This is a genomic window from Thalassospira profundimaris WP0211, from assembly GCF_000300275.1.
Lineage (GTDB): Bacteria > Pseudomonadota > Alphaproteobacteria > Rhodospirillales > Thalassospiraceae > Thalassospira > Thalassospira profundimaris.
Window position 1 is genome coordinate 807,402 of sequence record NZ_AMRN01000001.1, and the last position, 103,369, is coordinate 910,770.

The window sequence follows — 103,369 nt, forward strand, 5'->3', positions numbered from 1 at the left end:
CGTTGGCTTGGTTGGGGCAAACCCACCCGGAATGCGAAGTGGTGATGCTGTGGACCGATACGCGGTTTGAGGCCGGGCATCGGTTTTATGAAAAATGCGGCTTTGCGCGCACAGGCGAAAGCCGCATTCTGGATGATCTTTCCAATTCGTCGGAATGGCAGTTCCGCTTTGACTTCGCGGCCTATCAGAAGGCGCTTGGCTTCTAGGCCGGGTGCCTATCGGCTATTTGCCAACATCGCGGGCGGTTTTGCTGGTGTCGGTGGTGCCGTCACTGTTGCGGCGCACCGCACGCGCATCGCGGAAGCCAAGCTCCCACGGCGGGACCGGGGTGAACTTTTCGGCCAGAAAGTCAACAAAGGCGCGCACCTTGGGCGACAAGTGGCGTTTATGCGGATACACCGCCGAAATCCACGCCTGATCATGAACATATTCGGTCAGAACCGGGGTCAGGCGACCGGTGCGGATATCTTCATGCACCAGATATTCGGCCAATCGCGCCATGCCAAGCCCGGCCAGAACAGCCTCGTGGAGCACGTCACCATCATTGGCCGAGAATGAACCCTGTGCGCGGAACGCGACGTGACCATCGGGTGTTTCAAAGTGCCAGTCGTTAAAGCTTTCGCGTGACGACAGATGCAGACAGTTATGGTTTTCAAGGTCCTGCGGCTTGCGCGGGATGCCGTTCTTTTCAAGATATTCCGGTGATGCGACGATCATGCGGCGGTTGACCGCGTATTTACGTGCAATCAGCGACGAGTCTTCGAGTGCTGACAGGCGAATGGCAAGGTCATAGCCATCGTTGACCAGATCGGTGAATTTGTCATCAAGGGTTAGCTCAATCCGCACATCGGGATAGCGCGCCAGAAATTCCGGGATCAGCGGCACCACCTGCATCTTGGTGAAGGCGACCGATGCGTTGATGCGCAAGGTGCCGCGCGGGGCGGCATAAAGCTGGGTGACGACTTCTTCGGCTTCCTCGATCTCATTCAGGATCGTGCGGGCGCGCTCATAAAAGGCGCGGCCTTCCTCTGTCAGGCTGAGCTGACGGGTGGTGCGCATCAAAAGACGGGCACCCAGACGATCTTCAAGGCGCGAGATGTACTTCGAAACAGCTGACGGTGACAGACGCATTGTCCGGGCAGCGGCCGAGAAACTGCCTTCCTCGACTGCATGGACAAAGATTTCCATTTCCGCGGCGCGATCCATATTCAGCTTTCCTATTTATGACGGACATTCACAAGTAATGTGCATATTGAGGTAATTCTCTTTCCCCGTAAAGGAAATTAGATTGAGTTCATCGAGAGCGACACGGCGTCGCAACGAACGAAATTTTAGGAGGTCACCATGGCCACTTACGAAGAAATCACCACCCGTTACATCTCCACCACCGAAATCGAGGCAGGTGTACGTAAAGGTCAGCAGCTCCGCGCTGAATTCGTAGGCTCCTTCTTCCGTAACCTGTTCAAAGGTTCCGAGAAATCAGCCGACGTAAACCATCCGGCCGGCACCGTTGGCGGTGCTGCCTAACTGACGAACTAACTGCATGCGGTTGAGCGCCGATTGATTTCCTCCCCAAGAGGTGCTCCCGCAGGCAGGGACTACGACGACGGTTTCTATCTAGCGTCTTCCTCCCTATTTGACGCTGTTTTCCCGACTGGCCCGGTCACTTTTGTGATCCGGGCCATTTTTTTGCCTAATCGGCCTCTTTGGGGGCGATGTTGGGCGGCATGTAAAAGCCCGGTCGTTCCGAGAACCACGACCCCAGACTGACGATGGCAGCGGCAATCAGGGTGACCACCAGCATGGTGGCAATCGACATATCGGCGGCAAACATCCAGCCATAAATCGCCGGACCAATCGCCGAGGCCAGCACCATGACTGCGGTCAGGGTACTACGCACCGCACCGATTTCATCAAGCGGCACCAGTTCCGGGATGATGGCGGTGCGCAGAGTCGTGGCAAAGCCCACCGTAATGCCGACCAGCCCCATATAAATCAGGATCACCCATGGCGTGGTTGTGAGCGCCAGAATGGCAATGCCAACCATCATCGGGATCAGATGCCAGGGAAACAGCCGGCGCGCCGAATGTTTGTCAATCAGTGGACCACTGCCAAACGCGCCCAGCACCGATGTAATGGCAAACACCGTAAACCCGGCGGCAAACCAGCCAAGCTCGATCCCCTTGCTGTTGGAAATCGCCCCCTGATGGAAAAAGAGCGCGGTCATGATCAAGGGTGGGGCTGCCAGCATCGGCATGCAGAACCAGACATAAAGCGATTTGAACAGGCGAGGGTGATCACTTTGGCTGGTGTCTGTCGGGGACTCGGCCTGATCCGAACTGTTTGTTTCAGGTACAGTCGTCGACTCGGTTGCTTTTGCAGGTGCCTTGCGGAATTTCGCATCGCTTCGAATAAGCCAGATCGCAACCGGCAGCAGGACCAGCAGAATAAATGCTGCCGACCCGGCATAGGTATATCGCCAGCCAAAGGCGGCAATCAGGGCCAGCAATGTCGCGGGCATGATCGCCTCTGCCAGCGGAAAACCGAAACTGGCAATCGCCAGCGCCCGTCCGCGACTGCGCGAAAAATAGCGCGCAATGCCGGTCATGCTGACATGGCTCATCAATCCCTGACCAGCCAGACGCAGGACAAACAGGGCGGCAATCAGCATCCAGACATTGCCGGCGAGCGCAATTAGCACACAGCCAAGGGCAAGCAGCGCCATGGTGGCGAGGCTGTAGGACAGGATATCGACCTTGTCGATCCAGCGGCCAACGACAGGCAGGCAAAGTGCGCTGGCAATGGTGATCCCGGCATAGATATTGGCAAATTCGGTTTCATTGAGGGCCAAGCTGGCGGAAATGAACGGCACAAACAGTGCGACCAGAAACGTTTGCCCGAACGAGGAGCCAAAACTGTGCAACGCGCCAAAGGCAAGTTGGCGGGGCGCTTGGCGAAGCAAGATCAAAAACTGCATGCGGATTCCGGCGAGGTATGAGTGGGGGCAAAATTAAATAGTATGAGGAATGTATCTGGCGTGTGAACAGCTGTCTACCTGCCCGCATGGGTGGGATGGGATCAGGGGCTTCGGGAAGGCGGCAAAGAAAAAGCCCGCAAGCATGACACTTGCGGGCTTTGACTTTCGTCGGGACGGAGATGGTTTAGCTTGCGGCAGCGGCCGGTGTCGGGGTGTTCTTTTTGCCCTGCCACCAGTTAAAGGCCAGAACCGCAAGAAGGACGATCGTGCCAGCGATTTCTGCCCGGATGTCGGGATAGAACACGCCGATGGTTGCCGGAACGATGATGATGCGTGAAAGCACATCCATCGGGGCAAACAGGTAGCCTTCAAGGGCGGCGGCAAAGGCCACCAGACACAGAATCGCGGTAAAGCCGGTCCAAAGGACGATCTGGATCGAACCGCCTTCGATAATCTCCGGATTGAAGACCATGAAGGCCGGGATCAGATAGAGACCCTTGGCGAATTTCCACGCCTGAATACTGGTTTCCATCGGACTGGCGTTAGCAATTGCAGCCCCCGCGAAGCCCGCCAGTGCAATCGGAGGCGTGACGTTACTGTCCTGCGAGTACCAGAACACCACCAGATGCGCGATCAGAAGCGGAATGCCGAACTCGTTCGAAAGCGCCGGACCCACCAGCACGATCAGGACGATATAGGATGCCGTTACCGGCAGACCCATACCGAGGATCAGGCTTGCGATCAGTACCAGAACAAGCGCCAGAACGATGTTGCCACCCGAAAACGCGATCATCATCGACGAGAATTTCAGGCCAAGACCGGTCACGCCAACCACGCCGACAATGATACCGGCAACCGCACAGGCCATCGACACGGCAACGGCGTTTTTGGCACCAAGTTCAAGGGCGGCAATGGTGATCGCGATGCCCTTGCGGATGGCAGCGATCAGTTTTTCGTGGCTTGGTTTTTCACCCTGCTGCGGGGCGACAAAGAAGAACCACAGCGCATAACGCAGGGCGGCAACCGCCATCACCGACAGAATGGCCCAGAAGCCCACCCGCATCGGCGAGATGTTAAGCACCAGCAGGTAAATCAGAATGCCCAGCGGCAGGATGAACTGCCAGCCTTCCTTGAGAACTTCTTTCCAGTCCGGAAGCTCTTCGACCGGCATGCCGCGCATGCCCTGTTTCAGGGCAACGATATGCACGAACAGATAAACCGTACCGAGATAGAGGATCGCCGGGAAGATCGAGACCAGAACGATGTCGAGATAAGGCACCTGGGTATATTCTGAAATCAGGAACGCACCCGCCCCCATCAGTGGCGGGGTGATCTGACCACCGGTGGATGCCGCGGCCTCAACACCGCCCGCCTGTGCCGGGCGGTAGCCGAGCTTTTTCATCAGCGGAATGGTAAAGGCACCCGTGGTGACCACGTTGGCAATTGCCGACCCGCTGATCGATCCCATACCGGCCGATGCCAGAACGGCGGCCTTGGCCGGGCCACCCGGCTTTTTGCCGGTGGCGGCATAAGCCATATCGATAAAGAACTTGCCGGCACCCGTGACTTCAAGAAACGCCCCAAACAGAACGAACATGAAGATATAGGTCGCAGCAACCCCCATCGGCAGGCCGTAAATGCCTTCCTGACCGAGGTAAAGTTGCCCGACAAGGCGATCAACGTCGTTGCCGCGATGGGCAAGAATGCCCGGAAGCCATTCACCAACCCACGGCAGCGCACCGCGCGGACCCGACAGGGCGTAAATGATGGCAACGATGCCAATCACGGTCATGCCAAGGCCGACTGCACGGCGGCTGGCCTCCAGCACGGTGACGGTGGCAATCACGCCAATGATCAGGTCGGTTTCGCTCCAGAAACCGGCGCGGTTGATGATTTCATCGAGAAAGAACGTAAGATAGAAGCCCGTGGTAAAGGCACCGGCCAAAAAGGCGAGATCAATCACCCAGCCAAGGAAGCCGCGCTTTTTGTTGCTGCCGAAAATCGGGAACATCAAAAAGGCCAGGAACATCACGAACGCAAGGTGAATACTGCGTTGATAGAACAGGCCAAGCGGCTCGATCCCTGCGCCATACATCTGGAACAAAGAGAGTGCGACTGCGACAATCGAGATTGCCCACAGAACCAGTTTTGGCTGTGGCAATCTATCCGTCATGGATGGCAGCGTTGCCTGTTCGGACATGAAATTTATTCCCCGGTATCAAGGCGGATGGTGACACGGGTGTGTTCAGCCATCTTTGAAAGGTTGATTTCGTCACGGTCGGTGACGATGCGGTGGTTCACCGCAAGTGAGCCGACGCGCAACACATAGGCATTGCCGCGTACAGGTTCGTCGATATCTTCGATCCAGTATCCGCCGCCTTCTGCGCTGGTCAGAATACCGCGACCGGGATAATGACCAAGTCCCGCCGCGAAGTCGGGCTGATAGGCGCGATGGAGAACCATCTTGCCAAGATCGTCTACATAACAGTCAATCACGCCATCACCGGTGACAGAATGGTTCCAATACAGGCACCAGCCGGTTTGACGCGGAATTTCGGTTCTGGCCAGAAGCGCCCCGTCCGCGCCGATCACCTCTAGATGATCAATGACGGTGCCGGGTTTGACGTGATCCTGATAGGCCGGGCCAGCACATGCCGTGATCAGGAGAAGAAGGGCGGCCATTGCTGGCCGCCCGAACTTTTGCAGAAGCATCTTACTTGATCAGCTTCGGCGGAATCGGCATGCCGGTTTCTTCGTAGTAACGAAGGGCGCCCGGATGCATCGGGATCGGGGTCGAGTTCAGAGCGAAATCAACCGTGGTGTCGTTTGCTGCCGGGTGGATGGCGATCAGTTCGTCGACCTTTTCAAACAGGGTCTTGGTGATCTGATAAGCCAGTTCCTCGTCCATTTCTTCGTTCACGAACAGAACGTTCGGGGTCGAAATGGTGTTAACCGGTGCAGTTACGCCTTCGTAAACGCCTTTACGCAGGGCGTACGGTGCGAAGGTCGGTTCTGCATCGAGGGCAGCCAGGATTTCATCGTCGGTCAGCGCGATCAGTTTGATTTCACGCGTGGTCGCGAGGTTCAGGATCGAGCTGGTGGGCGGACCAACGCTCCAGAAACCGGCATCGATGTCACCATCACGAAGGGCATCTGCGGTTTCGTTGAAGTTCAGGCGCTGTTCTTCGATGTCATCATAGGTGATGCCGTTGGCAGCAAGCAGGGTCTGTGCCGAAACTTCGGTACCCGAACCCGGTGCGCCAACAGAAACGCGCTTGCCTTTAAGGTCGGCAAGGCCGTTGATGCCGCTGTCGGCCATGGTGACGAGCTGAACAGCGTTCGGATAGATCGACGCCAGAGCGCGAACGTTATCAAGGGTACGGCCTTCGAATTTACCGGTGCCGGTGTAACCAGCATAAACGGTATCAGCCAGACCGATTGCGATGTCACTGTCGCCACGGGCAATCAGGCCCATGTTTTCAACAGATGCGCCGGTGACTTCGGCAACAGCACTGGTGCCGTCGATGTATTTGGTGATCAGTTCCGCAAGGCCACCGCCATACGGATAATAGGTGCCACCGGTACCACCGGTTGCGATTGACAGTTGCTGTGCCGACGCGGGTGCGACGGTCAGCATCATGGCTGCGGCTGCTGCTGTGAGCAGGGTACGGAGCTTCATGATAGTCCTCCCTAGGGTTAAACACTTAAGCGACGAATAGATCCAAGAGATCGTAAAACAATATGGGTCTTCACGGTCGTTGGCGGCCTGTAAACCGGGCCTGTTGTTTTTGGGTTTTCGAAGATGCCGGATGTTGATCGCAACATGCTTGGCCGATCAAGCCAGACGGGCACCCTTCAAAGACCAATTCCAAGAGATGATTTTAAGTCAGCCGTTTGAACCGTCCGAACCGGACCGGCTGTCAGATTTCCTCCCTCGGATTTTTGTCAGTTTATCATTTTGGTGTTTTAAACTGCAATGAGTATGCCAAACAGGAAATAAAATTAACAATTACAAATCAATGACTTAGATTGCTTCAATTTGTCAATTCGGCATAATCTTGCCGATTTACCAAAATCGATCGGCGGATTCTTGCCGATTTGTTGCGCGTGCGAACAAAATATCGCAATGCAACAATAGCTTAGGCCGGTTTGTCACGCCGGATGTTGAGCTTTTTCATTTTCTCGTTAAGCGTCCGGCGCGGGATGTCGAGTTCTTCCATCACCGATTTGACATTGCCGTCATGGCGATCAAGCGCATCGCGAATGATGCGTTCTTCAAACTCGCGGACCTGATCGGCAAGGGCGAGATCGCCGCTATGTGTGCTGGTCGGTTCGAACCCGCCCTTGAACAGCCGTTTGAACCGTTCCTCAGGACTTCCAACCAAAAGAACATAACGTTCGGCCATGTTTTTAAGTTCGCGGACATTGCCCGGCCACTCATGGGCCCTGAGTTGCGCGATCAATGCCGGGGACAGGCGCTCATACGGGCGTTCGAACCGCTCGGCCGCCCGTTCGGCAAAGATATCAAACAGAAGCGCGACGTCATCCTGGCGTTCGCGCAACGGGGCGATGGACAGTTCAAACGTGTTGATGCGAAACAGCAAATCTTCACGGAAATTGCGTTCGGCAACCGCGGCGACCAGATCTTCGTTGGTGGCACAGATCAGGCGGAAATCGACCTTCACCGGCGCGTTCGACCCCAGACGCACCACTTCGCGCTGTTCAATTACGCGCAGCAATTTGGCCTGAAGGGCAAGCGGCATGCTTGATATTTCATCGAGAAACAGCGTGCCGCCAATCGCATGTTCGATCCAGCCGATCCGTTGGCTTGCCGCCCCGGTAAAGGCCCCCTTTTCATGGCCAAACAGTTCGCTTTCGGCCGTGCTTTCGGGGATGGCGGCACAGTTTACCGCGACAAATTTTTCATCACGCCGGTCACTCAGATCATGGATGGCGCGCGCGACCAGTTCCTTGCCGGTGCCGGTTTCGCCGGAAATCAGAACCGGGACTTCGGTGGGTGCGATATTGGCGATTTCATCCTTGAGGTTACGCATCGGCATCGAATTGCCGATCAGGCGGGATTCAAGGCTGCCGCGGCTTGCGATCTGTCGCCGAAGGTTGCGGTTTTCAAGAACAAGGCGGCGCTTTTCAATGGCGCGTTCAAGGCTTTCGACAATGTCTTTGGGCTCGAACGGCTTTTCGACGAAATCATAGGCGCCACTTTTCATCGCCTCGACCGCCATCGGCACATCGCCGTGGCCTGTCATCAGGATGATCGGGATGTCCGGGTCGGCGGCCAGAACAGATCGGGTAAAGGTAATGCCATCAAGCTTGGGCATTTTGACATCGGTCAGGATGACGCCGGCAAATTCGGGGCTGATATCATGCAGGGCCTGACGGGCATCTTCATAGACCGTGACGTCAAAGTCGGAAAGTTCAAGCCACTGGGCAAGCGAGACACGCATCGCCTCGTCATCATCGACAATGATAATGTGCGGTGTGATCTGAATTTCTGCGTCACTGTGTGGCACTTGCTTGGTGGTCGTCACGGTGTTTTACCCTTGAGTAACGGCAGGCGGACTTCGAAACAGGCCCCGGCCGTTTCGGTGTTATAGGCTTTTATGCTGCCCCCGAAGTCCCGCACAATGCCATAAGTTACCGAAAGTCCCAATCCCACGCCTTGTCCCGGATCCTTGGTGGTAAAGAACGGATCAAACAAAAGCGACAGGGTTTCTTCATTCATGCCAGGCCCGGTATCGGTAATCTGCATGATGACGTCGGTTTTGGTGCTCGTAAGGTCAATGCGGATGCGTTTGACCGAACTGTCGGCCATGGCATCCAGTGCGTTGCGGATGATGTTCACGCAAATCTGTTCAATGCGCACAAGATCGGCCTGGATCACCAGTGGCGTATCGGGCTCATTGCGCTCAAGCGTGCATTCTTCCTGCTGCAATTGCGGGCTTAGAAGTTGCAGGGTGTTATCAAGGGCGACCTTAAGGTCGACCGGCTCCAGCACGCCGGTGGATTTACGCGAAAACGTCTTGAGCTGGCCTGTGATCGCGCCCATGCGTTCGGTGAGTGCGGAGATCTGGTTGATGTTCTGATCAAGCTTTTCGGTTTTGCCGCGTTCCAGCATCAGTTTGGCACTGGCGCAGAATGTCCGAATGGCTGTGATCGGCTGGTTGATTTCATGGGCGATGGCAGCCGACATTTGACCAAGGGCGGCAAGCTTTCCGGCCTGCACCAATTCGTTTTGGGTGCCGCGCAGTTCTTCTTCGGTTTTGCGACGGACAGCGATTTCTTCTTCTAGGCGGATATTCAGTGCCTGAATGCGGGCAAACTCGCGCGCTTCGCGTTGGGAGGCGAGCTTGAGTTCGCGTTCGCGCAAAAACAGGATGATCAGAATGATCAGTCCGGCACCACTGACGGCAATGAACAGGGCGGCGGCCTGACGGTTGGAAACATAATCCATCGATGTCAGGTAATAGAGCCGCCATTTGCTGTCCTGCATGTGTTTGTCATCAAACAGGAAACGTTCGGAATTGATGGTTACAATGCCGGTACCCTTGGCCAGTTGCTGGCCGATATCAAGGGATGCCAGTTCCTTGCCGGGATATTGTTGATGGCGGACAATCCGGCCGCGCACCTCGGGCGAGAGTTCCGAAAGCGTGCGGTATTTCCAGTCGCCGCGACTGGTCATGGTAATCACACCGTCTTCATCGGCGACAAAGACGGTTTCCCCACCTCCCTGCCAGTTGCTTTCGACCTCATCGAGTTCGATCTTCACCACCGCAACGCCGATGATTTCATCGTCACCGCGGATCGGATTGGAAATAAACAGGCCGGCCCGCCCGGTGGTCACCCCGATGCCAAAGAAAAATCCCTCGCCGCCGGTAATCGACTGACTGAAATAGGGGCGAAATCCGTAATCCTCGCCAACAAAGCTGTCAGGGGTGTTCCAGTTGCTTGCCGCGACCGTCATGCCGGTTTTGTCCATGACATAAAGGGCGGCCGCGCCGGATCGTTGTTTGACCCGTTCAAGATACATATCCGCAGTGCGGGGATTTCCGGTGCCGGTGATGGCGGCGATCACTTCGTGATGGCGGGCAACGACATAGGGCAGATAGCGATATTGATCGACGGCCGCGCGCAGCGAACTGTCATACAGTGCCAGGCGCGCCTGTGCGGTGCGATGCAATTCATTGATCGTCAGATTGCCGGTCGAACTGACAACAAGCCAGACAACAAGTGTCGAAATCAAAACCCCGGCAGCGGTCAGGCTGGCACGGCTGAACTTGCTTAACCAATAGAAAATCGCGACCTCCCGTCGGGTCAGGGATCAATTTGGTTTGTCCCGCGTTCGGGACAGGTGGGCATTTTACCCTGATGCGATGATTGTTATTTGCCGCAGTGGCGCAAAGTCAACAAATACAGCGATGTGACAGATTGCACTGCGACTGTATTCGACAAGCCTTAATTATGCCGCAAGTGGTTATTTTTTCGCCACATTGGAATGTAAATTGTATAGTCACCACACGAATGAGTGAAATGTATCTGTCCAGTAGATGAGGTCCAGGTGAGTAAGATCGCACTTGTTGATGACGACCGTAATATCCTGACGTCGGTTTCGATGGCGTTGGAAGAAGAAGGATATGAGGTCCTGACATATTCTGATGGCTCGGAGGCACTTCATGCCATCACGAAGGAAGAGCCTGATCTTGCGGTGCTTGATATCAAGATGCCCCGTATGGACGGACTGGAACTTCTGACCCATTTGCGCAAGAAAACCGAAATGCCGGTGATCTTCCTGACGTCCAAGGATGACGAGGTTGATGAACTGACCGGCCTGCGGATGGGTGCCGATGATTACATCAAGAAACCGTTTTCCCAGCGTTTGCTGATTGAACGTATTCGCACCCTTCTGCGTCGCGCGGAAATCATGCGTGCGGGTGGTGTTCGCCCGAACGGGTCGGATGATGTTCTGCAACGCGGTGATCTGGTGCTTGATCCGTCGCGCCACATGTGCAGCTGGAAAGGTCAGCACGTTAATCTGACCGTGACCGAGTTCCTGTTGATCCAGGCACTGGCCAAACATCCGGGGCATGTGAAAAACCGTGACCAACTGATTGATGCGGCGTACGGCGAACATATCTATGTCGATGACCGCACGATCGACAGCCACATCAAACGCCTGCGCAAGAAATTCCGCGAGACCGACAAGGAATTCAAGGAAATCGAAACCCTCTATGGCGTCGGTTACCGGTACCGCGACACGGCCACTGTGGCAGGTTGATCAGGATTTTTGACGCGCCGGAGCTTTGTGCTTCGGCGCGCACTCTTTTGCAGGCCCGCTTCCCGGGCCGGTTATTGCAGGTTTGAATGAGCGATCTTGGGACTGGTGATCACGACCAGCACACAGGTCCGTCCGAACCCCGGACGACACGGATAGAGGAACGCCACGGGCTGTTTTCGCCTTTGACCTGGCGGATTCTGGCCGTGAACGCGCTGGCACTTTTTGTGCTGGTGGCGGGTATTTTGTATCTGGGCCGCTATAAGCAGGAACTTATTCATTCCGAACTGGAAGCCATGGCGGTGCAAGCCGAAATGTATGCCGCCGCCCTGTCGACGTCGGCGGTGAGTTCCAGCGATGACGCAACCAACCGGGTGAAAATCGAAGTGGCGCGCGAAATGGTGCGCCGTCTTGTCGGGATTACCGGCGCACGCACCCGGCTTTTTGCCACCAATGGCAGTCTTCTGGCTGATAGTCGCAGCATCCAGTCACTTGGTGCGGGCACCATTCAGGCCGAACAGCTTCCACCACCCGGCGAAGAAGATGCCTTTGCCGATATCATGCGCAAACTGACCGATGGCATCCTGACATTGTTTGAGGGTGAACAACCCTTGCCGCTTTATGTCGATCCGCCGGTTGCCAGTGCGGCCGATTACCCCGAAGTGCGTGCAGCCCTTGCGGGTTATTCGCGCGGGGTGGTCCGTGTTGATAGCGAAGGACGCCGGGTTTTGTCGGTATCGGTGCCGGTTGCACGGTTCAAGCAGGTTCTGGCATCGGTGATGATGACCAAAAGCGGCGAATCGATTGAAAACGCCCTGCATGCGGTGCGCCTTGATATCCTGAAAATCTTTGTCTTTGCCTTTGGCATTACGGTGTTGTTGTCGATCTATCTGGCAGGCGTGATCACGCGACCGCTGAACCGGTTGGCACGTGCGGCCGAACGGGTCCGGCGCAGCAAAAACCGCCAGTTTGCCATTCCCGATCTGTCGGATCGCCGTGATGAAATCGGCGATTTGTCGACCACACTGCGCGATATGACCGAAACGCTTTGGGATCGCATGGATGCGATTGAACGTTTCGCCGCCGATGTCGCGCACGAGATTAAAAACCCGCTGACGTCATTGCGGTCTGCGGTGGAAACCGCCACGCGCCTTAAGGATCCGGAACGCCAGCGCCGCCTGATGGAAATCATCGCCGAGGATGTCCAGCGTCTTGATCGCCTGATCAGTGATATTTCCGACTATTCGCGGATGGATGCCGAATTGTCGCGCGCCGAGAGCGAGGAAGTCGATCTTGATGTGCTGCTTTATACGCTAGGCGAACTTTATAACGCCGATGCAGAGGGCCCGCGGGTCAAGGTTTCGGTGCCTGAAAACCTCAATGTCCCGGCACTTGAAAGCCGCCTGACACAGGTGTTCAGGAACCTGATTTCGAATGCGATTACCTTTACCCCCGAGGGCGGTGAAGTGCGCGTGCGGGCATGGCGCGATAAAAACTGGGCCGTGATCACGGTCGAGGATGATGGCCCGGGCATCCCGCCGGGCAAGGAAGAGGCGATCTTCAACCGGTTCTATACCGAACGTCCGGCGACCGAGAAATTCGGGCAGCATTCGGGCTTGGGGCTTTCGATTTCCAAGCGAATCATTGCCGCCCATAATGGCGAGCTCAGTGCACAGAATCGCGTGGTTCGTGACGAGGTCAAGGGCGCTGTCTTTACCATTCGCCTGCCGCTCGACTAAGATTTTTCAGCGCAGAAAGTGCGAAATGCCTATGCGGGAGGTTAAGTGGATCACGCCCCGGGCTTTTGGGGTTTGACAAGCCAACCTCTGCCAAGCATCGTTTTGCATTATGTCCCAGCTTCACGCAAATTGTGTCCGGATCGGCGCCCATGCGGTGCTGTTGCGCGGACCATCCGGATCTGGAAAATCCGGTCTTTCGCTGCGTCTGATCGATGCGGGCGGCTTTCTTGTTTCCGATGATCGAACCGACCTTGTGGCGCGCGATGGGCGCCTGATCGCCAGCGCACCTGATCAGATTGCCGGATTGTGCGAAGTCCGCGGCATCGGTGTTGTGCGCGGTTTGCCGCAAAAAACCGAAGGCGATGTGCGGGTTCTGATTGATCTGGTCACCGATCCAGCCACGGTTGAACGCATGCCCGAACCCGATTTCGAAGAGATTTGTGGCATTGCGATCCCGCGTTGGACATTATGTGCATCCGATCTGGCCATCGAGGCAAAGATTGGAGTAGCTTTGGCGCTCGCGACGGGTGGAATGACACTTGAACCGTAATCCACAGGACCCAGACTTGCAGAAAACTTCGGCAAATTCTTCGGACAGCCAGAATAAGGCCCTGGGGGCGTTTGATGGCAAAAGCGGACTGGTTCTTGTGACCGGGGTATCCGGTGCCGGGCGCACGACGACCCTTAAGATTCTTGAAGATTTCGGCTTTGATGCGGTCGATAACCTGCCGCTGCGCATGCTATCCGCCCTGGTGCCGGGGGATTGCCGCCCGGAACAGCCGATTGCCATCGGCCTTGATATCCGGACCCGTGATTTCGGCGTTGATCAGTTTGTCGAGATTGTCGGTCGCCTGCGCAAACAGACGGGCATGGATCCGTTGATGATCTATGTCGATGCCGACACGACGGTCCTGCAGCGCCGATTTACCGAAACCAGACGTCCGCATCCACTCAGCCATGATCGGCCTCTGGTCGACGCGATCGAGCACGAAAAACGCCTGATGGCGCCGATTGCAGCGACCGCGGATATGCGCATTGACACATCGCGCCTGAAATCGGCCGAGCTTCGCAAGATCCTGCAAGACCAGTTCGACATCGGCGAAAATGAAGGCCTTGCGATCTTTGTGCGCAGCTTTTCGTTCCGTCAGGGTGTTCCGGCAGAAGCCGATCTTGTTTTTGACGTTCGCTTTCTGCGCAACCCGCATTATGATCCCGAGCTTCGCCTGATGACCGGGATGAATGCGGCTGTTGGGCAATACATAGAAGAAGACCCGGATTTCGCCGGGTTTATCGACCGCCTGAAGGCAATGCTGGAGCCGATTTTGCCGCGCTATGCGCAGGAAGGTAAAAGCTATCTGACCATTGCGGTCGGGTGCACAGGTGGTCAACATCGTTCGGTTTATATCGCGCGGTTACTCAATGACTGGATTGCCGATCTGGGATATGACACACATCTCAGCCATCGGGACAAACCGGACGAGCCGACCTCGGGGGAGTGAAAAATGGAGAAAACTGCATGATCGGGATGGTGCTGGTCACCCACGGCGATCTCGCGAAAGAGTTCGTATCTGCCTTGCAGCATGTTGTTGGCGAACAGGAAAATGTCGAAGCGGTCTGTATCGGACCGGATGACGACATGGAACAACGCCGCGCAGATATTCTTGCCAGTGTCGAAAAGGTCGACAGCGGCAAAGGTGTTGTCCTTCTGACCGACATGTTTGGCGGGACCCCGTCCAATTTGGCGATTTCCATTATGGAACAGGCAAATGTCGAAGTCATCGCAGGGGTTAATTTACCTTTGCTGATTAAACTCGCATCTGTTCGCATCGACGGGACCTTGGCCGAAACGGTCAATGCGGCCCAGGATGCGGGGCGTAAATACATCAACGTTGCGTCGCGTTTGCTGAGCGGCGAGGAATAAGTCAGCCACAAAAAGAACAGGGCCGGATGCGCGGGGACAGTGCATCAGGCTTGCGGGGACATACATGGCGCAGAAGGAAAAACGCACTTTAACAATCAGCAACCAGCGCGGATTGCACGCGCGGGCGGCGGCAAAATTTGTTAAACTGGCAGGTGAATTTCAATCGAGCATCATGGTGCGCAACCGTGGCACCGAAGTGTCGGGTGTGTCGATCATGGGGTTGATGATGCTGGCCGCATCGATCGGCACCGAGATCGAGGTCGAGGCCACCGGCCCGGACGCCAAACAGGCGATTGATGCGCTTAACGAACTGGTCGATGCCAAGTTCGACGAAGAATAGGATCCCGCGGATCACGATGTGAGGCCGCGGGCGTCTGAGTTTCGGGAAACAACAAGAACGAGTTGGTAGCAGACAAGGCTTGCAAGTTCCTCCGACAGACCAAACTGTTTCAGATGAAAATAACTCGGGCGTTCGCCGGGTCATAACCGGATTGGGCGCATCGGGCGGGATTGTGATCGGTCGCGCCTTTGTTCTGGATCGCCAGATCGTCCATGTCAGCCGCAAGCCGATTTCCCAAGATGCCGTGCAGGCCGAATGCAAACGTCTTCATGATGGCGTTGCCGAAAGCATTGATCAGCTCAAACGCCTGAAATCCCAATCATCGAGTGCCGAAAGTGCCGCGTCCGAGGAACTTGGCTTCCTGATGGATGCCTATATCCACATGCTGACCCAATCGCGTCTGGTGCGCGGGGCTGAGGAACTGATCGTCTCGCGCAAGCTTAATGCCGTACATGCGGTCAGCGAAGTGATCGATGCGATTGCCGAACAGTTTTCGGGCATGGAAGACAGCTATCTTGCGGCACGCGCCACGGACATTCGCGAGGTGGGCCTGCGCCTGATGCGCTGCCTGATCGGCGAGACCGACCGTGCAATGGACAATGCGCCACAGGGGTCCATCCTGATTGCCGAGGATGTTAGTCCGGCCGATATGGCCCGCTTTGAACCGGGCCAACTGACCGCCTTTGTCACCGCCCTTGGCGGGGCAGAAGGGCATACCGCCATCATGGCGAGATCCCTTGGTATCCCGGCCGTTCTGGGGGCTGCTGATATCGTTCGCGGCGTTGCCGGCGGCGATCAGATCATTATCGATGGCGGGCGCGGCGAAGTGATCCTGTCGCCAAGCGATGCCGACATCGAACATTATACCCAACGCCGTGCTGACTGGCTGGCGGCGCGCGAAAAGCTGGCATCCCTTCGCGATGTGCCCTCATCAACCCGTGACGGCATCGATATTGACCTGCATGCCAATATCGAATTGCCAATCGAACTTGCCGCCGCCCTGGAAAACGGGGCGACCGGTATCGGGCTTCTGCGCAGCGAGTTCATGTTCATGAACAAGGACTATCTGCCCGACGAGGACGAGCAATACGAAGAACTTGCCGATATCGTCAAACGCATGGATGGCAAACCGGTCACCATCCGAACCCTTGATATCGGTGGTGAAAAACTGGCCGTCGCCCTTCAAGATGAAATCGTGTCTGGCCCGAACCCGGCCCTTGGATTGCGTGGCATACGGTTGTCATTGCGCAAGCCGGAACTGCTTGAAGCACAGTTTGCCGCCATCCTGCGGGCGTCCCTGCATGGATCGGTTCGGGTGTTGCTTCCGATGGTGGTCAACGTGCATGAAATGACGCGTGCGCGTCAGATCTATGAGGCGGTGGCAAAGCGCCTGCGCAAGGATGGACATCCGATCCCCGAAACCCTGCCGCCGCTTGGTGCGATGATCGAAATTCCCGCCGCGGCGCTGGCGGCGGATACCTTGGCGCGCGACAGTGATTTCTTTGCCATCGGCACCAACGACCTGACGCAATATACCCTGGCGATTGATCGCACCGACGATCAGGTGGCGGGTATGTTTGATCCGTTGCATCCGGCTGTGCTGCGCCTGATCCGTGATGTGATCAAGGTGGCCCGCGAACGCGATATACCGGTCAGTGTCTGTGGTGAAATGGCCGGTGATCCGCGTTATGTGCCGCTGTTCATCGGATTTGGCTTGCGGAACCTTTCGATGTCGCCGGTCAATCTGTTGCTGGTCAAACAGCGCCTGCGCCGCCTTGATAGTCGCAATTCCGAACATCAGGCCAACCGCGTCATGGAACAATGGGATTCTGCCCGGATCGCCATGATGCTTGATGACTTCAACGATCTCGCCTGAAAAATCCCGTTCCTCATAGCTTGTTGTGATCGGCATCTATCCCAACATAGGGGACAGTTTTGCCGACAAATTTGATGCAACAGGCTCTAGTTTCCCGCCACAAAAAAGGCCGGGATTTCAGGGCGTGGGCATCTTTTATCCGGTCCGGTTTTGCCGGGAATGCAAATTCCGTCAAAAAAGAACTTGAAAACGATATAAAGATATCTTTATATGTAGCCTATAGCGATCAGGGAAATGATCGCAACAGAATTCTTCGGCGTATCGGCAGGATGGAAATCCCGTGCGGATGCGCCATTCCTGTTTGATTGGAGACGATATGTCGAACTTTACCGATTACAAGGTCGCTGATATCTCGCTGGCCGGTTGGGGCCGCAAGGAAATCGCGATTGCCGAAACCGAAATGCCGGGCCTGATGGCGCTGCGCGATGAATATGGCGCGGCCAAGCCGCTTGCTGGCGCGCGCATCGTCGGCTGCCTGCACATGACCATTCAGACCGCAGTTCTGATTGAAACCCTGACGGCACTCGGCGCAGAAGTTCGCTGGTCTTCGTGCAACATTTTCTCCACCCAGGATCAGGCGGCTGCGGCGATCGCGGCTGCTGAAATCCCGGTATTTGCCTGGAAAGGCGAGACCGAGGAAGAATTCTGGTGGTGCATCGAGCAGACCATTTCCGGTCCGAACGGCTGGAAGCCGAACCTGATCCTTGATGATGGCGGCGACGTTACCCAGCTGATCCACGACAAGTATCCGGAACTTCTCGAAGACATCAAAGGTCTGTCGGAAGAAACCACCACCGGTGTGCATCGCCTCTATGAAATGGCGAAAAAAGGCACCCTTAAGGTCCCGGCGATCAACGTCAATGACTCGGTCACCAAGTCGAAATTCGACAACCTGTATGGCTGCCGCGAGAGCCTTGTTGATGGCATCAAGCGCGCAACCGACGTCATGGTTGCCGGCAAGATCGCCGTTGTTGCCGGTTTCGGTGACGTGGGTAAAGGTTCGGCCGCGTCCATGCGCAGCCAGGGCGCACGCGTTCTGGTAACCGAAATCGATCCGATCTGCGCATTGCAGGCCGCGATGGAAGGTTACGAAGTCACCACCATGGAAGACGCAGCTCCGGTTGGCGACATTTTCGTCACCACCACCGGTAACATCGACATCATCACGCTTGACCACATGCGTGCGATGAAAGACCGCGCAATCGTTTGCAACATCGGTCACTTCGATTCTGAAATCCAGATCGGTTCGCTGCGTAACTACAAGTGGGACAACGTCAAGCCGCAGGTCGACGAAGTCGAATTCCCGGATGGCAAACGTCTGATCGTTCTGGCCGAAGGCCGTCTGGTCAACCTTGGTTGCGCCACCGGTCACCCGAGCTTCGTGATGTCGGCATCCTTCACCAACCAGGTGCTGGCTCAGATCGAGCTGTGGAAAAACCACGCCAACTACGAAAACAAGGTTTACGTCCTGCCGAAACACCTTGATGAGAAAGTTGCAGCCCTGCACCTTGATCGTCTTGGCGTGAAACTGACCAAACTGTCGTCCGAACAGGCCGAATATATCGGCGTGCCGCAGGCTGGTCCGTTCAAGCCGGATCACTACCGCTATTAATTGGCAGCTGCCGATTTGCATCAAAGCCGGTCTGTTCATTCAGACCGGCTTTTTTGGTGTCCAGATACAAAGCAAGTTGCTAGAAGCATTTTAATATTGTCAGACGGATGGCGGCCATGCCCCAGCTTGAAATCGAATATTCTGCCCAATTGCCCATCAAGGATGAATTGTCCAAGCTGGCGGTTGATCTGCATTACGTCATCGCCCGCGAGGCCGATGCGGAACTGAGTTCTTTCAAGACCCGGATTATGCCGCTGGAAAATGTCGTGATCGGCGATGGCGACCCGAAAAACGCCATGGTGCATCTTGATATCCGGCTGCTGTCAGGCCGGATCAATGCGGTGAAATTCGCAACTGGCGAGGCCGCCCTTGCCGCACTTATCGACCGGCTGGAATGGCTGGTTGGCGATTATCAGGTGCAGTTTACCGTCGAGGTCCATGACCTTGATCGGGAAAACTATTTCAAACATGTCACTGACGGCCCCCGCGCGGCTTGATTGCGCCGCCACGTTTAGCGGCTGATTACATCAGAAGCGCTTCGTGGATCGGATGATCCGGGCCGTAACGATCATTAAGCAGCTTGATCAATTCACGTGAAAAGCCCTTACCGGCATCCAACAGGGACCGCAATTCCGTATCATTGCGATCATGCGGGCCAACACCATCAAGGCGCGCACGGACTTCCGGATCGGAAAGTTCGCGCAGGAAACGGTCATACAATTCCAGTGCCGGAAGACTTTTTTCACCAAATACGGTTTGCAGGCGCGTGATCGGTGGCAGCTGTAAAAGTTCGGAAAGTTTTTCGCGTTTGCCGGCATAATCCCGGCCTGCGGTTTCAGCTGCTGCGATAATGCCGCCGAAATAAAGCATCTTGCGCGAGAAAACCAGTTTCAGCCGCCGGGGTGCCCAGGCCTTGCTGGCGTCGCCTTCGCGGGTCTTGATTTCAAAATCGACGCTGATGGTGCGGTAATAGCGGATCACGTCATTGACCAGAAACCGCGCAATCGAATCACGTGTAACCGAACTGGTGACGTAATTGGCGATCAGATCGTCAAAAAACTTGCGTTTGCCCGCCTCGTTATACAGCCACTCACATTCCAGCAGGAACAACAGCCGCCGCGTGGTGATCGAGTTGGTATCGCCATCAAGCCCGATGCGATTGACCAGTTCCTCGGCGGTGATATAGGACGAAAACGGGCCGTTTACCGCCGGTTTCTTGGTGACCATCTTGCCAAGGATATCGGCGACCTGCTGGTGCGGCGCCTGACTGCGTTCGGCTTCGCGGCCAATGATAAAGTAATCCAGATCGGATTGATCGGATGCTTCATGCCGCCCATAGGATCCGGTCACCACCACGCAAAATGTATCGCCCGACAGGCTTTTACCCAATGCGTCACGCATCTCGGCCAGACGGGTGGCCGAGTAGTGCTGATTGGTTGCGATGGTTTGCGGTAACAAGATCGGGACAGCCTCTTGGTGCGACTCGTTGATATCCGAGTATCTGCCTAATGGTTAAAGATTAAAACCACGTTTAACTGATATGGCACTGCCCAATTAAGCTGATTGACAGTTTTATGGGCGCGGCAGATATTTTTTGCGCCTGTTCAATATCTTGAACCTTCTGCGTCCCCCTTGACCACGAAAGTTTTCCCATCATGGACATTTCCGATCTGCCGTTCGGTACAACCGACTGGTCTGCGATTGAACCGACCGAACATAGCGGTGAAACCGGCATGGCGACCTGGCGTACCCGCCACTTTGGCCCGATACGTGTCAGGATGGTACAATATTCCGCCGGGTATCTGGCAGATCACTGGTGTTCCAAGGGGCACATTCTGTTGTGTCTGGAAGGCGAACTGGTGACCGAGCTTGACGATGGCCGGACCTATGTCCTGAAACCGGGTATGAGCTATCAGGTGGCAGATAACGCAGAGGCCCATCGTTCCTCAACCGAAACCGGTGCGACCCTTTTCGTCGTTGATTAAAAAGGCCGGGCCTTAATCAAACAGGCTGGCGGCGGCGGCCTGCTGCGCCGGATCGGTCAGGCTGCCAACACGGCGCAGGAAGGAATGCTTTTCCTCGTAATAGCGTTTTGACAGATCGGCAAAGCAGCGCACTTCGACATCCTTGTTGATGTGAAATTCACGCCGCGGCACCTTGGCCTGGTGCAGGTCAAACGTGCTGGCCGATGCACTGAGTTGATGGTCGACAACATCGGCAACGCCATCAAGCTCGATCCGGTTTTTGAGACTATGCAGGAACTTCTTGAATGGGGGATGGCTATTCAGGAACGCCTTTTCGGTCAGCAGGAAGTCATCGGCGGCAAAGTCCGGCGCATTTTTAACGACAAATTCGCGGCACAAATGGTCGGTGGCAAAGCACATCGGACCAAAGATGAAATTGCGATAGATGTCTTCCTTAAGCTGCCAGAACTTGTCCAAACGTTTGAGCGAATCTGCATCGAGTTTCACCGCCGCCTCAAGCAACAGGCGCGGGTGGCAATGCACATGGTTGGGATGCACATACGTCTTGGTGCGGCTGATGCCCTCCAACGTGTCGATATTCACCGGGCCGGAAAACAGCGCCGCATGCGGGTGATCGGACTTCTTGGATAGAAGCGCGATCACTTCATCCGGATCGACACCATGTTTGACCAGCAGATGATTGACCGACAAATCAAGGTCGACTTCGCCGGTGATGATCTGATTGGTCAATTGATGGTGGTTGCGGTTAAAGCGGCGTGCGAATTCGGGTTCCAGAGTATGGGAAAACGGGCCGTGGCCGATGTCATGCAACAGGGCGGCGGCACCCAAAAGGTCGCAATCGGCATCCGATAGCCCCATCAAACGGCAATAGCGTTGCGACAGCAATGCCACGCCAATCGTGTGGTCATAGCGCGAATGACGGATATTGGCCGGGCGTCCGTTGGGGTGGAACAGATAATCGATGGCACCGAGAAACGAGATTTCACGCAACCGTTCAAAGGCGGGGGATGCGATCAGTTTCTTGTGCAAGGGCCGGTCAAAGGCCGAGGCGATCTGGGCGCGTTTGAAATGGTAGTTATATTGCGGCACATCGCGAAACAGCAGTTCCCATTCGGCGATGTCATCGGCATTGAAATTGGTATCAAACAGATCACCGATTTCGGGTGCCGGTTTTGCCGCCGCCTTGAGCACGGCAGAGTCCTTTTGTGGCGCGGCCTGCTTGGGCTCTGCGCGCTGGGCAAAAAGGTCTAGCTGCGGTTTTGGGCTCATTTTAGGAATGGTTGATGCGCTCAGTTGAGAATGTGTGTCCCGCAGACATAAACGGAATCACTGGCCATGTGAATGAGTTTTGACCCGAAGATTTCGCCATGAAACACGCCACCAGACAAGCCTGTTGCCGTAATGATGTGAAACGGTGGTAAAAGCACGGCGTTTTCACCATAATAATAGCTCATAAACACAAACGGTTAACAACACGTGACACGGCGAGCATCCGAACAGGCATCCACACAGCTTTGCGCAGGCAAAAAGACAGTGGCGATCATGCGCAAACTGTCTGATTTGGCGCGCCCGGCCTTTTGGCGCAGCGCGGGTGCGATGGTTGCCACGTTTGGTCTGTCGGCAAGTGCGCAGGCCCAGGAAAAATTTCGCCTCAATACCACAACAAATGCGGCGGAGGGTGCGACTCCCGCTGTGGCGCAAGCTGACGGGATCGGGGCGACGATTTTCGGAAGCCTGGCGGGCCTGAGTGACCGCGACTGGCTGGTGGTTGGTTTGGCGGCTGTTGGTGGTGCAGCGATTGCCGGTTGGGTTGGTTGGCGGCTGTCGCTGCGCATGCGTCGTCACCTTGAAGAAGTCGAAGATCACGAACACGAACTAGCCGGCGAGACAGAGCTTTTCACACAGCTTTTATTCGCAGGACCCGACCCGGTTTACTATTGGAGCCGCCATGGCTTTGCCGAGGGGGCCAGTCCGTCGCTCAAACGGGCCTTCCAGCTTGGTCAGGATGGGCGTTTTCCCGATCTGCTGGATCTGTTGCGTGATGAAGATGCCGCAGCACTCAAGGAACGGGTTCGGAACCTCAAGACCGGGCATGACCGGTTCGAGCTTTGGATCACCACGGTGGATGAACGCAAATTCCACGTGACCGGCATGGCCGCGCGCAAGGATCGGTCATCGGATGTTCTGGCGCATGGTTTGTGGTTCCGCGATGAAACCCGCCATTCGCGCGAACGCGAAAACCAGTTTGGTGATTTTCAACTGCTTAAACACGAAGTATCGGGCCTGCGGCAGTTGCTTGATAGCCTGCCCTTCCCAGTCTGGCGCCGCGATAGCGAACTTCGCCTGATTGATTGCAACATCGCCTATGCCGATGCGGTCGAATACCAAACAATTGAGGATGCCCTGGCGGCACAGGCCGAAATTGGTGCGGGCGTGATTCCCGATCACGGGCGATCATTGGCAGCATCGGTTCAGCGCAATAATGAAAGCCTGACCCGCGATTTCCATGTTGTCATTCGTGGTGATCGCAAATTGCTGCGCATCACCGAAATGCCGGGCGGGGCCGCGAACGAGCCCGATGGCCTGATCGGTTTTGCGATTGATTGCACCCCGGTCGAAGAATTGCAGTCCGATCTGTCGCGCCACATCCGCGCCCATGCCGAGGTGCTTGAAAACCTGGGTACGGCGATTGCGGTCTATGGCGGGGATAAGGGACTGATTTTCTTTAACACCGCCTTTACCAAGCTTTGGGATCTTGATGATGAATGGCTCTGGACCGAGCCGACCCATGATGATGTTTTGCGGCGTCTGCGCGATGAACGCAAACTGCCCGAAGTCACCGATTTCGCCCAGTTCCGCAATACCGAGAACCAGCGTTTTACCGATCTTCTCAAACCCGAAGAAGACCTGATGCATTTGCCCAACGGCATGACGTTGCGTCGTTTTATCTCGCCCCATCCGTTTGGCGGGCTGATGTTTGTCTATGAGGATGTCACCGACAAGCTGGTTCTGGAAAGTTCGTACAACACCCTGATCGCGGTCCAGCGCGAAACGCTTGAAAGCCTGCACGAGGCGGTCGGCGTGATCAGTGGCGATGGGCGTTTGCGGCTTTATAACCATGGTTTTGCTGATCTGTGGGGCCTTGAAAGCACGTTCCTTGATGTCGCACCGCATTTGGGCGATGTGGTCGAGAAATCCAAGGAGTATTGGCGCGAACGCGACGATTGGGAAAAATTCAAGAACCGCATGGTCGCGCGCATCACCAACCACGAACCGATGAATGGCCGGTTGGAACGGGCGGATAATTCGATTGTTGATTTTGCCATCGTTCCGCTGCCCGACGGGGCGGTGATGATGTCCTATATCGATGTGACGGATACCATCCGGGTCGAACGTGCGCTGCGTGAACGTAACGAGGCACTGCGCACCGCCGATCAGATGAAGTCGGACTTCATTTCCACGGTATCGCGCGAACTGACCAAGCCGCTGGATCACATCAATGGCGAGTCTGATCGATTGATCCCGCATCTGACCGGCAATGTGGCGCGCTCGGTTGAAACCATCCGCACCGAGGCGCAAAGCATGCTGGCGCTGGTCGATGACATGCGCGATCTGGCCACTCTTGGGTCCGGGCAGGTCGCCCTTGAACTTGATACGGTTGATCCACGGCGCTTGCTGCGCTCACTCGAAGCTTTGACACGGGCGCGCCTGGCGGAACTTAATGTGTCGCTGCGCCTTTATTGTTCGCGCCAGATCGGCTGGATGGTGGCCGATGAACGCCGCCTGAAACAGGCCTTGTTCATTCTGGTGACCAATGTGCTGCGCACAGCACCCGAGGGCAGCGAGGTTTCCGTGGTGGCAAAGCGCAGTGGCGAGGATATCGAAATTTCGATCTCGCTCTCGGACGAAGCCCCGCAACCGATGCTGTTTGAAGGCCTGCGCGATGGCGAATCCCCGTCGGCCCGCAGGGCCCTTGGCATGGCGATGGTCCGCGCCGTGGTCGAAATCCATGGCGGACGTGTGAAGATCAGTCGCGATGGCCGCAAGATCGCCTGTATCCTGCCCGCGGGCGAGGAAAGCGATCTGGGTTAATTAAAAATTCGCTGAAAGTAAGACAGTATGCGTGTTTACAAATACTATTCTGCGAAATGGGCTCACGAAGCAATTCTAAAGCGAAGGGTTAAAGTTAGTACGATCGGAGACCTCAATGATCTCTTTGAGTTTAGAGCTATTGACGCGAGGGATCAGGTGTCGAGAGCTAAGCTCGAGCGATGGCGAGGAAATTACTTTTCTAATAAAGGATTGGTTTCATTCTGCAAAAACCGAAAGAATCCTGTCATCTGGAGTCACTATGCGTGTGGATATAGAGGCATTTGCTTAGGATTTGATGTAGCTAAAGAAGAACTTTGCACAGTGAAATATCGGGCTGGAAGGGCGCCGATGTCAGAAGCCGAAGTTCTTGAGGCAGTGCGTGGCGATACCGCAACAGAAGCTGATATTCGTCTAACTACCAAATTTGCGCATTGGTCTTATGAGGCTGAAGAACGAGTATTTTGCCAACTAGACGACCCAAAAATCATTCAAGATAAAGGCATGTATTTTCTGCCATTCGATTACGGATTCAATCTTAGGGAAGTCATTCTAGGGCCAAAATATCAACCTGTGACGGATGCCACCTTAAAAGAAAAATTAGAAGCAGCCGTTGCCGAAATGGTTCCATGCACAGTTAGGTCAACGCGTCCAGCGTTCAGGTCTTTTAATGTCGTATTTCAGCAGAATAAGAAACTATCAAAAGAAATATAAAATGGCATTTGAATTGCTCCAAATGCCATCTGTGAGAGTGCCAAAGCGCCCGGAATTTAGGTCTAGACCGTAAACGGGACGTCCTTGCCTGAGATAAAGGCATCGATGTTATCAAGCGCCCGGAAGCCCATGGCGTTGCGGGTTTCAACCGTTGCCGATCCCAGATGCGGCAGCAGGAAGGTGTTGGCAAGGTCGCGATAGGCCGGCTCGATATTGGGCTCACCGGCAAATACATCGAGGCCCGCCGCGGTGAGTTTGCCCGATTTCAGGGCGGCAATCAGGTCCTGATCATTGACGACATCACCGCGCGCGGTGTTCACGATGATCGCGCCATCGGGCAGCTTGGCAATGAAATCTGAATTGACCATGCCGCGCGTTTCGGGCGTGGACGGGCAGTGCAGCGACAGAAAATCACAATGGGGCAAAAGGCCGTCGATACTGTCGTGATAGGTCGCCCCCATTTCCTGATCGGCGGGCAATTGGCGGCGGTTGTAATAATGGATGTCCATATCAAAACCGCGTGCGCGTTTGGCAACCGCCTGACCAATTCGGCCCATGCCAATGATGCCGAGTTTCTTGCCCGTCACTTGGGTTCCCATCAAATGGGTCGGACGCCAGCTTGACCAGGTGGCGTTGCGGACTTCGGCCTCCCCCTCGCTCGCACGGCGGGCGGCACCAAGGATCAGAAGCCAGGCAATATCAGCGGTGGCATCGGTCAGCACCCCCGGGGTGTTGCCAATGATCACGCCCTTTTTCCTGGCGGCTGCCAGATCGATATGATCGGTCCCGACCGAGAAGGTAGCGATGATTTTCACACTGTCGGAAAGATGATCGAAAAATTCGGCATCAATCGGATCACCGACCGAAACAAGGGCGGCATCCGCGCCATGACACAGGGCCAGGATTTCGGCCCGGGTCAGGGGATCGTCATCTTCCTGAGTGCGGATGTCATAACTTTCAGCCGCACGTTTGGCGACGGCATCGGGCAATCGGCGGGTGACGGCAAGAACGGGTTTCATGATGGGTTTCTCCCTGAAGCGATTTTGTTTTTAAGTTTTCAATTGTTCTAGGGTCAGGACCTATTAATTTGGTTTGAATGGTTAAACAGATTTGTGCGGATACGCGGAATAAAACTGCAGGAAGATATACATCTTTCAAGGTTTTACGACAAAGTAGCCTGAGCAAATCCGATTAATCCGAAGGACAGACGTTATATTTGCAAACTCCGGCGTCAAATCCCTTGGGCGGGATACCAACCCGCCCGGCGGACTTTTCCTTGGATTTCGCAAATATAACGTCTGCCATTCAAATCAAATTAATAGGTCCTGACCCTAGAATAACTGTCCGACGGCCAGACGGATACCGATTGATGTGATCACCAGCGACAACAGGAAGTCAGCCAGAACAATGGTGCTTGCCGTCGGGATCGGGACCGACAGGGTCAGCTTGGCGATATAGACGCCATACACCAGTGTTGCGATCACCGCGATAAAGACAAAGCCACCGGCCCCCAGCGACGGGAACAACACACCCAGCATCAAGGCCGCCAGATACAGCCCCATCTGAAGCACGCTTGCCCAGTTATAGACTGTGATAAACGCGACATAGCGTTCGGCACGGCCCAGCATCGGGATGACATGGAACATGATCAGCGGAAAGGCGACCCACTTGATGACATAGGCAATGACTTCGACCAGCATGTAACGCATCGCCGGGAAGTCGTCCGGGGCATCAAAAATATCGTTCCAGCGCAACATGGCAAAGGCCGGAAACACAATCACTGCCGCCAGAAACGAACGCCAGAATCCCTCGATCGAAAAATTAAAAAATCCAAGTCCCTGGGTATCGCCACGGGCAAGACGCCATGTGCCGTAAAGGGCGCGCAGGGTTTCGCTGGAGGTGTTCATCTAGGGCTTGTTTCCGGGCTGTGGGGCAAAGCAGACATGAATGTGTCTAGCAGTCTGTGGGCAACAGTCCAACAGCTTATCCCCGAATGCCCGTCCTTCACAAGGTGGGGTTGCCAAACGTCTTTTTCTTGCACGGGTCATCGGGCCCTTGAGACGGCAAAACGAGGTGGCGGGATCAGGATGACGGACAATACGGACGAAGAATATGCGTTGCGCTTGTCCTATCTTGAAAAAACCGATCCCAACTCGCTGGCGGTTGCGCGGCTGTATCTTGAAATGGCCAGCAACCACAGGCCCGATCAGCGCGAAGAGGCATTGGCGCTGTTTGATGCCGCCGATGCGATTTTCGCGCTGCATTTGCCGACGGCACGTGATGCGGCAGTGGCGGGGCTGGCACTTAGCCTCAATAACCGGGCCGCGCTTGAGATTGAGGCCGGTGAATGGGACTGGGCGGTGGATGCCGCCTGTCAGGCCGTCGAACTGCGTCAGGATCGCTTGCGCAATTGTGTCGGGCGCAAGGATGACAAGGAACGTCTTGATCTGGGCTATTCACTGGCTGCCCTCGTGCTGGCCCTGCAAGGGGCGGGGAAGCTTGATCTGGCGCGCGATGCGGCATGCGATGCGGTCAAAGTGCTGGGCGCCTTTGCCGGGATGCGCAATCAGGACGCGTTTGTCCTTTTGACCAAGCTGATCTGTATCTATGCCGATCTGTGCAACCGGACGGGTCAGTTGCCCGATGCCAATGTTTTGTTGCCGCTGGCCAAGGCGTTTTACACTGCGCGCGGCAAGTCCTGAGCAAAGAAAAACGGCCACAAGGACGTTTCCCTGTGGCCGTTCCAATTCATGGATTTAGTGATCAGCGGGTGCTTGCCACCGACCAGGTCAACGTCACTTCACCATTTGCCGGAACGTCGATGTCCCAGCTGATCTGGCCGGGTTGGTCGCGTTCGTGCTTGTGACTTTCGGCCGTAACTTTCCAATCCACCGGCAGGTCTTCACGGACGGTGACGGTTTCGACACGGTCGCTGGTATTGCGAATGGTCCATTTCAGATCGGCCTTAATGGCGTCTGGCAGGTTGGGACGTGCCTTGCGGTCAAACGAGGTGACATTACGCGTGCCGTTCAGGTCGCTGGCCTTGCCCAGACGAAGCGTCGCGTCACGGCCAACCGGGGTCAGCGAAATCATGTCTTCGGAAAGATAGCCGGTACCGCCTGCCGGGGTTTGGGCATAGATGCGCACAATGCCATCCGGCCACGGGCTTTTGGCGTCTTTGCCGCCTTGGTTGGTGATGTCGATCTCAAGATCCGGACGGACGAAGTCGTTGGTGTCATTTTGCGCCATGTTATAGACGCTGCTTGATGCCTGGAAGATTGCATGGCGTTTGACCGGCAGGACCTGCGGATCAACCAGCGGTAAAATCACCGTATCGCCATCCTGCATCGAAAGGCCGTCAAACGGGCCATAAACATGCAGGTTTTCAAAACTTGCCCGGTCCGGCGCGCCAGCAGAAGGTGCGGCGCCATCGGCCATGGCCGACATCATCATTTCGGTGCGTGCGGCCTTGGCCATCGGGGGCTGTTGCACCCGGTTGGGGTCACCGGCGACCAGACGCAGGGACGCATTGTCATAATCGCTGCCTGATCCGTTCATGACCTTGGCAATCGCGGTCAGTTTCAGGCTGTTTTCTGCACGGTCATAATAGGCGGTATAGGACGTGTTCCAACCGATCCCGCCCAGAAGATAGGCCATCGATACGTGATCAAGCGCGGTACCGGTCGCGATATCCGCATCAAGTGTCGGGCTGGTGGTAAAGCCATCGGGCAGTTCGGAAACAATCACCTGATCAAGCGGCACCTGTTCCAGACCGGCATCGGTTTCAATCAGGGCAACGTGGCTTACCGCGACAAGGGTGCCTTCAATCAGGTCATCGTCCCGGCGAATGGTGACCGTCTTGCCGATCTGATCGCGCACAAGGTCGTCAATGGCGTTTGATCCGTTGCCGCGATTGCGCAAGGACGTCCAGACAAGATCGGCATCCTTGGCAGTGCCGAGCAGGAAGGAGTCATTCATGATGGTCTGGGGCAGGCCATCAATGCGAAGCGTGCTTTGGCCTGCGGGAATGGCTGCATCGCGTTTTTCGGTAATCAGCGACAGGTTGCCGGGATAAACCGTCAGCTGCAGGCTGGTGCGGTTGTCGGCGGATAGTCCGACGGACGGGCTTTGCGCGCGGGCAGGCTCAGCATCCGGTCCGAAAAATACCGCTGATCCCAACAAGGCGGCGAGTGCAAAACGATTGCGCAATGCTGCTGTCATTCCCGATCCCTTTTGTCATGATGAAGTGGGGCTATGCAATTTGCTCTGATTGCCACCTTTGCGTGAAAAGATGGCAGGATCAAGGACATGCAGGGATAATTTCAGGCAAAACGCATAAACACGTTGCGCCAACGCACGCAAGTGTTGGCCGGCGCAATTTGATGGGCAGCAAAAGTCAGGATCTGACGATGGGGCTTATGCTTAGCTCAGAACGTGGTGGAAGGAATATCCGCCGACCTCGGGCAGGTGATGCTGATAGGCAGCCTGACGGGCTGTATCAATGATGATCGGCGCGCGCAGATTGACCGACATGCTCACGGGGCCATCATCGGGCTTGTGCAGGGTCACAATCAGCAACACCGCGCCGTCTTCCTTTTTGATGCCGTGAATGCCAAAGCCCTGTTCAAGGTGTTCTGGCCGGATCGTATCGCTTTCAAGGTTATAGGGTGCCACGATAAAGGCCAGTTCCGGTTCGGTCAGGCATTGCATCAATAGAAACGCATTGCCGCTTTCACCCGGGAAGCTTGCCAGCGCAAAGACGTTATGATCAGGAAAGCCTTTAAGCCCGGCCGGGAAGTAAATGGCCTTGTCCCAGGCGAATTCGCGTTCGCCAAACAGGGTGGTCAGTTTTACGGCGGACGGGACTGGCCCCTTGGCCGTCGGGTTTGCGCCTTTTTCGGTCGCCATCGCGTCCTCCTGCTGATCCGTTTTCATGCTGCACCAGAAATATCAAAGCACTTTGGATTGGTTTGCCGGATATTCAAGGGCTTGGCAGACCGGAAGACATTCTATTAGCAGTTTATTTAGCAGCCGTTAAAGCGGACGCCGACAGGTTCACTAAACCCTTTGACCTGAATTGTTTGCGTTTGTGCATAGCGGGCAAGAAGGATCGGTCCGGCGACCGGGGCCTCTTTACGCAGGCGGTTGGCGAATTGTTCGCTCATGACCGTATCGCTGCCAAGTTCGCGGGTGGCCTTTTCAAGGCGGGCGGCAAGGTTGACCGTGGCCCCGATGACGGCGGGTGTGACAGCCTCACGCTGGCCGATATCCCCGACAACGGCCGGGCCGAAATTAAGTCCGACCCCGATTTCAAGCGGTTCGCCGCCATTTGCCGGGGCCCGGGCCTGCCATTCGGCGACCTGGGCGATGATTGCCTGTGCGGCACAAAATGCATTGGCCGCCGGGTTTTCAAGATCGTCAAAGGCCGCGAAACTCGCCATCACCGCATCACCGATATATTTTTCAACAATCCCGCCATAGGCACCGATTTGCGATGTTGCGATGTGATGGAACTGGTTGAGGAACCGCATGACTTCCTGCGGGTCGCGTTTTTCGGCAAAGCGTGAAAAGCCGATAACATCGGCAAACAGAATAACGCATTCGCGGCGTTCACCCACGCGGATCGGCTCATCACGATCGGCCAACTGATCGGCAAGGGCAGTCGGGAAATATCGCGCAAGATTGCCATGCGCGCGTTCGGACGCGGCCGACTGGTTGATCAAAACCCGCAAACGCGAAACCATCACCGCACAGGCCAGCGTAAAGACGATGACAATGATCACCTGTTCGGCAAGGGCCGAGATATCGACAAATTCCGGCAGGTTATAGGTATCGATTATTTCTTGCTGGCTTGGGTTCCATTCATCGCCGAAATGCTGGGAAACGATCACCCCGGGCCGCGTCATCAGCCACCAGATCGCCCCGCACCATGACGCAAACAGCCAGAAACCGAACCACAGGATCAGGCGCGGTGAAAAGGTCATGATGATGATTGCCATCATGATCATCGAAAAGACCACGCCACGGTCACGTACGACAAATCCATAAAGCCATGCCGGATGATCCAGCAACGGATTAAGCGGATCGGGCACCACCGAGACATAGACAATCAGAACCGCGTCAATTACCGCAAGCAGATAGATCATCCAGTATGATTTGCCGCCGCGAAAGGCGACGAAAAGCTGAACGAATACGCCGGGAATGAACCAGCCGAGGACCTCAAGCAATGTGTAAAGCTTGCCAGTCGGCGAATCAGGTTTGCTAAACAAAAGCAGGATGAACGCCAGAAGGCAGATGCGTAAGAAGGCAACAAGGATCAGTCCGCGCTTTTCTTCGCGGGCGACAAGGCGTTCAAAAATTGACTCGGAAGGCTCAGTTTTTGACGGCATCAGCAAGAAGTTGTTTCAGCCCTTCGCTGTCCTTGACGACCAGTCGACCATCACGGCGCGTGATCATCCCCTGTTTTTCAAGTTCGCGCAGCTTCTTGTTCACCGCTTCACGGGTCACACCCAGCATCAGGCCCAATTCCTGCTGCGACAACGGAAGGGCAATACGAATGCCTTCCGGGTCCGGGCCGCCGTGACGTTCGGCCAGCCAAAGGATGCGTTTGATCAGACGCGCGGTCAGATCAAGGAAGTTGGCATCTTCAAGCAGGTCACTGACCCAGCGCAGGCGCCGGCACAAAAGAGCGGTGATGTGACGGCGCAGCGGGGCTTCACGGTCAAAGATTTCAAAGAAGTCATCGCGCGAAATGAAAAGTGTCCGGGTCGGGCCAACCGCCCGTGCGGTCGCTGTGCGCGGTTCGCCATCCAGCAATGCGATTTCGCCAAATACCGCACCGGGGGCCAAAACGTTTAGCACGATTTCCTTGCCAGTTTCCGAAACCGATGAAATGCGAACCTTGCCGGCCTCAACCGCATAAAGCCCGTCTGCCGGTGCACCCTTTTCAAACAGCAACTGGCCATCGTCAAACCGGCGGACAGTCGCCTGGTTTGACAGCTGCTCCAACAGTTCGGGGTCCAGATCCTCAAACAGGAAGCTGCCTGCCAGAATGCGCGAAGCAATCTTCGCAAGTTGCGGTGATTTTGGGCCGGTTACACTGTTCACGGGGTTCACTTTGAAAATGGTTTCGTTTCAGCGGGCGAATCGCAGAATTCGAATGCCAAAGTAGCACAAATATCCTGCTTTACAGCAAGCTGTTTTGCAATCGGCATCTGGCCATTGCATCTATTGCCAAGTCACTGGAATGCTTGTGATGCGGCAAGGTTTTTTGATGTCACTGGTTTGAAATTCAGACAGCTCTCCCCCAAGCTTATAGATGTTAAAGCATCGCTTTTTGGCAGGAATTTGACAGGGAGATTCGAACTGGCCGCAGAAAATGGCAACGATCCGAATGGGTCCAAAGGCCTTATTTTACGCGGCTTACAGGTAAAATATAGAACATTTGACAAAATCTCCTATGTTTTTTAAATTATCCTAATTCCGAAAAGGGACCGCCCAAGAACAAGAGTGTCAAAAGCAACCACGGTCCGCGGATGTCGTTTTATATCGGGAGGAAGAAATGAAGATAATTTCCAAGGGTGCCTTGTTTGGCGCCGCTTCAATGGTCGCCGCGTCATTTGGTTTTAATGCGCAGGCAGCCGACGTGACCCTGAACTTTGCCCATGTTGACCCGGCAGAGTGGACCACCTCGAAAAAAGGTGCAGCGTCACAGGTCTTTAAAAACATTGTCGAAGCAGAATCGGCTGGCCGTATTGAGGTCGCTCTGTTCCCGGCCGGTGCGCTGGGCGGTGAAACCGATCTGCTGCAGAATACCCAGGACGGTACGCTTGCCATGTCGATGGTATCGGGTCCGTTCTCCAAGGTTTGCCCTGAGGCAGCCGTTCTTGATATCCCTTATGTTTTCCCGAATGCCAACGTTGCCTGGAACGTTCTGGATGGTGATTTCGGCAAGGAACTTGCCGCGCACTGCCTGGAAAAAACCGGTCTGCGTACGCTGGCCTATGGTGAAACCGGTTTCCGTAACTTCACCAACTCCCAGCGCGCAATTTCCGAGCCGAAAGACATGGAAGGCTTGAAGATTCGCGTCATGACTGTTCCGCTGTTCGTGGAAATGGTCAAGGCACTTGGTGGCGAACCGACCCCGATTCCGTGGCCGGAAGTTCCGACCGCACTGACCACCGGCACGGTGGACGGTCAGGAAAACCCGATCAGCGTGATCTATGCCAACAAGTTCTATGAAATGCAGAAATACCTGACGCTTGACCGTCACGTATATGGCACCGACTTCATCGTGATCAACGAAGCAATCTATCAGAACCTTTCCGAGGCTGATCAGGCACTTCTGCGTCGCGCCGCCGGTGTTGCATCGAACGTTGGCCGTGCGGTTCAGCAGTTCAACTCTGCCGAAGGCGTTGCCAAACTGGCAGAGGAAGGCATGGAAGTAACCACGCCGACCGCCGAACAGCTCAAGATGTTCCGTGATGCCGCTCAGCCGGCAGTCATCGAATGGCTTTCGGGCGAGATCGATGCTGCATGGATCGAAAAACTGCAAACTGCCGTTTCCGAAGCAGAAGCTTCAATGTAATCGGTGTTTGGCGGGTCGGGTGCTCCTCCTTGCACCTGACCTGCCCTTTTTTCCCGCCACCGTGCTTATAAAAGCATAATAATTTTCAGAGCGATCCGGGGGAACCCATGCAACGCACCGAGAATGCTTACAAGCGTTTGCTCGCCGGACTTTCGGGATTAAGTATCCTAATTGTTTTTGGTGTCGTTTTTGCCGGCAGTGTCAGCCGATATCTGTTTTCTTCCCCGCTGCAATGGAGCGAAGAAATCGCGAAATACGCGATGATCTATGGCTGCATGTTCGGTGTGGCCTATGCCTATCTGCAGGGTACCCAGATCACTTTCAGCATTGTTGTTGATACCATTCCCGCACGCATCCGCCGCAAGCTCGCAATTATTGTTGATGCCGCGACGCTGGTTCTGGGCGGTATCCTTGCCTATGCAGGCTATGTGTTTGCCGCCAAGCGCGGCGGTATTGTGGCCTCGGGCATTGGCATTCAGATGTATTGGGCGCAAATCGCCATTACCGTTGGTGGTGTTTGTCTGGTGATTGCCGCCATTTTGCGCCTTGCATCTTGTCTGAATAAGAATTCCACCGGGGGAGAAGCATGATTACCGGCGTCACCCTTCTGGCACTGCTTGCGATCGGTGCACCGGTTGCCTTTGCAATCGCGCTTGGCATTGTCGCCTATATCAGTACCGGCACGTTTGGCATTGATCTTCTGCCGCAACGTATTTTTGCCGGGATGGACAGCTTTACCATTCTTGCCATTCCGCTGTTTGTTCTGGCCGGCGAGTTGATGAATGCCAGTGGCATCACATCGCGTGTGATCAATCTGGCCAATGCGCTTGTCGGGCACGCCAAGGCCGGTCTGGCCCAGGTCAATATCTGGTCTTCGGTGATCTTTGCCGGTCTTTCCGGGTCTGCGGTTGCCGATACATCCGCGATTGGCCGTATCTTTATTCCGTCGATGGAAAAGGAAGGCTATCCGCGTGATTTTGCCGCCGCCCTGACGGCCGCATCATCGGTCATCGGTCCGATCATTCCGCCCAGTATTCCGGTGATTATCTATGCGCTGATTACCACCAATGTGTCGGTTCCGGCCTTGTTCCTTGCCGGGATTGTGCCGGGTGTTTTGCTGGCGATTGCGTTGTCGGTTTATGTACGTTTCTTTGTCAAGAACCACGCCAAGCCGCGCGAACGCATGAATTTGGGCGAGAAGCTCAAGGCAGTCTGGAACGGCCTTATTCCGCTGTTTATGCCGGTCTTTGTCATCGGCTCGATCCTGGCCGGCATCGTCACCCCGACCGAGGCGGCGAGCTTTGCGGTGTTTTATGCGCTGGTTGTTGGCCTGTTCGTATTCCGGGAACTGAAACCGGGTGATCTGCCGGCAATTTTCGCAGGTGCGATGCGCGATTCATCAAGCATCCTGATCATCATGGCAACGGTGGCGGCGGCAAACTGGTTCATGACCTTTGCCGGCATTCCGCAAACCGTCAGCAAGTTCGTTCTGGGCTATGTCGACAGCCCGGTCACCTTCCTGATCCTGATCAACCTGATGCTTTTGGCAGTTGGTCTGGTGCTTGAAGGGATTGCTGCGATGCTGGTGCTGGTGCCGATCCTGCATCCGATCGCGATCAGCCTTGGCATTGATCCGACCCATTTCGGGATCATCGTGATCTTTAACCTGATGATCGGCCTGATTACGCCGCCGATGGGACTGTGTCTGTTTGTTGCGGATGCGATTGCGGGCGTCGGTATGGCCCGAATGATCCGCGCGATCATGCCGTTCTTTATCGTTGAACTGGCGGTGTTGCTGATCATCACCTTTGTTCCGGGCATCGTCACGTTCTTGCCCGATCTGTTTGGATTTTAGGATACCTGTCCATGTTGAAACTCGGTCTTATTGGTAAAGGCATTTCGCGGAGCCAGTCGGCACGACTGCACGTATTGCTCGGCCGTATGTGCGGTATGGATGTCACGTACGACTATCTCGACAGCGATGTGATCAAGGATTTTGACCTGATCAAGCAGCTGACCACCTGTGCGGAAACCGGCTATGCCGGGGTCAATGTGACCCATCCGTACAAAACAAGTGCGCGCAAACTGATCACCCCGCGCAAACGCCTGCCCGAAGCCCTGGGCTCGGTAAACACGGTTGTCTTCCGCGAAGATGGCTGGCGTGGGGATAACACCGACTTTGTCGGCTTCATGCGCGGCTATCAAAAACAGTTCGGCGATGCCAAGCCGGGAACCGTTTTGCAGATGGGGGCAGGCGGTGTCGGCCTTGCCACGGCGTTCGGTCTGCGCGGGCTTGGTGCGGACAAAATCCTGATCCATGACAAGGACGCCGCGCGTGGTGAAGAACTGGTGGCAACCCTTGTTGCGGCCAATGCCAATGCGGCCTTTGTCGGTGAAGATGACCTTTCTGATGCGGTGCGCGCGTCCGATGGTTTGATCAACTGCACGCCGGTTGGCATGAACCAGTATCCCGGCTGCCCGTTTGATACCGATCTGTTTGGTGGGCAGAAATGGGCGTTTGATGCGGTCTATACCCCGGTTCAAACCGCCTTCCTGCGCGCTGCGGCCAAATCGGGGATCGACGTCATGACCGGCTTTGAACTCTTCTTCTTTCAGGGTATTGAAGCATTTGAAGTTTTCAGCGGGGCAGAGATTGATGCCGACGCTGCGAGGGACGAATACTTCAATGCCTATCCCGAGGCATTGACAGGCTAGGGGACCAAGACCATGAGCAGCAGTACCGTTGCCGAGACAGTCTATAACGAAATTCGCGATGACATTTTGTATGGCGAATTGCAGCCGGGCGTGAAGCTTAAGCTTGAGGCGCTGCGCGAACGTTATAGCGTCGGGGTCAACACGCTGCGTGAAGTGCTCAACCGTCTGGTGGCGTCGGGCTTTGTGTTTGTCGAAGGCCAGAAGGGCTTCCGGGTTGTTGAAACATCACCATCCAATTTCAAGGAACTGACGGCGATGCGTCTGTTGCTTGAACGCGATGGTCTGGCGGCCTCAATCAAGCATGGCGATGTGGAATGGGAAGCCCGGGTTGCGGCCGCCCATCACAAGCTGTCCGCTGTTGAAAAGCAGATGCTTGAACGTGACAGCCGCGAACTGACCGTCCGCTGGAGCCAGTATGACCGCGAATTTCATCAGGCGCTGATTTCGGCCTGCGGGTCGAACCTGCATATGCGCCTGCACCACGAAATTTTCGATCAGTTCCGCCGTTATGTGGTGATCGAACTCAAAACCCATGGTTTCCGTGCCCAGGAAATCATCGATGAGCATCGCGAAATCTGTGAGCTGTCCCTTGCACGGGATCTGGATGGCGCGATTGCCAAACTGACCGACCATATCGAAACCTATCGGCGCCGTTCACAGCATTGATCTGCGCACGGGGCAGGCCCCGCGATTGCAGCATCCTTCTGTGAATGTGCCGGTGCCCCACATGCATCCCGGAGGGATAAAATGCTGACCTCAATTGCCACAGTTTCACTGTCAGGCGATCTTCAGGAAAAACTCGATGCCATTGCCGCGGCCGGCTTTGACGGGGTCGAGATCTTTGAAAATGACCTTCTGTCCTTTGACGGATCGCCAGAAGATGTTGGCAAAACGATCCGCGATCTGGGTCTGAAACTGGTCACTTTCCAGCCGTTCCGCGATTTCGAAGGCATGCCCGAACCCCAGCGCACCCGCGCGTTCGAGCGCGCCGAACGCAAGTTTGACCTGATGGAAGAACTGGGCACAGACCTTTTGATGGTTTGTTCGAACGTCTCCCCGCAATCATTGGGCGGGCTTGATCGCGCCGCCAGGGATCTGGCAGAGCTTGGCGATCGTGCCGCCAAACGCGGCCTACGTGTCGCGTTCGAGGCGCTTTCATGGGGCAAGCATATCAGCGACTATCGCGATAGCTGGGAAGTGGTGCGGCGTGCCAATCACCCGAATGTTGGTCTTGTGCTTGATACCTTCCACATCATGGCGCGCAAGGTGCCGCTTGATGCGATTTCATCGATCCCGGGCGACAAGATTTTCCTCGTGCAGGTTGCCGATGCACCGATCCTTGAAATGGATGCGCTGTCATGGAGCCGCCATTTCCGCTGCTTCCCGGGGCAGGGGGACTTTCCGCTCGGTGAATTCATGCGCAATCTTGCCATGACCGGCTATGACGGACCGCTGTCGCTTGAAATTTTCAACGATCAGTTCCGCTCAAGCTCGACCAAGAACGTGGCCAAGGATGGTTTGCGTTCCCTGATTTATCTCGGCGACGGCATCGAAGGCGTTCAGGTCGGCGAAAAGGGAACCGCCCTGCCGCCCAAGGCGCATGCCAAGGAAGTCGGCTTTGTCGAGTTCGCGGTCGAGGAAGAAAACGCCGAAAAGCTTGCGACACTGTTCGCTGCCCTTGGCTTTGAAAAACGCGGCAGCCACAAAACCAAGGCGGTAACTTGGTGGAAACAGGGCGACATCAACCTTGTGATCAATTGCGACAAGGATGGCTTTGCGCATTCCTATAACATCGTGCATGGCCCGTCAGTCTGTGCGGTGGGGCTTAAGGTCGATGATGCCAAGGCAACGATGGACCGCGCGCAATCTTTGCTGGCAGCCCCCTTCAGTCAGGCGGTTGGCGAAGGCGAAATTGAAATGCCGGCCATTCGTGGTGTTGGCGGCAGCCTTGTTTATTTCCTTGATGATCACAGCGAACTTTCGCGCATTTGGGATGTCGAGTTCGAACCCGAAAAGGGCGCGGATGCAGACGCCGGAAAGGCGAAACTTCGCAAGGTCGATCATGTGTCATACTCGATGCAGTATGAGGAAATGCTGACCTGGCTTTTGTATTTCACCTCGATCTTTGATCTCGGCAAAATGCCGACCCTTGATATCCCGGATCCGGGCGGGCTTGTGCAAAGTCAGGTGGTGCAAAGCGATGCTGTGCGTTTGATCCTCAATGGCTCGCAAAGCCCGCATACCCAGCATTCCCAGTTCCTCAACGAGTTCTTTGGCAGCGGTGTGCAGCATCTGGCATTCGCCAGCGACGATATCTTTGCCTCGGTTGATTACTGTATGGCGCATGGGGTCGAAATTTTGCCGATCCCGGAAAACTACTATGACGATATCGAAGCACGGTTTGGGTTGGAGCCGGAACTGCTTGATCGTTTGCGCGCACGTAATATTCTCTATGATCGTGATGATGAAGGTGAATATTATCAGGCCTATACGCGCACCTTCGCCAACCGTTTCTTCTTTGAATTGGTCGAGCGTCGCGCGTATCGTGGCTTCGGGGCGGCCAATGCGCCGATCCGGCTTGCGTCACAGACGCGCATGAACCGTCGTAACGATGCGGCGAAATAACCACAGGGCACCAAGCGCATAAAGGCGGGAACAACGAAATGAGCGTGCAGGAAATTCTAGTCATTAACGGACCGAACCTGAACCTTCTGGGGCAGCGCCAGCCGGAAATTTACGGCTATGACACGCTGGCCTCGATCGAGGAAAAATGCAGCACGCTTGCCAAGGAGCTTGGCGTTTCGGTGCGTTTTGGCCAATCCAACCATGAAGGTGCGATCATTGACATGATCCACGAGGCCCGCACCAAATCAGCCGCCCTGATCATCAATGCCGGTGCCTATACCCATACCTCGGTTGCGATCCATGACGCGCTCAAGACCTTTGAGGGCTATATCATCGAGCTGCATATTTCCAACCCGCACGCGCGTGAGGAATTTCGCCATACCAGCTGGATCAGCTCGGTCGCCGATGCGGTGATGGCCGGGGCTGGTGCCTATGGCTATGAACTGGCAACCCGCCTTGCCGCTGAAAAGATCAAAGCTGCCTGAAAAGGCTCGGAATTATTCAATCCTGTTGCGGCGGAATACTGTAATTCTGACTGCAGACAGTTTGAATAATTACGACACAGATATTTTGAAGATAATCAAGGGCAGCTCATGGCTGCCCTTTTTTCTGTCCGAATGATCGCTGTTTAGACCGAGCTTCTTGAGCGCAACGCGGCGGCCAGTGTGCCGTCATCAAGATAATCAAGCTCGCCCCCGACCGGCACGCCGTGGGCAAGGCGGGTGACCTTGACCCCGGTTTCGATCAGCCGTTCGGTGATGTAATGCGCTGTGGTCTGGCCATCGACCGTGGCATTAGTGGCAAGGATCACCTCGGACACAGCATTTTCGCGCACGCGATTGACCAGCTGATCGATTTTAAGGTCATCCGGGCCGACACCATCAAGCGGTGACAGTGTACCACCCAGCACATGATATTTGCCCTTAAACGATGCCCCGCGCTCAAGCGCCCAAAGATCCTGAACTTCCTCGACCACGCAAATGATGTCCGTACCGCGGTTTTGGTCGGCACAGATATGGCAGGGATCGGTGACATCGATATTGCCGCAATTCGAACAGGTCGTCATGACCTCGGCCGTGGCATGGAGTGCGTCGGCCAGCGGGATCATTAGCGTTTCGGGCTTTTTGAGCATCTGCAAAACCGCACGCCGTGCCGAACGTGGCCCAAGGCCGGGCAGACGCGAAAGCAGCTTGATCAGATTTTCAATTTCCCGTCCGGTCATCATGACCCCGTGCTAGTAAAGTTTGTTCGTTACATAGTGCTTGTATCAAAAACAAAGGGCGGCGCAATGCCACCCTTTGCCGCGTACATTGAAAGTACGAAATTTATCGTGTTTCCGATGAAAGATCAGAACGGCAGTTTGAAGCCTTCTGGCAGGTTCATGCCGCCGGTGACGTCTTTCATCTTTTCCTGAACGGCGGCCTCGACCTTGACCTTGGCGTCGTTATAGGCCGCCACAATCAGGTCTTCGAGGACTTCGGTGTCGTTCGGGTCAACGATGCTTTTATCAAGCGAAAGGCCGCGCATTTCGCCTTTGCCGTTCAGCATCACCTTGACCATGCCCGCACCGGACTGGCCTTCGATTTCAAGTTCAACCAGTCCTTCCTGCATTTCCTGCATTTTGGACTGCATCTGCTGGGCCTGTTTGAGCATCCCTGCAAGGTTCTTCATAGCTCGTCGTCTCCTTCGAGATAAAATGCGTCGTCATATACGGAACCGCTTTCGTCCTCTTCGCCCTCGGCATTTTCCTGGCCGGGTGGCAGATGGACGGCAACGATTTTGGCTTTTGGTAAACCATCCAGAATGGCCCTGACCAGCGGATCTTGCGAGGCATCTGCCTTGCGCTGTTCAAGGGCTTCAAGTTCCTGTTCCTTAAGGGTCGGGGCCCCTTCTTCGCGCTCCGACACACTGACCAGCCAGCGATGACCGGTCAGGCCATTAAGCGCCTTGATCAGTTTGGTCGAAAGGTCCGAGCCCGCCCCGCGTGCTGGGCGAAATTCGATGCGACCCGGTTCATACTTCACCAGATGCATATAGTTTTTGACCTGCATCGAAAGGCCGGTGGTTTCCCGGTCCTTGCCAAGCAGTTCGGCAACTTCTTCGAACGTTTCGGGCATCTTGGCATAGACTGGCTGTTCGACCTGTTCGGGTTCGCCCAGCGGGTCGGGTCGGCGCTGTGCCACTGCGGCTGCACCGCCGCCGCCATTGACCACCTGCATGCGCGGTCCCGGACCGCCACTGCCGCCGCCATTGCCGCCACCTTGTGGCGCGCCGCCGCCGTTACCGGCATTGTTCATGTCCTGACGCAGCTTCTTGATCAGGTCACCGGGTGGTGGCATTTCCGCGGCATAGGCCAGACGGATCAGGATCATTTCAGCGGCCTGAATGGGCGATGGCGCAATGCGCGTTTCTTCAAGCCCCTTAAGCAGCATCTGCCAGGCGCGGGTCAGTTGCGGCATGGCAAGCTTGGCTGCAATTTCCTTGCCGCGTTCGCGTTCAATCTGTGACACGCCGGGATCATTGGCCGCATCGGGTGACAGCTTCACACGTGTCAGCCAATGGGTCAGATCGAGCATATCCTGCAACATCACCGGCGGATCACCGCCAAGGGCATATTGCGCAGCAAGAAGTTCCAGCGCCTCGTTAATCTCGCCCTTCATGGTGTGATCGAACAAATCGAATATGCGTGACCGATCGGAAAGGCCCAGCATATCACGCACCTGCTGGGTGGTGACCTTGCCAGCGCCGTGCGAAATCGCCTGATCCAGCAGGCTCATGCCATCACGGACAGATCCGTCGGCGGCACGCGCAATCAGGGTAACGGCTTCTTCCTCGATCTCGGCATTTTCAAGCCCGGCGATGCGGCTATAGTGCGCGGCCAGTTCGTCTGTCTGCACACGACGCAAATCGAACCGCTGACAACGCGACAGAACCGTAATCGGGATTTTGCGGATTTCGGTGGTGGCAAAGATGAACTTCACATGCTCTGGCGGTTCTTCCAGCGTTTTCAAAAGCGCGTTAAACGCACTTTTCGAAAGCATGTGCACTTCGTCGATGATGTAGATCTTGTAGCGTGCCGACGTCGGGCGATAGCGCACACCTTCGATCAGTTCGCGAATGTCATCAACGCCGGTACGCGACGCGGCATCCATTTCCAGAACGTCAACATGGCGGTCTTCGGCAATCGCGCGGCAATGCTCACAGACACCGCATGGCTCGATCGTCGCACCGCCCTTGCCATCTGCGCCAATGCAGTTGAGCGCACGCGCAATGATACGGGCCGTCGTGGTTTTACCAATCCCGCGCACACCGGTCAGGATGAACGCATGTGCAAGGCGGCCACTTTCAAGCGCGTTTGACAGCGTCTTGACCATCGGCACATGGCCGATCAGTTCGTCAAAGGATTTCGGGCGGTATTTCCGCGCAAGAACCTGATACTCGCTTTTGCTTTCTGGCTCGGCCGTGGTGACGGGCGCGGATGTGTCCGCGACGTTACTGTCTGTCACCGTGTCACCTTCTGGCGCCGTTTCGCTGGCGGTCTCGATCTGCTCGCTCATTCATCCGGTCCGGACTGTTTTAATTCTCAGTTGGTTTTAGCAGCTTCGAAGCCCTATGGGAAAGGCCAAGTGGGAAATTTCCCATACAAAAAGCCATCTGCCCGCGAATGTCAGGGGCATGGCAAATATCAGCGATTTCAAAGGGAGAAATGAAAGGGTGAGAGACTGAACAGCGACCCGGAAAAACTCGTTACGGCTGCTACCTTCCGGTCCTGACCGGGTTGGCGAGCGGTCCGTCCACTGCCAGCCTCTCGCCCCCTATATCGCGCAAGCGTCCATAAAACGCAAGGGTTGGCTGGGATTTTTTCTGTTATCAAGCAATCGTGGCTTTTGACCGATCCCCACCCACGTTAATGTCATGCTCCGTCACCACAGGAAATGTCGGCGATCCCATGGGCTTGCCCGATATTTTCCGCATCAGAATTTCAAGAAAGTGACCACCATGCACAGGCTGTTTTATGAATCCGTTGATCTTGATCGCGATGCGGTTTTGCGCAAACGCGAAGACTGGCAACAGGTTCTATTGGCCGAGGAGTCGCTGCGTATCCTGATCTGTCACGCGGGTGATCCACTTTTTGCCTGGCCCGAGGATATGGACGCCCACGAACTGGTGGTGCTGGGTGCCCCGGCCGTGCCGCATCTGGATGTTGATCTTCATCGCGGGCAGTGGATTTATCTTGGCCGCGATGAAAGCGGACCGGTGATTGCAGTCGATATTGCCGCGGTGGTGACCGATCGTGACGAGGCCATCCGCAAACTCGGCGGTGGTTTTGGCGATATGCGCACCCGCATGGCCAATCTTTCGGTGGATGAGGCCGCCCTTGCCGCACAGGCGCGCGCGATTTTCAACTGGCATCAGGGGCACCAGTTCTGCGGGGCCTGTGGCCATCCGAATGTGGTGGCAGAGGCGGGCTATCGTCTGCAATGCAGCAACCCGAACTGCGGCAAATCGCATTTCCCGCGCACCGATCCGGCCGTGATCATGTTGATCCATCATCAGGATCATGTGTTGCTGGCAAGATCACCGCAATTCCTGCCCGGCATGGTGTCGGTTCTGGCCGGTTTCGTCGAACCGGGCGAAACCCTTGAACAGGCCGTCGCGCGCGAGGTGTTCGAAGAAGTCGGCGTCCGGATCAAACGCCCGCAATATGTCGCATCCCAGCCCTGGCCGTTTCCGGGTTCTTTGATGCTGGGCTTTGTTGCCGAGGCCGAAACAACAGACCTTTTGCCCGATAACGAAGAAATCGAGTTTGCGATGTGGGTGCATCGCGATGATGTGCCAAACCTGCCCAAAAAAGGTATCAACCTGCCGCGTCCGATATCTATCGCACGCTTCCTTCTGGAAAACTGGTGCGCGGGCCACATATAGAGACAAAGAGGCCTTTGTCACCATCCTGGTGATACGGCATCGCTGTACTGGGTGATGATCGGTATTCAGGGAAAAGCTTTGGTAGCGATACGTTTTCTACGCGATTTGGTTGTAACCGGCATTGCTGTCTGTTTGCTTGCGACTTTGTTCGCAGTAACGGCCGCAAAGGCCCATCAACGGATCCCCGTCAAGGTCGGTGCGTATGAATATGGCGTGGTCTATTTCTATGAGGATGGCAAGCCACGGGGCATGGTTCTGCACCTGATCAGACTTCTGAATGATTTGCAGGACGAATATGTGTTTGAACTTGCCGAAACCTCATCGCGCCGGCGCTATCAGGCCGTAACCGGTGGCGAGGTGGACCTTGTTCTGCTGGAAAGTTCACAATGGGAGTGGCAGGAATTTGATGTTCGCTTTTCCGAACCCATTGTTCAGGAAAAAGACCTTTATCTGACTCTGGCTGGACGCGATGACATCCAAAGCCTGCTGTCGAATGTGACCAATCATCCGATCCTGTGCGTCTTGGGGTTCCATTACGGATTTGCCGATTTCAACGCGGATCCGGAATATCTGCGCCAGAACTTTGATGTTTTGCTGCGCTATAACGAGCAAGAGGTCCTTGACGGACTTCTGGCCGGGGAAGCCCCGATTGGTATTGTCTCGGCGGGCTTTCTGGCCGCCCGGTTTGTCGATTACCCGTCCTTGCGCGAAAGCCTTGTGATTTCTGATCAACCCGATGCCGTCCATGATCTGGTGGCGGTGCTGTCCGCCGGATCGTCGATCCCGCTTGAACGGTTCAACCAATTGATTGCGAAACTGCAATCCACTGGCGAGGTCGAACGCCTGTGGCAGCAACTTCACATCGGTTTGTCTGGCTAGGTCCTGAACCAAATCCCGACATAAAGCCCCGACCGCATCTGCTAGTCGATCGGTGGGATGCGGGCAATAACATTGCGCCGCAGGGCATCTGGCCGTTCGCGCCAGGCAACAATGCCCTTTTCACTTTCGGCATATTTTGACGCCAGTTCACACAGATTCTCGACCATGCTGTCGGGATCAACATTGCCATAAACATATCCCCACTTGCCCGATCCGTTCAGCGCGACCGAACAGCCAGACTTGCAATTGGTCAGGCATTCAACCGGTTTAACCTCAAACGGCAGATCGCGCGTGGCACAGACTTCCTGAATGCGCTCAAAAAGCGTCTGACCATCACGCGGATCACTTGGTGCGCTGGCGGTTGAGGACGTGCAGGTCGTGCAGATATTCAGGCGGGACTTGGCGGTCATGCGGGTGATCTTATCCGGGCTGGTGACAGGTAAAACGACGCGGGGGCGCATCCAATCAGCTTGCGACCGGTCTGGTCAAGTCATCATCAAGATGATGTGTGACATATTCCTGGATCGCACCGGCAAGCTGGCGATTGACCAGCGGGTGGGCTTCTTCGGCCAGCATGACAGCGACACCGACGGCTGGCAGCGGTGGAAATCCGTCGCGGGCATCAAGGATTTTGAATTCGTCGGTCACACTGGCCGCCGCAAGGGCGCCAACCCCCAACCCGTCGCGCACAAGATGCAGCATCGAGGCCGCCTGACGGGATGTCGCATAAAGCGTGAAGGGCCGGTTGGATTTCGAAAAGGCGTCAATCGCCCATGCATGAAACTTGCAATCTTCGGCCGGCAGGACAAGCGGCAGCGGATCAAGAAGATGCTGCTTATGAACTGCCGATGTTACCCAGACGCCCGGTTCGTGACGCAGGAAATATCCTTCTTCGCCTGTTTCCGATCGGCTGATGATCGACAGATCAAGCTCCCCCTGATCAAGCATCCGGCGGAGCAGGATCGTCGGATTGACCGACACGAAAAAGCGCGCCTTTGGATGCACGCTACTTATGGCGCGCAGAACAATTGGCAAAATCTTTTGCGCATAATCATCCGGGCAGCCGATGCGGATCGGACGGCTTTCTTCCTGAGAACGCAATTGTCCCATCGCCTCATCCGTAAGGCTCAGGATCCGTCTGGCATAGCCGACAAAGGTGATGCCTTCATGGGTCAGTTGAACGTTGCGGCCATCGCGTTCAAACAGCTTGTTGTCGACCAGTTCTTCAAGCCGCTTCATCTGCATCGAAAAGGCCGATGGCGTGCGCCCGATACGGTCGGCGGCACGGTTGAAGCTGCCGCATTCGGCAAAGGCAACAAAGCTTCTGAGAAGATCGGAATCCATGGCCTCTCCTTTGATCAGAAAAATTGATCAGGAATTTTGAACAATAGGGTCAAAACTATTCGATTGTCCGATTTCGATCCAGCGGCAAATATCAAACCCGGCCGGCCAATGCTGTAACGCGAATGCTTTTGATGCATATGCCACAAGTATGACTCTGATGATTTTGAACGACTATTTGATGTCGGGTAACGGCTATAAAGTCCGTTTGCTGCTATCCATGCTGGGTCAACCGTTTGAATATGTCGAACGCGACATCATGAAAGGCGAAACCCACACGCCCGAATACCTTGAAAAGGTAAACCCGAACGGCAAAATTCCGGCCCTTGTCCTTGATGACGGAAGGACCCTTGCTGAAAGCAACGCCATTCTGATCTATCTGGCCGAAGGCACCAATTTCATCCCCGAGGATGCCTATGACCGGGCCGATATGATGAGCTGGTTGTTCTTTGAACAATATGACCATGAACCGAACGTCGCCGTTCTGATTTCCTGGTATGCGATCAAGGGCCTGCCGGAACATGCCGATATTCTCGGACCGATGAAACAGGCGGGTGCCAAGCGTGCGCTGGATCTGATGGAAAAGCGTCTTTCAGGGCATAACTGGCTGGTGGGCGATGCGCTTACCATCGCCGATATCTCGCTTTATGCCTACACGCACCGGGCCGAGCTTGGCAAAATCAGTCTGGCACCCTATCCCGGCATTCGCGCCTGGCTTGACCGGATGACGGCGGTTCCCGGCTATGTGCCGATCACCTGGACGCCTTAAAGGGCACCAAAAAGCAGCCACCACAAACAGGAACGTCACCCAAGGCAAGGGGGGAGGCGGGGGAAGTTGTTCCCATCCGTGGTGGCTGAATACCCTGACGGGAGAAACGTCAGAGCGGCGGTACAATCGTCAGGCTGATTTCAAAAGATTTTCTGGCAAAAGCGGGTCGGTCTGGGCTGCAGAACTTCGCGCCTTGAAACGCGCAAAGGCGTTGGCGACATTGGGCGCGCTTGCCAACATTTCAGGGCCGCCCGGCAACGCGTTCAGATAATGCATCATCGGCATGATCATCATGTCGGGAATGGTGAAACGGTCACCACAAACCCAGCCATCGGCATAAGCAGCATCAAGGACAGAAAGATCATGACGGATGCGGTCCGTCATCTCGTTCATCCGGGTGGTAAATGCCGGGTCACGACGTTTGACGTCATCGGCAAAAAACATCGGAATAACGAAATTGCGGATGATGTCCGGATCAAGCCGGGTCATGGCGACACTGATCCACTGGTTCATCCGGGCCGCTTTTTCGGCATGCACCGGGCGCAATAACGGCCCGGGGAAATTATCATCAATATAGCGGCAAATGGCGGCGGTTTCATAAAGCACGAACTGCCCGTGGGTCAGGACCGGGACCTTGCCAAACGGGTTGTTGCGCAACAGTTCCGGTGTTGGCGGATGGCCGGGTGGCTGGACATTATGGCTGCTGAACGCGAACGGTATTTCCTTTTCCAGACAGGCAATGCGAACCGTGCGTGTCAGGTTACTGCGCGGCATTCCGATAATTGTGACATCCGACATGGCAAGACCCTTTTGTTCGGTGAACTTGCAGACAGGATTACGTCCCCCATAATATGTTCAAGAACATATTATCAGAATGTGTCATGGTGGATCTGTCGCCCGATCCAAACATCCGATGACGTGCCGATTACCTGGTGGAGTTCGAAATGCCCTATGCGCCGACGCACAAACCCAAAACCCGCATTCGCATTGTTAATGCGGCCAGTGCGCTGTTTAAAAAGCACGGGTTTGAAAATGTCACGATTGATCAGGTCATGGCAGCGGCCGGGCTGACCCGTGGCGGGTTCTATGCCCACTTCAAGAACAAGGAAGCCCTGTTTGTTGCCTGCGTTGAAAACGGCATGTCGCTTTTGTCATCGCCCGTGCTGGCAAAATTGCGCAAGGCCGAACTGTCTGGAAGCGACTGGGTGACATCCTTTGCCGAACTTTATCTGTCACGGGTCCATATTGATAACCCCGAATTTGGATGTGCGCTGCCAACCCTGTCATCCGAGGTCTCACGTTCCGGCGATCAGGCGCGTTCGGCGTTTTCAAAACTGATTGACCAGGCATCGGGCAAACTTGCCTGGAAATTGGCAAAGGAAGACGGTGTTCCGGGTATGGACAAGCCCGTCCCGATTGACGGTGCGTCCGTGCTGCCGGATGTTCCTGATGGCTACCGCACCGAAGCCACATCCATGCTGGCGATGCTGGTCGGGGCAGTGGTGCTGAGCCGTGCGGTGGACTCCGAAACGGCCGACAGCATTCTGAAAGCAAGCCGGGAGCATGTATCACGTTCCCGCCACCGCCATCTGGCAGCCTCATCGATGAACTGAACGCCGGGGTCTGGCGGTTATTTCATTGCCAGCGGCGTGATTTGCTTTTTGCGTTCAGCCATCATTTTCTGTTCGGCCAGTGCGCCGGCCTCGTCTGTCAAGAAGGTAAAGATGGCAAATCGCCGGCCTTTGGTAACCGGCAATGCTTCATGCAAAAGCGAACATGAAAATACGACAGCACCACCGGGCGGCGGCGCATAAACTGCCCGGCCATATTCCGGGAAGCGCACCTGACCACCTTCGTAATCAATCGGGTTCAGGTTCAGAGATACCGCAAATCTTCGATGGGCTGTGAAGGCGGTGCGATTGTCTCTGTGGCGGCCAAAATGACCTTGATTGGCTGAGTCATAGCACCCGATACGCAAGGCTTCCATACTGGCAGTCTTGAAATGGAATACCTTCATCAGTTCCGGCATCAGGCGCGTAACAAGCCGGGTTTTAACCCGATTGAAAAGCCCTTCATCAAGTAGGACCACGTCGTTGCGTTTCTTGATATTGGCCTTTGCGATGTTGCTGCCAATATCACCTTGAGATACCCCATCTGCCTTCTTTTCGCCGGCCTCCCAATAGGCCAGCAAGTCAGCGCACAGCTCGGGTTCAAGCACATCCTTCATCACCAGAACCGGTGCCTGATAGGATGCCGGCTCCGGGGCAGTTTGTGCCGCAATTGCGTTGCAGCTTGTGATCAAATCATCAAGTTCCGATATCGAGCCGATTTTGCTCAGACGATGGTTGGGATCGATCAGGGCAACATTGCCGTCTGCACAGGCAAATAGCATGCGCAACTTGTTTTCCGCATCAAAAAGCTCGGTTGCCTTCGCGCTGGCCTTGCCGGATTTCTTCGGCGTTTTTTTCCCCCCAATTACGGTGAAATGCAGCACTTCGGCATCTGCGGTCGCATCACGAAGCTGATCAATTTTCTCCCACTCGGCTTTGCCGGGTTTTTCATCGAAGAACCACAAGGCCAGCGTGTTGCCCGCAATAAGCTGGTCGGCTAGGTCAACATTGCTGCCTGCGGTGTCGGGCAGGACGATCTTCGGGACAAAGTCTCCTGCTTCAAGACTTTTGATTTTTTGGGGCTGCTGCGCTGAACCGGTCATGATCGAAAATCCAGAAAGTCAGAAAAAGGAAACGTGTCGCCGTTGATTACGAAGAAACAAAGTACCCGGACAAAATTTCGCTGTAAATTCTCACAAGGTTTTCGATGTCATCGACCATGGCGTGCTCATCGACCTTGTGCATGCTTTGTCCGACCAGACCGAATTCTGCGACTTCGGTATATTTCTGAATGAAGCGCGCATCGGATGTGCCGCCCGTCGTGCTCATTTCTGGGCGTTTGCCGGTGATTTTTTCCGACGCATCTGCAATCAGGTTGGCGAGTTTTCCCGGATTGGACAGGAACGCCTCGCCGGAAATCTTGACCTTGAGATCGTGCGCACCGGCATGCTCGGCACAGACATCTTCGATCCACTTATTAAGATCGCTGCCTGTGTGCTGATCATTAAAGCGGATGTTGAACGCCGCACTGACCTTGGCCGGAACCACGTTGGTTGCGGTATTTCCGGCATCAACCGTGGTGATTTCAAGGTTGCTGGGCTGAAAATGGTCGGTTCCCTGATCAAGCTCGCGGGAATTAAGAACATCGAGCGTTTTGATCATGCGCGGGACCGGGTTGTCGGCCAGATGCGGATAGGCGACATGGCCCTGTGCGCCATAAACCGTCAGCCAGCCGGTGATGGAGCCACGGCGGCCAACCTTCATCATCTCGCCCAGATATTTCGGGTTGGTTGGTTCGCCGACCAGACAGGCATCAAATTTCTCGCCCTGCTGATCGCACCATTCAACCAGCTTGACTGTGCCGTTGATCGCGTCAGCCTCTTCATCGCCGGTGATCAGGAACGAGATGCTTTCATCGAAATCCGGATGGGCAGCAAGAAACGCGTCAACCGCACCGACAAAGCAGGCAATGCCGGTTTTCATATCCACCGCCCCACGGCCAAACAGACGGCCATCTTTGACTTCGCCCCCGAACGGATCAACGGTCCAGGCGGCAACATCGCCAGCGGGCACCACATCTGTATGACCGGCAAAACAGAAATTGCGCCCCTTGGTCCCCAGACGGGCATAGAGGTTATCAATCGCATCACTGTCATCACCGTCAAAGACCTTGCGCGTGCACTTGAATCCCCGTGCCTCGAGCGCCTTCTGCAACACATCAAGCGCGCCTTCATCGGCGGGAGTAACCGACGGGCAGCGGATCAGGGATTGTGCAAGTTCAAGGGCGGTAGACATTGGCACTCTCTTGGTCTTAGTGGTTTGCGTCTGTATAGGAATTTACGCCTATTTTTATGTTTCATGTGAAACAAAAAAGGAACAAATATACATTAAGGGGCGAAACAGCCATCCGTTTCGCCCCTTATATCATGATCACATTGCGTGTCGCAGATCAGTCGCGTAGCAATTCGTTGATCGAGGTTTTTGAGCGGGTCTTTTCATCAACACGTTTGATGATGACCGCGCAATACAGGCTCGGTCCCGGGGTGCCATCCGGAAGCGGCTTGCCCGGAATGCTGCCCGGAACGACCACGGAATAGGCCGGAACGCGACCGACAAAGGTTTCGCCGGTGGTGCGGTCGATGATCTTGGTCGATGCGCCGATAAAGACACCCATCGAAATGACGGCCCCTTCTTCGACGATCACACCTTCAACGATTTCCGAACGTGCACCGATAAAGGCGTTGTCTTCGATGATGACCGGGCCAGCCTGAAGCGGTTCAAGCACGCCACCGATACCGGCACCACCCGAAAGGTGAACGTTCTTGCCGATCTGCGCGCAGGATCCAACCGTTGCCCAGGTGTCGACCATCACGCCGGTATCAACATAGGCGCCAAGGTTGACAAAGGACGGCATCAAAACGGTGCCCGGTGCGACATAGGCCGAACGGCGCACGATGCTGCCCGGAACGGCACGGAAACCGGCCTTCTTAAACTCGGCTTCACCCCAACCTTCGAACTTTGACGGGACCTTGTCCCACCAGTTGGTGTTTTCGCCCGGACCGCCTGCGATGGTGGTCATGTCATTTAGACGGAAGGACAGCAGAACCGCCTTTTTGGCCCACTGATTGACAACCCACTTGCTTTCGTTGCTGGCCTTTGATTTTTCAGCAACGCGCAGGTCGCCGGAATCCATGGCGGAAAGCGTCTGTTCAACAGCCTTGCGGATTTCACCCTGGGTAGAGGAGTTAATCTCGTCGCGGTTTTCCCATGCGACGTTGATCACGCCTTCAAGCTCGGTTCTGTTCATTTTTCGAAGGTCCTTGCGGTCAGCCAAAATTGCGTTGGCGGAGAATGGTCAATGCGCGCGCGCAAGTCAACTCCGCCAGTTTACGTAGAAACGCCTGTTTCAGGCAGATTTCCGTTCCTGATCCCGTATGGCCGATAGACATAGCCGATCATACCGCCAAGCTCAATCCTGGAACGATGACAAATCAGCGCTGCCGTGCCCGGTAGCGGGAAACTAAAGCACCCTGATTGGGCGCAGCTTTAACGGAGGATTACGATCCGCTGTTAAGCCCGCGCAAGAAACCGACAAGATCATCAGTTTCATGATCAATGCGCGGATCATCGCGGCCGGCCTGCGCCCATTCAAGATCGGTATGCACCCAGACGGTGGTCATGCCCATATCCTTGGCCGGCAGAAGGTTTTTGGCCATGTCTTCGAAATAGACCGCACGGGTCGGATCGATGCCATCGCGCGCCAGAAGCAGGTCATAGGGTTCCTGCTTTGGTTTCGGGATGTATTCGGCATCGACGATGTCAAAGATGGTTTCAAAATGATCAGCAATGCCAAGGCGATCCATCACCCGTTCGGCATGGCCCCGCGATGCATTGGTGAAAATCAGTTTACGGCCCGGAAGATCATTCAGCGCGCTGGCAAGATCCGGTGCCGGGTCGACCACGGACAGATCAATGTCATGGACCTTGGCAAGGTAATCGGCCGGATCGATTTCATGTTCGGTCATCAACCCGCGCAAGGTGGTGCCATAGCGATGGAAATAGTCCTTTTGCACACGGTGGGCTTCGGTTGCCTCAAGCTTCAGGGCATCGCGGACATATTGCCCGATCAGATCAGACACCTGTGAGAACAGATTGCAGGCCGCCGGATAAAGCGTGTTGTCGAGATCAAAGATCAGAACGCTGTCATCGTCGACACGGGGCAATTCGGATCTGCGTTTCGGGGCGGTGGTCATGATCTGGGGCCTTCCGGATATGCTTGTTGGACAGACGTGCCTGGCGCGCGTGTCAGGCAGTCGACATTTGTATGCGATCCTTACGGCGTTGCAAACCATCAGGATCAATCAGAACCACAAATGGTGTACCCGTGGTCATTTGTTCGCCGTTGAATTGCAGGGTATCCGGCGTGAACGGCACAGGGGTTTAAAACCGCCAAAAAGAGCAAACATATATTGGGTTCTTACTTGTGATCCATGTCTGCGGCCTTGGGCTGCGCGTATCAAATGTGATGGAGGTTCGGCCCGGAAAACCGGGCGAGGACATTATTATCCGTCCGCATAGGAAATTCAGGTTTTGTAAAACCCTTGTTAAGTAGAAGCAGTGAAAATGACCGAAAGCCATTAAGGCGATCAGACTGGTTTCCGTGCTCGGGGGAAGGGAATCACTTGATGATCCGGGCAGCGTGAGAGGGTGCATTGGATAAACTTATAAAGGCGCGAACAACCGAACTGCGCAAAGAAAGAAACCGTTTTGCGGCATTGGCCTTTGTCTGGGGGGATCTTCTTCTGGAACTGGACGGGGATCTGCGCATTGTTTTTGCCTCTGGCGCATCAGACGGGATTTTGGGGCATCGGCCACAAGACCTGTCGGGGAAGTCGTTCATCCAATTCCTGGCCAAACAGTATCGCCCGCTGGTGACAGAGATGTTGCGTGTCGCGCGCCGTCGCGGGCGCATGGACAATATTCAGGTCCGCTTTAATCAGCAGGCCGACATGTTAAGCCCGCCGGTTTCCATGAGCGGCTATTTCCTGCCTGATCTTGGCGATCATTTCTTTGTCGCACTCAGGGTTGCGATCAATGCCCTGTCGCCTGATGTTGCCGCCAGCCTTCAGCGCGACACTGCTACGGGACTTCTTGATGAGGAAAGCCTGTCAAAGGTCGTCACGGAACGGTTGATGGCGCGCCGGGAAACCGGGATCGAGCACAAATTTACCCTGATGACCCTCAATGCGTTTGATCCGCTATGCGCGCGGATGAAACAGATCGAACAGGCGGAAATGATGGCCAGCGTCGGAGCCTTTCTGCGCGCCCATTCGGTTGCGGGCGACACGGCCGGGCGACTGGGGACAGAACAATTTGGCATGTTACATCGCGCAGATGTCCCGATTGGCGATCTTGAAAAACGGATCGAGGAATGTGTGCGCGATGCCGATCCGACCGGGGTTGGCATCGAGGTCAGTTCATCCGTGACCGATTTTACCGCCGAGCTGATCCCGCCGGGCGATCTGGCGCGCGGGGTTTTGTATTCCATCCGGCGGTTCTGTGACCGGCAGGAGCACAGCTTTACATTTTCGCGCCTGATGGGCCAGGCGGACAATCTGGTCAACAATACCTTTTCGGCGATGCAGGATTTTGGCACCCGGGTCGATCAGTTGAAGTTCGACACGGTGTATCAGCCGATCGTGCGCCTGCCGAATGCGGAAATCCATCATTTCGAAGTGCTGGTAAGGTTCTATGACGATGATGGCAAGCTGATCCCGACACAGGAACTGGTCAGCTTTGCCGAGCAGGTCAATATGGTCCATCGCCTTGATCTGGCGATGTTGCGCCGAAACCTTAAATGGATCACCTCCCAGCTTGATCAGGGGATAACCGCCCGGGTTGCTGTGAATATTTCCGGCCATTCGTTGGGAAATCCGGATTTTTGCCGGTCTGTGATTGCGCTGTTTGAGCGCCATCGCGAAGCACTTGGCCAATTGATGCTTGAGATCACCGAAACCGCCGAAATCGCAGATATCGATACGGCGGCAAAATGGATTGCCCGTTTCCGTGAATTCGGGGTCGAGATCTGCCTTGATGATTTCGGCACTGGTGCGTCGAACTTCCGGTATCTCAGCGCAATGGATATCGATTATGTAAAGATTGACGGCGAATCAATTCGGCAATCGACCAAGACGCCTAAGGGGCTGGCGTTCCTGCGATCACTTGTCGATTTGTGTCACGATATTAATGTCGAGGTTGTCGCCGAGATGATCGAGACAGACAAGATGCGCGAACTTGTGACCAAGGCCGGTTTTGACTATGCGCAGGGCTATCTGTTCGGCAAGCCAGAGGCCGACATTACGCTGTATTGGCGTGATTCTGTTTACAAGCGGTGATGCTGGCAGGCGAGGACAGTCCCGGGCAGGGATATTGAGCCGCGAGATGCGGAGCTGACTGGCCCGATCAGTTTTTGCTGTCCTCGGAAGTCACGCCATATCGGGCGAGGATTTTTTCAAACAGGCCGTTTTCCCGGATTGTGACAAGGCCGTTGTTCAGTTCCCTGAGCAACGTCTTTGGGTCCCTTGCCTGGCGCGAGATGCAGGCAAAGTAGGGATTGGTCGAAATCACCTTGGAATGGACCTTCTCGATATCGGTGATGGTGTGTTGAGAATGATGCAGCTCGTACTCCATCGGTGCCTTGTAGGACAGGGCGGCATCGATACGACGTGACAGCAGCATATTAAGAAGGGTGGCCTCGTTATTGACCACGAGAACATCAAGCCCGGCTGCACGGGCGGTTGATTCAAGGCTGTAACCGCTGACCACACCGATGATCATGTTTCTGGCATCAGAAATCTTTTCCAGAGATTGCAGGGCGGTCTCGCCAAACGCATAGAAAGCGACCCCGACATGGCCGAGCAGGTAGGAGTAAAACATATCCTCTTCACGTTCAGGCAGGTAACTGCATGAACACAGGCCATCGACCTGTCCGGTGCTGGCAAGGAAATAGGCCCGTCGCCAAGGGTAAAACGGCGTGATCAGGGTGATGTTGCGCGTGGCAAATGCGGCGCGCAATATTTCGATGTCGTAGCCCGGCAAAGTGGCGTTCTCGGCAATTTTTGAAGGCGGGAACGGATTGCACGCGAGCGTAACGGTACGCTGGTTGCCAGCGGGGGGGATCAGGGCGTTCTGGGCCGATGCCGTGCTTATTGTGCCAAACAGGACCAAGGCACCAAGGGTCAGGCAAATGACCTTGCTGCACATGCGCAGATGTTGGCGCGCGCCGATAGCAGAACGGCGCAAAGACACATATGAAAGAATACCGGCCCACTTTCCCACGATTTTTTAACCGCTCTAAAAAAATAACGGAATCAATATGTTATCACGCTTTGGCGGATAAGGATGAGTTATTCGCGCGATGCATGAAACAATTTAAGGTAGAAAGATTTACAAATAGTCACGCAACAAAAAAAGGCCGGTGTCAAACACCGGCCTTTTTGCAAAGTGACGTCCGATTTTATTCGGCGGCTTTGACTTCCGCGCTGTTGCGGATGGCAGCTTCGCGGACATCGTCGGTGACATGTTCTTCGAACTTCGCGAAGTTCTTTTCAAACAGGCCGGTCAGGTTGGTGGCAGCCTTGTCATAGGCAGCCTTGTCTTTCCAGCTTTCGCGCGGGTTCAGAACATCAGCCGGGATGTCGCCGCAGGCGGTCGGATAGGCCAGACCGAAGAACGGATCGGTCGCGAATTCGGCATTTTCAAGATCGCCATTCAGTGCGGCATTGAGCAGGCCACGGGTGTAGGCAATCTTCATGCGCGAACCAACACCATAGCCGCCGCCGGACCAGCCGGTATTGACCAGCCAGCAATTGGCTTCGTGTTTTTCCATCATTTCGCCAAGCAGTTTGGCGTAAACTGAGGGATGACGCGGCATGAACGGCGCACCGAAGCAGGCCGAGAACGCCGCAGTCGGTTCCTTGACACCTTTTTCGGTGCCGGCAACTTTCGCGGTGTAACCCGACAGGAAGTGGTACATCGCCTGTGCCGAGGACAGCTTTGCGATCGGCGGCAGAACGCCAAAGGCATCACAGGTCAGCATGATGATGTTTTTCGGGTGACCACCACGACCGGTTTCCGAAGCATTCGGAATGAATTCGATCGGATAGGAAGAACGGGTGTTTTCGGTGTGACGGGCATCGTCGAGATCAAGCTCGCGCGACTGCTTGTTCATCACAACGTTTTCAAGAACGGTACCGAAACGCTCGGTCGTTGCGAAGATTTCCGGTTCTGCTTCGCGCGAAAGTTTGATCACCTTGGCGTAGCAGCCGCCTTCAAAGTTAAAGACGCCGTCTTCGCCCCAGCCGTGCTCGTCATCCCCGATCAGGGTGCGCGATGCGTCGGCAGAAAGCGTGGTTTTACCAGTACCCGAAAGGCCAAAGAACACGGCGGTGTCGCCATTCTTGCCCATATTGGCCGAGCAATGCATCGGCATGACGCCCTTGGCAGGCAGGATGTGGTTGAGAACCGAGAAGATCGATTTCTTCATTTCGCCGGCATACCAGGTACCGCCGATGATGACCATTTTGCGCTCAAAACTGACCATCACGAAGACTTCGGAGCGGGTGCCGTCGTCTTGCGGGTCTGCCTGAAGGCCCGGCGCATGCAGAATGGTGAATTCCGGCGCGAAGTCGCGCAGTTCTTCTTTCTGCGGCTGGATGAACATGTTGCGGGCAAAAAGGTTATGCCATGCGTTTTCGTTGATCACGCGCACCGGCAGGCGGAAACGCGGATCGGAACCGGCAAAGCAATCCTGAACGAACAGTTCGGTGCCCTGGAAATATGCGCGCACTTTCTGATAGAGGCGCTCAAATACTTCCGGGCTGACCGGGCGGTTTACATCGCCCCAATCGATATCTGCCTTGGTGCTTTCTTCTTCGACGATGAAGCGATCCAGCGGGGAACGGCCGGTATGTTCGCCGGTAAGGGCGACAAAGGCACCGCCTTTGGCGATTTTACCTTCGTTGCGACGGATCGCATGTTCGTAAAGGCCGGCAGCGTCAAGGTTCCAGTGAACGGCGCCAAGGTTTTTGAGGCCATGGGTTTCAAGGCCTACACGGCTGACAACGGGTCCTGATTGCAGCACGAAACTCTCCTGGTGGGAATGAAAATCTGGGGGTTAATGTCCTATTTTACACTGCCAATTGTGGGTAATCGGGAGCGCTGAGACATATTGTTACAAAGGTGTCTTAAAAGCAACCGCTCCTTTTGCCTTATACCTAGGAAAACGTAAGTGTTTTTGCGTTTGCGAAAATTACATTTTCAGGGTCGCGGGTTTAATGTTCAGAATACAAATGGTCCGACTTATGCGCGCCATATTTTGCACATTTTGACCAAAATTTCGCGTGCCTCGTCCGGCGTTCGGACCGGGGACGGGAAGTCGATTCTAAGCGGTGCGATATCGACCGAATTGGCGGTCAAAACCATGCCATCGCAATCAATCGATTGCATCTGCCAGCCAGCACTGGGATCGGCGGTGGTGAAGTGACCGACAATGCCGGAAATGGCATCGGCATGATCGGCATTCATATGCGCAACGATCCCGTCATGGCCGTCGATCAGTGCCTGACAGTCTGGCAGGATCAGTTTGTCACCCGAAAGACGGCGTTGTTTGCCAAATCCGCCCACCCAGTAGGCTGCATCGACAGAAACCCGATAGAACCCGAAATCGGCAAACCCGGCATATTGGGCGGCATCGGGATGGGTTTGCAGATAGCGTTTTTTCACCCGGTCAAGGTCAGCGGCGGCTGTTACCGGCATGGCGCGCCCGAAGATGGTCAATCGGGCGGTATCGGTTTCTATTATGGCCGTGCCATCGTTGTTTTCCGCCAGATCGTGGTTTGTCACCAGAAGCGAAACACGGTTGTCGGCCTTGATATGGCGGGTGTGATCGGCAAGTTCAGAAATCAGAAGGCAGGGCGTACCATCCATGTCGCAGGCCGGGACAACCATCGATGTCACCGGCCAGCCATCAGGGATCTGAGCGTGATCGTGCGCGGTTGTTGCCAGAACGGCCCTTCTGGCATGATGCAGCATCTGGCGCAGGGCGTGTGATGACGGTGCGGTATCTGACATTGGGGGCCTTGTGGTTGTTGCTTTTTCAGAGATAACCCCAACGGGCTTGCCGTGCAACCAAACCGAAAACCTGCTGTGTTCACGGTAAAATTACAAAGATTAGTAATCCATAGGTTGAAAAAATCGATCTCGTACGCACTTCTAGTAATGGGATCGCGTGAAAGGCCGACAGAGCGACATGCGATCCCAAAAATTGCCAGTGACAGGGCTGTAATCGGATTTGCGTGATCTTATATCGCATATCAGTAAGTGTTGTTTTGAAGATTTGTATCGAGAGGTTTCGGGGAGGTTACCAAGTTAGTTCGCACCCATTTTGAGGGAATTGGGTCCGGGTTACTTGAAGAGTGAAGAAAAACAATTGGCGTTGCCGGAGACGGATTTCGTTTTGAAGCAGCGCGAATGAACAAAGGATACAACCTTGATTGAGCCAGTTATGTCGGAAACCTGGCCGTTGAAGGCAGGTTCCAACACGGATGATGAGCGGCAAGGTGATCGAACGTGGCGCATTCTTGTCGTTGATGATGACAATGACGTACATGAGGCGACTGACTTCGCGCTACGCAGGGTGCAGATTCTTGGCCGCCCGCTTGAGCTAATTCATGTTTTTTCGGCAGAAGAGGCGCTTAAAATTCTGCGTCAGACACCCGACGTCGTGGTCATCCTGCTTGACGTTGTGATGGAGAGACCAGATAGCGGATTGCGTCTGGTCGAGGAACTCCGCGCCGAAGGATATCGCGAGCAACGCATCATTTTACGAACCGGTTATCCCGGTGATGCGCCTGAAAAACAGGTCATCCGCGATTACGAGATTGACGATTACTGGTCGAAGGACGAGTTGACGCGTACCCGTCTTGTCACCTCGCTGACAACGGCGATCCGGACGGTTGATTATGTCAGGGCTCTTAAGGGGACGCGCGCCGGTCTGGAAATGGTGATCGAGGGCACCCAGTACCTTTATCAAAACAAGAGTATCGATATTTTTGCCGAGGGGGTTTTAACCCAGCTTGCAGCCATCCTGCGGGTTAGCCCGGAAGGTGGTGTCTGCGCGCTTGCCGAGTTGCCTGATCAGGAAGATGACCTTGTGGTGCTTTCCGGTATCGGGCGGTTTGCATCCCATGTCGGCAAAAGACTTATGGATGTCGAAGACATAGATCATGACCTGATTTCAGCGCGGGATAACGACGGCACGGCACCGGTCATTTCCGGCAACAAGATCCTGTTTAGCCATCGAAGCGACACCGGACGCCGGTTGTTGATCTATTTCGTTCATGATCAGGTCTTAAGCCCGGAAAATATCGTCCTGGTTGAGGTGTTTGCCACCAATCTCGCGATCTGTTTTGACAATCTGGCCTTGATTTCAGAGTTGGCGGAGCTGGCATTTGTCGATCAGCGCGCCGGACTTCCCAATCAGAACGCGTTTGATCGCGAACTGATGCATATGACGCGAAATGGCAGTGAAGCGGCAATTGTTGCGATGGTCGCGATTGAAGATGCCGCACAGTTTTGCGTTGCATTTGGCGTCAATTACTTCGATCGAGTCATCACCGCGGTTTATGATCGGCTGCGTTCGGTTGTCGGAGAAGGTGTATTGGTCGCGCGCGTCGGGGAATACACGCTTGGCCTTGTTGACAGTACCGGAACAGTCGAAGTTTCAGCCATTGAAGAAATTTTTGACGAAACGTTTGAGGTGGTCGGGAGCCCGGTGGTGGTCCGCGGAACCATCGGCGTTGTGCGCGGCAACCCGCAAGGCCGCCGTGCCAGCGACATCCAGCGCGCAGCAAGGCTGACATTGCTGAAACAAAAGCAGAGGGCCCCGGGGGGTACCGCTGAGTTTGAGCCGTCCATGGCCGATGAAGTTCAAAATGCGCTGCAGATGGTTGGCAAGTTACGCGAAGCGGTGCGGGATCGAAAACTGACCTTCGTGTTCCAACCCAAAATCTGTCTTAAGACCGGTGCCGTCATCGGTAGCGAGGTTCTGTGTCGTTGGATCAATGAAGGAGAACCGGTTTCCCCCGGTCGGTTTATCCCGGTTGCCGAGCGCGCCGGACTAAGCGGCGAGATCACTTTGCAGTGCCTAGAGGCGGTTACAAACCTGAACGCAATGCTCAGGCAACAGGGTCTTCAGCCTCTGCGTGCTGCGATTAATCTCGCAGCCAATGATATTGACAATATCGACTTCATTAACCGGTTGATCGAAGCTTGTGAAGACCATCAGCTTGGCCCGGATACCGTCGGCTTTGAGATCACCGAAACCCAGCGTTTTACCAATGATGGTGAGGCAACAGCCTGTGTACAAAAGCTCGCACGGCAGGGGTTTGAGGTTTGGCTGGACGACTTCGGCACGGGATATTCGTCTCTCAATCACCTTGATATTTTGCCAGTGCGCGGCATCAAGATTGACAAGTCGTTCATCAGTGGCCTTTCTGCCGGCGGATATGCCAGTCAGGTTGCGGAAACTGCGGCAAGAATTGCACAAACCCTTGGTATCGAAGCAGTTGCAGAGGGCATTGAAACCATCGATCAGCAAGAAATTTGCAAGGATCTTGGTATTCAGTTCGCGCAAGGTTTCCTTTATAGCCCCGGTCTTCCCCCGGAAAAGTTTGTCGACTGGGTGAAAAGCCACGATAACGACGGGCGGTCTGACAATGGTTGACGCGCAGCAAAATTCGCCATCTGTGACGGACCATACCTTGCCACTGGTGGAAGGCCGGAAATCCCGTTGGCATCAGGACGGTTATTTCTGGCGGGTCACCAGTATTCTTGCGGTTTGCGGGATGCTGGTCTTTTTCGGTTTGATGACATTCTGGCACACGCTTGAAGCAAGTCGTGAAGACGAACAGACCGTACGTCGGTTGGTCGTTGACGTCACCCATCGGGCGGCAGATCTGCAGCAATGGTATGAAACCGCCATCCAGACCGTGAACCTGTCGATCCTGCATCCGGCGGTACAGGAATTTGAAACCCAGCCTGAGGCAACCATCAGATATTTCAGATCCCTGGCCCGCGAAGTGCAACGTTTCAGCCAGCTTCGTATCGTTTTGCCGTCTGGCATGGAAGCCGTTCGGGTAGATGCGCGCGGTAATGAGGTGATTGTTACCCCGGAAGACGAACTACAGGATAAATCGGATCGATACTATATGGAGGCGGCCCGGTCATTGAGCCCGGGGCAGGTCTATGTCAGCAGGCTTGATCTGAATGTTGAAAATGGCGAGATCGAAGTACCCTGGCGTCCGACAACCCGCTTGGTCGCACCGATCAGCGGGATCGATGAAAGCGTTGTCGGCTATCTGATTGTTAATCTGGATATGGGCGCGCCATTGGTGCCGTATGAAACGGCACTTAACGGCGTGACACGAACCGAGCTTGTCAATCCGGATGGATACTGGCTGGCCGGGGCAGAGGACGGGCGAAACTGGGGGTTTATGTTGCAACATAATGCCTCGGTCGCGCAGGTGGACCCGCAACTTTGGCAACGGATCAAATCCGTGCAAGCGCAAGGTGGCTTTGAATATGCGGGCCGTATTTACGAGGTCGAAACTCTTCCGATTGAACGGATGCTGAGCAGCTTTACAAGTGGCAGCATGCGATCAGAATCCGCCAGGTACCATATTGTCGCAAGTTCGCCCGCCTATCAGGTCTGGGCGGGAAACAAGGCCTTGGAGGTGATCTTTGTATGCCTTGTTCTGGTACTGATCTGGGCGTTTTCAGGCGGGATCGGGTATCTTATGTTGCGGCGGCGACAAACCGCAGAACTGCAGGCGCTTTTGACCAAGGATTTGCTGGTTCAGGGGCGGATGGCATCCCTTGGCCGGATTGTGGCCGGGGTATCGCATGAAATGCGCACCCCGCTTGGCAATGCCCTTACGGTGACGACGACAATGGCCGATGATCTGCAGGATTTGCAGCAATCCCTGATCACGGCGGGGGATTTCGATGAAGAACGCACCGAGATGATCAATGCGCTTATTGATGGCAACCGGATTGTTCAAAAAAATATTGGCCGGACCAAAGAATTGCTGAAACATTTCAACCAGACAGCCACGGATCAAACTGTGCACATTCATCGCAGTTTCGATCTGAGCAAGGTCATTTCCGATCTGGTGGCGACATTGCGCAATCAGTTCAAAAAGACCGGCATTAAACTGACGGCAGTTCTGCCGCCCTCGGCACATCTCGACAGTTACAGCGACGCGATTGATCAGGTGATCCTCAGTCTGATCATGAATGCCCATCAACATGCGTTTGTCGGCCGCGAAAAAGGCGAAATCAGCATCCGGTTAAGCGAACGGGATGCTGACAATTTCCTTCTTGAAATTGCAGATAACGGCATTGGTATCGCGCCGGAAAATCACGACAAGATTTTCGAGCCGTTCTGGTCGGTTGACGGCACGACCGGGGGCAGCGGGCTTGGATTGGCGATCATTTTGAACGTGGTGCAAAACACCCTTGGCGGGAAGATCAAGATTTCATCTGTTCCAGGATCCGGGACCGTGTTTCAGATTGTCTTGCCCAAAACCGCCCCGATCCGCGACAGCGCCCAAGCAAGCCCGTTCTCGGTCAAGGATGAAGCGCCGATAAGCCCGGCCGGTTTGGAAATGACCCGATCGGGTTAATTAATCTGAACAGGAAGAAAGTGCCGCGTCTTTGTGATCAGCCCGGCGTTGTTTGGTTTTGGAAATAACGCGTTTTTTGGTGCCGTCGCTCATACTCATCCAGGAACCGATTTCATCGCCGGTGCGATAACAACCCATGCAGTAACCCGATCTTTGGTCAAGCAGACAGGTGCCGTTGCACGGGGATTTGACGGGCATGATGATGGGCCTGTAAACGCGAAAACAAAGATGTCAGACCCATAAAAAGCAGTTTCGCGCGCAGCAATCAAGGGGAGGATCTTGGGCTGCGCGCGAAACGAACGGGGGGATGGCCGGTTATGGCTTAAATCAAATCACTTAAAGGCGATTGAACCACTCGCGGACCTGACGGTCGGCCTCTTCGCGTTGAATGCCATAGGCTTCCTGAATCTTGCCGACCAGTTTGTCTTGCTGGCCATCAATGGCATCGACATCATCGTCGGTCAGGCGACCCCACTGTTTTTTGACGTCACCGGTAAGCTGTTTCCAACGTCCTTCGATTTGGTCCCAATTCATTATCGTCTCCTGTTTTGGTTGACGGTTTGCTCGACCAAGGGATGTTGTGCCCTTTGCTAGAATCAACGAAGCAGCAGCGGTGTTGTTCCAAATTGTTTTGCCAGATCGGTTTGAGCATTCGGATAGAGCAAGCGGCTACAGCAACGGGTGGCAGCATTGCCCGTGGTGTGCTTGCCATATCGCGCCCGGGGCGCTATAGCCCCCTACAGTTCTTTTTATGGAGTTGTTTTCGCACCGGCCTCACATCGGCTGTCTGGTGCGGCACGGAGGAAGATATGCGCGGCTATTTCGGGATTGGAATTGAAGGGGCAAGCAAGCCTTTGAATGTGGGCACCCTGTTTCGTTCTGCCCATGCCTTTGGCGCGAGCTTTGCGTTTACGGTGGATGCAGATTTCCGTGAGGAACGCTCCAACATCACCGATACATCGAAGTCGGGCGAACAGATGCCCTACTATCATTTCCCCGATCACGAAAACCTGTTCCTGCCGCAAGGTTGCCGCATGGTGGGGGTCGAACTGACACCCGATGCGATTGAACTGCCAAGCTTCAAGCATCCGTCGCAAGCGGCCTATATCCTGGGTCCGGAACGTGGCAACCTGTCAGATGAAATGCAGGAAAAATGCGATTTCATCATCAAGATCCCGATGAGTTTCTGTGTCAATGTGGCGATTGCCGCCAATATCGTGATGTATGACCGCGTGATCAATCTGGGCCGGTTTGCGCCGCGCCCGGTGCGTGCCGGTGCGCCTACCGAACCCAAGCCCGAAGCCCATTACGGCGGTTGGATTTCACGCACGCGCGACAAACGCAAGGGTGACCCGGAAAAATTCCGTCAGGCCCCGCCGCCGGATTACTCCGTAATCGACGGCTCGCTTGATGACGACGATACCTGATTACCGCAACCCAATGCCCCAAATATAAAGAAGCAACGGCCGCGAGGGAGGAGCACGGCCGTTGCTGTGTGTGATCTGCGGTTTGCGGTGCCTTGACAGGGGGGGCTTGGCACGCCACGCAGATCAGGGTGTTTGGTGATGGTCAGGCGGCCTTGTGATCGGTCGCTGTCTCTTCCTTGTTTGTCGTGTCGTCCTGTTCGGGTTCTTCGATCTTGTCATCGGGGCGTTCGCCATGCGGGTTGCGCAGAAGGTTTGCAATCATGCGCATGCCGACTTCGCCCTGAAGGGTCAAAAGGCTTTCGGGGTGGAACTGCACGGCACTGATCGGCAGGCTTTTGTGGCGGATGCCCATGATCACCCCGTCGTCACTGCGTGCCGTGACCGTAAGGTCGGGTGGCATTTCAGCCGCCTTGGCAAACAGGGAATGGTAGCGTCCGACAACGATGTCTTCGGGCAGGCCATCAAACAGCGGATCGGTTGTATCGAGTTTCACCTTTGACGGTTTGCCATGCATCGGTGTGACAAGTTGGCCGAGGGATCCGCCAAAGAATTCGACAATCCCCTGCAGGCCAAGGCAAACCCCGAACACCGGCAAGCCAGCGGCAAGGGCGCGTTCGATGCTGTCGCGCAGGTGATAGTCATCCGGCCGCCCGGGGCCTGGTGACAGGAAGACCAGATCAGGTTTGAAATCCTCGAACGCCTGGTCGGGGAAGCCAGGGCGGAGTGTGAGCGTTTCGGCACCCGTCGCACGGATGTAGCTGGCAAGGTTTTGCACAAAGCTGTCTTCGTGATCGATCAGAAGCACGCGTTTGCCAACGCCTGATACCGTCGGATCAAGGGTCACTTCATCCTTGGCATCGCGGGTGACGGCATCGATCATCGCCGATGCCTTCAGCACGGTTTCGGCTTCTTCGGCGTCCGGTTCACTATCAAACAACAATGTCGCGCCCGCACGGACTTCGGCAACACCCTGTTTGAGACGCACAGTGCGCAGCGTCAGGCCGGTATTCAGATCGCCATTGCAGAGAACGGCGCCAATCGCGCCGCCATACCAGGCGCGCGCGCTGCGTTCGACGGCCTCGATATGTTTCATCGCAGCACGCTTGGGCGCACCGGTAACCGTGACCGCCCAGCAATGGGTCAGGAAGGCATCGAGTGCATCAAACCCTTCGCGCAGGCGACCTTCGACATGATCAACCGTGTGGATCAGGCGGGAATACATTTCGATCTGACGCCGACCCAGAATGCGGATGCTGCCCGGTTTACAGACGCGTGCCTTGTCGTTGCGATCAACATCGGTGCACATGGTGAGTTCCGACTCTTCCTTGGCGGAATTCAGGAGCGTGCGGATATTTTCGGCATCTTCAATCGCGTCGCGGCCACGCGCGATGGTGCCGGAAATCGGGCAGGTTTCAATACGCTGTCCCTTGACCCGGACATACATTTCGGGTGATGCGCCGATCAGGTGTTCACCGTCCCCCAGATTGATCAAGAAGCCGTAAGGGGCAGGGTTGCGACGCTTGAGACGGCGGAAAATTTCCGACGGTTTGACATCGCAGGCGGTGCGGAAAACGCGGCTGGGCACGACTTCAAACAATTCGCCACGGGCAAAGCGGTGCTTGGCATCGTCAACGATGGCGGCATATTCGCCCTGTTTCATATCGTTTTCGATGGCGGCGTTGTTGCCGCGTGATGGCGGATGGGGTTGTGAAATGCGCTCAAGGCCGGCGGTGCTGCGGCCATCGGGGGCGATAAATTCATAATCAAATCGCGTGGCGACGCGTGAGGCATGGTCGACTGTAACCATTTGATCGGGCAGGAACAGGTGGATGTCCTTATGGTCCGCCGGGCGGTCTTGCGCCAGATTGATCTGTTCGAAATGAAGCGCGATGTCATAACCAAAGGCGCCATACAGCCCAAGACGTTCATCGCCCTTGTGCCCGAACAAATCACGCAGTGCACGGACGACCGAAAACAGGCTGGGTTGCTGACTGCGCTCTTCTTCGGGGAACCAGGCGGCGGGTTTTTTGACCACGCCATACAGCCCGTCTTCGCCGTTGGTCAGGCTTTCGACATGGGGATGGTTTTCAAGCGTACTCGCAATGACATCAAGCAACACCCGCCCGCGATCATTGAGTGCATGCACCGCAAAGCCACGTTCGCGCCCGACAATTTCAAGCGGCGGCGCATCAAAGCCCATATCCCAACGTGAATAGCGCCCCGGAAATTCATAGCTTGAAGACAGCAACACGCCCTTGGTGGCATCAAGCGCATCAATCAGGCCTTCGGTTGCGTTTTCGTAGGGCATTTCGGTCATGCGGCGGATAACCGAAACACCGCCATCGGTGGTGTAGCGATATTCGCTGCTGTCAGTGGAAATGCCGGTCTGGCTTGTCGGGGTCGTCACGTTTTTTACTCCTGTGTGGGCCAAGCGCTGCAGGAGCCATGTGATCTTTAGACAAGGAAGAAGAAGTCTGAAAACACAAAGCCGCCTGCAAGAATGAGGCGGCCGGTATGTTTAGGGCACGAGTTTTGGCCGCCCGCTTAAGCGAGCCACCACCAACGATTTGCAATGCGGGTCGGGTTCATGCCGTGTGTTTTCATGGCTCAACCATGTGCCCAAAAAAACCGGGCGTCAAGACTTTTGCGGCGTAGGTGTTGTTTCGGTGTCGTGCAGTTCAAGGTGAAGCGGCTGATGGCAATGAGGACAGGTCAGGATTTCATCGCTTTCATTGCGATGGACATCGCGGATGTCCTCGATGATTGACTGCGCCTGTTCTTCGCTGATGCCGAGTTCTTCCTGATGGGACCGCAGTTTGTGACGGACCCGTTCGGTCAAACGTTTGCCCAGCAGCTGGCGGGTGGCCTGATGGCGATATTCGGCTTCGCGCCTGCGCAGTTCGGCGTTAAAGGCCGATGCCAGAATACCGGCCGGGACGGCAACAATCCCGATCCCGGTCAATGAGATGATGCTGGCAAGGAGTTTGCCAAACGGCGTAATCGGCACAACATCGCCATAGCCAACCGTGGCAAGCGTAATGACACTCCAATAAAGCGCATCAAGCAGGTTGGAGAATTGTTCAGGTTGGGCTTCGTGTTCGGCGAGGTAAATCGCCCCGGCACTGAAAACCAGCATGCAGGCAAGGGCAGCACTGGCGGCACCGAAAATGCCCATTTGCTGGCGAAACACCAGCATCATCAGTTCCAGCCCGGTAGAATAGCGGGTGAATTTCAACAGGCGCAGCAACCGGACAATACGGATAAAGCGCAAATCAATGCTGGTAAAGAACCACAGGAAGATCGGCAGGATTGCCAGAAGGTCAATCAGTGCCATTGGTGTCAGCATATAGCGCAGACGTGCAAATCGGCCACTAAAGCGCGGATTGTCCGGGGCGGACCAGACACGCAGGCCGTATTCGATGGCAAAGATCAGCGTGCAGACGATCTCGATTGTGGCAAACAGAATGAAATAGCGTTCGGCAAAGGCTTCGACCGAGTCAAAAATCACAGAGACGACATTGATGATGATCGCGCTGGCCAGAACCAGATGCACAAACAGCGAAAACCGCGATTCCCGGTCAACACCGTGCAGAAGTTTCTGGGTTCTTGATCGCAGGGTCGGTTTCATGTCGCGCGTACTCGGTCCGGGCAATGGAGTGCACTATTGCCCGGGCAGTTTTGCGCCCAATCATTTCAGAAATGGTTAAATCAGCCCTGATCGCAGTTGCCGAGAGGGATCAATACCCTTTTGCCGCCTGGATGAAGGCCGAGATCTTGCGCGGGTCCTTGACCCCCTTGCTGCGTTCGACACCGGATGACACGTCAACCCAGGGCGCACCGGTAATCTTGACGGCCTCGGCGACGTTGCTGGGATCAAGTCCGCCGGCCAGCATCCAGTTGCTTTGGAAGTTCTGACCAGTCAGAAGCGTCCAGTCGAACGACACGGCATTGCCGCCGGGAAGGACGCTGTCCTTGGGCGGTTTGGCATCAAACAATAGAAAATCGGCAACGCCGTCATAGTTTTTTTTGGCGTTTTCGATGTCGTTTGCTGTGCTGACCGAGATTGCCTTCATGACCTTAAGGCCAAAGCGTTCCTTGACCTCGGCCACGCGTTCAGGGCTTTCCTTGCCATGAAGCTGGATGACGTCGAGATTGCCGGCCTTGATCGCATTTTCAAGCGCCTCGTCACCGGCTTCGACAAACAGGCCAACCTTGTAGATGCTGTTGGGGACCCGTTCGGTGAGGGTTTTGGCACCCTTAAGCGAGATATGGCGCGGGCTTGGCGGGAAGAAGACATATCCAAGCGCATCTGCCCCGGCACTCATGGCTGCAATCGCGGCATCTTCGCTGTTAATTCCACAGATTTTTACCATGCAGGTCATCGGGGCATCCTGTTCTTGTCGTCGCTCTAATCTTCTTGGCAAACGCTTGTCGCGTCAGATTGACTTAACAGAAATGACCACGATCCAACAGGATATTTGCGTTTTGTCGTGGCTTTCCACTGGCAGGATAATCATTGCTGCGCTATTTTCCCGGCCATGAGCAAGAACACAGACCCTGCCGCGGGCGAAACCGGCGAAAACACAACCCACTTTGGTTTTCGTGATGTTCCCGAAAGCCAGAAGGCATCCATGGTGCGCGAGGTCTTCGACACTGTTGCGTCGAAATATGACCTGATGAACGATCTGATGAGCGGTGGGGTGCATCGCTTGTGGAAAGACAGCTTCATCAACGAGCTCAAGCCGCGTCCGGGCATGAAGTTGCTCGACGTTGCCGGGGGTACTGGTGATATTGCGTTTCGCTTCCTGAAAAATGGTGGTGGCTCTGTCACGGTCTGTGACATCAACTATGAGATGCTCCATGTCGGGCGCGATCGTGCGGTTGATCATGGAATCCTGAAAAACATCAACTGGACCGTCGGTGATGCGCAGAAATTGCCGCTGCCAGACCAGTCAGTTGATGCCTATACCATCGCCTTTGGCATTCGCAATGTGACCCGCATTGAAGAAGCGCTTTCAGAAGCGTATCGCGTGCTGCGTCCGGGTGGGAAGTTCCAGTGCCTTGAATTTTCCAAGGTCGTCGTGCCGGGGTTTGACAAGCTGTATGATACCTATTCATTCAAGCTTTTGCCTGAAATCGGACGGTTTATTGCGGGCAATCGCGAAGCTTATCAGTATCTGGCGGAAAGCATTCGCAAGTTCCCCGATCAGGACACATTTGCATCCATGATCCGGGCTGCCGGCTTTGAGCGGGTAAAATACCGCAACCTGTCTGGCGGGATTGCAGCCATTCATTCCGGTTGGCGGATATAAGGGCGTTTGACGCATGATCCGTTTTATTCGTAACAGCTTTCGCCTGCTTGCCATGGCGCGCACTTTGGCGCGCTATGATGCGCTGTTTCCACTCGCCCTTGTGCCGGGGGGCAAACTTGTCGCGTTTCTGGCCCGCCTGACCGCACCGTTTTCGCGCCGGTCTGATTTGCCGCCGGGCAAACGGCTAGCGCGTGCGCTTGAGGAATTGGGCCCGGCCTTTATCAAACTTGGTCAGACCCTGGCGACCCGATCCGACTTGATCGGCGATGATGTGGCCGCCGACCTTTCATCGCTTCAGGATCGCCTGCCGCCGTTTTCGGCCAAGGTTGCCAAACGCATCATCACCGAACAGCTGGCCGAACCGTTTGACGTGCTGTTTGCCGAATTTGATGAAACGCCTGTTGCCGCCGCATCGATCGCGCAGGTGCATTTCGCGACCACGACCGACGGGCGCGAAGTGGCGGTCAAGGTCCTGCGCCCGGATATCCGGTATCGCTTTGCACGCGACATGGACCTGTTTTACTGGATTGCGGAACTTGTCGAACTGACCCAGCCGCGCCTGCGTCGTCTGAAACCGATTGAAACGGTCAAGGCGCTTGAAGACAGTGTTCATCTTGAAATGGATCTGCGGTTTGAGGCGGCAGCGGCATCGGAATTCCGCCAAAATTTCGAAGACGATCCGACCTATTACATTCCCCAGATTGACTGGGAACGCACCGCCGAACATGTGATGACCATGGAACGGGTCAAGGGTGTGCGCATCGATAATGTCGAAGCCCTTGATCGCATGGGCATTGACCGGTCTGACTTGCTGGCCAAGGCGGCGGGGGCATTTTTCCAACAGGTCTTCCGCGACGGGTTTTTCCATGCCGACATGCATCCGGGCAACCTGTTTGTCGATGAAAACGGCCGGGTGAGTCTGGTTGATTTCGGCATCATGGGCCGGGTGGATAAACAGACGCGCCTTTATCTGGCCGAGATGCTGCTGGGCTTTTTGACGCGTGATTATCACCGCGTGGCCGAGGTCCATTTCGAAGCGGGGTATGTTCCGCGCAACCAGTCGCTTGAAAACTTCCAGCAGGCCTGCCGTTCGATTGGCGAGCCGATCCTGGGCAAGGAACTGGCCGATATTTCCGTCGGGCGGTTGTTGGGGCAGTTGTTCCAGATTACCGAGCAGTTCGGCATGGAAACGCAGCCGCAGCTTTTGATGTTGCAAAAAACCATGATCGTTGCCGAGGGGCTTTCACGTATTCTCAGCCCGAATGAGAATATGTGGGAACTGTCGCGTCCGCTGATCGAAGACTGGATGCGTGAAAACCTTGGTCCGGAAGCCAAGATCAAGGAGGCTACCCTTCAGGCTGGCACCATGTTGCGCCGACTGCCGCGCGTGATCGAAGCCGCAGAACAGGCATCCGCCGTCTTCACTGATCAGGGTTTGCGCCTGCATCCCGACACGGTTGCCGCCATGCGTGGCAAGCCAAATAACGGGCAAAGCAAACCTGGCGGTTTTTCGCGCCAATCCCTTGTGATGTGGGTGGCGATTGCGGCACTGGCTGTTGCGGTTTACCTGAAATAACCCAATCACCTTACGGGACGACACCTTGTGGGACGACCATGATGGCAGATGGCGACAAAACCATTGAAATCAGCCTGGATCGGTCACGGATTGATCTTGAATATTGCTATGATTTTATCGCTGCGTCCTATTGGGCCGCCGGGCGAACCCGCGGTGAGTTTGATCGATCTGTCGAGATGTCATTTCCTCTCGGCGCCTATTGCGATGGCCGTCAGGTGGGTTTTGCGCGCGTGGTCAGTGATCAGATCGCCATTGCCTATGTTGCCGATGTGTTTGTCGATCCGGATTATCGCCGCATGGGCATTGCCGCCAAAATGATCGATGCGTTGCATAACCATCCGGAACTAAAACGTGTGAAACGCTGGCTTCTGGCGACAGCGGACATGCAGCCGCTTTATCGTTTGCATGGTTATGCCGATCTCGACGACATGATGATGATGCGCCTTGATGAGGACGCACGGAACCGCGATCCATTACGCTAGGGCCACATCGAAAAGCAAAAACGCCGCCACGGATAACCGGGCGGCGTTTTTTACGTCTTAAGCCAGATGAAGCTTAGCTTGCGCGCACTTCATTGAGGAAGTTGCCAACTTCACCGCGCAGCGTGCCTGACTGGCTGTTAAGCTTGTCAGACGCGCCCAATACCTGATGGGCGGCTTCGCCGGTCTGGCGGGCGGCTTCCTGCATTTCGCGGATGTGATTGGACACTTCCTGCGTGCTTTGAACCGCCTGTTGAACCGAGGTCGAGATTTCCGTGGTTGCCTGACCCTGTTCTTCGACCGCAGCCGCCACTTCGGATGCGATGTCATTCAGGTTGGCGATGATGCCGGTGATCCCGTCAATCGCGCCAACCGCCTGCTGGGTCGAGCCCTGAATACCGGAAATCTGTTCCGAGATATCCTCGGTCGCACGCGCGGTCTGATTGGCGAGGTTTTTGACCTCGTTGGCGACCACGGCAAAGCCCTTGCCCGCATCACCGGCACGGGCGGCCTCGATCGTTGCGTTGAGTGCCAGCAAGTTGGTCTGTTCGGCAATCGCCTGAATGATCTGGACGACTTCGCCGACTTTCTGGGCCGAGACATCAAGACCCTGAACCATTTCGTTGACCCGGTTTGCCTCGGTCGTGGCATTGGCAGTGATGTTCGAAGTTTCATTTACCCGCGCGCTGATGTCGCGGATCGAAACAGCAAGTTGTTCGGCCGCACTGGCGACGGTTTCGACACTGTGGTTGGCCTGCTCAACCGCGGCAACCACGGCCTGTGATCCGGCTTCGTTTTGTTGCACGGCGGCCACCATGGTCTGGGCGACTTCCTGCATTTCGCCAGATGCGCCAGAAACGCCATCGACCACACCCATCACGGTTTGTTCAAACCGACCGGCAAGGGCCGCCATGGCTTCGCGACGCTTGGTCTCGGCACGTTCACGTTCCTGTTCGCGTTCGCGATCAAGCTGCGCGACGCGCTTGGCATTTTCCTTAAAGATTTCGACGGATGACGCCATTTCGCCGATTTCGTCATTGCGCTTAAGGCCCGGGATATCGACATCCAGTTCGCCATCGACAAGTGATTGCATCGCGCCATTGATCTTGACCATCGGGGTCAGGATCTGATGGCGCAGGACAAACCATGTGACGCCAAGCAAAACCACCAGAATGGCCGCCGCCAGGGCGACCTGAATGATAACGGCCTGCTGGACTTCGGCATTTACGCGATCAAGTGACCAGGCAGTAACCAGCATGCCCCGATACTGATCTTCGTCGCGGCGCTTGGAGTATTTGGTGATCGGGGCACCGACGATCACGGCATCTTCGGAAATGAAGCTGATGACTTCCTTGTTTTCAAGCTGCCCGAGATACGGCTCGATCAGGGCTGCCAGATCATGCTTTTTGAGTGTTTCTGATTGATAGGTGCCGATGGCATCACCATCAGGATTTGCCGCGATCAGGCTTGCCAGCTGCGAGCCTTCCTTGTCGGTGATCTTGCGGAATTCCTTTTCGACCGATGCGCCGTCCATGGCAATGAAGCCCGGCTGAACCGCGGTTGACAGCATTTCGGTTTTTTCGACCGATTCATTATACATGATTTCGATCATGGCATTGCGTTGCGAGACGGTCTGGATGGTCATCATCGCGGCAAAGCCAACGATGAGAAGTCCCACAATCACAAAAATCACTTTACGTCCGACGGAGGCACCGGATCTTTTAGGTTCGGCCATTTACGGTCTCCCAATCCTTCAAAGGCAGAATTAACCCAATCCCTAGATCTGATGTCGGTGATCGGCCTGAAGCTCCGATCATGTTACCAACAGTCAGGTAGTGACGAATTGTTGCCCTGCGTGATGTCCACAGTGACCAATTCGTGCGTTTATTTTTCCGTAATGAGGCACAAAGGTGTGGCGACTACATTCTGGTTTGTTGTTATGCCGCTGAGGCTACCCCATCTGGTAAAATTACTGAAACAAGAAACGATGGGCGTGGTGAATATTCCATTTCGATAAAACCAAATGAATAAATCCACTTATTGGTAAGGCTTTTTTGGTAAATTATGCTTTGTGCAGGAAAGGCCACATGCCGCCGAATCGGGTGGTCAGTCTGTGGGAAATGCCTTTAACGGGGGCGATGGCTTTTGCCAGATAAGGGCGAAGGCACCGGGGGGAACAGGAATGGCGAAAGCGGCGACAACGCGTAAAAAACGACCGGCAAAGAAGGCATCAAAGCCGTCTGCGGATAACATGGCGGCCAAACAGGATGATCCGGTGATCCCGGCAAAGGACGCCCCCAAAAAAGCCGAAGACGTTGCTACCAGCGATCAAAGCATGCCGTCGGTCAAAAATGGTGATGCCGCGGTTCAGCGCCGCCAGGTGATCAGCGATCTGTTTCAGCGCGGTCTTGCTGCCCATCAGGCCGGCCAGATTGATGATGCCATACGTCTTTACAGCACGGCCCTGCGCCAGAACCCCAATCAACCGGATGTGTGGAACAACCTTGGTGTGGCGCTTCGTCGCAGCAAGAAGTTCGAGGCAGCCCTGATTGCCTATCGACGGGCCGCAGACTTGCGCCCCGGCAATGCCGGCTTGTGGTCGAATATGGGCAATTGCCTGCGCGAAATGATGCGCTTTGACGAGGCGCTCGTTGCGCACAAGAAGGCGCTTGAACTTGATGACACGGTGAAGTCGCATACGTTTAATACCGGCCTTGTGTATCGGGATATGAACCGCTTTGAAGAGGCGCTTGACTATTTCGAGCGTGCGCTTGCGATTGACCCCGATTATGTCGATGCCAACTGGGACAAGTCATTGGCGCATCTTGCGCTTGGCAACTATGCCGAAGGTTGGGCGGGGTATGAGACGCGCCGCAAACTTGCCGATAATCCGATCCGGCCGCTTGAAACTGCCCCTGAATGGGATGGCAAAGCCGATCTTCGCGGCAAACGCATTTTGCTGCGCGCCGAGCAGGGCTTTGGCGACATGATCCAGTTTGCCCGTTTTGTGCCGCTGGTGGCGCAAAAGGCCGCACATGTGATCCTTGAATGCCGCAAGGAACTGATCCCGATCATGAAGACCGTTTCGGGTGTTGGCACTGTTGTGGAAAAGGGTCGGGCTCTTCCGGAATTTGATGTGCATGTGCCGCTTTTAAGTCTGCCGCATGTGATGGGCATCGGATCCAAAGAGCTTCAGAAAATCTCGACTGATAGCTACATCTCCGCGCCGCAGGGCAAACGTGCGCGATTGGCACCGCCGCCGGGCACGGTGCTTAAGGTCGGGCTGATCTGGGCGGGCAAGCTTAACCCGCGGGATCGCTCCTGCCCGCTTGAAACCATGCTGCCGATTTTGTCGGCCAAGGGGGCGGCATTTTACAGCTTCCAGATTGATGATCGTCGGGCGGATATCGACAAGCTTGGCCTGCATGCCTTTGTTACCGATCTTGGCGATCACATTCATGATTTTGGCGACAGTGCCGCATTGATGCAGGCGATGGATCTGGTGATCACGATTGACAGCTCACCCGCCCATTTGGCAGGCGCGCTTGGCGTGCCGGTCTGGATGTTGCAGCTTTACACCACTGACTGGCGCTGGATGGTGCATCGGGCCGATAGCCCATGGTACCCGACCTTGCGGATCTATCGACAGGATAAACCCGGCGACTGGTCATCGGCGATCCAGAAACTCGGCAGTGATTTTTCAACCCTGCTGCAAGCGCGGATGAACGCGCAGTAATAACGCTGCCAGCGAATACTTGCCTTCGGGCCCAACAGGGCGTAGTTAAGCGGCTTAATTTTGTGGAATGCGGGTCTGGATGGTGACGCCTTTAGGTAATCTCCGGGGCACATTCATTTGGCGAACCGATCTGGCGCAGGAGAATTCTTGTGAGCGAAGCTGCTTATAACAAAGGTTTCCCGGTTTCCTGGGAACAGATGCATCGCGATGCCCGTGCACTTGCATGGCGACTGTTGGAAAAAGGCCCGTTCAAGGGAATCGTGGCAATCACCCGTGGCGGTCTTGTGCCGGCGGCGATCATTGCCCGCGAACTTGATATTCGCCTGATTGATACGGTGTGCGTACGCAGCTACTCTGACAAGACGCGTGGCGATCTGGAATGGCTGAAAGACATCAAGGGTGACGGCACCGATATGCTGATCATTGATGATCTGGTCGATACCGGCAAAACCGCCAAGGCTGTGCGCGAAAAACTGCCGCATGCGCATTTCGCAACGGTTTATGCCAAGCCGCTTGGCCGTGAAATCGTTGACAGCTTCGTGACCGAAGTCTCCCAGGATACCTGGATTTACTTCCCCTGGGACATGGAACTGTCGGTCAACGCCCCGATCTCTGAACGCGTTCGTTAATCGACCTGGGGAAACCAACCGTATCCCTTGTAAGGCCGATTGCCAGACAAGGAGATTTCAGGATGACCCAATATTTACGCCCGGACTTCCGTCGCCAGTTGCAGAACGCACGCCGATGGGCCGGGCGTTTGTGTTTGGGGGCCGTCTCTGCGGTGGCTGTGACCGCACTAAGTATCTCCACACAGGCCCAGCAGGTTTCCGAACGGGTGGCGCGCGTTCAATCGATGCTAACGGCTGAAAGCGGATATCGGCTTTCGGTGTTTGCCGAGGTCAGCAACGCCCGGACGATTGCGGTCGCCCCGGAGCTTAACGGCGCTTTTGTCGGGACGCGCGGACCAAACCTTTATTTTGTGCGTGACCAGGATGGCGATGGCGCTGCCGAGGATGTCAATCTGATTGCAGATGACTTCAAGCTGGCCAACGGGATTGCCTATAAACCCGGAACCTTGTTTGTCGCCGATCAACACCGCATCGTGTCCTATGATCTTGCCAATTTTGATGGCGAAAGCCTTGGTCGCCCGCGGATCCTGTTTACCAATCTGCCCGATGAGCGCCATCATGGTTGGCGCTATGCCGCGTTGTCACCGGATGGCGACCGCCTGTTTGTTGCGGTCGGGGCGCCGTGCAATATCTGCAAGGTCAGCGGCCTTGAAGGCACGATCATTTCCATCCCGGTCAATGGTGGGGCACCGGACATTTATGCCAGTGGCATTCGCAACTCTGTCGGGCTGAGCTTCCATCCGGAAACGGACGAGCTTTGGTTTACCGATAATGGCGGCGATATGCTGGGCGATAATATCCCGCGTGAGGAACTTAATCTTGCCAGCCAGTCTGGCCAGTTCTATGGCTATCCCTGGTATGCGGGGAATGACACCAGAAGCCCGCAATTTTCCGATGAAACGGTGCCAAAGGAAGTCACTTTCCCGGAATTTACCTTTAATGCCCACAATGCGCCGCTTGGCTTCACCTTTGATGGCGGGGATGCGCTGGTGGCGCTGCATGGATCCTGGAACCGCACAATTCCCGATGGGTACGAGGTGGTCCGGGTCGAATTCATCAATGGCAAACCGGTAACAGAAAACCCGTTCCTTGTTGGTTTCCTGCGCAGCAATGGCGAAGTAATCGGGCGGCCGGTCGATGTGAAGCACTATGTCGACGGATCAATCCTGATTTCTGATGACCATGCCAGTGCGATCTGGCGCATGGTGCCGGAAGGCTAAAGTTTTCCGGTATTTGGCCGGGCAATTAATTGGATGGATCTGGATGGGACCGGCTTGCGTTGATCGGAAAAGCGGGCTATAAATCGCGCGCTTCGCGGGTGTAGTTCAATGGTAGAACGGCAGCTTCCCAAGCTGCATACGAGGGTTCGATTCCCTTCACCCGCTCCAAGCTTTTTCCCGCAGACATCATTACATCCGGTCCGGCGCACAGACGCCCGTATTTTGGCATGCGCGATTGCAGGCTGCGGCATCATCACCGGCATGTTCATTATGACCTTTGTCACCACCGGGACAACAGGCAACCAACCGATCGCGCAGACGGTTTCGGGCGCGCTGCACGCGTGACTTCACCGTGGGGAGGGCAATGGCATTGCGGGTGGCAAAGTCGGTTTGCCGTGTGCCGTTAATGTCGATTTCTTCAAGTACGGTCTGGTCGGTTTCGCTCAATCGGCCAATGAAGCCCATCACGCAGTCATGCAAACCGGGTTTGTCGTGCGGCTCGTCATGGTTCAACAGGGTCGGATCGGTATTAAGGGCCTGAAGTGCGGTATGTTCGCGCCCCTGTCGTCGATAGAAGTCCGCCACCTTGCTGCGTGCGACGGCATAAATCCAAGCAGACGGATTGGATGCCAACCGAAGATCTGATTTTTTGCGGATAATCGTTTCAAGGATGTCGGCAACAATATCGTCGACCGCGTCCTGGGGCAGGCGGTGATAAACGAAACTGCGCAGGCCTTTTTGCAAGGCCTGCCAGTCTGAAGTTGTGTGATGTGTCGATGCAAACTTCATGGTTCTTTACGCGCAGCACACCTGATCTGGTTGCAATTCCTTGCCCGGTTGTTGGCCACAACAGCCAGCCCCCGACGTTTGTTGATCGCCAGACTGGTCATGTGGCGCATCGTCAAGGATACGATACCACTCCCAGTCAAGTTCGTCTGGTCCTGTTGCCCAGAACTTGGACTGCTTTGCGTGACAACATCCGGTTTCAGAAACGTCGCTGGTGACAAGATTACTTTGATGCAGACGGGCTGAGGCGGTTTCAAACGCCTGTTCGCTGAGACATTCGACACCGATATGGTTCAGGTTTTCGGTTGCTGCCGGGTGTTCGAACAAAACCAGCTTAAGCGGCGGGTTTTCAATTTCGAAATTGGCATATCCCGACCGTTGTTTGTGCACCGGGCTTGCGAACATTTCACTGTAAAACGCAATGGCACGGTCAAGGTTTTTCACATTCAAGGCAAGTTGCAGGCGCATCTTATTCTCCTGTTTGATCGAAGCGATAAACAGGAAGACGCGCGAAGACGCCAAAAGATGCACCTGCCACCAAAAAGGGGCCGGTTACGGTGAAGGTGGCAGATAGTTCAGGCTCATGTCCCGCGCCTCTTCGTCGCTACAGATCTTGGTATCTGAGGCAAAATCGGCAAAGCGCGGATCAAGGGTACTGATGTAATTGCCCGCGCCGTCAGCAATAAACAGGCAGCGTCCGGTTTCACCTTCAAGCCGTTTACCCGCCCGCCAGTCAGACGGGGCAATCATATCGCCACCATGGATGCCGATGCCGGCATTGTCGGCATCGCGTGACAGCCGGTCATAGCGATGGGAATAGCCCTCAATCGGCAGCGCTTCGCCGTCGCTGATCATTGCCGCCGCCACGTCACGTTCGCCGATCCCGCATTCGACGATGGGGAAATCATCGGCCTTGCCCGCGCGTTCCTGATCACCGGGCCAGCAATGGACATCAAACGGCGCCATGGCGAAATATTTGCGCAATTGCATGGCCGAAGACATGCCGCAGTCCCAGAAACTGCCGTTATGCAGGCATTGCTGACCGAGTTCCGGGGCGTCCATGCCCGCGATATCAAGCACCTGACCGGCAATCATGATGGTATCGCCGTCAATGACCTGAACATCGCGGCCTCTGGCTTCCAGCCCGGCTGGATCAGCAAGTTGGGGCGTGTTGTCTTGCGACGCGGTGTCAGCCGCACGGACCGGTGCGCTGTGCCAGTGAAGGCCAATGGCAATCAGGGCCGGGATGGCAAGAAGGATGATCAGGCGGGTAACGCGTTTCACACTGGCCTCAAAGATCTGCGGGGTGAGTATTTGGCAAGAATGACACAACGGTCATGGCAAAAGAACAAGCAAAAAGAACGGCAAAATGATGACGCCTGTGTCGGGTGGGTAGCGGGCAGCGGGAATTGCCATCAATGGTGTCATGCACAATAACCGGATGCATCAATTGTCAATTGGCGCTACAAGCGGGTTTGTCTTTTGCTGTCAGGGAAGCTTGCTTGTTCCGTCTGCAACCCATCTTTTTCGTTGTCGGGGTTATGGTCATTATCATCGGTATATCGATGATGGTGCCTGCTGCTGTTGATCTTGCATATGGCAATCCGGACTGGAAAATTTTTGCCCAAGCCTCGATCACGACCATCGGGCTTGGCGGTATGGCGTGTCTTGCCTGCCGGTCGGATATCGGCCCGCGTGTGACAGCACGTCAGGGCTATGTCCTGACGGTGGTGTCATGGATTGCGATTAGCCTGACCGGGTCCTTGCCGCTTTGGTATTCATCGCTTGAAATCAGTTTCTGTGATGCGGTGTTTGAAACCGTATCGGGCCTGACGACGACCGGATCAACAATCCTGTCGGGATTGGATGAACTGCCGCCGGGATTACTGATCTGGCGATCGATCATGCAATGGCTGGGCGGGATCGGGATCATTGTGACCGCCCTTGCCCTTTTGCCGATGATGCGGGTTGGCGGCATGCAGCTTTTCCAGATGGAAAGTTCGGATCGATCCGAAAAACTCAGTGGTCGCATGCGTGATATGTGCCTGCAGATCGTGATGATCTATTCGGTTCTGACCCTGGTGTGCATTGTGCTGTATCGCATCTTTGGCATGGGATGGTTTGATGCGATCAATTACGGCATGACGACGCTGTCTACTGGCGGCTATGCCACCTCGGACCTTTCATTTGCCAAGTTTGACACCAGCCTGTCGCTGCACTGGGTTGCCATCCTGTTCATGTTTTTCGGTGGGTTGCCGTTTACCGCCTATGCGGTCTTTCTGCGCAAACGCGCGATCAAGGCCGTGATCGGCAATCAGCAAATCAAATTGTTCTGCCTGATCATTGCAGGTTTCACATTTTTGCTGACGCTGCGGCTGTTGCAGATTTCAGATGACGGCTTCTTCCGGTCGCTGACCATGGCGGCGTTCAACCTTGTATCGGTGATTACGACCACAGGTTATGCATCGGGGGATTACCTGTTGTGGGGCCCGGCCGCGGTCATGCTGTTTTTCTTTGCGACCTTTATCGGCGGTTGTTCGGGATCAACATCGGGCGGGTTCAAGATGTTTCGCCTGTATGTCGTGTTTACCGGGCTTCGTGCCCATTTCATGCGCCTGCGCAGCCCATCAGCCGTGGTGGTCAGCCGCATTGATCGCCACGAAATTACATCCGACATCTATAACGCCGTGACGGTCTATGTCTTCCTTTTGACCATCAGCTATATCGCGGTGACGATTGCCCTTGGCTTGACGGGGCTTGATCTGATTACCTCGATGAGTGCGGCGGCAACTGCACTTGCCAATGTCGGGCCGGGGCTTGGCAATATCATCGGACCGGCGGGCAATTTCCAGTCTTTGCCGGATTCCGCAAAGTGGATTTTGGATGTTGCCATGGTTCTGGGCCGGCTTGAGTTCGAGACGCTTCTTGTGTTGCTGATGCCGTCCTTCTGGCGCGACTGATCCCTGATTTTCATTTTGTCGATTGTTGGTGTCGGTCTGTGACGGTTGCCACAGACCGCAGGTTTACTTTGCGTCATTTTCGCGCCGTGTATAAGTTTGTAGCGTTAATAACAAACACACAAACAGTGGACACGGACATGAAACTGCAGAAAACGATCACGACCAAAATCGCCGGGGCCCTTGCGGTCCTTTTCCTGGCTGGTGCTGTTTCCGCATGCTCGCCCGAGGTAGGCAGCGAGGAATGGTGTAATGACCTTAAGGAAAAGCCGAAAGGCGACTGGACGGCAAACGAGGCGACCGATTTCGCCAAACATTGCCTGATGTGATCAGTGCATTCGCCTGATCGGACGGTAAAACGATCAGCCGATTCTCTTTCATAGTCTGGATATGTCGTCTTTATGGCGGCTAAATCCGCCCTTTGACGTCTGCTTGGCGGTGGTACTGTTGAAGGGCGGATTTTTTATGTCCGCGCGTTTAAAATCGCCATGGAACAATCTGTTGTCCGGTGCGTTTTTACCCAATCAGAACCGCGCATGAATGCAATGCAGCAAGGTACATTTGCGTTACCTTGATTAATCCTTATAATGCGCGGCCCGCGAATGATCGCGGCAGTCGAATATGACAACAAATTTATTGCGAGGTTAGACAACTATTATGAGTGCCGAAAATCTCCATGTCGGTGTCATTGGCGCAACCGGTGCGGTTGGCGTCGAGCTGATCAATGTAATGTTTGATCGCAAGTTCCCTGTGGGTGAACTCACCCTGTTCGCGTCAGAGCGTTCAGCGGGCAAGACCGTGGAGACTAAATTCGGCACTAAGACCGTCGCACTGTTTTCTGTTGAAGAAGCCAAGCAGTGCGACATTGTCTTCCTTGCTGTTTCCGGTGATTTCGCCAAGGAATATGCGCCCAAGATTGCCGAAGGCGCGCTGGTGATTGATAACTCCTCGGCGTTCCGTCTGAATGACGATGTTCCGCTGATCGTGCCGGAAATCAATGGTCACCTTGCCAAAACGGCAAAACTGATCGCGAACCCGAACTGCACCACGGCGATTGCCGCAGTTGCCCTTTGGCCGCTGCATCAGGCCTTTGGTCTGAAGAAAGTGATCGTGTCGACCTATCAGGCCGCATCGGGTGCCGGTCAGCCGGGCATGAACGAACTGCGCGAGGGTCTGGCGGCTGGTCTTGCTGGCAAGCCGGTCCCGGCAGAGGTGTTTTCATCGCCGCTTGCGTTTAACGTGATCCCGCATATCGATACTTTCCAGGACAACGGTTACACCCGTGAAGAAATGAAAGTAACCTGGGAAACGCGTAAAATCTTTGGCGCGCCAGACCTTCCGGTATCGTGCACTGCGGTTCGTATTCCGACCGAACGTACCCATTCCGAGGCCATCGTGGTTGAAACCGAAAAGGTTGTTACCCCGGAGGCGGCCCGTGAAGTGCTGGCAAAGGCCAAGGGTGTCAAACTTGTCGATGATCCGGCAAACAACAAATACCCGATGCCGCTGACCGCGACCGAACAGTATGATGTCGAAGTTGGCCGTATTCGTACCAACCTGATCTTTGGTGATCATGGTCTGGAACTGTTTGTTGCCGGTGACCAGTTGCTTAAGGGTGCTGCGCTTAACGCGGTTCAGATCGCCGAGGCATCTATCGCCGACTGATCGCGTACCGAAGCGAATTAAACAAAAAAAACACCCCCGGCAGACTATTCTGCCGGGGGTGTTTTGTATCTGGTCGCGGCCTGACCGATCAGGACAGGGAGATGTGATCGCGGCCGGATGCCTTGGCGGTATAAAGCGCGTTATCAACGCGGGCCATCAAGGTATCAAGATCCTCGCCATCGCGATACTCGGTGATGCCGGCACTGATGGTGACCGGAATATGATCACGCCCGAAACGGACCGGTGCATTGCGGACAGAGTCGGCAAGTTCGCGAGCCTTTGTCATGGCTTCCTTGCGATCTTTTCCGGGGAATAGAACAACAAATTCATCCCCGCCCCAGCGACAGATTACGTCGGAGTCCTGCACATTCTGGCGGACCATGGTCAGAACTTCGCGAAGTGCGGCGTCGCCGCCCGGATGGCCATAGCCATCGTTGATTGCCTTGAAGCCATCAACATCAAAACACATCACCGACAGGGGCGCCTTTTGGCGCTTTGAGGTCTGAACCGCCTGATCAAAGATCATGTCAAAGATCTGACGGTTAAATGTGCCGGTCAGTTTGTCACGCGATGCCAGTTCTTCGAGGCGCTTCTGATAATTGCGCACGGTCAGGAAGGCGATCAGCCCGACCACAATCGTGATCAGCAACGAAATCGCGATATTGATGAAAAGCGTGTTCTGAAGACGCGCATCAGATGAATAGTCACTTTGTTCAACAATGAGAAGCCAGCCGAATTCAGGCACCAGGCGGCTGTTGACGAAATAGGTGTGACCGCCATGTTCGTAACTGATCGATGCGCCGGGCGAGGTCAGGATTTTGGTGGATTGGGTACGCATGCCCGGCCGTTCCTGAAGGCTGTGGGCATCGCCAAAGCCGCTACCGCGTAGCGTGACGTGGCCTTCGGTATCGATGAAATAGATCGTCCGGCCATAGCGTGCCTGATAGGTTTCGATCAGATTGGTAACCGAACTGACGGCAAGACCCACACCGGTAATGCCGATGACATTGCCGTCATAATCACGCACCTGATAATTGACAAAGATCGACAAGCGCGACCGATCAACCGTGTCATGGTCGATATTGATTTCGTAAGGTTGCTTCCCGTCGCGCGCACGGAAATACCAGCCATCGGCCGGGTCATCTTCGCTGACCTGTTTGATCACGCCGGTCGGGTGATAATAGTTCCGGGTCTCTTCAGAGATGAAATAGGCCGTGATCGTATCGTAGCGCGACTGAATTTCGGCGAGGTACTTGGTGATCCGTTCCGGATCAGTTTCGCCGGAAAGGGCCCAGTCGCGAAAGAACGTATCATGCGCCATCAACGAGGAAATAAAGATCGGCTGCAGCAGATCGCGCTGGATCTCGGAATAGATATTGTCGCTGGTCAGCGGAAGCGTGCTTTCGGAAATCTGTTCTTCAAGAGAATCCCGGGCGACATAGAAGCTTACAAAACTCGTGGTCAGAAACCCGACCGCCAGCAGAACGCACAGAATGATCGCGAAGTATAATTTCTTTCCCCACACGGGAAGCTCCCCAAGGATAGTCACAAGGCAGGCACCGATGATTGAGCTCATCGTTTTTGATCCGGCTAATCTAAGGGAAACTCCCTTATGTTGCATCACACAAAATCAAAGTCAGGCAGGTTTACTGCCTTTGAGCGAAATCCAGAGAAGAAATAAAACCTGATAACTCGGTGGAATTCATTTTTGCGATAAATGCAGGGCACTGAAATCATTGAATAGTTTGCGTAAACTGCAAGAGATTTAATTATGCGCCCGACGACCTGCTGGCGCGTTCCCATAAAATGACGAACGTTCATTAATTTACTAATTTAGCCATAGGATGTGCGTCGGATTTTCTAAAACACAGCCAAAAACAGATGTGACAGCCGCGTAAAATGGCTGGACATTGTGGCCCCATATGCCAAGAATTTCGCTGCTTGTGATGAAGGGGGTACATGCAGACCGAATTTTCGGGTATGCAGTGGCTTCCGAAAACAGAACATCAGACGCACTATATGCCGTTTGTCCGGGGGGATTTCGCGGTGTATGTGCCAAGAGGCGCTTCATTGATCGATTTCCGTCCCATTCTTTTCATCGTCGGCATTTTGCTCTGTACGTTGTCGATTGGCATGTTCATTCCGGCGTTGGTCGACCTTTACTACGGGCAGCGTGACTGGATCGTGTTCTCAGCGGCGTCCTTTGTGTCGCTGTTTGTCGGCGGGGCATTGATCATGATGAACCGCATGGACAATCTTAAGATCAATTCACGCCAGGCGTTTATCCTGACCACGCTGAGCTGGCTGGTTCTGACGGCGGCATCGGCGCTGCCATTTGCCTTTTCCGATCTTGATATGTCCTATACAGACGCGTTTTTCGAAGCGATGTCAGGCATTTCCACCACCGGATCGACCGTGATTGTCGGCCTTGATAGTGCGCCGCAGGGGATCTTGCTGTGGCGGGCACTGTTGCAGTGGCTTGGCGGGATCGGGATTATCGTGATGGCGATTGCCGTCATGCCGATGCTGCGCGTTGGCGGGATGCAGCTGTTCCGCATGGAAAACTCCGACAAATCGGACAAGGCGTTCCCGCGCGCAACCCAGATTGCGATGGGTATCGCGATGCTGTATCTGAGCTTCACGGGCCTTTGGGCGATTATGCTGTGGTCGGCCGGCATGACGCCATTTGATGCGATTGCGCATGCCATGACGACGATTGCGACCGGCGGATTTTCGACCAAGGATGCGTCGATCGGGCATTATGACAGTGCGACGATTGATGTGATCATCACCCTTGGCATGGCGACGGGGGCGTTGCCGTTTATTTTGTATCTGCAGATGCTGCGCGGACAGGGTCGGGCCTTGTTCCGCGACAGTCAGGTGCGCTGGTTTATCACAATTGCGGTTTCCATCGTTGTCGGCCTCGCGCTTTGGCATTCGGAAACCAACAATGTCGATTTCCTTTATGCGCTGCGCTTTACGTCCTTCAATATTGTTTCGGTGATGACCGGTACGGGATATGCCACCACCGATTACGGGCTTTGGGGCCCGTTTGCGGTGACGGTCTTCTTCTTTGTCATGTTTATTGGCGGCTGTGCGGGATCGACAACCTGCGGGGTGAAGATCTTCCGCCTTCAGGTTCTGTATGAAATCGCCAAGATCCAGCTTTCGCACATGCTGCGTCCACATGGCGTTTTCATTGCCTATTACAACCGCAAACCGCTTTCGGAAGATGTTACGGAATCGGTTCTGAGCTTCTTCTTCCTGTTTGTGTTCTGCTTTGTGGTTCTGGCCGCAGCACTTGGCGCGATGGGGCTTGATTTTATCACCGCAGTCTCGAGTGCCGGCACAGCGATTGCCAATGTCGGACCGGGACTGGGCCCGATTGTCGGTCCGTCGGGCAACTTTGCGACCCTGCCGGACGGGGCGAAGTGGCTGATGTCGATTGGCATGCTGATCGGCCGTCTTGAAGTGTTTACCGTGTTGGTTCTGCTGTTCCCGGCCTTCTGGCGCGACTGATCGAAACCCAGGATATTTATCACCGAATTTTCCGGCACCCGCAGGTGATGCTTGCGGGTGTTTTTTTGTCTTATTGACAGAATAGGACAATTGACCTAATTTCGGGGTTGGGACATTTGTCCTAATTCTTGGTCGATCGGGCGGCATATCGGAAAATGGCAGCAGAAACACGAGAACGGATTGTCGAGGCAGCAGACCTGCTGTTTTACCAGCACGGGTTCGAGGCAACATCGTTTGCCGATATCGCAGCCACCGTCGGCATATCGCGCGGCAACTTTTACCACCACTTCAAGACCAAGGATGACATCCTTGATGGTGTGATCAATCGCCGCCTTGCCAATACCGAGCAGATGCTTGATCGCTGGGAAATTGCCGGATCAGACCCGGCGGAGCGTATTCGAAGTTTCATCCATATCCTGATCGTCAATGGCGAGAAAATCCGAAAATACGGCTGCCCGGTGGGTACGTTGTCGTCAGAACTGGCGAAACTGAACCACGCGGCAAAAAGCGATGCCGCGGCGCTGTTTACCCTGTTTCGCAGTTGGTTGTGCCGTCAGTTCGAACGGTTGGGTTTTGGCGACAAATCCGATGAATTGGCCATGCATATCCTTGGCCGAAGTCAAGGTGTGGCGACCCTTGCCAATGCGTTTGATGATGACCGGTTCTTGCATCATGAGGTCGATCTGATGTGCGCCTGGTTGGACGATCAGATTGCCGATCTTGCCCGCAAAAAATAATCCAGACAGGGAGTAGACGATGTTTGCGATCTTTTTAAAATTTGCCGAAAACCGCCCAAAGGCCCCGGAATTCGTGGACGCGCACAAAGCGTGGATCAAGCAGGGCTTTGATGATGGTGTTTTTCTGATGGTCGGCAGCCTGCAACCCAATATGGGCGGTGCGGTTCTGGCCCATGGTGTGTCACGCGACGAGATTGAAACCCGCGTGAACGAAGATCCGTTCGTTGTCGAAGGGATCGTTAGCGCCGAGATTCTGGAAATCTCGCCCGCGCGTGCCGATCAACGTCTTGATTTCCTGATGGCCTGAGCAATGAGCAAAACAACAATCGGAACGGATGGAAAATGCCGGTGCGCCTGGTGTGATGCGGCGCCGGAATTTAACGCCTATCATGACACGGAATGGGGTTTTCCGGTGACCGATGACATCCGGCTGTTTGAGAAAATCTGTCTTGAGGGATTCCAGTCGGGATTAAGCTGGCGCACGATCCTGACCAAGCGCGAAAATTTCCGCAAAGCCTTTGCCGGTTTTGATTTTCACAAGGTCGCGCAGTTTGATGATGCGGATGTCAAACGACTGCTTGGTGATGCCGGGATCATCCGCCATCGCGGCAAGATCGAGGCATCCATTAACAATGCCAAACGGGCCTGCGAGATGGTGGCCGAGGAAGGGTCACTTGCCGCCTATTTCTGGCGGTTTGAACCGAAACCGGATGAAGTGGACCCGCCACAATCGATGTCGACGTCGCCGACGTCCGTTGCCCTTTCCAAGGATCTCAAAAAACGCGGTTGGAAGTTCGTCGGACCGACCACGGTGTTTGCGTTCATGCAGGCGATGGGCTTGATCAATGATCACGCGCAAGGATGCTTTTTGCGCCAACAGATTGACGACATGCGTGCCTCATTGGTCCGCCCAAGCTGATGTGATGTCAAAAAAACACCCCTTGTCCAAATCTGGACAAGGGGTTTTGAGGGCGGGGACCGTTTCAGATCCCCTGATGATAATCCGGCAAGGATTATGGGGTCTTCGACATGCGGTCTCACTTGAGGTGCCAACGTCAAGGGAGGGTGCAACAGGGGTAGGAAGGCTTCAAAAGAATACGGTGCACACTCAAGCGAGTTTGGCGATACCGAACTTTGGGTCAGGAGCGGATCGGGGATCGGGATCAAGTCCGGCATCGCCATAACCCAAGGTCGCAAATGCTGATCAAAAGATAAAATCGAATATAAAATAAAAATAGATAGAAAAAATCTATCGATCAGATGCGCTGCAGCACATGAATGCCGCGAAATCAGTTACCAAGTGGCAATTTGACTGTGAAAACAGCACCATCCGGCCCTGTTGCAGTGAGGCGAAGTTCACCGTTATGGGTGCTGATCAGTTCGCGTGCGATGGCAAGGCCAAGTCCGGTGCCGCCTTGCCGCCCGCTGCCGGCAAACGGGACGAACAGGTTCTTGATTGCCTTTTCGGGCAATCCCGGCCCGTTGTCGGCTATGAAAACTTCAATAGAGCGGCGGGGTCTTGCCGATTCGTCACCCTTTTCAGGTTCGGTTTGAATTTTGTGACTGAGGGTGACGGTGGTCGCCCCGGCCTCCAGCGGGTTGCGCATCAGGTTGCTGAAGGCGCGAAACAGCATGTCATAGTCGGCTTCAAGCATGACATCGTCAGGCAGGTCGATCTCAATGCGCGCCGGGCAGGGTTCAATGGCCGCAGGTGCTTCACCCATGCCGCCATCAAGCAACGGTTCGCATTTTTGCAGCAAGATCTGATCGCGGATTTCCTCGATCAGTTCAATCAGGGTGAAGGTTGCCAGATCGCGCGGCGGCGGGGTTTCGCGGGCAAAGGACAGGGTTTGTTCGCTGATATAAACCGCACGTTCCATCGATGACAACAGGCGCGGCACCACGGCACGGACTTCGTCATCTTCACTTTTTGCAAGCTGTTCTGTCATCAGCATCGAGGTCGCCAGTGCATTACGCAGATCATGGCTGATTTTGGTGGCGGCCGTGCCAAGGGCAGCAAGTCGGCGACGCTGATTGAGCATCGCCTGAATGTCTTGCTGCATCATGGCGAGTTCCTGGCGGGCAACACCAATTTCATCATCACGTTCGCCCGGATTGATCAGCGATGCCTTGTCCTGCGGATCTTCGCGAAAACGGATCATATCGCTGGTCAGGGTGCGCATCGGGCGCACCAACAACCGGTTGAGCGCGAAATAGACAAGCCCGGCTGTAAAGAACGAAATCATGAGTGACAGGCCAAACACCCGCCAACCGAAATTACGCATCGCCTCGGTCAGGCGGTCTTCATGCACAAGGACTTCGATCTCGAAATCCGGCGCCATGGAGGGCATGCCGACCACGCGCAATACCCGGTTTTCGGTCTGGGAAAGTGTTGCCAGCCCCTCCATCAAGGCCATCGGGATCGAGAAATCGCTCAGATTGACGTCCTTGTCGACCTTGGCTGGCATATCATCGCGTTGTAGCAGCAATTTACGATCTTCGCGGCGCAGGATGACCGCCTCGATCCCGGCATTGGACAGAAGTTCGCGTTCAAGATCATCGGGGATCATTTGATCGGGGGTGGCCTCAAGGGCAAGCGCCGCAAGGTAGCCTGAATCAAGGTGTGCCTTTAACCAGTCAATCCGAAAGCGCGCGACGGAGGGGGCAAAGACAAACACCTCGGCAAGCATCACAAAGCTTACCGTCAGCACCAGAAGGCGCGCGGAAAGCGATTTGGCCCATGGGGGCAATTTCAGATGCCGGTTATTCATTAAATGATGTTAGGCCGATAAAACGAAAAAAGTACAGCAATACAGATGCTTGTTTTCCTGCGCGATGGCAAGCAAGCCGCTTATGCGAACCTCAGCAGGAAACGTACAAGCTTGCGGGTTTTTTCGCCAAACAGGCTGGGCGTATACCAGGCCCCGGCGACGCGTTTGGAAAGTTCGCCCAGGGTCGGGTAAGGCGCGATCATGCCCGCAATCGCGCCGATCTTGATCTTCTTGCTGATGGCCAGTGACCAGACACCGATCAGTTCACCCGCCTGCCGTCCGACGATGGCAGCCCCCAGAATCCGGCCGTTTGGTTTGGTGATGACCTTGATGAAGCCTTCGGTTTCGACCTCTGCCCGGGCGCGGTCATTTTCGGCGTAATCCCAGGTCACAACGCGGATGTCATCGCCATATTGTTCGCGGGCAGCCTTTTCGGTCAGACCGACCTGTGCCAGTTCCGGGTTGGTGTAGGTCACCCATGGCACGGCACTGTGATCGACCTTGGCCGGAAGACGGAACAGCGCATTGCGAATGACGATGCCTGCGTCATATCCCGCCATATGGGTAAATTGCAGGCCGCCGTTGATATCGCCAATGGCAAAGACCTTTTTGTTTGATGTCCGCAATCGCGCATCGACGGAAATACCGCGGTCGGTAAATTCAATACCGGCATCCTTCAGGCCGAGATTCTCGACATTGGGTTTGCGTCCGGTTGCCAGCAACAGGTGGCTGCCCTCCAAGGTAATCTCGATACCCTGATGTTCGATCACGACCCTGATTTGGTCATTCACATCAAGGATTTCCTTGGTTTTTGCCCCTTCATAAAGGCTGATGCCATCGGCCTTGATGCGGTCGCGAACAACAGCCACCAGATCCGGATCGTCCTTGGGCAGGATGGTGCCCATTTCAATCACGGTGACCTTCGCACCCAACTGATGATGGGCCTGCGCCATTTCCAGACCAATGGGGCCGCCACCGATGATGATCAGATGTTCGGGGCGGACCCGATTTTCAAAAATGGTTTCATTGGTGAAATAGCAAACGGTCTCAAGCCCCGGGATCGGCGGTACGGCCGCACGCGATCCGGTGGCGATGACAAAGCGTTTGGCCTTGATTGTGGTGTCACCGGCAACGACTTCACCCGGACCGGCAAACCGGGCTTCGGCCTGAATGACGGTGCAGCCGAGTTCTTCGAACCGTTCGACCGAGTCATGGGGCGCGATGCCGGCGATCACGGAATGAACATGGTCTATTGCCCGGCCAAAGTCGATTTCCACCGGCCCGGTCGATACGCCAAACCGTGAAGCCCTGCGTGCATTTTCCGCGGCATGGCCAGCCGCCAGCAGGGCCTTGGACGGAACACAGCCGGTATTAAGGCAATCACCGCCCATCTTGCCCTTTTCAATCAGGACAACCTTTGCGCCCATCTGAACCGCACCGGCGGCAACGGAAAGGCCGCCGGATCCGGCCCCGATGACACAAATATCGGTCGTGATGATCTTATTCATCGGCGTTCGCCCCGATTTTACGTTTGCGCAATTTCTTATAGGCCACCGGCAAAAGCGCCAGCACGGCAAGCCCGATGATCGGGGTCAGAATACGGGGTTCAAAGATGATGCCAAGATCAGGTGTCTTGCCCTGATCAAACAGCGCGCCAAGACCATCCCCGATGGACGCATAAACAAAAGTGCCCGGAATGATGCCGATCATGGTGCCAAAGACAAAGGATCGCAGTTTGACGCCAAGAAGGGCCGGCACAAGATTGACCAGCCAGAACGGGAAGATCGGAATCAGGCGCAAAACCATCAGGTAGCTGAACGCGTTTTCAGCAAAGCCTTCTTCCATCCTGCGGACGGCGTTTCCGGCCTTGGCGCGCATCAGATCATAAAACGCATAGCGGGCTGCAAGGTAAACGATCGTCGCGCCAATGGTGGCGGAGACCACAACATAACTGGTAGCAAGAAACGCCCCGAACAGAAAGCCACCTGTGATGGTCAGGATTGACCCGATTGGCAGGGAAAGTGCGACTGAAACGACGTAAAGCCCCATAAAGACCAGAACGCTGGAAACCGGGTTATCGGCAACAAAGCCCTGCAACAGGTCGCGGTTTTCACGCAGGGACTCAAAAGACAGCAAATCCACAACGCCGCTGGCCCATGCAATGACAAGTCCGACAACCAGAACAATCACCGGCAAAAGCTTGCGCCATAGGGGCTTTGACGTGCCTTTGATTTCGCTATGGGTATCTGGTTTCTGGTCGGACAAGTGTGACGCCATTGAACTGGTTTTGGTCATTGATTTCAGGCTCTTGCAAGTCGTTCGTTCGGGTCGAAATGCATATCCCTGAAGATAGGATCGCATTATTTGACCCAACATTAGAGAGAAATTTCAAAACTTGCTTATGAACTGCCTTCACCATTGCGTGAGGGCAAATTGTACAAAGCCTGGCCGGATGGCTTAGGAACATGCGCAATAAACCTGAGGGAGTGGCGCTTGACGTAGGGGAAAACTGGACGTATCGTCTGCGCATCGTGGGATTTGTCGACCGGCTTGCGGCCACGTAAAAAATCGCTAAAGAGGGGTGCTATGGCTTCGGCCCTGACCCATTCATGCCGGTCAGGGTTTTTTTGTGTCCGGATTACGGTATGCATACATTCCGGGCATGTAGGAGCAAGACGATGACGACCGACAAAAAGGCTTCCAACAACTGGCGCGCGGCGACCCGATCCGTGCGTGGCGGTACAGCGCGCAGCGGATTCTGCGAGACCTCCGAAGCCATCTTTATGAATTCCGGCTATGTGTATGAAACTGCCGCCGAGGCAGAGGCCTCCTTTGATGGCAGCGGTCCGGAACGTTTTGTGTATTCGCGTTTCGCCAACCCGACCGTTGGTATGTTCGAAGAACGCCTCGCCCTGATCGAGGGCGCGCAATATTGCCGCGCGACGGCATCGGGTATGTCGGCTGTCTGGAATGCGTTGGCCGCCAGCACCAAGGCCGGTGGCCGCGTGGTTGGATCACGTGCGCTGTTCGGGTCGTGCGAATTTATCCTGACCACGCTTTTGCCGCGGTTTGGTGTTGAGACCGAACTGGTGGACGGCACGGACAAGGACGCCTGGGAGAAGGCACTTTCGAAACCGGCCGATGCGGTTTTCCTTGAAACACCGTCGAACCCGACCCTTGAGGTTATTGATATCGCCTTCATTTCCGAACTGGCGCACAAGGCCGGTGCCAAAGTGATTGTCGATAACGTCTTTGCCACACCGATCCTGCAAAAGCCTATGGAACTGGGGGCGGATATTGTCGTCTATTCCGCGACCAAGCATATCGATGGTCAGGGGCGCTGCCTTGGCGGGGCGATCCTGTTTAATGACAAGGAATGGCATGACGAACATCTGACCACCTTCCTGCGTCATACCGGGCCAAGCATGAGCCCGTTCAATGCCTGGGTTCTTCTTAAGGGGCTTGAGACACTTAGCCTGCGCGTGGATCAGCATATTCGCAATGCAACTGCATTGGCTGAGTTTCTTACGGAACAGCCGCAAGTGTCACGCGTTCTATATCCGGGGCTGAAAAGTCACCCGCAGCATGAACTGGCAATGAAGCAAATGTCTGGCCGTGGTGGTGGATTGATCGCAATCGAGCTTGCCGGTGGTAAGAAAGCAGCCTTCTCGTTGCTTGATAATCTCAAGCTGATTGATATTTCCAACAACCTTGGCGATGCAAAAAGCCTTGCAACCCATCCCTGGACCACCACGCATCAGCGTGTACCGGCCGAGGACAAGGTTGTAATGGGCATTACCGAGGGCATGCTGCGTCTATCTGTCGGTCTGGAAGATATTGATGACCTCAAGGAAGACCTGTTGGCGGCCCTTGCCGTTTAAAAGCATGGACCAACAGTAATCCTGACATCGATCCGGCCCGTACATTGTGCGGGCCTTTTCGTTTCCGATCCGGGGGATAATGCCAGTTTGTTTTGACTGCTGACTGGTACTTTCGGGAAGGATTGTCTACATAAAGGGTCCATCCATCGCATTCTTGGCTGATGCAAATTGACTGGAACACACTTGGCCCGGAGATATGCATGTATTCGACCGTAACCCACGACATCAAGGTATCGGTAAAGCCGATGTTCCTTGAGGACGAATCAGACCCGGACACCCATCGTTACATTTGGGCTTATCGCATCGAGATCGAGAATCTCGGCTCGAAAACTGTTCAGTTGCTTAACCGTCATTGGCGGATTACGGATTCGCGCGGCGAAACCCAGGAAGTCAAAGGCCCGGGTGTTGTCGGCGAACAGCCTGTTTTGGCATGTGGCGAAAGTTTCAACTACACCAGTGGCGCGCCACTGACCACGCCAAGCGGCTTCATGGTGGGCACTTTCGAAATGACGGATATGGACGGTAATCATTTTGATATTGCGATTCCAGCCTTTTCGCTGGACAGTCCGCATGGGCAACACACTGTGAACTGATCGCGTCAAAAAACAGTATCAGGTAGCGCGGGCCGTGAGCCCCACCAAGGCAGGTTCAATCCTGTAATAAAATGACAAAGGATTTGGTATGTGCAGCGAACATAACCCGGTGAAGCGTCCGACACGCGAAGAAGCAGAAGAAGCGGTTCGGACACTTCTGCGTTGGGCCGGGGATGATCCCGACCGCGAAGGTTTGCGCGGAACCCCTGACCGTGTGGCACGGTCTTATGGTGAATTCTTTGCTGGATATCAGCAGGACCCGGCCGAGATTCTGCGTCGGACATTCGAAGAAACCGACGGCTATGACGAAATGGTCGTTCTGCGCGACATTCGCGTCGAATCCTATTGCGAACATCACATGGTGCCGATCATTGGTGTGGCACATGTCGCCTATCTGCCGCGCCGCCGTGTTGTTGGCATTTCCAAACTGGCCCGCGTGGTCGAGGTCTATGCCAAACGCCTGCAGATTCAGGAAAAGATGACCGCACAGGTTGCCAACACCATTCAGGAAGAACTTGATCCACTTGGTGTGGCGGTGGTGATTGATGCCAATCACCAATGCATGAGCACCCGTGGCGTGCACAAGACCGGCGTATCAATGGTCACCAGCCGGATGCTTGGCGCATTCCGCGATGATCCGATCACGCGCCGCGAATTCTTTGCCATGATCGGTCGCTAAGACGCTGTCAGATGATCCAAAAAGAAAGGTCGCAGCACTAAAATGCTGCGACCTTTTTTGCGTCGGGACCGCAAATTCGCGCGATCTATTCCTTGAAATCGCTATGGCAGGATTTGCAGGTTTGCATCATTTCACCAAGTGATGCCTTGAAATCGTCTTCTGATCCGCCGGAAACTGCGACCGATTTAAGATCGCTGGCCTTGGCGTGCAGTTCGTTTGCCAGATTTGTGAATTTTGACCAGTCTTCCCAGATGTCTGACAGTGCTTCAGAAGGTTTGTCATTACTGCCTTCCGGGAAAAGGGCGGTAAAGGTTTCGCCGGAATGACCTTCGATAATCGTCGCGGCTTTCGCGACCTGATCCGGGTCGTAGGGCAATGCACCCTTCATCATCGGGACCATGATTTTGACCTGTTGGCCAATGGCCTTCATGCCTTCCATGCGTTCCTTGACAACACCGGTCGCCCCTTCGTGGGCGATGGCGGCGATGCTGACCGTCATGGTCAAGGCGATGGCGGCTCCTGCTAGTACTTTCAACTCTCTCTTCCCCATTCTAGGTGTGCCTAACTGATGGTATTTTGTGTTTGTTCACGTGCTTTAGTGCCCAAATCGGGCAAGGATATGGTCAACCGAACCGACATAATGGCCGCCAAACAGGCGAACATGGACCAGTAACGGATAAAGATTATACAAATCACGGCGTTCTTCAAAGAACCCCGGCTCTATCGGCAGTATTTCACCATACCGCGCGAAAAATTCCGGTGTCAGATCCCCAAACAACGTCCCAAAGGCCAGTTCGATTTCCCGATCGCCGTAATAGATCGCCGGGTCAATCAAGCCCGCAAGTTTGTCAGACTGACACAGGATATTGCCACCCCACAAGTCACCATGCAGCAGTACCGCCGTGCTCTGGTCTGGCAATAGATCACCAAGCCTGTCGATCAATCGGTCAACGCGTGCGGCCATACTACCCGGAAGCTTGCCTTCGCGATGTGCGTGTTGTGCCATATGGCGCAAACGGTGTTCGGCGAAGAACGTGATCCAGCTTTCCTCGGGTGTATTTGGTTGCGCCAGGCCGCCTATTAAAGTGTCAAAGCCAAGTCCGAACGTTTCGGACGTTACCTGATGCTGGCTTGCCAACTGTTCGGCAAGGTCGCGCTGCACATGTCCAGTCATTCGGTTGTCGTTGGCGATAAATGTCATCACCAGACAATTTGCGTCGGCATGGATGACCTCGGGACAGGGGATCGGCGAGTGCGTTTTGAAATAACGCAGCATTTCCGCTTCGATCAAAAGACCCGCATTATTTTGCGCATCATTTGTCGGGCTGTGCTTGATCACCAGTTGCTGCCCATCATCCAGATCGGCACGCATCACATTGGCAACGCACCCGCCGGAAAGTGGCACGACGGATCGCACCGACGCCCCGGCGTGACGTTTGATCAAATCTGCAAGCGCGCGTTTGTCCATAATCCTATCCGGGGGCTGGACTCCTAGATTTCGTGTTTTTCGCGGATGTGCGACAGTAGGTTGCTTGAGGCTTCCTCGATCATGTCAAACACATCGACAAACCCGTTGGCACCGCCGTAATAGGGATCGGGGACACTTTGTCCGGCCATCGACGGATGATAATCCAGAAACAGCTCAATACGGTGCTGATGGGTATTGGGTGCCTGGCGGCGCATATCGCGCAGATGCCCGTCATCCATGGCCAGAACATAGTCAAATTCGTGGTAGTCGGCAGGCCTGATCTTGCGGGATCGAATGTCGCTTAAATCAATGCCGCGACTTTTTGCCATTTCACGCGATCGCGGGTCGGGCAGTTCACCAACATGATAGGCCGACAGCCCACAGCTATCGACGCTGATATGGGCATCCAGTCCGGCGTCGCGAACCATCTTGCGGAAAACACCATCGGCCGTGGGCGAACGACATATATTTCCGGTGCAGACGAAAAGAACCTTGATCACGCTATCAATCCGTTTTGTCTGGAAAGGGGCAGGAGATGTTTTAAAAGTGACATGCCCGCACCTGGTCGGCAATGGCTTGTCGTTGCACTAGGTGATCTCCATCTCAGCGGATTTTTAAAAATCGCTACCAATGTAACAGCTTCGTGACATTTTGAATGTGACACTGACAGGTCGGTCATTAGTTTGTATGATCGCGCCAATTACCTTTAATTTGGCGCGTTTTGATGCAGGAATTTGTTTCTTTTGGTTTGCATGTTGCCCTGATCCGGCAACTGGCATGGTTGCCGCGGGGCTATGACCTTGTCCCGGGCGGGACGGTTGTCACTTCTGCCAAGCTGCGCAGCATCATGCTCGCACTGGAAGAGATCAATGGTCCGGCGGTGCTGGTGCGTCTTGGGCGGTATCTTGCCGCCAAGGAACAGGAACCGATCCTGACCATGTTGCGTCACTCGGCAACACCGTCGGTGATTGCAGATCGCTGGCGCCGGCTTGAAGGCTATTCCCACGCGCGTGCGCGCAGCGATTTTTCCGTTACCGGAAAATCCATGACCATCCATCGCGGGGTCGTGCGTGGTCAGCCACCGGCACGGGTGGAAAACCTGCTTTTGCTGGGGTTCCTGATCGGCTTGCTTGAGGCGGCCGGGGCCGAGAATATTGACGCCACCATCTTACCCAGCCACGGTCCGGCAGTGCGCGTGACTCGCAAGGGCCGCATTAGCGACAAACTGGCATTTTCCGGTCGTGGCCTTCGTTTTCGGATTAACTGGGGCAGCTTCGAACAGGTTTCGTCCTCCTATCCATTCATGGCCAATATGCCCGGTACCGCGCCCTCAATCGGGGCGCAGCGCCCGATCGTGCAACAACTTTGTACGGTGTTGGAACATGACATCGGGCGCAGTTGGACCATTGATGAAGTTGCTGCTGCGCTTGATACATCAGGGCGCACATTGCAGCGTCGCTTGCAACAGGCCAACAGCCGGTTTTCCGACCTTTTGCGTCTGGTGCGCGTACGCGAAGCCTGCCGGCTTTTATATGGCACCACCCTCTCGGTTGGAGAAATCGGGTTCTGGTGCGGCTTTACAGATAACGCGCATTTCTCACGCGATTTCAGACGTTTGATGGCGATGCCGCCCTCGGTCTACCGCGAGGCCAGCATCGGCCATGCCGGTTTGACCCGGGCGTGATGCCTGCTGACTCTGGAAATGGTCGCTGCGATCAACGTGCAACGCTTTGATCGCAGCGTGATTGACCTGCCCGGTTTCCTTGGGTATCAGCAGCGCCATGAATGATTTTGCTTAGATCATTGTGCCCCTTCGCATCCATGAGGCTGCCATGACTGACCCCATCCGTCCTGCAAACGAATATTCCGGTTTTCTGCCGCCGCGTTTTGACGATCGACCGGATGCCGATGATGTCTTGGTCAAAACATGGACCGTTGGGGACGCACTGACCGATCATAGCGTGCCGGAAATGCCAGCACCGCTGTCGCTGTTTTTTGATCTGGTTGCCCCGGCAGCGGGCCGGTCAAATGCGACCGGGTTTGCGATGTTGTGGCTTGATCGTCATCCGCATGAAGAACCGGGCTGGCGTCTGTCCATCGGCCATGTCGGCTCCGAGGATGATCTGGAATTGGCGGTGGCCAAGCCGTTGGCGCGCCTAGTTGATGCCCTGCCGATGGCCAATTTTGAATGCGAAAACTGGCACATGACCCGCCCGCTTTGGCGCAAACGCGCCGAACCGGTAAAGCTTGTTTTCTGGGGTGATTTTGCCAAGCATGCCCGCGCCATTCTTGGGCACAGTGATGCGGCATCATTTTATCAGCCACTTGGTGCGGGACTTCGGTCAGACAATGTCACAAGCATGCTGCCCTTGCTTGAAGATATGCTCGGTGATGCTTTCTTGCAAAACGGCATGGGGTTTGAAGATGCCTTGCACCTTGGTATTGCATTGGGGCGCGCACACCTGATCGAAAGCTGGATCGAAGCCGGTGGTTCGGAGAAGGAGTCCTATTTCCGGCCAATGAAAATCTGGCATCAGGCTTGGCTTGCCAACGCGTTGATTGATCCGGCGGTGGCAAGTCTTGCCATGTCGGGCAAACCGCCGATGCCGGCCCTTGATTTCGGGAATGACAGCACACCGGCATCGCGCCGTGCAGCCCTTGATGATGTTTCGTCCTGGCTGACGACCGTGTTCTTTAGTGATGAATATCCCGCCCTTCGCAATGCCTTTGTGGCCGGGGTGCAAAATGCCGTCTGGCTTGATCATGACCTGCAACAATATGTCCAGCCGCAACAACGCTCCGAGATCTTGCAAGGTCTGATGCCCTATTGCCGCTGGTTCCTGGCGATGGCGCTTTATAACCATCTGGGCAATCTGGCGGCGGGAACAGCGCGGGAGGATCAGGTCGCATTTTACGCGATCATGGTCGATGCCTTGCCGGAACTGGAACCGCTTGGCGACTTTGCCACCCAGCGCGATATCGAACAGCATATCATCCGGATTGATGCTGCGCGCGCCGCATCGGCATTCGACACATTGGTCCTGCCGTTCTGTGATCTTTTGATGCCTAAGCGCCAATTTGATGCCGCGCGTTCCTGATCACGTGCATGGCATGGATTAAAAAAAAGCGCCGCCGGGCGAAACCGGCGGCGCTTTTTTTTGTTGGCTGTCGATGCCTAGATCTGTTCGGGATGTTCCGGAATGTCGCGCGATGACACGATCAGGAACCGGATCGCCAGCCCGCTGACCGCGACAAGGCTTGCAATCGCAATCCCCCAGAACAGGCCGCGCACCCCCATCTCAAGAACGAATGACAGGTAATAGCCAACCGGGATCATGACAAAGATATAGGACACCAGATGCAAAATCGTTGGTGCCCATTTATCGCCAGCCCCGCGAAGCGCACTGATCGCGGCATTCTGTCCACCATCGGTCGGGAAAATGATCGGCATCAAAATCAGCACTGAAACCGTGGTGGCAAGCACCGCGACATCCTGGGTAAACAGATGCGCAACCGCATCGGGGAACAGATAAAGCGGAATGCTAAGGGCCAGCATCACGCACATCGTGGTCAAAAGACCAATCCATCCTGCAAGCGCCATGTCCGGTCGGTCCCGCCTGCCATAGGCAATGCCAACCCGAACCGATGTTGCCGACGCCAGACCAAGTGCTACCATAAACATCAATGCCAAAAGCGTCATGCTGATGCCGTAACTTGCCGCGGCAATAACGCCAAGACGGCCGGCGAAAAGCTGCATGGCGGCAAAGGCGCCGGTTTCCATCCCCTGACTGGCACCAGCAGCATAGCCAAGATGGCGGGCATCGCGCGATCCGCGCCACCACCCGGCAAAGCCATTGCGAATGCCATAAAGATGATGGCTTTTCATCAGCAGGATATACCCAAGCAGACCAAGCGCCATGAACCAGCGAATGACGCTTGATGTCCAAGCCGCACCTTCGGCCCCCAGTTCCGGCAAACCAAACGCCCCGTAAACCAGCCCGTAATCAAGAACGAGGTTGACCAGGTTGGCTGCGATCATCAACACCATGCCCGGCAGTGGGCGCTGCAATCCTTCAAGGAAAAAGGCACAGGTAATGTAAATAAGAGCGGCGGGCATTCCGATTGCCAGAATCATGGCCAGATCGCCGGCATGGTCGGTGATTTCGACCGGCTGACCGGTGATTTTAAACAGCCAGTCCGACTGCATGGTCAGAACGGTAAAGACAATGCCGATCAGGACAGCATAAGGCATGGCATTGCGCCACACAGCCCCGGCCGCCATCAGGTTGTCGCGACCCTTGGCATGCGATGTCATGACCATGACCCCGGTCAGAAGTCCGATGCCGGTCACCATCAAGGATGTGAAGGGTGCATGTGCAATATTAAGGTAGGCCAGTGCCGCACTGTCATAGTTGCCAACCACAATGGTATCGACAACTGCCATGATCAGCATGCCAAGACGGGCAATCGTCACCGGCAGGGCCAGTCTGAACAATTCGCTTAGATGGCGCTTTACCCGGTTATTGGGATAAAGCGGGGTTGGCGAAAGTGTCGGATCAAGCGCCGGATCAAGTGGCGGCGGAGCCGGAGCACCATCTTGTGGGGCAATGGACATTGGACTGTTTCCTGTTTTTATCTGGCGATCAGGCTCTGGGTCGTGGTGGCGATCAGAGCCATGATGCCGTTTCGCCCTGGTTTGATTTGATCCAGGATCTATCTGTGGGCGGCGAACGGTCGGCGGGGAATCGCCATCAGCAATTTGGCCGGATCATCGGTAATCACCGATGTTACTCCCCAGGAAAATAGCTCCTTGGCGCGTTCGACATCATTGATGGTATAGCAAACCAACGGGACACCAGCATCGACAATCTCGGCGGCACTCACCGGTGTCAGTGCCTTGTGGTCAATATGAATGGCCGATGCGCCAAGGCACGCATACTCGGCCTTCCAGTTTTTCGGCAGGGTTTCCAGCAACCAGCCGCACGGCAGATCTGGCATATGTTTGCGCATATGGGCAACGGCGGTGTCATCAAAACTTGAAATCAGAATTGGCGGCACGGTCTTTGATGTGCGGAGTTCCTTGATGACTTCCTCGCACAGGCGCACCGGATCGCAACCAGATGGTTTGATTTCAAGGTTGGCCCCCATATCCATGAAATACAGGGTTTCGAGCGTATCTTTCAGGCTGGGGATTCGTTCGCCCTTATATATGTCTGAAAACCATCCCCCGGCATCAAGATTGCGCAGGGTGTCAAAATCGCTGTGATGGATGGGGCCGGTACCGTTGGTGGTCCGTTCAAGCGTGTCGTCATGGATAAGCACGCATTTGTCATCCGCGCTTAGCGTGACATCACACTCAATCCATTTGGCGCCGCGTGCGCCGGCAACCCGGAATGCGGCAATGGTGTTTTCCGGGGCTTCAATCGAAGCGCCGCGGTGGGCGACAATGTGCGGGATATCGATCACGGATATGGCCTTTTATATATGTGGGGCTGCAACCGCCAAAACAGATGATGGATCAGGCCATCGGCTGTTCTGGTGCTGCAAGAACATCAATGCGATTCTCTTACGCGACTTGGATTGTGTGAAAAAGCGAAAATCTTGTTGCGATTTGAACGTTTCCTTTTTCGTTTTTGCTGCGAAGTCATTGGACTCCATATTGTAATTATTGGCGCAGAGTCGGTTTTTCCTATGGTTTTCGGCGTTATGCACCGATGTGGGTCGAGCTATGCATATATCCGATTTCTACGCGAAACCCCCGAAAGCCGAGGGTTTGTGCGGACCGTTTCGGGGGTGAAAAAAACAATCGCCGAAAATCTCGATAAATCTCGAAAAAAGGTGTTTACAGGTCGGGACAGGGGCCCTATAACCCGCCTCCACCGACGGGGTGCGGCGCCAACGAGACGGCGACGCGGACTGGACGGTTTCGGGGCTACGGTCCTAGAGTTCTTTGACATTGTAGATCAGAAGGAAGGGATGCGCGGGCAGCGTTATGGCGCTACAGTCTGTGCATCCTGGAGACGACGGATCGATTTGGATTTATTCAGATTGATTTGTGGTAACCACCAAAATGTGCAGACGTTAATTTTGAAGAGTTTGTCTATGAGACAAGCTTGGATTGAACATGAGAGTTTGATCCTGGCTCAGAACGAACGCTGGCGGCAGGCCTAACACATGCAAGTCGGACGAGAAGGT

94 protein-coding genes, 1 tRNA gene, 1 rRNA gene, 1 other RNA gene and 1 riboswitch (1 of these 98 running past the window's edge) are annotated in these 103,369 nt (G+C 55.0%); of the genes, 50 read left to right on the top strand and 47 right to left on the bottom strand.

The genetic code is table 11. The features are described 5' to 3' along the window. A protein-coding gene (locus TH2_RS03635; RefSeq protein WP_008889043.1) for a GNAT family N-acetyltransferase crosses the window boundary here: on the top strand, positions 1-206 show its 3' portion. Its footprint begins 337 nt before the window's first position; only the last 206 of its 543 coding nucleotides appear in the window; the start codon falls outside the window, past its left edge; it ends in the stop codon at positions 204-206. 16 nt (positions 207-222) lie between these two features. On the opposite strand, the gene TH2_RS03640 is transcribed toward TH2_RS03635, so the two are convergent. Next, positions 223-1,206, bottom strand: coding sequence for a LysR family transcriptional regulator (locus TH2_RS03640; RefSeq protein ID WP_008889044.1), 984 nt, complete (start codon positions 1,204-1,206; stop codon positions 223-225). 138 nt (positions 1,207-1,344) lie between these two features. On the opposite strand from TH2_RS03640, the gene TH2_RS03645 reads away from it, so the two are divergent. After that, on the top strand, positions 1,345-1,527 hold the full coding sequence (locus TH2_RS03645; protein WP_008889045.1) for a hypothetical protein: 183 nt from the start codon (positions 1,345-1,347) through the stop codon (positions 1,525-1,527). 166 nt (positions 1,528-1,693) lie between these two features. Here TH2_RS03645 and TH2_RS03650 read toward each other — a convergent pair whose 3' ends face one another. From TH2_RS03650 to TH2_RS03675, 6 genes are all read right to left on the bottom strand, one after another. Beyond that, positions 1,694-2,977, bottom strand: coding sequence for an MFS transporter (locus TH2_RS03650; RefSeq protein ID WP_008889046.1), 1,284 nt, complete (start codon positions 2,975-2,977; stop codon positions 1,694-1,696). 184 nt (positions 2,978-3,161) lie between these two features. Continuing rightward, entirely contained in the window at positions 3,162-5,177 is a 2,016-nt protein-coding gene (locus TH2_RS03655) for a TRAP transporter permease (protein WP_008889047.1), read from the bottom strand. A gap of 5 nt (positions 5,178-5,182) precedes the next feature. Continuing rightward, positions 5,183-5,659, bottom strand: a complete 477-nt coding sequence (locus TH2_RS03660; RefSeq protein ID WP_040822600.1) for a DUF1850 domain-containing protein — start codon at positions 5,657-5,659, stop codon at positions 5,183-5,185. Between the two features lie 31 nt (positions 5,660-5,690). Then, a complete protein-coding gene (locus TH2_RS03665) occupies positions 5,691-6,656 on the bottom strand; it encodes a TAXI family TRAP transporter solute-binding subunit (RefSeq protein WP_008889049.1) in 966 nt (321 codons plus the stop codon). A 460-nt stretch (positions 6,657-7,116) separates the two neighbouring features. Continuing rightward, on the bottom strand, positions 7,117-8,526 hold the full coding sequence (locus tag TH2_RS03670; protein WP_008889050.1) for a sigma-54-dependent transcriptional regulator: 1,410 nt from the start codon (positions 8,524-8,526) through the stop codon (positions 7,117-7,119). Beyond that, positions 8,523-10,238 (bottom strand): sensor histidine kinase, encoded by a 1,716-nt coding sequence (locus TH2_RS03675; protein ID WP_008889051.1) that lies wholly within the window; start codon positions 10,236-10,238, stop codon positions 8,523-8,525. The genes TH2_RS03670 and TH2_RS03675 overlap by 4 nt, the downstream gene beginning before the upstream one ends. Positions 10,239-10,553: 315 nt before the next feature. Between TH2_RS03675 and TH2_RS03680 the strand changes: the two genes are divergently transcribed. The 9 genes from TH2_RS03680 (at position 10,554) to TH2_RS03720 (ending at position 19,252) form a co-directional block, all read left to right on the top strand. Further along, on the top strand, positions 10,554-11,270 hold the full coding sequence (locus tag TH2_RS03680) for a response regulator transcription factor (RefSeq protein WP_008889052.1): 717 nt from the start codon (positions 10,554-10,556) through the stop codon (positions 11,268-11,270). An 86-nt stretch (positions 11,271-11,356) separates the two neighbouring features. Beyond that, positions 11,357-13,006, top strand: a complete 1,650-nt coding sequence (locus TH2_RS03685; RefSeq protein WP_081579257.1) for a stimulus-sensing domain-containing protein — start codon at positions 11,357-11,359, stop codon at positions 13,004-13,006. Positions 13,007-13,115: 109 nt separating this feature from the next. Next, positions 13,116-13,556 (top strand): HPr kinase/phosphorylase, encoded by a 441-nt coding sequence (locus TH2_RS03690; RefSeq protein ID WP_008889054.1) that lies wholly within the window; start codon positions 13,116-13,118, stop codon positions 13,554-13,556. A 16-nt stretch (positions 13,557-13,572) separates the two neighbouring features. Further along, positions 13,573-14,505, top strand: coding sequence for an RNase adapter RapZ (gene rapZ, locus TH2_RS03695; protein WP_008889055.1), 933 nt, complete (start codon positions 13,573-13,575; stop codon positions 14,503-14,505). 17 nt (positions 14,506-14,522) lie between these two features. Then, positions 14,523-14,927 (top strand): PTS sugar transporter subunit IIA, encoded by a 405-nt coding sequence (locus TH2_RS03700; protein WP_008889056.1) that lies wholly within the window; start codon positions 14,523-14,525, stop codon positions 14,925-14,927. 64 nt (positions 14,928-14,991) lie between these two features. Next, positions 14,992-15,267 carry an HPr family phosphocarrier protein gene (locus TH2_RS03705; RefSeq protein WP_008889057.1) on the top strand — a complete coding sequence of 92 codons (276 nt, stop codon included), beginning with the start codon at positions 14,992-14,994 and terminating at the stop codon, positions 15,265-15,267. 79 nt (positions 15,268-15,346) lie between these two features. Beyond that, the gene (gene ptsP / locus TH2_RS03710; protein ID WP_051007567.1) at positions 15,347-17,143 is read left to right on the top strand and encodes a phosphoenolpyruvate--protein phosphotransferase; all 1,797 of its coding nucleotides are present in this window, start codon (positions 15,347-15,349) and stop codon (positions 17,141-17,143) included. A gap of 316 nt (positions 17,144-17,459) precedes the next feature. Then, positions 17,460-18,755 carry an adenosylhomocysteinase gene (gene ahcY / locus TH2_RS03715; RefSeq protein WP_008889059.1) on the top strand — a complete coding sequence of 432 codons (1,296 nt, stop codon included), beginning with the start codon at positions 17,460-17,462 and terminating at the stop codon, positions 18,753-18,755. Positions 18,756-18,871: 116 nt separating this feature from the next. Next, the gene (locus TH2_RS03720; RefSeq protein WP_008889060.1) at positions 18,872-19,252 is read left to right on the top strand and encodes a 5-carboxymethyl-2-hydroxymuconate Delta-isomerase; all 381 of its coding nucleotides are present in this window, start codon (positions 18,872-18,874) and stop codon (positions 19,250-19,252) included. A gap of 25 nt (positions 19,253-19,277) precedes the next feature. Here the strand turns inward: TH2_RS03720 and TH2_RS03725 are convergent, their stop codons facing one another. Continuing rightward, positions 19,278-20,213 (bottom strand): DUF294 nucleotidyltransferase-like domain-containing protein, encoded by a 936-nt coding sequence (locus TH2_RS03725; RefSeq protein WP_008889061.1) that lies wholly within the window; start codon positions 20,211-20,213, stop codon positions 19,278-19,280. A 197-nt stretch (positions 20,214-20,410) separates the two neighbouring features. Here TH2_RS03725 and TH2_RS03730 point away from each other — a divergent pair, with 197 nt between their 5' ends. Further along, on the top strand, positions 20,411-20,740 hold the full coding sequence (locus TH2_RS03730) for a DHCW motif cupin fold protein (protein ID WP_008889062.1): 330 nt from the start codon (positions 20,411-20,413) through the stop codon (positions 20,738-20,740). Positions 20,741-20,752: 12 nt separating this feature from the next. Here TH2_RS03730 and TH2_RS03735 read toward each other — a convergent pair whose 3' ends face one another. Then, entirely contained in the window at positions 20,753-22,009 is a 1,257-nt protein-coding gene (locus TH2_RS03735) for an HD domain-containing protein (protein WP_081579258.1), read from the bottom strand. Positions 22,010-22,216: 207 nt separating this feature from the next. Here TH2_RS03735 and TH2_RS03740 point away from each other — a divergent pair, with 207 nt between their 5' ends. Then, positions 22,217-24,832 (top strand): sensor histidine kinase, encoded by a 2,616-nt coding sequence (locus TH2_RS03740; RefSeq protein ID WP_238538654.1) that lies wholly within the window; start codon positions 22,217-22,219, stop codon positions 24,830-24,832. A 348-nt stretch (positions 24,833-25,180) separates the two neighbouring features. Then, entirely contained in the window at positions 25,181-25,543 is a 363-nt protein-coding gene (locus TH2_RS21190; RefSeq protein WP_157193790.1) for a hypothetical protein, read from the top strand. 62 nt (positions 25,544-25,605) lie between these two features. Here TH2_RS21190 and TH2_RS03750 read toward each other — a convergent pair whose 3' ends face one another. Both TH2_RS03750 and TH2_RS03755 read right to left on the bottom strand, forming a co-directional pair. Beyond that, positions 25,606-26,562, bottom strand: a complete 957-nt coding sequence (locus tag TH2_RS03750) for a 2-hydroxyacid dehydrogenase (RefSeq protein ID WP_008889066.1) — start codon at positions 26,560-26,562, stop codon at positions 25,606-25,608. Positions 26,563-26,874: 312 nt separating this feature from the next. Next, the gene (locus tag TH2_RS03755; RefSeq protein WP_008889067.1) at positions 26,875-27,450 is read right to left on the bottom strand and encodes a hypothetical protein; all 576 of its coding nucleotides are present in this window, start codon (positions 27,448-27,450) and stop codon (positions 26,875-26,877) included. A 180-nt stretch (positions 27,451-27,630) separates the two neighbouring features. On the opposite strand from TH2_RS03755, the gene TH2_RS03760 reads away from it, so the two are divergent. Continuing rightward, positions 27,631-28,245, top strand: coding sequence for a hypothetical protein (locus tag TH2_RS03760; protein ID WP_008889068.1), 615 nt, complete (start codon positions 27,631-27,633; stop codon positions 28,243-28,245). Positions 28,246-28,306: 61 nt separating this feature from the next. Here the strand turns inward: TH2_RS03760 and TH2_RS03765 are convergent, their stop codons facing one another. The 4 genes from TH2_RS03765 to TH2_RS03780 all read right to left on the bottom strand — a co-directional run bounded on the left by TH2_RS03765 (position 28,307) and on the right by TH2_RS03780 (position 32,650). Continuing rightward, positions 28,307-29,764, bottom strand: a complete 1,458-nt coding sequence (locus TH2_RS03765) for a DUF4139 domain-containing protein (protein ID WP_008889069.1) — start codon at positions 29,762-29,764, stop codon at positions 28,307-28,309. Between the two features lie 201 nt (positions 29,765-29,965). Then, positions 29,966-30,451 (bottom strand): flagellar assembly protein FliW, encoded by a 486-nt coding sequence (fliW, locus tag TH2_RS03770; RefSeq protein ID WP_008889070.1) that lies wholly within the window; start codon positions 30,449-30,451, stop codon positions 29,966-29,968. A gap of 116 nt (positions 30,452-30,567) precedes the next feature. Further along, positions 30,568-31,932 (bottom strand): adenylate/guanylate cyclase domain-containing protein, encoded by a 1,365-nt coding sequence (locus tag TH2_RS03775; protein ID WP_008889071.1) that lies wholly within the window; start codon positions 31,930-31,932, stop codon positions 30,568-30,570. Continuing rightward, a complete protein-coding gene (locus tag TH2_RS03780) occupies positions 31,916-32,650 on the bottom strand; it encodes a Crp/Fnr family transcriptional regulator (RefSeq protein WP_008889072.1) in 735 nt (244 codons plus the stop codon). The genes TH2_RS03775 and TH2_RS03780 overlap by 17 nt, the downstream gene beginning before the upstream one ends. Before the next feature lie 454 nt (positions 32,651-33,104). Here TH2_RS03780 and TH2_RS03785 point away from each other — a divergent pair, with 454 nt between their 5' ends. The 7 genes from TH2_RS03785 to aroQ all read left to right on the top strand — a co-directional run bounded on the left by TH2_RS03785 (position 33,105) and on the right by aroQ (position 39,955). Next, positions 33,105-34,130 carry a DctP family TRAP transporter solute-binding subunit gene (locus tag TH2_RS03785; RefSeq protein ID WP_008889073.1) on the top strand — a complete coding sequence of 342 codons (1,026 nt, stop codon included), beginning with the start codon at positions 33,105-33,107 and terminating at the stop codon, positions 34,128-34,130. Between the two features lie 107 nt (positions 34,131-34,237). Further along, a complete protein-coding gene (locus TH2_RS03790; protein WP_008889074.1) occupies positions 34,238-34,720 on the top strand; it encodes a TRAP transporter small permease in 483 nt (160 codons plus the stop codon). Beyond that, positions 34,717-35,985: a TRAP transporter large permease gene (locus tag TH2_RS03795; protein WP_008889075.1), complete on the top strand. Its 1,269-nt coding sequence runs from the start codon at positions 34,717-34,719 to the stop codon at positions 35,983-35,985. Before TH2_RS03790 ends, TH2_RS03795 begins: the two co-directional genes overlap by 4 nt. 11 nt (positions 35,986-35,996) lie before the next feature. Beyond that, entirely contained in the window at positions 35,997-36,845 is an 849-nt protein-coding gene (locus TH2_RS03800) for a shikimate dehydrogenase family protein (protein WP_008889076.1), read from the top strand. A gap of 12 nt (positions 36,846-36,857) precedes the next feature. Beyond that, entirely contained in the window at positions 36,858-37,511 is a 654-nt protein-coding gene (locus TH2_RS03805; protein ID WP_008889077.1) for a GntR family transcriptional regulator, read from the top strand. 81 nt (positions 37,512-37,592) lie between these two features. After that, positions 37,593-39,470, top strand: a complete 1,878-nt coding sequence (locus TH2_RS03810; RefSeq protein ID WP_008889078.1) for a bifunctional sugar phosphate isomerase/epimerase/4-hydroxyphenylpyruvate dioxygenase family protein — start codon at positions 37,593-37,595, stop codon at positions 39,468-39,470. Between the two features lie 38 nt (positions 39,471-39,508). Further along, positions 39,509-39,955, top strand: coding sequence for a type II 3-dehydroquinate dehydratase (gene aroQ / locus TH2_RS03815; protein WP_008889079.1), 447 nt, complete (start codon positions 39,509-39,511; stop codon positions 39,953-39,955). A 143-nt stretch (positions 39,956-40,098) separates the two neighbouring features. On the opposite strand, the gene recR is transcribed toward aroQ, so the two are convergent. The 4 genes from recR to ffs form a co-directional block, all read right to left on the bottom strand. After that, the gene (recR, locus tag TH2_RS03820) at positions 40,099-40,692 is read right to left on the bottom strand and encodes a recombination mediator RecR (protein WP_008889080.1); all 594 of its coding nucleotides are present in this window, start codon (positions 40,690-40,692) and stop codon (positions 40,099-40,101) included. 125 nt (positions 40,693-40,817) lie between these two features. Further along, positions 40,818-41,141, bottom strand: a complete 324-nt coding sequence (locus TH2_RS03825) for a YbaB/EbfC family nucleoid-associated protein (RefSeq protein WP_008889081.1) — start codon at positions 41,139-41,141, stop codon at positions 40,818-40,820. Beyond that, a complete protein-coding gene (locus TH2_RS03830) occupies positions 41,138-43,027 on the bottom strand; it encodes a DNA polymerase III subunit gamma/tau (protein ID WP_008889082.1) in 1,890 nt (629 codons plus the stop codon). The genes TH2_RS03825 and TH2_RS03830 overlap by 4 nt, the downstream gene beginning before the upstream one ends. Positions 43,028-43,184: 157 nt before the next feature. Next, an RNA gene (gene ffs, locus TH2_RS20695) (signal recognition particle sRNA small type) lies at positions 43,185-43,279 on the bottom strand. 190 nt (positions 43,280-43,469) lie between these two features. On the opposite strand from ffs, the gene nudC reads away from it, so the two are divergent. Continuing rightward, positions 43,470-44,396, top strand: a complete 927-nt coding sequence (nudC, locus tag TH2_RS03835; RefSeq protein WP_008889083.1) for an NAD(+) diphosphatase — start codon at positions 43,470-43,472, stop codon at positions 44,394-44,396. A gap of 78 nt (positions 44,397-44,474) precedes the next feature. After that, positions 44,475-45,275, top strand: a complete 801-nt coding sequence (locus TH2_RS03840; protein ID WP_157193792.1) for a transporter substrate-binding domain-containing protein — start codon at positions 44,475-44,477, stop codon at positions 45,273-45,275. A 41-nt stretch (positions 45,276-45,316) separates the two neighbouring features. On the opposite strand, the gene TH2_RS03845 is transcribed toward TH2_RS03840, so the two are convergent. Both TH2_RS03845 and TH2_RS03850 read right to left on the bottom strand, forming a co-directional pair. Then, positions 45,317-45,685, bottom strand: a complete 369-nt coding sequence (locus TH2_RS03845; protein WP_040822612.1) for a DUF1636 family protein — start codon at positions 45,683-45,685, stop codon at positions 45,317-45,319. 55 nt (positions 45,686-45,740) lie between these two features. Continuing rightward, positions 45,741-46,619, bottom strand: a complete 879-nt coding sequence (locus tag TH2_RS03850; RefSeq protein WP_008889086.1) for a LysR family transcriptional regulator — start codon at positions 46,617-46,619, stop codon at positions 45,741-45,743. A gap of 148 nt (positions 46,620-46,767) precedes the next feature. Between TH2_RS03850 and TH2_RS03855 the strand changes: the two genes are divergently transcribed. After that, the gene (locus TH2_RS03855) at positions 46,768-47,385 is read left to right on the top strand and encodes a glutathione S-transferase family protein (protein ID WP_040822313.1); all 618 of its coding nucleotides are present in this window, start codon (positions 46,768-46,770) and stop codon (positions 47,383-47,385) included. Between the two features lie 129 nt (positions 47,386-47,514). Here the strand turns inward: TH2_RS03855 and TH2_RS03860 are convergent, their stop codons facing one another. Beyond that, positions 47,515-48,183: a glutathione S-transferase family protein gene (locus TH2_RS03860; RefSeq protein WP_008889088.1), complete on the bottom strand. Its 669-nt coding sequence runs from the start codon at positions 48,181-48,183 to the stop codon at positions 47,515-47,517. 146 nt (positions 48,184-48,329) lie between these two features. On the opposite strand from TH2_RS03860, the gene TH2_RS03865 reads away from it, so the two are divergent. Beyond that, positions 48,330-48,998, top strand: coding sequence for a TetR/AcrR family transcriptional regulator (locus tag TH2_RS03865; protein WP_008889089.1), 669 nt, complete (start codon positions 48,330-48,332; stop codon positions 48,996-48,998). Between the two features lie 17 nt (positions 48,999-49,015). Here the strand turns inward: TH2_RS03865 and TH2_RS03870 are convergent, their stop codons facing one another. The 4 genes from TH2_RS03870 to TH2_RS03885 form a co-directional block, all read right to left on the bottom strand. Further along, positions 49,016-50,098, bottom strand: a complete 1,083-nt coding sequence (locus TH2_RS03870) for a 2OG-Fe(II) oxygenase family protein (RefSeq protein ID WP_008889090.1) — start codon at positions 50,096-50,098, stop codon at positions 49,016-49,018. Between the two features lie 46 nt (positions 50,099-50,144). Further along, a complete protein-coding gene (dapE, locus tag TH2_RS03875; protein WP_008889091.1) occupies positions 50,145-51,290 on the bottom strand; it encodes a succinyl-diaminopimelate desuccinylase in 1,146 nt (381 codons plus the stop codon). A gap of 154 nt (positions 51,291-51,444) precedes the next feature. Continuing rightward, a complete protein-coding gene (gene dapD / locus TH2_RS03880; protein WP_008889092.1) occupies positions 51,445-52,302 on the bottom strand; it encodes a 2,3,4,5-tetrahydropyridine-2,6-dicarboxylate N-succinyltransferase in 858 nt (285 codons plus the stop codon). A gap of 250 nt (positions 52,303-52,552) precedes the next feature. Then, positions 52,553-53,248, bottom strand: coding sequence for a pyrimidine 5'-nucleotidase (locus TH2_RS03885; RefSeq protein WP_008889093.1), 696 nt, complete (start codon positions 53,246-53,248; stop codon positions 52,553-52,555). 459 nt (positions 53,249-53,707) lie between these two features. Between TH2_RS03885 and TH2_RS03890 the strand changes: the two genes are divergently transcribed. Further along, on the top strand, positions 53,708-55,390 hold the full coding sequence (locus TH2_RS03890) for an EAL domain-containing protein (protein WP_008889094.1): 1,683 nt from the start codon (positions 53,708-53,710) through the stop codon (positions 55,388-55,390). A gap of 67 nt (positions 55,391-55,457) precedes the next feature. Here TH2_RS03890 and TH2_RS03895 read toward each other — a convergent pair whose 3' ends face one another. The 3 genes from TH2_RS03895 to TH2_RS03905 form a co-directional block, all read right to left on the bottom strand. After that, positions 55,458-56,333 carry a substrate-binding periplasmic protein gene (locus TH2_RS03895; protein ID WP_008889095.1) on the bottom strand — a complete coding sequence of 292 codons (876 nt, stop codon included), beginning with the start codon at positions 56,331-56,333 and terminating at the stop codon, positions 55,458-55,460. 178 nt (positions 56,334-56,511) lie between these two features. Next, positions 56,512-58,137, bottom strand: a complete 1,626-nt coding sequence (locus TH2_RS03900) for a phosphoenolpyruvate carboxykinase (RefSeq protein WP_008889096.1) — start codon at positions 58,135-58,137, stop codon at positions 56,512-56,514. A 218-nt stretch (positions 58,138-58,355) separates the two neighbouring features. Beyond that, a complete protein-coding gene (locus TH2_RS03905; protein ID WP_008889097.1) occupies positions 58,356-59,126 on the bottom strand; it encodes a HugZ family pyridoxamine 5'-phosphate oxidase in 771 nt (256 codons plus the stop codon). Positions 59,127-59,544: 418 nt separating this feature from the next. On the opposite strand from TH2_RS03905, the gene TH2_RS03910 reads away from it, so the two are divergent. Both TH2_RS03910 and TH2_RS03915 read left to right on the top strand, forming a co-directional pair. Beyond that, entirely contained in the window at positions 59,545-61,779 is a 2,235-nt protein-coding gene (locus TH2_RS03910) for an EAL domain-containing protein (protein WP_157193794.1), read from the top strand. Further along, positions 61,772-63,739 (top strand): sensor histidine kinase, encoded by a 1,968-nt coding sequence (locus TH2_RS03915; RefSeq protein WP_008889099.1) that lies wholly within the window; start codon positions 61,772-61,774, stop codon positions 63,737-63,739. The genes TH2_RS03910 and TH2_RS03915 overlap by 8 nt, the downstream gene beginning before the upstream one ends. Here TH2_RS03915 and TH2_RS03920 read toward each other — a convergent pair whose 3' ends face one another. Together TH2_RS03920 and TH2_RS03925 are read right to left on the bottom strand one after the other, a co-directional pair. After that, on the bottom strand, positions 63,740-63,937 hold the full coding sequence (locus TH2_RS03920; RefSeq protein WP_040822316.1) for a DUF1289 domain-containing protein: 198 nt from the start codon (positions 63,935-63,937) through the stop codon (positions 63,740-63,742). A 138-nt stretch (positions 63,938-64,075) separates the two neighbouring features. Then, positions 64,076-64,273, bottom strand: a complete 198-nt coding sequence (locus tag TH2_RS03925) for a CsbD family protein (RefSeq protein ID WP_008889101.1) — start codon at positions 64,271-64,273, stop codon at positions 64,076-64,078. A 275-nt stretch (positions 64,274-64,548) separates the two neighbouring features. On the opposite strand from TH2_RS03925, the gene TH2_RS03930 reads away from it, so the two are divergent. Further along, positions 64,549-65,166 carry an RNA methyltransferase gene (locus tag TH2_RS03930; RefSeq protein ID WP_008889102.1) on the top strand — a complete coding sequence of 206 codons (618 nt, stop codon included), beginning with the start codon at positions 64,549-64,551 and terminating at the stop codon, positions 65,164-65,166. Positions 65,167-65,308: 142 nt separating this feature from the next. Here the strand turns inward: TH2_RS03930 and TH2_RS03935 are convergent, their stop codons facing one another. The 3 genes from TH2_RS03935 to TH2_RS03945 form a co-directional block, all read right to left on the bottom strand. Next, a complete protein-coding gene (locus TH2_RS03935; RefSeq protein WP_008889103.1) occupies positions 65,309-67,573 on the bottom strand; it encodes an anthranilate synthase component I in 2,265 nt (754 codons plus the stop codon). Positions 67,574-67,801: 228 nt separating this feature from the next. Continuing rightward, a complete protein-coding gene (locus TH2_RS03940; RefSeq protein ID WP_008889104.1) occupies positions 67,802-68,794 on the bottom strand; it encodes an ion transporter in 993 nt (330 codons plus the stop codon). 109 nt (positions 68,795-68,903) lie between these two features. After that, positions 68,904-69,548 (bottom strand): phosphoribosylanthranilate isomerase, encoded by a 645-nt coding sequence (locus TH2_RS03945; protein WP_008889105.1) that lies wholly within the window; start codon positions 69,546-69,548, stop codon positions 68,904-68,906. Between the two features lie 156 nt (positions 69,549-69,704). Between TH2_RS03945 and ubiE the strand changes: the two genes are divergently transcribed. From ubiE to TH2_RS03960, 3 genes are read left to right on the top strand one after another with little or no spacing between them, the layout of a single operon-like run. After that, a complete protein-coding gene (gene ubiE, locus TH2_RS03950) occupies positions 69,705-70,478 on the top strand; it encodes a bifunctional demethylmenaquinone methyltransferase/2-methoxy-6-polyprenyl-1,4-benzoquinol methylase UbiE (protein WP_040822318.1) in 774 nt (257 codons plus the stop codon). 13 nt (positions 70,479-70,491) lie between these two features. Continuing rightward, complete coding sequence (gene ubiB, locus TH2_RS03955) at positions 70,492-72,054, top strand: 2-polyprenylphenol 6-hydroxylase (protein WP_008889107.1); 1,563 nt, start codon at positions 70,492-70,494, stop codon at positions 72,052-72,054. Positions 72,055-72,095: 41 nt separating this feature from the next. Continuing rightward, a complete protein-coding gene (locus TH2_RS03960) occupies positions 72,096-72,536 on the top strand; it encodes a GNAT family N-acetyltransferase (RefSeq protein WP_008889108.1) in 441 nt (146 codons plus the stop codon). Between the two features lie 73 nt (positions 72,537-72,609). Here TH2_RS03960 and TH2_RS03965 read toward each other — a convergent pair whose 3' ends face one another. After that, a complete protein-coding gene (locus TH2_RS03965) occupies positions 72,610-74,268 on the bottom strand; it encodes a methyl-accepting chemotaxis protein (protein ID WP_008889109.1) in 1,659 nt (552 codons plus the stop codon). Between the two features lie 447 nt (positions 74,269-74,715). On the opposite strand from TH2_RS03965, the gene TH2_RS03970 reads away from it, so the two are divergent. The 4 genes from TH2_RS03970 to TH2_RS03985 all read left to right on the top strand — a co-directional run bounded on the left by TH2_RS03970 (position 74,716) and on the right by TH2_RS03985 (position 78,286). After that, on the top strand, positions 74,716-76,269 hold the full coding sequence (locus TH2_RS03970; RefSeq protein WP_008889110.1) for a tetratricopeptide repeat protein: 1,554 nt from the start codon (positions 74,716-74,718) through the stop codon (positions 76,267-76,269). A 149-nt stretch (positions 76,270-76,418) separates the two neighbouring features. Beyond that, complete coding sequence (gene gpt / locus TH2_RS03975; protein ID WP_008889111.1) at positions 76,419-76,898, top strand: xanthine phosphoribosyltransferase; 480 nt, start codon at positions 76,419-76,421, stop codon at positions 76,896-76,898. 62 nt (positions 76,899-76,960) lie between these two features. Further along, on the top strand, positions 76,961-78,118 hold the full coding sequence (locus TH2_RS03980; protein WP_008889112.1) for a PQQ-dependent sugar dehydrogenase: 1,158 nt from the start codon (positions 76,961-76,963) through the stop codon (positions 78,116-78,118). 94 nt (positions 78,119-78,212) lie between these two features. Next, a tRNA-Gly gene (locus TH2_RS03985) sits at positions 78,213-78,286 on the top strand. A 21-nt stretch (positions 78,287-78,307) separates the two neighbouring features. Here the strand turns inward: TH2_RS03985 and TH2_RS20460 are convergent. The 3 genes from TH2_RS20460 to TH2_RS04000 all read right to left on the bottom strand — a co-directional run bounded on the left by TH2_RS20460 (position 78,308) and on the right by TH2_RS04000 (position 80,188). After that, entirely contained in the window at positions 78,308-78,907 is a 600-nt protein-coding gene (locus TH2_RS20460; RefSeq protein ID WP_008889113.1) for a sigma factor, read from the bottom strand. A 6-nt stretch (positions 78,908-78,913) separates the two neighbouring features. Then, positions 78,914-79,372 (bottom strand): ArsI/CadI family heavy metal resistance metalloenzyme, encoded by a 459-nt coding sequence (locus TH2_RS03995; RefSeq protein ID WP_008889114.1) that lies wholly within the window; start codon positions 79,370-79,372, stop codon positions 78,914-78,916. An 84-nt stretch (positions 79,373-79,456) separates the two neighbouring features. Continuing rightward, the gene (locus TH2_RS04000) at positions 79,457-80,188 is read right to left on the bottom strand and encodes a thermonuclease family protein (protein WP_008889115.1); all 732 of its coding nucleotides are present in this window, start codon (positions 80,186-80,188) and stop codon (positions 79,457-79,459) included. A gap of 218 nt (positions 80,189-80,406) precedes the next feature. Between TH2_RS04000 and TH2_RS04005 the strand changes: the two genes are divergently transcribed. The 3 genes from TH2_RS04005 to TH2_RS04015 all read left to right on the top strand — a co-directional run bounded on the left by TH2_RS04005 (position 80,407) and on the right by TH2_RS04015 (position 83,526). Then, positions 80,407-81,864 carry a TrkH family potassium uptake protein gene (locus TH2_RS04005; protein WP_008889116.1) on the top strand — a complete coding sequence of 486 codons (1,458 nt, stop codon included), beginning with the start codon at positions 80,407-80,409 and terminating at the stop codon, positions 81,862-81,864. Positions 81,865-82,001: 137 nt separating this feature from the next. Then, positions 82,002-82,190: a DUF3012 domain-containing protein gene (locus TH2_RS04010; protein WP_008889117.1), complete on the top strand. Its 189-nt coding sequence runs from the start codon at positions 82,002-82,004 to the stop codon at positions 82,188-82,190. Positions 82,191-82,518: 328 nt separating this feature from the next. Then, complete coding sequence (locus TH2_RS04015) at positions 82,519-83,526, top strand: aspartate-semialdehyde dehydrogenase (protein WP_008889118.1); 1,008 nt, start codon at positions 82,519-82,521, stop codon at positions 83,524-83,526. A gap of 88 nt (positions 83,527-83,614) precedes the next feature. On the opposite strand, the gene TH2_RS04020 is transcribed toward TH2_RS04015, so the two are convergent. Beyond that, entirely contained in the window at positions 83,615-85,102 is a 1,488-nt protein-coding gene (locus TH2_RS04020) for a sensor domain-containing diguanylate cyclase (RefSeq protein WP_008889119.1), read from the bottom strand. 383 nt (positions 85,103-85,485) lie between these two features. Between TH2_RS04020 and TH2_RS04025 the strand changes: the two genes are divergently transcribed. The 4 genes from TH2_RS04025 to TH2_RS04040 all read left to right on the top strand — a co-directional run bounded on the left by TH2_RS04025 (position 85,486) and on the right by TH2_RS04040 (position 88,701). Next, complete coding sequence (locus TH2_RS04025) at positions 85,486-87,045, top strand: TrkH family potassium uptake protein (protein ID WP_008889120.1); 1,560 nt, start codon at positions 85,486-85,488, stop codon at positions 87,043-87,045. Positions 87,046-87,200: 155 nt separating this feature from the next. Then, complete coding sequence (locus TH2_RS04030) at positions 87,201-87,782, top strand: TetR/AcrR family transcriptional regulator (protein ID WP_008889121.1); 582 nt, start codon at positions 87,201-87,203, stop codon at positions 87,780-87,782. Positions 87,783-87,801: 19 nt separating this feature from the next. Further along, entirely contained in the window at positions 87,802-88,089 is a 288-nt protein-coding gene (locus TH2_RS04035) for a YciI family protein (RefSeq protein WP_008889122.1), read from the top strand. A gap of 3 nt (positions 88,090-88,092) precedes the next feature. Further along, positions 88,093-88,701, top strand: a complete 609-nt coding sequence (locus TH2_RS04040) for a DNA-3-methyladenine glycosylase I (protein ID WP_008889123.1) — start codon at positions 88,093-88,095, stop codon at positions 88,699-88,701. Between the two features lie 370 nt (positions 88,702-89,071). On the opposite strand, the gene TH2_RS04045 is transcribed toward TH2_RS04040, so the two are convergent. The 3 genes from TH2_RS04045 to TH2_RS04055 form a co-directional block, all read right to left on the bottom strand. Continuing rightward, positions 89,072-90,553, bottom strand: a complete 1,482-nt coding sequence (locus TH2_RS04045; protein ID WP_008889124.1) for an ATP-binding protein — start codon at positions 90,551-90,553, stop codon at positions 89,072-89,074. 80 nt (positions 90,554-90,633) lie between these two features. After that, positions 90,634-92,061, bottom strand: a complete 1,428-nt coding sequence (locus TH2_RS04050; RefSeq protein WP_008889125.1) for a dihydrolipoyl dehydrogenase family protein — start codon at positions 92,059-92,061, stop codon at positions 90,634-90,636. Next, a complete protein-coding gene (locus tag TH2_RS04055; RefSeq protein ID WP_008889126.1) occupies positions 92,054-92,848 on the bottom strand; it encodes a TVP38/TMEM64 family protein in 795 nt (264 codons plus the stop codon). Before TH2_RS04055 ends, TH2_RS04050 begins: the two co-directional genes overlap by 8 nt. 226 nt (positions 92,849-93,074) lie before the next feature. Continuing rightward, positions 93,075-93,149: riboswitch (SAM riboswitch) on the top strand. Positions 93,150-93,231: 82 nt separating this feature from the next. Between TH2_RS04055 and metZ the strand changes: the two genes are divergently transcribed. The 3 genes from metZ (at position 93,232) to folE (ending at position 95,706) form a co-directional block, all read left to right on the top strand. Further along, the gene (gene metZ / locus TH2_RS04060; RefSeq protein WP_008889127.1) at positions 93,232-94,434 is read left to right on the top strand and encodes an O-succinylhomoserine sulfhydrylase; all 1,203 of its coding nucleotides are present in this window, start codon (positions 93,232-93,234) and stop codon (positions 94,432-94,434) included. A gap of 200 nt (positions 94,435-94,634) precedes the next feature. Continuing rightward, the gene (gene apaG, locus TH2_RS04065; RefSeq protein ID WP_008889128.1) at positions 94,635-95,027 is read left to right on the top strand and encodes a Co2+/Mg2+ efflux protein ApaG; all 393 of its coding nucleotides are present in this window, start codon (positions 94,635-94,637) and stop codon (positions 95,025-95,027) included. Between the two features lie 88 nt (positions 95,028-95,115). Next, positions 95,116-95,706 carry a GTP cyclohydrolase I FolE gene (gene folE, locus TH2_RS04070; protein ID WP_008889129.1) on the top strand — a complete coding sequence of 197 codons (591 nt, stop codon included), beginning with the start codon at positions 95,116-95,118 and terminating at the stop codon, positions 95,704-95,706. A gap of 85 nt (positions 95,707-95,791) precedes the next feature. On the opposite strand, the gene TH2_RS04075 is transcribed toward folE, so the two are convergent. The 3 genes from TH2_RS04075 to TH2_RS04085 are packed head-to-tail and all read right to left on the bottom strand — an operon-like array spanning position 95,792 to position 97,674. Beyond that, a complete protein-coding gene (locus TH2_RS04075) occupies positions 95,792-96,241 on the bottom strand; it encodes a c-type cytochrome (RefSeq protein ID WP_157193799.1) in 450 nt (149 codons plus the stop codon). Positions 96,242-96,301: 60 nt separating this feature from the next. Further along, positions 96,302-97,174: a fructosamine kinase family protein gene (locus tag TH2_RS04080; RefSeq protein ID WP_008889131.1), complete on the bottom strand. Its 873-nt coding sequence runs from the start codon at positions 97,172-97,174 to the stop codon at positions 96,302-96,304. A gap of 23 nt (positions 97,175-97,197) precedes the next feature. Further along, complete coding sequence (locus TH2_RS04085; protein WP_008889132.1) at positions 97,198-97,674, bottom strand: low molecular weight protein-tyrosine-phosphatase; 477 nt, start codon at positions 97,672-97,674, stop codon at positions 97,198-97,200. Positions 97,675-97,898: 224 nt separating this feature from the next. On the opposite strand from TH2_RS04085, the gene TH2_RS04090 reads away from it, so the two are divergent. Both TH2_RS04090 and TH2_RS04095 read left to right on the top strand, forming a co-directional pair. Next, positions 97,899-98,858 carry a helix-turn-helix transcriptional regulator gene (locus TH2_RS04090; protein WP_008889133.1) on the top strand — a complete coding sequence of 320 codons (960 nt, stop codon included), beginning with the start codon at positions 97,899-97,901 and terminating at the stop codon, positions 98,856-98,858. Between the two features lie 148 nt (positions 98,859-99,006). Then, positions 99,007-100,272: a hypothetical protein gene (locus TH2_RS04095; protein WP_008889134.1), complete on the top strand. Its 1,266-nt coding sequence runs from the start codon at positions 99,007-99,009 to the stop codon at positions 100,270-100,272. A gap of 77 nt (positions 100,273-100,349) precedes the next feature. On the opposite strand, the gene TH2_RS04100 is transcribed toward TH2_RS04095, so the two are convergent. Beyond that, positions 100,350-101,789 (bottom strand): MATE family efflux transporter, encoded by a 1,440-nt coding sequence (locus tag TH2_RS04100; RefSeq protein ID WP_008889135.1) that lies wholly within the window; start codon positions 101,787-101,789, stop codon positions 100,350-100,352. 98 nt (positions 101,790-101,887) lie between these two features. Then, entirely contained in the window at positions 101,888-102,640 is a 753-nt protein-coding gene (locus TH2_RS04105; protein ID WP_008889136.1) for a glycerophosphodiester phosphodiesterase family protein, read from the bottom strand. 654 nt (positions 102,641-103,294) lie between these two features. On the opposite strand from TH2_RS04105, the gene TH2_RS04110 reads away from it, so the two are divergent. Next, a 16S ribosomal RNA gene (locus TH2_RS04110) occupies positions 103,295-103,369 on the top strand; the annotation flags it as partial.

What these genes read in the sequence shown, in the direction of transcription:
- TH2_RS03790 (WP_008889074.1), top strand. Translation starts at nt 34,238, where the DNA reads ATGCAACGCACCGAGAATGCTTACAAGCGTTTGCTCGCCGGACTTTCG.
- ubiE (WP_040822318.1), top strand. Translation starts at nt 69,705, where the DNA reads ATGAGCAAGAACACAGACCCTGCCGCGGGCGAAACCGGCGAAAACACA.
- TH2_RS03865 (WP_008889089.1), top strand. Translation starts at nt 48,330, where the DNA reads ATGCCCTATGCGCCGACGCACAAACCCAAAACCCGCATTCGCATTGTT.
- ahcY (WP_008889059.1), top strand. Translation starts at nt 17,460, where the DNA reads ATGTCGAACTTTACCGATTACAAGGTCGCTGATATCTCGCTGGCCGGT.
- TH2_RS03735 (WP_081579258.1), bottom strand. Translation starts at nt 22,009, where the DNA reads ATGAGCCCAAAACCGCAGCTAGACCTTTTTGCCCAGCGCGCAGAGCCC.
- TH2_RS03720 (WP_008889060.1), top strand. Translation starts at nt 18,872, where the DNA reads ATGCCCCAGCTTGAAATCGAATATTCTGCCCAATTGCCCATCAAGGAT.
- dapE (WP_008889091.1), bottom strand. Translation starts at nt 51,290, where the DNA reads ATGTCTACCGCCCTTGAACTTGCACAATCCCTGATCCGCTGCCCGTCG.
- TH2_RS03965 (WP_008889109.1), bottom strand. Translation starts at nt 74,268, where the DNA reads ATGGCCGAACCTAAAAGATCCGGTGCCTCCGTCGGACGTAAAGTGATT.
- aroQ (WP_008889079.1), top strand. Translation starts at nt 39,509, where the DNA reads ATGAGCGTGCAGGAAATTCTAGTCATTAACGGACCGAACCTGAACCTT.
- TH2_RS03690 (WP_008889054.1), top strand. Translation starts at nt 13,116, where the DNA reads ATGTCCCAGCTTCACGCAAATTGTGTCCGGATCGGCGCCCATGCGGTG.
- TH2_RS04100 (WP_008889135.1), bottom strand. Translation starts at nt 101,789, where the DNA reads ATGTCCATTGCCCCACAAGATGGTGCTCCGGCTCCGCCGCCACTTGAT.
- TH2_RS03970 (WP_008889110.1), top strand. Translation starts at nt 74,716, where the DNA reads ATGGCGAAAGCGGCGACAACGCGTAAAAAACGACCGGCAAAGAAGGCA.
- TH2_RS03765 (WP_008889069.1), bottom strand. Translation starts at nt 29,764, where the DNA reads ATGACAGCAGCATTGCGCAATCGTTTTGCACTCGCCGCCTTGTTGGGA.
- TH2_RS03685 (WP_081579257.1), top strand. Translation starts at nt 11,357, where the DNA reads ATGAGCGATCTTGGGACTGGTGATCACGACCAGCACACAGGTCCGTCC.
- TH2_RS04050 (WP_008889125.1), bottom strand. Translation starts at nt 92,061, where the DNA reads ATGAATAAGATCATCACGACCGATATTTGTGTCATCGGGGCCGGATCC.
- TH2_RS03940 (WP_008889104.1), bottom strand. Translation starts at nt 68,794, where the DNA reads ATGAAACCGACCCTGCGATCAAGAACCCAGAAACTTCTGCACGGTGTT.
- TH2_RS04095 (WP_008889134.1), top strand. Translation starts at nt 99,007, where the DNA reads ATGACTGACCCCATCCGTCCTGCAAACGAATATTCCGGTTTTCTGCCG.
- TH2_RS03795 (WP_008889075.1), top strand. Translation starts at nt 34,717, where the DNA reads ATGATTACCGGCGTCACCCTTCTGGCACTGCTTGCGATCGGTGCACCG.
- TH2_RS04015 (WP_008889118.1), top strand. Translation starts at nt 82,519, where the DNA reads ATGAGTGCCGAAAATCTCCATGTCGGTGTCATTGGCGCAACCGGTGCG.
- TH2_RS03905 (WP_008889097.1), bottom strand. Translation starts at nt 59,126, where the DNA reads ATGTCAGATACCGCACCGTCATCACACGCCCTGCGCCAGATGCTGCAT.
- TH2_RS04080 (WP_008889131.1), bottom strand. Translation starts at nt 97,174, where the DNA reads ATGGACAAACGCGCGCTTGCAGATTTGATCAAACGTCACGCCGGGGCG.
- fliW (WP_008889070.1), bottom strand. Translation starts at nt 30,451, where the DNA reads ATGGCGACCGAAAAAGGCGCAAACCCGACGGCCAAGGGGCCAGTCCCG.
- TH2_RS03800 (WP_008889076.1), top strand. Translation starts at nt 35,997, where the DNA reads ATGTTGAAACTCGGTCTTATTGGTAAAGGCATTTCGCGGAGCCAGTCG.
- TH2_RS03805 (WP_008889077.1), top strand. Translation starts at nt 36,858, where the DNA reads ATGAGCAGCAGTACCGTTGCCGAGACAGTCTATAACGAAATTCGCGAT.
- TH2_RS03650 (WP_008889046.1), bottom strand. Translation starts at nt 2,977, where the DNA reads ATGCAGTTTTTGATCTTGCTTCGCCAAGCGCCCCGCCAACTTGCCTTT.
- TH2_RS03855 (WP_040822313.1), top strand. Translation starts at nt 46,768, where the DNA reads ATGACTCTGATGATTTTGAACGACTATTTGATGTCGGGTAACGGCTAT.
- TH2_RS03760 (WP_008889068.1), top strand. Translation starts at nt 27,631, where the DNA reads ATGACGGACAATACGGACGAAGAATATGCGTTGCGCTTGTCCTATCTT.
- TH2_RS04035 (WP_008889122.1), top strand. Translation starts at nt 87,802, where the DNA reads ATGTTTGCGATCTTTTTAAAATTTGCCGAAAACCGCCCAAAGGCCCCG.
- recR (WP_008889080.1), bottom strand. Translation starts at nt 40,692, where the DNA reads ATGACCGGACGGGAAATTGAAAATCTGATCAAGCTGCTTTCGCGTCTG.
- TH2_RS03885 (WP_008889093.1), bottom strand. Translation starts at nt 53,248, where the DNA reads ATGACCACCGCCCCGAAACGCAGATCCGAATTGCCCCGTGTCGACGAT.
- TH2_RS03655 (WP_008889047.1), bottom strand. Translation starts at nt 5,177, where the DNA reads ATGTCCGAACAGGCAACGCTGCCATCCATGACGGATAGATTGCCACAG.
- dapD (WP_008889092.1), bottom strand. Translation starts at nt 52,302, where the DNA reads ATGAACAGAACCGAGCTTGAAGGCGTGATCAACGTCGCATGGGAAAAC.
- TH2_RS03640 (WP_008889044.1), bottom strand. Translation starts at nt 1,206, where the DNA reads ATGGATCGCGCCGCGGAAATGGAAATCTTTGTCCATGCAGTCGAGGAA.
- TH2_RS20460 (WP_008889113.1), bottom strand. Translation starts at nt 78,907, where the DNA reads ATGAAGTTTGCATCGACACATCACACAACTTCAGACTGGCAGGCCTTG.
- TH2_RS03995 (WP_008889114.1), bottom strand. Translation starts at nt 79,372, where the DNA reads ATGCGCCTGCAACTTGCCTTGAATGTGAAAAACCTTGACCGTGCCATT.
- TH2_RS04045 (WP_008889124.1), bottom strand. Translation starts at nt 90,553, where the DNA reads ATGAATAACCGGCATCTGAAATTGCCCCCATGGGCCAAATCGCTTTCC.
- TH2_RS03930 (WP_008889102.1), top strand. Translation starts at nt 64,549, where the DNA reads ATGCGCGGCTATTTCGGGATTGGAATTGAAGGGGCAAGCAAGCCTTTG.
- TH2_RS04030 (WP_008889121.1), top strand. Translation starts at nt 87,201, where the DNA reads ATGGCAGCAGAAACACGAGAACGGATTGTCGAGGCAGCAGACCTGCTG.
- TH2_RS03915 (WP_008889099.1), top strand. Translation starts at nt 61,772, where the DNA reads ATGGTTGACGCGCAGCAAAATTCGCCATCTGTGACGGACCATACCTTG.
- TH2_RS03850 (WP_008889086.1), bottom strand. Translation starts at nt 46,619, where the DNA reads ATGGATTCCGATCTTCTCAGAAGCTTTGTTGCCTTTGCCGAATGCGGC.
- TH2_RS03945 (WP_008889105.1), bottom strand. Translation starts at nt 69,548, where the DNA reads ATGACCTGCATGGTAAAAATCTGTGGAATTAACAGCGAAGATGCCGCG.
- TH2_RS03750 (WP_008889066.1), bottom strand. Translation starts at nt 26,562, where the DNA reads ATGAAACCCGTTCTTGCCGTCACCCGCCGATTGCCCGATGCCGTCGCC.
- TH2_RS03980 (WP_008889112.1), top strand. Translation starts at nt 76,961, where the DNA reads ATGACCCAATATTTACGCCCGGACTTCCGTCGCCAGTTGCAGAACGCA.
- TH2_RS03755 (WP_008889067.1), bottom strand. Translation starts at nt 27,450, where the DNA reads ATGAACACCTCCAGCGAAACCCTGCGCGCCCTTTACGGCACATGGCGT.
- TH2_RS03960 (WP_008889108.1), top strand. Translation starts at nt 72,096, where the DNA reads ATGGCAGATGGCGACAAAACCATTGAAATCAGCCTGGATCGGTCACGG.
- folE (WP_008889129.1), top strand. Translation starts at nt 95,116, where the DNA reads ATGTGCAGCGAACATAACCCGGTGAAGCGTCCGACACGCGAAGAAGCA.
- TH2_RS03870 (WP_008889090.1), bottom strand. Translation starts at nt 50,098, where the DNA reads ATGACCGGTTCAGCGCAGCAGCCCCAAAAAATCAAAAGTCTTGAAGCA.
- TH2_RS03925 (WP_008889101.1), bottom strand. Translation starts at nt 64,273, where the DNA reads ATGAATTGGGACCAAATCGAAGGACGTTGGAAACAGCTTACCGGTGAC.
- TH2_RS04040 (WP_008889123.1), top strand. Translation starts at nt 88,093, where the DNA reads ATGAGCAAAACAACAATCGGAACGGATGGAAAATGCCGGTGCGCCTGG.
- TH2_RS03660 (WP_040822600.1), bottom strand. Translation starts at nt 5,659, where the DNA reads ATGGCCGCCCTTCTTCTCCTGATCACGGCATGTGCTGGCCCGGCCTAT.
- ubiB (WP_008889107.1), top strand. Translation starts at nt 70,492, where the DNA reads ATGATCCGTTTTATTCGTAACAGCTTTCGCCTGCTTGCCATGGCGCGC.
- TH2_RS21190 (WP_157193790.1), top strand. Translation starts at nt 25,181, where the DNA reads ATGTCAGAAGCCGAAGTTCTTGAGGCAGTGCGTGGCGATACCGCAACA.
- TH2_RS03860 (WP_008889088.1), bottom strand. Translation starts at nt 48,183, where the DNA reads ATGTCGGATGTCACAATTATCGGAATGCCGCGCAGTAACCTGACACGC.
- TH2_RS04025 (WP_008889120.1), top strand. Translation starts at nt 85,486, where the DNA reads ATGCAGACCGAATTTTCGGGTATGCAGTGGCTTCCGAAAACAGAACAT.
- TH2_RS03830 (WP_008889082.1), bottom strand. Translation starts at nt 43,027, where the DNA reads ATGAGCGAGCAGATCGAGACCGCCAGCGAAACGGCGCCAGAAGGTGAC.
- TH2_RS03705 (WP_008889057.1), top strand. Translation starts at nt 14,992, where the DNA reads ATGGCGCAGAAGGAAAAACGCACTTTAACAATCAGCAACCAGCGCGGA.
- nudC (WP_008889083.1), top strand. Translation starts at nt 43,470, where the DNA reads ATGCACAGGCTGTTTTATGAATCCGTTGATCTTGATCGCGATGCGGTT.
- TH2_RS03645 (WP_008889045.1), top strand. Translation starts at nt 1,345, where the DNA reads ATGGCCACTTACGAAGAAATCACCACCCGTTACATCTCCACCACCGAA.
- TH2_RS04020 (WP_008889119.1), bottom strand. Translation starts at nt 85,102, where the DNA reads ATGAGCTCAATCATCGGTGCCTGCCTTGTGACTATCCTTGGGGAGCTT.
- TH2_RS03775 (WP_008889071.1), bottom strand. Translation starts at nt 31,932, where the DNA reads ATGCCGTCAAAAACTGAGCCTTCCGAGTCAATTTTTGAACGCCTTGTC.
- TH2_RS03845 (WP_040822612.1), bottom strand. Translation starts at nt 45,685, where the DNA reads ATGACCGCCAAGTCCCGCCTGAATATCTGCACGACCTGCACGTCCTCA.
- TH2_RS03700 (WP_008889056.1), top strand. Translation starts at nt 14,523, where the DNA reads ATGATCGGGATGGTGCTGGTCACCCACGGCGATCTCGCGAAAGAGTTC.
- TH2_RS03825 (WP_008889081.1), bottom strand. Translation starts at nt 41,141, where the DNA reads ATGAAGAACCTTGCAGGGATGCTCAAACAGGCCCAGCAGATGCAGTCC.
- TH2_RS03810 (WP_008889078.1), top strand. Translation starts at nt 37,593, where the DNA reads ATGCTGACCTCAATTGCCACAGTTTCACTGTCAGGCGATCTTCAGGAA.
- TH2_RS03730 (WP_008889062.1), top strand. Translation starts at nt 20,411, where the DNA reads ATGGACATTTCCGATCTGCCGTTCGGTACAACCGACTGGTCTGCGATT.
- TH2_RS03920 (WP_040822316.1), bottom strand. Translation starts at nt 63,937, where the DNA reads ATGCCCGTCAAATCCCCGTGCAACGGCACCTGTCTGCTTGACCAAAGA.
- TH2_RS04090 (WP_008889133.1), top strand. Translation starts at nt 97,899, where the DNA reads ATGCAGGAATTTGTTTCTTTTGGTTTGCATGTTGCCCTGATCCGGCAA.
- TH2_RS04055 (WP_008889126.1), bottom strand. Translation starts at nt 92,848, where the DNA reads ATGACCAAAACCAGTTCAATGGCGTCACACTTGTCCGACCAGAAACCA.
- apaG (WP_008889128.1), top strand. Translation starts at nt 94,635, where the DNA reads ATGTATTCGACCGTAACCCACGACATCAAGGTATCGGTAAAGCCGATG.
- TH2_RS04010 (WP_008889117.1), top strand. Translation starts at nt 82,002, where the DNA reads ATGAAACTGCAGAAAACGATCACGACCAAAATCGCCGGGGCCCTTGCG.
- TH2_RS03785 (WP_008889073.1), top strand. Translation starts at nt 33,105, where the DNA reads ATGAAGATAATTTCCAAGGGTGCCTTGTTTGGCGCCGCTTCAATGGTC.
- metZ (WP_008889127.1), top strand. Translation starts at nt 93,232, where the DNA reads ATGACGACCGACAAAAAGGCTTCCAACAACTGGCGCGCGGCGACCCGA.
- TH2_RS03665 (WP_008889049.1), bottom strand. Translation starts at nt 6,656, where the DNA reads ATGAAGCTCCGTACCCTGCTCACAGCAGCAGCCGCAGCCATGATGCTG.